This window comes from Streptomyces sp. NPDC017520 (genome assembly GCF_044329855.1).
Classification (GTDB): domain Bacteria; phylum Actinomycetota; class Actinomycetes; order Streptomycetales; family Streptomycetaceae; genus Streptomyces.
In genome coordinates this window covers 488674-600226 of record NZ_JBIRKB010000003.1, presented here as the reverse complement: position 1 = coordinate 600226, position 111553 = coordinate 488674, and the positions used below count along the sequence as shown (strand labels likewise).

The 111553-nt window shown below is 71.9% G+C and carries 103 protein-coding genes (2 of these 103 running past the window's edge); 44 read left to right on the top strand and 59 right to left on the bottom strand.

What is annotated here, in order from left to right; genetic code table 11:
• The 4 genes in view from ACH4KB_RS10595 to ACH4KB_RS10580 are tightly spaced (each overlapping or abutting the next) and all read right to left on the bottom strand, a layout consistent with a single transcriptional unit that may run on beyond the window.
• On the bottom strand, window positions 1-953 hold the 5' portion of the coding sequence (locus tag ACH4KB_RS10595; RefSeq protein WP_398065559.1) for an NADH-quinone oxidoreductase subunit H. The gene continues 10 nt to the left of window position 1, outside the view; only the first 953 of its 963 coding nucleotides appear in the window; it begins with the start codon at window positions 951-953; the stop codon falls past the left edge of the window.
• Window positions 950-2317 carry an NADH-quinone oxidoreductase subunit C gene (locus tag ACH4KB_RS10590; protein ID WP_398065557.1) on the bottom strand — a complete coding sequence of 456 codons (1368 nt, stop codon included), beginning with the start codon at window positions 2315-2317 and terminating at the stop codon, window positions 950-952. Before ACH4KB_RS10590 ends, ACH4KB_RS10595 begins: the two co-directional genes overlap by 4 nt.
• Window positions 2314-3006, bottom strand: a complete 693-nt coding sequence (locus ACH4KB_RS10585; RefSeq protein WP_398065555.1) for an NADH-quinone oxidoreductase subunit B — start codon at window positions 3004-3006, stop codon at window positions 2314-2316. Before ACH4KB_RS10585 ends, ACH4KB_RS10590 begins: the two co-directional genes overlap by 4 nt.
• On the bottom strand, window positions 2997-3449 hold the full coding sequence (locus tag ACH4KB_RS10580) for an NADH-quinone oxidoreductase subunit A (RefSeq protein ID WP_398065641.1): 453 nt from the start codon (window positions 3447-3449) through the stop codon (window positions 2997-2999). The genes ACH4KB_RS10585 and ACH4KB_RS10580 overlap by 10 nt, the downstream gene beginning before the upstream one ends.
• 253 nt (window positions 3450-3702) lie before the next feature.
• On the opposite strand from ACH4KB_RS10580, the gene ACH4KB_RS10575 reads away from it, so the two are divergent.
• From ACH4KB_RS10575 to ACH4KB_RS10555, 5 genes are all read left to right on the top strand, one after another.
• A complete protein-coding gene (locus ACH4KB_RS10575; RefSeq protein WP_398065553.1) occupies window positions 3703-4890 on the top strand; it encodes a sensor histidine kinase in 1188 nt (395 codons plus the stop codon).
• Between the two features lie 219 nt (window positions 4891-5109).
• Window positions 5110-6483 (top strand): sensor histidine kinase, encoded by a 1374-nt coding sequence (locus ACH4KB_RS10570; protein ID WP_398065552.1) that lies wholly within the window; start codon window positions 5110-5112, stop codon window positions 6481-6483.
• A gap of 280 nt (window positions 6484-6763) precedes the next feature.
• Window positions 6764-7423, top strand: coding sequence for a response regulator transcription factor (locus ACH4KB_RS10565; protein WP_265603865.1), 660 nt, complete (start codon window positions 6764-6766; stop codon window positions 7421-7423).
• Window positions 7424-7936: 513 nt separating this feature from the next.
• Window positions 7937-9901: a 2-oxoacid:acceptor oxidoreductase subunit alpha gene (locus tag ACH4KB_RS10560; RefSeq protein WP_398065550.1), complete on the top strand. Its 1965-nt coding sequence runs from the start codon at window positions 7937-7939 to the stop codon at window positions 9899-9901.
• Window positions 9894-10967: a 2-oxoacid:ferredoxin oxidoreductase subunit beta gene (locus tag ACH4KB_RS10555; protein WP_398065548.1), complete on the top strand. Its 1074-nt coding sequence runs from the start codon at window positions 9894-9896 to the stop codon at window positions 10965-10967. Before ACH4KB_RS10560 ends, ACH4KB_RS10555 begins: the two co-directional genes overlap by 8 nt.
• Before the next feature lie 57 nt (window positions 10968-11024).
• Here the strand turns inward: ACH4KB_RS10555 and ACH4KB_RS10550 are convergent, their stop codons facing one another.
• The gene (locus tag ACH4KB_RS10550; RefSeq protein ID WP_398065640.1) at window positions 11025-11360 is read right to left on the bottom strand and encodes a winged helix-turn-helix transcriptional regulator; all 336 of its coding nucleotides are present in this window, start codon (window positions 11358-11360) and stop codon (window positions 11025-11027) included.
• Between the two features lie 230 nt (window positions 11361-11590).
• Between ACH4KB_RS10550 and ACH4KB_RS10545 the strand changes: the two genes are divergently transcribed.
• The 5 genes from ACH4KB_RS10545 (at window position 11591) to ACH4KB_RS10525 (ending at window position 16405) form a co-directional block, all read left to right on the top strand.
• Entirely contained in the window at window positions 11591-12451 is an 861-nt protein-coding gene (locus ACH4KB_RS10545) for an NmrA family NAD(P)-binding protein (protein WP_398065546.1), read from the top strand.
• 242 nt (window positions 12452-12693) lie between these two features.
• The gene (gene rarD, locus ACH4KB_RS10540; protein WP_398065544.1) at window positions 12694-13692 is read left to right on the top strand and encodes an EamA family transporter RarD; all 999 of its coding nucleotides are present in this window, start codon (window positions 12694-12696) and stop codon (window positions 13690-13692) included.
• A gap of 67 nt (window positions 13693-13759) precedes the next feature.
• A complete protein-coding gene (locus ACH4KB_RS10535; RefSeq protein WP_398065542.1) occupies window positions 13760-15442 on the top strand; it encodes an FAD-dependent monooxygenase in 1683 nt (560 codons plus the stop codon).
• A 19-nt stretch (window positions 15443-15461) separates the two neighbouring features.
• Window positions 15462-15974 (top strand): hypothetical protein, encoded by a 513-nt coding sequence (locus ACH4KB_RS10530; protein WP_398065540.1) that lies wholly within the window; start codon window positions 15462-15464, stop codon window positions 15972-15974.
• Between the two features lie 71 nt (window positions 15975-16045).
• Window positions 16046-16405, top strand: a complete 360-nt coding sequence (locus ACH4KB_RS10525) for a hypothetical protein (RefSeq protein WP_398065538.1) — start codon at window positions 16046-16048, stop codon at window positions 16403-16405.
• A gap of 138 nt (window positions 16406-16543) precedes the next feature.
• On the opposite strand, the gene ACH4KB_RS10520 is transcribed toward ACH4KB_RS10525, so the two are convergent.
• The 3 genes from ACH4KB_RS10520 to ACH4KB_RS10510 form a co-directional block, all read right to left on the bottom strand.
• Entirely contained in the window at window positions 16544-16855 is a 312-nt protein-coding gene (locus tag ACH4KB_RS10520; RefSeq protein ID WP_398065536.1) for an SCO5918 family protein, read from the bottom strand.
• A gap of 200 nt (window positions 16856-17055) precedes the next feature.
• Complete coding sequence (locus tag ACH4KB_RS10515; RefSeq protein ID WP_398065534.1) at window positions 17056-18576, bottom strand: DEAD/DEAH box helicase; 1521 nt, start codon at window positions 18574-18576, stop codon at window positions 17056-17058.
• Window positions 18577-18800: 224 nt separating this feature from the next.
• Window positions 18801-19004 (bottom strand): cold-shock protein, encoded by a 204-nt coding sequence (locus tag ACH4KB_RS10510; protein ID WP_097868454.1) that lies wholly within the window; start codon window positions 19002-19004, stop codon window positions 18801-18803.
• A gap of 490 nt (window positions 19005-19494) precedes the next feature.
• Here ACH4KB_RS10510 and ACH4KB_RS10505 point away from each other — a divergent pair, with 490 nt between their 5' ends.
• Window positions 19495-20163, top strand: a complete 669-nt coding sequence (locus ACH4KB_RS10505; protein WP_398065639.1) for an RNA polymerase sigma factor — start codon at window positions 19495-19497, stop codon at window positions 20161-20163.
• A complete protein-coding gene (locus tag ACH4KB_RS10500; protein ID WP_398065532.1) occupies window positions 20160-21230 on the top strand; it encodes a CU044_5270 family protein in 1071 nt (356 codons plus the stop codon). Before ACH4KB_RS10505 ends, ACH4KB_RS10500 begins: the two co-directional genes overlap by 4 nt.
• Before the next feature lie 127 nt (window positions 21231-21357).
• On the opposite strand, the gene ACH4KB_RS10495 is transcribed toward ACH4KB_RS10500, so the two are convergent.
• The gene (locus ACH4KB_RS10495; protein WP_097868456.1) at window positions 21358-21693 is read right to left on the bottom strand and encodes a MerR family transcriptional regulator; all 336 of its coding nucleotides are present in this window, start codon (window positions 21691-21693) and stop codon (window positions 21358-21360) included.
• A 642-nt stretch (window positions 21694-22335) separates the two neighbouring features.
• Window positions 22336-22962 carry a CGNR zinc finger domain-containing protein gene (locus tag ACH4KB_RS10490; RefSeq protein ID WP_398065638.1) on the bottom strand — a complete coding sequence of 209 codons (627 nt, stop codon included), beginning with the start codon at window positions 22960-22962 and terminating at the stop codon, window positions 22336-22338.
• Between the two features lie 136 nt (window positions 22963-23098).
• On the opposite strand from ACH4KB_RS10490, the gene ACH4KB_RS10485 reads away from it, so the two are divergent.
• Window positions 23099-23554 (top strand): VOC family protein, encoded by a 456-nt coding sequence (locus tag ACH4KB_RS10485; RefSeq protein ID WP_398065530.1) that lies wholly within the window; start codon window positions 23099-23101, stop codon window positions 23552-23554.
• A gap of 42 nt (window positions 23555-23596) precedes the next feature.
• On the opposite strand, the gene ACH4KB_RS10480 is transcribed toward ACH4KB_RS10485, so the two are convergent.
• Genes ACH4KB_RS10480 through ACH4KB_RS10470 form a run of 3 tightly spaced genes read right to left on the bottom strand, consistent with a single transcriptional unit; the run spans window position 23597 to window position 24716 of the window.
• The gene (locus ACH4KB_RS10480; RefSeq protein ID WP_398065528.1) at window positions 23597-24037 is read right to left on the bottom strand and encodes a hypothetical protein; all 441 of its coding nucleotides are present in this window, start codon (window positions 24035-24037) and stop codon (window positions 23597-23599) included.
• Window positions 24038-24042: 5 nt separating this feature from the next.
• The gene (locus ACH4KB_RS10475) at window positions 24043-24459 is read right to left on the bottom strand and encodes a hypothetical protein (RefSeq protein WP_398065526.1); all 417 of its coding nucleotides are present in this window, start codon (window positions 24457-24459) and stop codon (window positions 24043-24045) included.
• A complete protein-coding gene (locus ACH4KB_RS10470) occupies window positions 24456-24716 on the bottom strand; it encodes a hypothetical protein (RefSeq protein WP_365542815.1) in 261 nt (86 codons plus the stop codon). Before ACH4KB_RS10470 ends, ACH4KB_RS10475 begins: the two co-directional genes overlap by 4 nt.
• A gap of 108 nt (window positions 24717-24824) precedes the next feature.
• Between ACH4KB_RS10470 and ACH4KB_RS10465 the strand changes: the two genes are divergently transcribed.
• Both ACH4KB_RS10465 and ACH4KB_RS10460 read left to right on the top strand, forming a co-directional pair.
• Window positions 24825-25661, top strand: coding sequence for a Scr1 family TA system antitoxin-like transcriptional regulator (locus ACH4KB_RS10465; RefSeq protein WP_398065524.1), 837 nt, complete (start codon window positions 24825-24827; stop codon window positions 25659-25661).
• Entirely contained in the window at window positions 25658-25867 is a 210-nt protein-coding gene (locus ACH4KB_RS10460) for a DUF397 domain-containing protein (protein WP_398065522.1), read from the top strand. Before ACH4KB_RS10465 ends, ACH4KB_RS10460 begins: the two co-directional genes overlap by 4 nt.
• Before the next feature lie 66 nt (window positions 25868-25933).
• Here the strand turns inward: ACH4KB_RS10460 and ACH4KB_RS10455 are convergent, their stop codons facing one another.
• Window positions 25934-26863 carry a hypothetical protein gene (locus ACH4KB_RS10455; protein ID WP_398065520.1) on the bottom strand — a complete coding sequence of 310 codons (930 nt, stop codon included), beginning with the start codon at window positions 26861-26863 and terminating at the stop codon, window positions 25934-25936.
• A 92-nt stretch (window positions 26864-26955) separates the two neighbouring features.
• Complete coding sequence (locus ACH4KB_RS10450) at window positions 26956-28194, bottom strand: S1 family peptidase (RefSeq protein ID WP_398065518.1); 1239 nt, start codon at window positions 28192-28194, stop codon at window positions 26956-26958.
• Window positions 28195-28631: 437 nt separating this feature from the next.
• Here ACH4KB_RS10450 and ACH4KB_RS10445 point away from each other — a divergent pair, with 437 nt between their 5' ends.
• From ACH4KB_RS10445 to ACH4KB_RS10420, 6 genes are all read left to right on the top strand, one after another.
• On the top strand, window positions 28632-29291 hold the full coding sequence (locus tag ACH4KB_RS10445; protein WP_398065516.1) for a GntR family transcriptional regulator: 660 nt from the start codon (window positions 28632-28634) through the stop codon (window positions 29289-29291).
• 94 nt (window positions 29292-29385) lie between these two features.
• Complete coding sequence (locus tag ACH4KB_RS10440) at window positions 29386-30393, top strand: 1-aminocyclopropane-1-carboxylate deaminase (RefSeq protein WP_398065514.1); 1008 nt, start codon at window positions 29386-29388, stop codon at window positions 30391-30393.
• Window positions 30394-30532: 139 nt separating this feature from the next.
• Window positions 30533-31000, top strand: a complete 468-nt coding sequence (locus tag ACH4KB_RS10435) for a MarR family transcriptional regulator (RefSeq protein WP_398065512.1) — start codon at window positions 30533-30535, stop codon at window positions 30998-31000.
• Window positions 31001-31108: 108 nt separating this feature from the next.
• Window positions 31109-31999 (top strand): HAD family hydrolase, encoded by an 891-nt coding sequence (locus ACH4KB_RS10430; protein ID WP_398065510.1) that lies wholly within the window; start codon window positions 31109-31111, stop codon window positions 31997-31999.
• Window positions 32000-32123: 124 nt separating this feature from the next.
• Window positions 32124-32639 (top strand): lytic polysaccharide monooxygenase auxiliary activity family 9 protein, encoded by a 516-nt coding sequence (locus ACH4KB_RS10425; RefSeq protein WP_398065508.1) that lies wholly within the window; start codon window positions 32124-32126, stop codon window positions 32637-32639.
• Between the two features lie 267 nt (window positions 32640-32906).
• The gene (locus ACH4KB_RS10420; protein WP_398065506.1) at window positions 32907-33680 is read left to right on the top strand and encodes a calcium-binding protein; all 774 of its coding nucleotides are present in this window, start codon (window positions 32907-32909) and stop codon (window positions 33678-33680) included.
• 37 nt (window positions 33681-33717) lie between these two features.
• Here the strand turns inward: ACH4KB_RS10420 and ACH4KB_RS10415 are convergent, their stop codons facing one another.
• The 7 genes from ACH4KB_RS10415 to ACH4KB_RS10385 form a co-directional block, all read right to left on the bottom strand.
• The gene (locus tag ACH4KB_RS10415; RefSeq protein ID WP_398065504.1) at window positions 33718-34467 is read right to left on the bottom strand and encodes a DUF1838 family protein; all 750 of its coding nucleotides are present in this window, start codon (window positions 34465-34467) and stop codon (window positions 33718-33720) included.
• Window positions 34468-34517: 50 nt separating this feature from the next.
• Window positions 34518-36728 carry a SpoIIE family protein phosphatase gene (locus ACH4KB_RS10410; RefSeq protein ID WP_398065502.1) on the bottom strand — a complete coding sequence of 737 codons (2211 nt, stop codon included), beginning with the start codon at window positions 36726-36728 and terminating at the stop codon, window positions 34518-34520.
• Window positions 36729-37082: 354 nt separating this feature from the next.
• A complete protein-coding gene (locus ACH4KB_RS10405; RefSeq protein ID WP_398065501.1) occupies window positions 37083-37673 on the bottom strand; it encodes a TetR/AcrR family transcriptional regulator in 591 nt (196 codons plus the stop codon).
• 295 nt (window positions 37674-37968) lie between these two features.
• A complete protein-coding gene (locus tag ACH4KB_RS10400; RefSeq protein ID WP_398065500.1) occupies window positions 37969-38934 on the bottom strand; it encodes an ABC transporter permease in 966 nt (321 codons plus the stop codon).
• Window positions 38921-39874, bottom strand: coding sequence for an ABC transporter ATP-binding protein (locus ACH4KB_RS10395; RefSeq protein ID WP_398065637.1), 954 nt, complete (start codon window positions 39872-39874; stop codon window positions 38921-38923). Before ACH4KB_RS10395 ends, ACH4KB_RS10400 begins: the two co-directional genes overlap by 14 nt.
• A gap of 339 nt (window positions 39875-40213) precedes the next feature.
• A complete protein-coding gene (locus tag ACH4KB_RS10390) occupies window positions 40214-41467 on the bottom strand; it encodes an outer membrane lipoprotein carrier protein LolA (RefSeq protein WP_398065499.1) in 1254 nt (417 codons plus the stop codon).
• A gap of 255 nt (window positions 41468-41722) precedes the next feature.
• A complete protein-coding gene (locus tag ACH4KB_RS10385; RefSeq protein ID WP_398065498.1) occupies window positions 41723-42733 on the bottom strand; it encodes a polyprenyl synthetase family protein in 1011 nt (336 codons plus the stop codon).
• 159 nt (window positions 42734-42892) lie between these two features.
• On the opposite strand from ACH4KB_RS10385, the gene ACH4KB_RS10380 reads away from it, so the two are divergent.
• From ACH4KB_RS10380 to ACH4KB_RS10360, 5 genes are all read left to right on the top strand, one after another.
• Window positions 42893-44392 carry a peptide MFS transporter gene (locus tag ACH4KB_RS10380; RefSeq protein ID WP_398065497.1) on the top strand — a complete coding sequence of 500 codons (1500 nt, stop codon included), beginning with the start codon at window positions 42893-42895 and terminating at the stop codon, window positions 44390-44392.
• A 39-nt stretch (window positions 44393-44431) separates the two neighbouring features.
• Complete coding sequence (locus tag ACH4KB_RS10375) at window positions 44432-46426, top strand: CocE/NonD family hydrolase (RefSeq protein WP_398065496.1); 1995 nt, start codon at window positions 44432-44434, stop codon at window positions 46424-46426.
• 158 nt (window positions 46427-46584) lie between these two features.
• Entirely contained in the window at window positions 46585-47814 is a 1230-nt protein-coding gene (fahA, locus tag ACH4KB_RS10370) for a fumarylacetoacetase (protein WP_398065495.1), read from the top strand.
• Complete coding sequence (locus tag ACH4KB_RS10365; protein WP_398065494.1) at window positions 47811-48524, top strand: GPP34 family phosphoprotein; 714 nt, start codon at window positions 47811-47813, stop codon at window positions 48522-48524. The genes fahA and ACH4KB_RS10365 overlap by 4 nt, the downstream gene beginning before the upstream one ends.
• Before the next feature lie 130 nt (window positions 48525-48654).
• Window positions 48655-49263 (top strand): Uma2 family endonuclease, encoded by a 609-nt coding sequence (locus ACH4KB_RS10360; RefSeq protein ID WP_398065493.1) that lies wholly within the window; start codon window positions 48655-48657, stop codon window positions 49261-49263.
• A 35-nt stretch (window positions 49264-49298) separates the two neighbouring features.
• Here the strand turns inward: ACH4KB_RS10360 and recQ are convergent, their stop codons facing one another.
• The 15 genes from recQ to ACH4KB_RS10285 all read right to left on the bottom strand — a co-directional run bounded on the left by recQ (window position 49299) and on the right by ACH4KB_RS10285 (window position 67775).
• The gene (gene recQ, locus ACH4KB_RS10355) at window positions 49299-51401 is read right to left on the bottom strand and encodes a DNA helicase RecQ (RefSeq protein ID WP_398065636.1); all 2103 of its coding nucleotides are present in this window, start codon (window positions 51399-51401) and stop codon (window positions 49299-49301) included.
• 148 nt (window positions 51402-51549) lie between these two features.
• Complete coding sequence (gene nuoN / locus ACH4KB_RS10350) at window positions 51550-53214, bottom strand: NADH-quinone oxidoreductase subunit NuoN (protein ID WP_398065492.1); 1665 nt, start codon at window positions 53212-53214, stop codon at window positions 51550-51552.
• Window positions 53211-54782 carry an NADH-quinone oxidoreductase subunit M gene (locus ACH4KB_RS10345; protein WP_398065491.1) on the bottom strand — a complete coding sequence of 524 codons (1572 nt, stop codon included), beginning with the start codon at window positions 54780-54782 and terminating at the stop codon, window positions 53211-53213. The genes nuoN and ACH4KB_RS10345 overlap by 4 nt, the downstream gene beginning before the upstream one ends.
• 4 nt (window positions 54783-54786) lie before the next feature.
• Window positions 54787-56682 (bottom strand): NADH-quinone oxidoreductase subunit L, encoded by a 1896-nt coding sequence (gene nuoL, locus ACH4KB_RS10340; protein ID WP_398065490.1) that lies wholly within the window; start codon window positions 56680-56682, stop codon window positions 54787-54789.
• A gap of 12 nt (window positions 56683-56694) precedes the next feature.
• Entirely contained in the window at window positions 56695-56994 is a 300-nt protein-coding gene (gene nuoK / locus ACH4KB_RS10335; protein WP_018960446.1) for an NADH-quinone oxidoreductase subunit NuoK, read from the bottom strand.
• Entirely contained in the window at window positions 56991-57857 is an 867-nt protein-coding gene (locus ACH4KB_RS10330; RefSeq protein WP_398065489.1) for an NADH-quinone oxidoreductase subunit J, read from the bottom strand. Before ACH4KB_RS10330 ends, nuoK begins: the two co-directional genes overlap by 4 nt.
• Window positions 57854-58588, bottom strand: a complete 735-nt coding sequence (gene nuoI / locus ACH4KB_RS10325; protein WP_398065488.1) for an NADH-quinone oxidoreductase subunit NuoI — start codon at window positions 58586-58588, stop codon at window positions 57854-57856. The genes ACH4KB_RS10330 and nuoI overlap by 4 nt, the downstream gene beginning before the upstream one ends.
• Window positions 58581-59984: an NADH-quinone oxidoreductase subunit NuoH gene (gene nuoH / locus ACH4KB_RS10320; protein WP_398065487.1), complete on the bottom strand. Its 1404-nt coding sequence runs from the start codon at window positions 59982-59984 to the stop codon at window positions 58581-58583. The genes nuoI and nuoH overlap by 8 nt, the downstream gene beginning before the upstream one ends.
• On the bottom strand, window positions 59981-62491 hold the full coding sequence (locus ACH4KB_RS10315; RefSeq protein ID WP_398065486.1) for an NADH-quinone oxidoreductase subunit G: 2511 nt from the start codon (window positions 62489-62491) through the stop codon (window positions 59981-59983). The genes nuoH and ACH4KB_RS10315 overlap by 4 nt, the downstream gene beginning before the upstream one ends.
• Window positions 62488-63870 (bottom strand): NADH-quinone oxidoreductase subunit NuoF, encoded by a 1383-nt coding sequence (nuoF, locus tag ACH4KB_RS10310; protein ID WP_398065485.1) that lies wholly within the window; start codon window positions 63868-63870, stop codon window positions 62488-62490. Before nuoF ends, ACH4KB_RS10315 begins: the two co-directional genes overlap by 4 nt.
• Window positions 63867-64766 (bottom strand): NADH-quinone oxidoreductase subunit NuoE, encoded by a 900-nt coding sequence (gene nuoE / locus ACH4KB_RS10305; RefSeq protein WP_398065484.1) that lies wholly within the window; start codon window positions 64764-64766, stop codon window positions 63867-63869. Before nuoE ends, nuoF begins: the two co-directional genes overlap by 4 nt.
• 29 nt (window positions 64767-64795) lie before the next feature.
• Window positions 64796-66118, bottom strand: a complete 1323-nt coding sequence (locus ACH4KB_RS10300; RefSeq protein ID WP_398065482.1) for an NADH-quinone oxidoreductase subunit D — start codon at window positions 66116-66118, stop codon at window positions 64796-64798.
• Window positions 66118-66846 carry an NADH-quinone oxidoreductase subunit C gene (locus tag ACH4KB_RS10295; protein WP_398065481.1) on the bottom strand — a complete coding sequence of 243 codons (729 nt, stop codon included), beginning with the start codon at window positions 66844-66846 and terminating at the stop codon, window positions 66118-66120. The genes ACH4KB_RS10300 and ACH4KB_RS10295 overlap by 1 nt, the downstream gene beginning before the upstream one ends.
• Entirely contained in the window at window positions 66843-67397 is a 555-nt protein-coding gene (locus ACH4KB_RS10290; RefSeq protein ID WP_018490715.1) for an NADH-quinone oxidoreductase subunit B family protein, read from the bottom strand. The genes ACH4KB_RS10295 and ACH4KB_RS10290 overlap by 4 nt, the downstream gene beginning before the upstream one ends.
• Window positions 67398-67415: 18 nt before the next feature.
• Window positions 67416-67775: an NADH-quinone oxidoreductase subunit A gene (locus tag ACH4KB_RS10285; protein ID WP_003967084.1), complete on the bottom strand. Its 360-nt coding sequence runs from the start codon at window positions 67773-67775 to the stop codon at window positions 67416-67418.
• Window positions 67776-68632: 857 nt separating this feature from the next.
• Between ACH4KB_RS10285 and ACH4KB_RS10280 the strand changes: the two genes are divergently transcribed.
• Complete coding sequence (locus tag ACH4KB_RS10280) at window positions 68633-69490, top strand: C40 family peptidase (RefSeq protein WP_398065480.1); 858 nt, start codon at window positions 68633-68635, stop codon at window positions 69488-69490.
• A gap of 1 nt (window position 69491) precedes the next feature.
• Here ACH4KB_RS10280 and ACH4KB_RS10275 read toward each other — a convergent pair whose 3' ends face one another.
• The 3 genes from ACH4KB_RS10275 to ACH4KB_RS10265 all read right to left on the bottom strand — a co-directional run bounded on the left by ACH4KB_RS10275 (window position 69492) and on the right by ACH4KB_RS10265 (window position 72338).
• Window positions 69492-70703 (bottom strand): Cmx/CmrA family chloramphenicol efflux MFS transporter, encoded by a 1212-nt coding sequence (locus tag ACH4KB_RS10275; RefSeq protein WP_398065479.1) that lies wholly within the window; start codon window positions 70701-70703, stop codon window positions 69492-69494.
• 453 nt (window positions 70704-71156) lie between these two features.
• A complete protein-coding gene (locus ACH4KB_RS10270; protein ID WP_274344021.1) occupies window positions 71157-71333 on the bottom strand; it encodes a hypothetical protein in 177 nt (58 codons plus the stop codon).
• A 267-nt stretch (window positions 71334-71600) separates the two neighbouring features.
• Window positions 71601-72338, bottom strand: a complete 738-nt coding sequence (locus ACH4KB_RS10265; protein ID WP_398065478.1) for a metallophosphoesterase — start codon at window positions 72336-72338, stop codon at window positions 71601-71603.
• Between the two features lie 115 nt (window positions 72339-72453).
• Here ACH4KB_RS10265 and ACH4KB_RS10260 point away from each other — a divergent pair, with 115 nt between their 5' ends.
• Both ACH4KB_RS10260 and ACH4KB_RS10255 read left to right on the top strand, forming a co-directional pair.
• Window positions 72454-73056, top strand: a complete 603-nt coding sequence (locus ACH4KB_RS10260) for a CGNR zinc finger domain-containing protein (RefSeq protein WP_398065635.1) — start codon at window positions 72454-72456, stop codon at window positions 73054-73056.
• Between the two features lie 203 nt (window positions 73057-73259).
• On the top strand, window positions 73260-74624 hold the full coding sequence (locus tag ACH4KB_RS10255) for an MFS transporter (RefSeq protein WP_398065477.1): 1365 nt from the start codon (window positions 73260-73262) through the stop codon (window positions 74622-74624).
• Here ACH4KB_RS10255 and ACH4KB_RS10250 read toward each other — a convergent pair.
• Entirely contained in the window at window positions 74590-75873 is a 1284-nt protein-coding gene (locus ACH4KB_RS10250; protein ID WP_361878563.1) for a geranylgeranyl reductase family protein, read from the bottom strand. The genes ACH4KB_RS10255 and ACH4KB_RS10250 overlap by 35 nt on opposite strands.
• A gap of 97 nt (window positions 75874-75970) precedes the next feature.
• Between ACH4KB_RS10250 and ACH4KB_RS10245 the strand changes: the two genes are divergently transcribed.
• Window positions 75971-76498, top strand: coding sequence for a GNAT family N-acetyltransferase (locus tag ACH4KB_RS10245; RefSeq protein WP_398065476.1), 528 nt, complete (start codon window positions 75971-75973; stop codon window positions 76496-76498).
• A 16-nt stretch (window positions 76499-76514) separates the two neighbouring features.
• On the opposite strand, the gene ACH4KB_RS10240 is transcribed toward ACH4KB_RS10245, so the two are convergent.
• Window positions 76515-77207 (bottom strand): demethylmenaquinone methyltransferase, encoded by a 693-nt coding sequence (locus ACH4KB_RS10240; RefSeq protein WP_361878569.1) that lies wholly within the window; start codon window positions 77205-77207, stop codon window positions 76515-76517.
• A gap of 208 nt (window positions 77208-77415) precedes the next feature.
• On the opposite strand from ACH4KB_RS10240, the gene ACH4KB_RS10235 reads away from it, so the two are divergent.
• The 4 genes from ACH4KB_RS10235 to ACH4KB_RS10220 all read left to right on the top strand — a co-directional run bounded on the left by ACH4KB_RS10235 (window position 77416) and on the right by ACH4KB_RS10220 (window position 80690).
• A complete protein-coding gene (locus tag ACH4KB_RS10235; protein ID WP_398065634.1) occupies window positions 77416-77925 on the top strand; it encodes a SigE family RNA polymerase sigma factor in 510 nt (169 codons plus the stop codon).
• Between the two features lie 9 nt (window positions 77926-77934).
• Complete coding sequence (locus ACH4KB_RS10230) at window positions 77935-78852, top strand: hypothetical protein (RefSeq protein ID WP_398065475.1); 918 nt, start codon at window positions 77935-77937, stop codon at window positions 78850-78852.
• A complete protein-coding gene (locus ACH4KB_RS10225) occupies window positions 78849-79832 on the top strand; it encodes a DUF3152 domain-containing protein (RefSeq protein WP_398065474.1) in 984 nt (327 codons plus the stop codon). The genes ACH4KB_RS10230 and ACH4KB_RS10225 overlap by 4 nt, the downstream gene beginning before the upstream one ends.
• A gap of 261 nt (window positions 79833-80093) precedes the next feature.
• Window positions 80094-80690 carry a dihydrofolate reductase family protein gene (locus tag ACH4KB_RS10220; RefSeq protein WP_398065473.1) on the top strand — a complete coding sequence of 199 codons (597 nt, stop codon included), beginning with the start codon at window positions 80094-80096 and terminating at the stop codon, window positions 80688-80690.
• Between the two features lie 71 nt (window positions 80691-80761).
• Here the strand turns inward: ACH4KB_RS10220 and ACH4KB_RS10215 are convergent, their stop codons facing one another.
• The 4 genes from ACH4KB_RS10215 to ACH4KB_RS10200 form a co-directional block, all read right to left on the bottom strand.
• Window positions 80762-81412, bottom strand: a complete 651-nt coding sequence (locus ACH4KB_RS10215) for an imidazolonepropionase-like domain-containing protein (protein ID WP_398065472.1) — start codon at window positions 81410-81412, stop codon at window positions 80762-80764.
• 13 nt (window positions 81413-81425) lie between these two features.
• A complete protein-coding gene (gene mqnC, locus ACH4KB_RS10210; RefSeq protein WP_097872155.1) occupies window positions 81426-82625 on the bottom strand; it encodes a cyclic dehypoxanthinyl futalosine synthase in 1200 nt (399 codons plus the stop codon).
• 72 nt (window positions 82626-82697) lie between these two features.
• A complete protein-coding gene (locus tag ACH4KB_RS10205; RefSeq protein ID WP_398065471.1) occupies window positions 82698-84677 on the bottom strand; it encodes a protein kinase in 1980 nt (659 codons plus the stop codon).
• Window positions 84678-85086: 409 nt separating this feature from the next.
• On the bottom strand, window positions 85087-85968 hold the full coding sequence (locus ACH4KB_RS10200; RefSeq protein WP_398065470.1) for a menaquinone biosynthetic enzyme MqnA/MqnD family protein: 882 nt from the start codon (window positions 85966-85968) through the stop codon (window positions 85087-85089).
• A 331-nt stretch (window positions 85969-86299) separates the two neighbouring features.
• Here ACH4KB_RS10200 and ACH4KB_RS10195 point away from each other — a divergent pair, with 331 nt between their 5' ends.
• Window positions 86300-86503 (top strand): cold-shock protein, encoded by a 204-nt coding sequence (locus ACH4KB_RS10195; RefSeq protein ID WP_003967102.1) that lies wholly within the window; start codon window positions 86300-86302, stop codon window positions 86501-86503.
• 160 nt (window positions 86504-86663) lie between these two features.
• Here the strand turns inward: ACH4KB_RS10195 and ACH4KB_RS10190 are convergent, their stop codons facing one another.
• The 6 genes from ACH4KB_RS10190 to ACH4KB_RS10165 all read right to left on the bottom strand — a co-directional run bounded on the left by ACH4KB_RS10190 (window position 86664) and on the right by ACH4KB_RS10165 (window position 93484).
• Window positions 86664-87494: an ABC transporter ATP-binding protein gene (locus ACH4KB_RS10190; RefSeq protein ID WP_398065469.1), complete on the bottom strand. Its 831-nt coding sequence runs from the start codon at window positions 87492-87494 to the stop codon at window positions 86664-86666.
• Window positions 87491-88507, bottom strand: a complete 1017-nt coding sequence (locus tag ACH4KB_RS10185) for an ABC transporter ATP-binding protein (RefSeq protein ID WP_398065468.1) — start codon at window positions 88505-88507, stop codon at window positions 87491-87493. Before ACH4KB_RS10185 ends, ACH4KB_RS10190 begins: the two co-directional genes overlap by 4 nt.
• A 200-nt stretch (window positions 88508-88707) precedes the next feature.
• Entirely contained in the window at window positions 88708-89565 is an 858-nt protein-coding gene (locus ACH4KB_RS10180) for an ABC transporter permease (RefSeq protein WP_398065467.1), read from the bottom strand.
• Window positions 89562-90509: an ABC transporter permease gene (locus tag ACH4KB_RS10175; RefSeq protein WP_361878614.1), complete on the bottom strand. Its 948-nt coding sequence runs from the start codon at window positions 90507-90509 to the stop codon at window positions 89562-89564. The genes ACH4KB_RS10180 and ACH4KB_RS10175 overlap by 4 nt, the downstream gene beginning before the upstream one ends.
• Before the next feature lie 6 nt (window positions 90510-90515).
• Entirely contained in the window at window positions 90516-92234 is a 1719-nt protein-coding gene (locus tag ACH4KB_RS10170) for an ABC transporter substrate-binding protein (RefSeq protein ID WP_398065466.1), read from the bottom strand.
• Window positions 92231-93484 carry a C45 family autoproteolytic acyltransferase/hydolase gene (locus ACH4KB_RS10165; protein ID WP_398065465.1) on the bottom strand — a complete coding sequence of 418 codons (1254 nt, stop codon included), beginning with the start codon at window positions 93482-93484 and terminating at the stop codon, window positions 92231-92233. The genes ACH4KB_RS10170 and ACH4KB_RS10165 overlap by 4 nt, the downstream gene beginning before the upstream one ends.
• Window positions 93485-93714: 230 nt before the next feature.
• On the opposite strand from ACH4KB_RS10165, the gene ACH4KB_RS10160 reads away from it, so the two are divergent.
• Together ACH4KB_RS10160 and ACH4KB_RS10155 are read left to right on the top strand one after the other, a co-directional pair.
• Entirely contained in the window at window positions 93715-94614 is a 900-nt protein-coding gene (locus ACH4KB_RS10160; RefSeq protein WP_381909608.1) for a MurR/RpiR family transcriptional regulator, read from the top strand.
• Between the two features lie 95 nt (window positions 94615-94709).
• Window positions 94710-95537 carry a MerR family transcriptional regulator gene (locus ACH4KB_RS10155; protein ID WP_398065463.1) on the top strand — a complete coding sequence of 276 codons (828 nt, stop codon included), beginning with the start codon at window positions 94710-94712 and terminating at the stop codon, window positions 95535-95537.
• Between the two features lie 64 nt (window positions 95538-95601).
• On the opposite strand, the gene ACH4KB_RS10150 is transcribed toward ACH4KB_RS10155, so the two are convergent.
• Window positions 95602-96822, bottom strand: coding sequence for an amidohydrolase family protein (locus tag ACH4KB_RS10150; protein WP_398065461.1), 1221 nt, complete (start codon window positions 96820-96822; stop codon window positions 95602-95604).
• A gap of 302 nt (window positions 96823-97124) precedes the next feature.
• Here ACH4KB_RS10150 and ACH4KB_RS10145 point away from each other — a divergent pair, with 302 nt between their 5' ends.
• The gene (locus tag ACH4KB_RS10145; protein ID WP_398065459.1) at window positions 97125-100082 is read left to right on the top strand and encodes an AfsR/SARP family transcriptional regulator; all 2958 of its coding nucleotides are present in this window, start codon (window positions 97125-97127) and stop codon (window positions 100080-100082) included.
• Between the two features lie 203 nt (window positions 100083-100285).
• A complete protein-coding gene (locus tag ACH4KB_RS10140) occupies window positions 100286-100462 on the top strand; it encodes a hypothetical protein (protein WP_007451789.1) in 177 nt (58 codons plus the stop codon).
• 137 nt (window positions 100463-100599) lie between these two features.
• Here ACH4KB_RS10140 and ACH4KB_RS10135 read toward each other — a convergent pair whose 3' ends face one another.
• The 3 genes from ACH4KB_RS10135 to ACH4KB_RS10125 form a co-directional block, all read right to left on the bottom strand.
• Window positions 100600-100995 (bottom strand): hypothetical protein, encoded by a 396-nt coding sequence (locus ACH4KB_RS10135; protein ID WP_398065457.1) that lies wholly within the window; start codon window positions 100993-100995, stop codon window positions 100600-100602.
• The gene (locus ACH4KB_RS10130; protein ID WP_398065455.1) at window positions 100995-101273 is read right to left on the bottom strand and encodes a hypothetical protein; all 279 of its coding nucleotides are present in this window, start codon (window positions 101271-101273) and stop codon (window positions 100995-100997) included. Before ACH4KB_RS10130 ends, ACH4KB_RS10135 begins: the two co-directional genes overlap by 1 nt.
• 77 nt (window positions 101274-101350) lie before the next feature.
• Window positions 101351-102907, bottom strand: a complete 1557-nt coding sequence (locus ACH4KB_RS10125; RefSeq protein WP_398065633.1) for a FadD3 family acyl-CoA ligase — start codon at window positions 102905-102907, stop codon at window positions 101351-101353.
• Between the two features lie 100 nt (window positions 102908-103007).
• On the opposite strand from ACH4KB_RS10125, the gene ACH4KB_RS10120 reads away from it, so the two are divergent.
• Genes ACH4KB_RS10120 through ACH4KB_RS10110 form a run of 3 tightly spaced genes read left to right on the top strand, consistent with a single transcriptional unit; the run spans window position 103008 to window position 105398 of the window.
• Complete coding sequence (locus ACH4KB_RS10120) at window positions 103008-104156, top strand: lipid-transfer protein (protein WP_398065453.1); 1149 nt, start codon at window positions 103008-103010, stop codon at window positions 104154-104156.
• A 5-nt stretch (window positions 104157-104161) separates the two neighbouring features.
• Window positions 104162-104617: a Zn-ribbon domain-containing OB-fold protein gene (locus ACH4KB_RS10115; RefSeq protein ID WP_398065451.1), complete on the top strand. Its 456-nt coding sequence runs from the start codon at window positions 104162-104164 to the stop codon at window positions 104615-104617.
• Window positions 104618-104621: 4 nt separating this feature from the next.
• Entirely contained in the window at window positions 104622-105398 is a 777-nt protein-coding gene (locus ACH4KB_RS10110) for an enoyl-CoA hydratase/isomerase family protein (RefSeq protein ID WP_398065449.1), read from the top strand.
• Window positions 105399-105455: 57 nt separating this feature from the next.
• Here ACH4KB_RS10110 and ACH4KB_RS10105 read toward each other — a convergent pair whose 3' ends face one another.
• Window positions 105456-105983 carry a hypothetical protein gene (locus tag ACH4KB_RS10105; RefSeq protein ID WP_274032100.1) on the bottom strand — a complete coding sequence of 176 codons (528 nt, stop codon included), beginning with the start codon at window positions 105981-105983 and terminating at the stop codon, window positions 105456-105458.
• Between the two features lie 204 nt (window positions 105984-106187).
• Here ACH4KB_RS10105 and ACH4KB_RS10100 point away from each other — a divergent pair, with 204 nt between their 5' ends.
• Window positions 106188-106907: a hypothetical protein gene (locus ACH4KB_RS10100; protein ID WP_398065447.1), complete on the top strand. Its 720-nt coding sequence runs from the start codon at window positions 106188-106190 to the stop codon at window positions 106905-106907.
• A gap of 222 nt (window positions 106908-107129) precedes the next feature.
• On the opposite strand, the gene ACH4KB_RS10095 is transcribed toward ACH4KB_RS10100, so the two are convergent.
• The gene (locus ACH4KB_RS10095) at window positions 107130-109547 is read right to left on the bottom strand and encodes a PQQ-binding-like beta-propeller repeat protein (protein WP_398065632.1); all 2418 of its coding nucleotides are present in this window, start codon (window positions 109545-109547) and stop codon (window positions 107130-107132) included.
• A gap of 373 nt (window positions 109548-109920) precedes the next feature.
• On the bottom strand, window positions 109921-110730 hold the full coding sequence (locus ACH4KB_RS10090) for a VOC family protein (RefSeq protein WP_398065445.1): 810 nt from the start codon (window positions 110728-110730) through the stop codon (window positions 109921-109923).
• Between the two features lie 376 nt (window positions 110731-111106).
• Here ACH4KB_RS10090 and ACH4KB_RS10085 point away from each other — a divergent pair, with 376 nt between their 5' ends.
• Window positions 111107-111553, top strand: the 5' portion of a protein-coding gene (locus ACH4KB_RS10085) for a TetR/AcrR family transcriptional regulator (protein ID WP_026290968.1). It continues 201 nt past the right edge of the window; the window shows 447 of its 648 coding nt (coding positions 1-447); the start codon lies at window positions 111107-111109; its stop codon lies off the right edge, out of view.

Below are 111553 nucleotides of genomic sequence, written 5' to 3'. Positions count from 1 at the left end.
GCCACCTTCACGATGCCGGTGAGCGCGATCTGCGCGAGGGCGAGCGGGACGAGGGTGGTCCAGGCGAGCTTCTGCAACTGGTCCTCACGCAGGCGCGGATAGCTGACGCGAAGCCAGATGACGACGAACGCGAGAAGGGCGGTCTTGAGGATGGTCCAGAGCCAGCCGAGTCCATCGGCGCCGAACGGGCCGTGCCAGCCGCCGAGGAACAGGACGGTGGTCAGCGCGCACAGGACGACGATGCCCGCGTACTCGGCGAGGAGGAACAGGGCGAAGCGCAGACCGGTGTACTCGGTGTACGCGCCGAAGATGATCTCGGAGTCGGCCACCGGCATGTCGAACGGCGGGCGCTGGAGTTCGGCGAGACCGGCCACGAAGAAGACCAGCGCGCCGACGATCTGCCAGGGCAGCCACCACCACTCGAAGGCGTCGAGGATGCCGGTGAGCGAGACCGTCCCGGCAGCCATGGCCACGGAGGCGGCGGTCAGGAGCATCGGCAGCTCGTAGGAGAGGAGCTGCGCGGCGGTACGGAGGCCGCCGAGGAGGGAGAACTTGTTGGCGGAGGCCCAGCCCGCCATGAGGGAGCCGAGGACGCCGATGCCCATGACGGCGAGCACGAAGAAGATGCCGGCGTCGACGGCCTGGCCGACCGCGCCGGGGCCGACGGGGATGACCACGAGGACGAGGAGGTACGGGAGGAGGGCGACGGCGGGGGCGAGCTGGAAGACGCGACGGTCGGCGGCGGCCGGGACCACGTCCTCCTTCTGCGCGAACTTCACTCCGTCCGCGACGAGCTGGGCCCAGCCGTGGAAGCCGCCCGCGTACATGGGGCCCAGGCGGCCCTGCATGTGGGCCATCACCTTGTGTTCCGTCTGGCCCACGAGGAGGGGGGCGACCAGGAACACGACGAAGACGATGGCCAGACGGAGGGCGACGTCGGACACGTCGTTCACTCGGGATCGCCTCCGGCGGGGTGGTCTGGGGCGGGCCGCTCAGGGGCGGGGGCCGGCTTGTCGGGGGTGGCTTTGTCCGGGGTGGCTTCGTCGGGGGTGGGCGTGGGGTCGTCGGGGGGTGCGGGCTCGTCCTCGGGCTCGGCGGCCTCGCCGCCGGGGGAGGGTTCGTCGGCGAAGGCCGGTTGGGCGTCGTGCCATGGTGCGTCCGTGCTGCGTACCCGGGGCGGCGGCCCCGGGACGTCCCCGGGCGCGTCCGCCGCCGGACGTCGGCCGGCCGAGCCGTCCGAGGCGGAGCGGGCGCGACGTGCGGGCCGGGACGGTGGCGTCGCCGGCGCGCCCTGCTCCGGACTCTGACTGGCCGAACCTTCCGAAGCCGACCGGGAACGGCGCGCCGGAGCGGGCGCGGCCGCCGCAGTTGCGCCCGGGGCCGGCTGCTGGCTGGCCGAGCCATCGGACGCCGACCGGGAGCGGCGCGGGCGGGTCGTCGGGGGCGCCTGCGGGGGCGCGGACGCCTCAGCCGTTACGGGTGTCTCCGCACCGGCCACCGTGGGTGTCTCCGCGCCGGTCGCTGTGGGGCTCGCCGTGCCGGTTGCCGTGGGGGCGGCCTCCGTGCCGGTCGCCGCAGGTGTCTCCGCCGCGCTCGCCGTGGGGCGTTGTGCCGCCGATCCCTCGCCCGCAGTGCGGGTGCGGCGGGGCGGGCGGTCGGTCGCGGGGCGGGCCGCTCGGCCCGGGCGGGCAGCCGCCGGGGGGAGTTGGCCCTTCAGGGGGCCCCACTCGTTCGGGTCGGGCACCCCGGGCGGGAGCATCGCGCGACGCTTGGGACCGGTGTGGCCCTCCGCCGGCTCCCCCGGTTCCTTCGCCCCGGGCCAGGCCTTGGCGACGCGCGCTGCCAGGACGAAGTCCTTGCGCAGCGGATGGCCCTCGAAGCCTTCCGGCAGGAGCAGCGGTACGAGATGGGGGTGACCCTCGAACGCGACGCCGAACATCTCGTGCGTCTCGCGCTCGTGCCACGCGGCGCCGGCGTAGACGTCGATGGCGCTGGGCAGGACCGCCGCGTCGTGCGGCACGGTCGTGCGGACCATCAGCCGCCGCACCGTACCCGTGCCCAGGGCCACGACATGGGCGCAGACACGGAAGCCCGTGCCCGGTTCGTCCACGGCGCTGAGCCAGTCGAAGTAGCTGCACCCGAGCTCGTCGCGGGCCGTCCGCAGCGCGGTGAGCCAGGCGGAGGCGGGGACGTCGACGGTCAGCACGTCGTACGCGGACTCCGCCGTGGCCTCGCCGCCGAACAGGTCGGTGACCGCGTCCGGCAGCCGGTCGAAGGCGTCGGCCGCGGATCCCGTGTGCTGGTCGCTGTCGCTCATCGCCGCTCCTCCTCCTGTGTCGAGACCGGTGCCGTCGGGGCCGGTGCCGTCGGGGCGGCCACCAGGCCGCTGCGCAGGGCATCGGTGGACGGGCCACCGCCCTTGGCCCCCGTGGCCCCGGGGGCGTACCGCTCGGCGAGGGATTCGCGCGCGATCTTCTCCTGGAGCTTGAGAATGCCCTGGAGCAGCGCCTCGGGCCGGGGCGGGCAGCCGGGTACGTACACATCGACGGGGATGATCTGGTCGACGCCCTTGGTCACGGAGTACGAGTCCCAGTAGGGGCCGCCGCAGTTGGAGCAGGCGCCGAAGGAGATGACGTACTTCGGTTCGGGCATCTGCTCGTAGAGCCGCTTCACGGCCGGAGCCATCTTGTCCGTCACCGTGCCGGACACGATCATGAGGTCGGCCTGGCGGGGGCCTGGGGCGAACGGGATCACGCCGAGCCGGATGAAGTCGTGGCGGGCCATGGACGCGGCGATGAACTCGATGGCACAGCAGGCGAGTCCGAAGTTGAAGACCCAGAGGCTGTAGCGGCGGCCCCAGTTGAGGACGACCTTCATCGGCTCCGGTGCGAGCCTGGCGAGCACGCCGAGGCGCTTCGGCTCGGGGAGGAGGACCGGGCCGGACGAGGTCGGGGACGGGGGCGCGGGCTGCTGCGACGCGGGGGTCGGCCGGCTCGTCAGGCCCATGCGAGGACGCCCTTCTTCCATGCGTAGAGCAGTCCCACGGCCAGGAAGCCGAGGAAGATGAACATTTCGACCAGGGTCGTCGCCCCGTATCCGGGCGCCGCGAACACCGTGGCCCACGGGAACAGGAAGATGGAGTCGACGGCGAAGATCACGTAGAGGAACGCGTAGACGTAGTAGCGGACCTGCGTGTGCGCCCAGCCCTCGCCGACGGGGTCGACACCGCATTCGTAGGTGAGGAGCTTCTCCGGGGTGGGGACGACGGGGCGCAGCAGCCGTCCGGCCCCGAAGGCCACGGCGACGAACAGGACGCCGATCAGCGCGAGCAGGCCGATGACGGAATAGCTCTGGAAGTACTCCGAGGCGAGTGCGGTGGATCCATCCACCGGAACTCCGAATACCCCGGACACGCCGGACACGCCGGACACCCCGGACGCGCTGGTCATGCCCACCGCGTCCGCCACGCCGGTGACGTCCGCCACGCCGGTCACGTCCGTAACGTCGGTCACGTCCGCCCCTCGCTCCCTCGTCGTCGTCCGCATCTGTCCCGTGTACCTGTTCTGTTCTGTACGCACGGGAGTCTAGGGCCTGATAAACGGAGCGTAAGCAGCCGCGTCAGGCATCAGGTGGGGTTATCCCTACTTCACCCCACCCATGAGCCCCATGGTGTGCGCGGGTGCGGCCCGGCAGGCTGTGTGTATGACCATGAGCCCTTCCGCGCCGGATCCCGACCGACTGCCGCCCGCCCGCTTCGCCCTCGACCGGTGGACCTGGCGGGAGGTCGCGTATCTGCTCGCCAATCTGCCGTTGGCCGTCCTCGGGTTCGTCTACACGGTGGTCGTGATCGCTGTCGGCGCCGGGCTCTCCGTCACCGTGATCGGGCTGCCGCTGCTGGTCGGCGGGCTCCAGGGGGCGCGGCTGCTGGGCCGGGTGGAGCGGTGGCGGGCGCGGCGGATGCTCGGCGTGCGGGTGGAGGAGCCGAGTCCGCTGGCGCGCGGCCACCAGGGGCAGGGGTTCTTCGTCCGGCTGTGGGCGGGGCTCAAGGACCCGGTGGGCTGGCGGGCCTTGCTGTACGGGTTCATCCGACTGCCGTGGGGGGTGCTGACGTTCGCGGTGACGCTGGCGAGCCTGTTCGTCCTGTGGCCGGTGCTGCCGTTCATCACGCGGGGGCTGACGACGGTGGACCGGGTGATGGCCCGCGGGCTGCTGTCGCCCTCGGACGAGCTGGAGCGGCGCATCGCCGAGCTGGAGTCGGACCGGGGTGTGGTCGTGGACACCGCCGCCGCCGACCTCCGCCGCATCGAGCGAGACCTGCACGACGGCGCCCAGGCCCGTCTGGTCGCCCTCGCCATGGGGCTCGGCCTGGCGAAGGAGAAGCTCACCGACGACCCCGAGGCCGCGGCCCGCATGGTCGACGAAGCCCACGGCGAGATCAAGGTCGCCCTCCAGGAGCTGCGCGACCTGGCTCGCGGTATCCACCCCGCCGTCCTCACCGACCGGGGCCTGGACGCCGCGCTCTCCGCCATCGCTTCCCGGTGCACGGTTCCGGTCAAGGTGTCGGTGGGGCTGCGGGGGCGGCCGGCGGAGGCGATAGAGGGCATCGCGTATTTCACCGTCTCCGAGCTGCTGCAGAACGTCAGCAAGCACAGCGGTGCGCGGTCGGCCACGGTCGACGTGTGGCGTTCGGCGGACCGGCTGATGCTCCAGGTCACGGACGACGGCGGGGGCGGGGCCCGGATGGGCGGCGGTACGGGGCTCACGGGGCTCGCCGAGCGGCTCGACGCGGTAGACGGGGTGTTCGTCCTGGACTCGCCGGAGGGCGGGCCGACGACCGTCACCGCCGAGCTGCCCTGGCGCGACCGGACCGCAGCGCGGCCGGCCCCCTGACCACCCGACGCCCGGGGTGGGGAAAACCCCCGGGCGGATACGGAGAGGGACCTCATGGCGGGAAAGGCCGCCGACCAGGACCCTTGAGGGAGAACGGTCCGGGGTGACGGGCCGCCTCCGGCGCCATCGCGGCGCCCCACGCACCACCCCCCACCACCCCACTGCCCCACTGCACAGCCCACTGAGAGATTTCAGACAGAGACGGAACGGACGGGACTCATGGCAACGGCATACGGACCGGACACACGGGACCGGCAGCATCAGGGTTCCGGCCCCGGCTTCGGGGCGAGGACCCCAGCGAAGTCCCCGGCGAAGCACTTCCTCCCGGCGCCACTGCGTGCGCCGCTGGAGGCCCGTGCCTGGCGCGAGCTGCTCTACGCGCTGCTGAGCTTCCCGCTCGCCACGACCGCGTTCGTCTTCGCGGTCACCATGACGTCGCTGAGCGCGGGCCTACTGGTCACCTTCATCGGGATACCGGTCCTCGCCGCCGGGCTCGCCGTCTGCCGGGGCTTCGGTGCACTGGAACGGCACCGGGCGCGCGGGCTGCTGCGGGTGGAGGTCGCGGATCCGGAGCGGGTGCGGGGGAAGACCGGCGGCCCGTTGTCCTGGATGAGCGCGGTCCTCAAGAGCGGGGTGTCCTGGCGGCACCTGCTGTACGCGCTGCTCCACTTCCCGTGGGCGACGTTCACGTTCGTCGTCGCGATTACGTTCTGGACGTACGGCCTGGCGGCGCTGACGTACCCGCTGTGGTTCTGGCTCTTCCCGGTGTTCGGGGGGCGGGACGGTCTCCAGCTGTACGGGGACCGCACCCACCAGGAGTATCTGGACTCGCCGGGCGAGCTGGCGGCGACCGGGGCGGTGGGCCTGGCTCTGGTGCTGGCCGCGCCGTGGATCGTGCGGGGGCTGCTGTCGGTGGACCGGCTGATGGTCACCGGCCTGCTGGGGCCGTCCCGGCTGGCCACCAGGGTGTCCGAGCTGGAGTCGGACCGGGGTGTGGTCGTGGACACCGCCGCCGCCGACCTCCGCCGCATCGAGCGAGACCTGCACGACGGCGCCCAGGCCCGCCTGGTCGCCCTCGCCATGGATCTGGGTCTGGCGAAGGAGAAGCTCACCGACGACCCCGAGGCCGCGGCCCGCATGGTCGACGAGGCCCACGGCGAGGTGAAGGTGGCCCTTCAGGAGCTGCGCGATCTGGCCCGGGGAATCCACCCCGCCGTCCTCACCGACCGGGGCCTGGACGCCGCGCTCTCCGCGATAGCCTCGCGCTGCACCGTGCCCGTGACGGTCGAGGTGGACCTGGAATCGCGGCCCGCGCAGGCGATCGAGGGCATCGCGTACTTCACCGTCTCCGAGCTGCTGCAGAACATCAGCAAGCACGCCCGTGCGACCCGGGCCACGGTCGACGTGTGGCGGGCGGCCGACCGGCTGATGCTCCAGGTCACCGACAACGGCCGGGGCGGGGCATCTCCGGCCTCGGGCGGCGGCCTGGCTGGGCTGACTGAGCGGCTGGACGCCGTGGACGGGGTCCTCGTGGTCGACTCCCCGGCCGGCGGCCCGACGACGGTCACGGCCGAGCTGCCCTGGCGCGGCTGACCCCGAGCCCGGCGTCTCGCGCCTCTCCCCCGGTCTCCCGCTCCTCCCCGCTCCTCCCCGCTCCTCCCTGCTCCTCCCTGCTCCGCCCATCCCTGCTCCGCTCCTCCCTGCTCCGCGTTCTGGGTTATCCACAGGGGCCCCATCCGTGTCCGGGTCCTGGGATGCTTGTGCGGTCGGGGCGCGGTGCGCGGTGGTCGGCGTGGTGCGTGCGGGGTCGCGGGGAACGCGGCATATTCGGAACAGTGGGGGACTCGCAGTCGTGGAGAACGTGGAGAACAGGGTGCGCGTGGTCATCGCCGAGGATTCGGTCCTGCTCCGGGAGGGGCTCACCCGTCTGCTCACCGATCTCGGGCACGACGTGGTGGCGGGGGTCGGCGACGCGGAGGCGCTGCTCAAGACCGTGGCGGACCTCGACGCCCAGCAGGCGTTGCCCGACGTGGTGGTCGCCGATGTGCGGATGCCGCCGACGCACACCGACGAGGGCGTGCGCGCGGCGGTGCGGCTGCGGAAGGACTACCCGGACATCGGGGTGCTGGTCCTCTCCCAGTACGTGGAGGAGCAGTACGCCACCGAGCTGCTGGCGGGCAGCAGCCGCGGGGTGGGGTATCTGCTGAAGGACCGGGTGGCCGAGGTCCGCGAGTTCGTGGACGCCGTCGTCCGGGTGGCGCAGGGCGGGACGGCACTGGACCCGGAAGTGGTGGCGCAGTTGCTGGGCCGCAGCCGCAAGCAGGACGTGCTGGCCGGGCTGACGCCGCGCGAGCGGGAGGTCCTGGGGCTGATGGCCGAGGGCCGGACGAACTCCGCGGTCGCCCGCCAGCTCGTGGTGAGCGACGGGGCGGTCGAGAAGCATGTCAGCAACATCTTCCAGAAGCTGGGACTCTCGCCCAGCGACGGGGACCACCGGCGCGTCCTCGCTGTGCTGACCTACCTGAATTCCTAGACCTCTGACACCTTCATGACACTCTAAATACCTGACGAGCCGTCAGATACTCGTGAGAGTAGACGCGAGCCGCAGGCAGCCTTGTGCCGACTGACTATTCCGAGACCACTCCCGAGCCCACTTCCGAGCCACCCCCCAGCCACCCCCCAGCCAATCCCGAGGCGCTCTCGGAGCACCCCGGGAGCGCCCCGGGCGCATTGCGGGCATCGCGCGAGTCCGCGGGTGTCCGGCGGGTGCCGGGCGGGCACCTCTGATCAAGAAGGAGTCGACTGAAGCACGAGCGGCCGGAAGGGACTCAGGGGGCCTAGGACCAAAGGCCCAGGGAGCGGCCGTCTTCCATGTCTCGATCAGGGGGCTTGCAAAACGTGACAAACCTTAACCAAAGGGTGTCTCAAAAGAGCGTCCACCATATGATCGGTCCCCGGGAGGTCACCTACGCGGACGTAGGGTGGCCTCTGGGATCGCCGGCTGGCCGGACGGTTCCGAACCGCCGCCCAAGGGAGGTCCAGTTCAGTGACGAGCCAGGTCAGTAGCGCGGCAGAGAAGGCCGAAGAGGCCAACGACGCCGTCCTCGGGGGTCAGCGCGCCCCCCTGTCAGGTACGACGGGAACCACGGGCGGCGACGGGAAGGAGATCCGTCGCCTGGACCGGGTGATCATCCGTTTCGCGGGCGACTCGGGTGACGGTATGCAGCTCACGGGTGACCGGTTCACCTCGGAGACCGCTTCCTTCGGCAACGATCTCTCCACGCTGCCGAACTTCCCCGCCGAGATCCGCGCCCCCGCAGGCACCCTGCCGGGGGTCTCTTCCTTCCAGCTGCACTTTGCCGATCATGACATTCTGACCCCGGGCGACGCCCCCAACGTCCTGGTCGCGATGAACCCGGCCGCGTTGAAGGCGAACATCGACGACGTTCCGCGCGGCGCGGAGATCATTGTGAACACCGATGAGTTCACGAAGCGGCCGATGGCGAAGGTGGGGTACGCGACCAGTCCGCTGGAGGACGGTTCGCTGGAGGCCTACAACGTTCATCCGGTGCCGTTGACGACGTTGACGCTGGAGGCGTTGAAGGAGTTCGGGCTGCCTCGCAAGGAGGCGGAGCGGTCGAAGAACATGTTCGCGCTGGGCCTGCTGTCGTGGATGTATCACCGGCCGACCGAGGGGACGGAGACGTTCCTGCGGCAGAAGTTCGCGAAGAAGCCGCAGATCGCCGAGGCGAACGTGGCGGCCTTCCGGGCGGGGTGGAATTTCGGCGAGACGACCGAGGACTTCGCGGTCTCCTACGAGGTGGCCCCGGCCTCGCAGGCCTTCCCCACCGGCACCTACCGCAACATCTCGGGGAACCTCGCCCTGTCCTACGGGCTGATCGCGGCCGGGCAGCTGTCGGAGCTGCCGTTGTATCTGGGGTCGTATCCGATCACTCCGGCCTCGGACATCCTGCATGAGCTGTCGCGGCACAAGAACTTCGGTGTGCGGACGTTCCAGGCGGAGGATGAGATCGCCGGGATCGGTGCGGCGCTGGGCGCGGCCTTCGGCGGGGCGCTGGGCGTCACGACGACGTCCGGCCCGGGGGTGGCGCTGAAGTCGGAGACGATCGGCCTCGCGGTCTCCCTGGAGCTGCCGCTGCTGATCATCGACATCCAGCGGGGCGGGCCGTCGACCGGGCTGCCGACCAAGACCGAGCAGGCCGATCTGTTGCAGGCGATGTTCGGCAGGAACGGTGAGGCCCCGGTTCCGATCGTGGCCCCGCGGACTCCGGCCGACTGCTTCGACGCCGCGATCGAAGCGGCCCGGATCGCCCTGGCCTACCGCACCCCGGTCTTCCTGCTCTCCGACGGCTATCTCGCCAACGGCTCCGAGCCCTGGCGGATCCCGGAGACGTCGACGCTGCCCGATCTGAAGACCCCCTTCGCCACCGGGCCGAACCACACGCTGGCGGACGGGACGGAGGTGTTCTGGCCCTACAAGCGCGACCCGCGGACCCTGGCCCGTCCGTGGGCGGTCCCCGGGACTGCCGGCCTGGAGCACCGAATCGGCGGGATCGAGAAGCAGGACGGCACGGGCAACATCTCCTACGACCCGGCCAACCACGACTTCATGGTCCGCACGCGCCAGGCCAAGATCGACGGCATCGAGGTCCCCGACCTCCAGGTCGACGACCCCGCCGGGGCCCGCACCCTGGTGCTCGGCTGGGGATCGACGTACGGGCCGATCACCGCGGCGGTGCGCCGGCTGCGGGCCGCAGGGGAACCCATCGCCCAGGCCCACCTCCGCCATCTCAACCCCTTCCCGAAGAACCTCGGCGAGGTGCTGGCGCGCTACGACAAGGTCGTCGTCCCGGAGATGAACCTCGGCCAGCTCGCCATGCTGCTCAGGGCCAAGTATCTGGTGGACGCCCACAGCTACAACCAGGTCAACGGAATGCCGTTCAAGGCCGAGCAGCTCGCCACGGCCCTCAAGGAGGCCATCGATGCCTGACACCGAGGAACTGCGCCACAACGATCTGCTACAGCTGGTGCCCAAGGCCGAGGCGAAGCAGTCCATGAAGGACTTCAAGTCCGACCAGGAAGTCCGCTGGTGCCCCGGCTGCGGCGACTACGCGGTGCTCGCCGCCGTCCAGGGGTTCATGCCGGAGCTGGGCCTCGCGAAGGAGAACATCACCTTCGTCTCCGGAATCGGCTGCTCCTCCCGCTTCCCGTACTACATGAACACCTACGGGATGCACTCCATCCACGGCCGTGCCCCCTCCATCGCGACCGGGCTCGCCACCTCGCGGCGTGACCTGTCGGTCTGGGTCGTCACCGGCGACGGCGACGCCCTCTCCATCGGCGGCAACCACCTCATCCACGCCCTGCGCCGCAACGTCAACCTCAAGATCCTGCTCTTCAACAACCGGATCTACGGGCTGACGAAGGGCCAGTACAGCCCCACGTCCGAGCTGGGCAAGATCACCAAGTCCACGCCGATGGGGTCGCTCGACGCGCCGTTCAATCCGGTGTCCCTCGCCATCGGCGCGGAGGCGACGTTCGTGGCGCGCACGGTCGACTCCGACCGCAAGCACCTCACCAGCGTGCTGCGCGCGGCCGCCGAGCACTCGGGCACGGCGCTGGTGGAGATCTACCAGAACTGCAACATCTTCAACGACGGCGCTTTCGAGGTCCTCAAGGACAAGGAACAGGCCGCCGAGGCCGTCATCCGCCTCGAACACGGGCAGCCGATCCTCTTCGGCTCCCAGGAGCCCAAGGGTGTCGTGCGCGATCCGGCCACCGGCGATCTGAAGGTCGTGGCCGTCACGGAGGAGAACCGCTCCCAGGTCCTCATCCACGACGCCCACGCGGAGTCGCCGACGACAGCGTTCGCGCTGTCCCGGATCGCCGACGCGGACACCCTGCACCACACCCCCATCGGCGTGCTGCGCAGCGTCGAACGGCCCGTCTACGACACGCTGATGTCCGACCAGCTCGACGCCGCCGTGGAGCAGAACGGCAAGGGCGACCTCGGCTCGCTCCTCGCCGGCAACGACACCTGGACCGTCGTCGGCTGAGGCCGGGCGAGGACCGTACGCGTACCGCCCGGGGCCCGGGCTTGATCCCCCACGGGGTCAGGCCCGGGCCCCGTCGTATGCCTCGCGTGCCGCCTGCACCGCGCCCACCTGGCGTTCGGTCCAGCGGGCGAGCGCCCAGACCTGTTCGGCGGCCTCGATGCCGAGCGGGGTGAGCGTGTAGTCCACCCGCGGCGGGATCACCGGCTTCGCGTCCCGGTGGACGAAGCCGTCGCGTTCCAGCGTCCGGAGGGTCTGGGCCAGCATCTTCTCGCTGACCCCGCCCACCGCGCGGCGCAGTTCGCTGAAGCGGTACGAACGCTCCAGCAGCGCCGCCAGCACGAGGACGCCCCAGCGGCTCGTCACGTGCTCCAGGATCAGCCGGGACGGGCACATGGGCTGGTTGACGTCCCAGGCCAGGAGAGAGGGCAGGGCCGCACTACGGCCTTCCCCCGGACGACCCGGTCGTGGAACCTCCGCACTCTCTGCCATGCCAGTACCTTACTTCGAAGTGGGTACTTTCTTATGGTTAGCGCTGCCCGTAAGGTCGTAACCGAAGCACAGAAACGGACCAAACCACCGGAACCGCTTCGTCGAATCACCGAACCACCGAATCGGAGACCCTCATGAGCATCGTTGTCACCGGAGCCACTGGCGCGCTCGGCCGCCTCGTCGTCGACGCCCTGCTGGCCGAGGTACCGGCCCGCGAGGTCGTCGCGGTCGTGCGCGACAAGGAGAAGGCCGCCGCGCTCGCCGCCCGGGGCGTGGAGCTGCGCATAGCGGACTACGACCACCCCGAGTCCCTCGCCGGAGTCTTCCGGTCCGGCGACCGGGTACTGCTGATCTCCGGCAGCGAGGTGGGCAAGCGGGTGCCACAGCACGCGGCGGTCGTCGACGCGGCGAAGGTGGCGGGCGTCGCCCAGCTCGCGTACACCGGCGTGCTCGGCGGGCCGGACGCGGACTTCACCCTGGCCGACGAGCACAAGGCCACCGAGCAGCTGATCCTCGACTCCGGGCTGCCGTACACGTTCCTGCGCAACGGCTGGTACACCGAGAACTACACCGCCAACCTGGCCCCGGTCCTGGAGCACCGCGCGGTGCTCGCCAACGCGGGCGAGGGCCGTGTCGCCTCCGCCTCCCGGGCTGACTACGCCGCCGCAGCGGCCGCCGTGCTGACCGGCGACGGCCACCTGAACACCGCCTACGAGCTGAGCGGCGACACCGCCTGGTCGCTCGCCGAGTACGCCGCGCTGCTGTCCGAGCTGACCGGCGAGGAGATCACGTACAAGAACGTGCCGGCCGCCGCGCACCAGGAGGTCCTGGTCGGCGCGGGACTGCCCGAGGGCTTCGCCGCGATCCTCGTGGACGTGGACAAGGCGATCGGACGGGGTCGGCTCGCGGGGACGAGCGGCGACCTCGCGCGGCTCATCGGCCGCCCGACGACGCCCCTCGCCGAGACCGTGCGCGCCGCCCTGCCCGCCGCCTGAGCCACTACGCGCCCCTGCGCACCGCAGCCCCGCGGCCCCGCCGCACCACCTTCCCCTCCATGCACCCCGGCCCGCCGCCCCGAGCGCGGCCCGGCCCCCGGCCCCCGGCCCCCTGCCCCCGCCCTGCCCACCCGCCACGAGTGTCATGAGTGTTTCCGTGAGACGGCTATGACACGAAGCCCTTCCGGCGCTACCGTCGTGCCGTCGGCGGATCCGCCGACGCGGCCGGGCCGGGAGGGCACGTGGAGGGGAAGAACGAACAGCGGGCAGGCCTGCTGTACGGAATCGGCGCGTACGGGATGTGGGGCCTGGTCCCGCTGTTCTGGCCGCTGCTCAAGCCGTCCGGGGCGATCGAGATCCTCGCGCACCGGATGGTCTGGTCTCTCGGCGTCGTCGCCGTCGCCCTGCTGGTCGTACGCCGCTGGGCCTGGATCGGCGAACTGGTCCGCGACCGGCGGAAGCTGAGCCTGATATCGGTCGCCGCGGCGACCATCACCGTCAACTGGGGTCTCTACATCTGGGCCGTGAACAACGGCCAGGTCGTCGAGGCCTCGCTCGGCTACTTCATCAATCCGCTGGTCACCATCGCCATGGGCGTCCTGCTGCTGGGCGAACGGCTGCGGCCGGTCCAGTGGGCCGCGGTCGCCACAGGGCTGGTCGCCGTCCTCGTCCTGGCGATCGGGTACGGCAAGCCGCCCTGGGTCTCGCTGGTGCTGGCGTTCTCGTTCGCCACGTACGGCCTGGTGAAGAAGAAGGTCAACATGGGCGGCCTGGAGTCGCTGGCCGCCGAGACCGCCGTGCTCTTCGTGCCCGCGCTCGGCTTCCTGCTCTGGCTCGCCGCCACCGGCGGGTCGACGTTCACGACCGGGGGCGCGGGGCACGGGTTCCTGCTCGCCGCGACGGGCATCGTCACGGCGGTGCCGCTGATCTGCTTCGGTGCGGCGGCGGTCCGGGTGCCGCTCTCCACGCTGGGGCTGCTCCAGTATCTGGCCCCGGTCTTCCAGTTCGGGCTGGGCGTCCTGTACTTCAACGAGTCGATGCCGCCCGAGCGGTGGGCCGGGTTCGCCCTGGTCTGGCTGGCGCTGTCGCTGCTGACCTGGGACGCGCTGCGGACCGCCCGACGCAACCGGGCGCTCGCCCTGAAGCTGCTGGCGACAGCGGCCACCGCACCCGGGGCCACATCCCCGGGCTCCCCATCCTCACCCTCGGCCCCGGACCCCACGGAGCAAAAGGTTACCTAGTTGCTTTTCTTACTCGGTTACGTTTCCCTGGTTCCGGATGAACGGGAAGCGTGGCCGAAGGAGAGGCATGGGCATGACCGACGTACTCATCGTGGGAGCGGGACCCACCGGGCTGGTGCTGGCCTGCGACCTGGCCCGGCGCGGCGCGGCCGTACGGATCGTGGACCGGTCCCCCGCCCCGCCGCGCACCTCGCGCGCCAAGGGCCCCAACCCCCGCTCGCTGGAGATCCTGGACGATCTCGGAGTGGTCGAGGAGGTGCTCGCCGCCGGTTCGGCCCCGCTGCCGATGCTCAAGTACCGCGATCGCCTCCCGGTCGCGGAGGCCGATCCGTGGGCGGACGCCGCGCCGTCCCCGGACGCCCCCTACGACCGGGGGTGGCTGATCGCCCAGTGGCGGCTGGAGGGGATCCTCCGCGACCGGCTGGCCGGGTACGGCGTCCGCGTCGAGCCGGGCCGCGAGGTCGTGGGTCTGACGCAGGGACGGGGCGAGGGCGACGGAGGCGACGGGGGCCATGTCGACGTCACGTACGCCGATGGGCCGGCCGGGCGGGCCCGGTACGTCGTCGGCTGCGACGGCGCGCACAGCTCCGTACGGAAGCTGCTCGGGATCGGGTTCGAGGGGACCACCGACGAGGACCAGGTGATGGTCTGCGGCGATGTCGACCTGGCCGAGGGTGCCCTGGACCGCACCCGCTGGCACCAGTGGTTCGACGAGGACGGCGCGGTGATGCTCTGCCCGATTCCCGGCACGCGGACGGGCTGGTGGTTCCAGGCCGGGCCCGAGCGGGACGGCCGGGGACGGCCGCTCGCGCCCACCGTCGACGGGTTCAGGCGGCTGCTCGCCCACCACACCGCCCTGCCCGGCCCGGCCCTGGCGCGGGCGGAGCTGCTGTCGACGTACCGGGTCAACGTACGGATGGCGGACCGGTACCGGGCCGGGCGGGTCCTCCTCGCGGGCGACGCGGCGCACGTGCACGCCATCGCGGGCGGCCTCGGGATGAACACCGGCATCCAGGACGCGTTCAACCTGGGCTGGAAGCTGGGGCTGGTGCTCGCCGGTCACGCGGACCCGCAGCTGCTGGACACCTATGAGGAGGAGCGGCTTCCGGTGGCCGCCCGGACCCTGGACCTCACATCGGAGCGGCTGCGGGCCACCCTGGAGGCGATCCGTCGCCCCGGCGGCGGCCTGGACGCGGCGTTCACCGCCGACACCACCGGCCTGGGTGTCGGCTACCGCTGGAGCTCCCTGGCCGTCGGGGGCCGGGAGGCGGAGGCCGACAGGCCCGGCCCGCGCGCCGGTGACCGCGCCCCGGACGCCCCCTGTGCCGACGCCACGACCGGGGTACGGACCCGGCTTCACCGCGTCTTCGCGGGCCCCCGCACCACGGTCCTCGGTTTCGGCCCGGGGAGCGCGGCGCTCCTGCGCGGGACGGCGGACGCGTACGGCGACGCCGGGGTGCGGGTCTGCCGGGTGTACGCGGCGCACGAGGACCGGGCCGGGGGCTCGGAGCCGGACGTGGTGGAGCCGGGAGCGGTGGTCGACGATGCGGGCCACGCGGCCGCCGCGTACGGAACGGAAGCCTCCGGTCGTACCGGCGCGGGCACCGTCGTGGTCGTCCGCCCCGACCACCACGTGGGCCTGGTCGCTCCGGCGGACGACGCCCGTTCCGTACGGGAGTACCTGCGTCGGCTCCACGGAACGGGCCGGTCCGCGGAACGGTCCCCCGGCATGGTGGACGCCGTGCGGTAAAGGCTGATTGAGTGCCCGGATGGGGACTGTCCTGGGGGCCATGAGGAACGTGCGGTGGCACGAGTTGCAGCACGCGTACGGCTCCGCGTCCCAGGTTCCCGGTGTGCTGTCGCGGATCGCCTGGGGTGACGCGCCGACCTCGGACGAGGCGCTGAGTGATCTGGAGCGCTGGATCGGCACCCCGCCCGTCTTCGACTCGACGGCGGCGGCGGTCCCGTTCCTCTGGGAGCTGGCGGCGACGGACACGGTCAGGGACCGGGCGGGCGTCCTGGACCTGCTCGCCACGATCCTGGCGGCCGGCAACCCCGAGCACCCCGCCTGGACCCGCGCCGCGCACGACGCGGTGGCGGCGGGCCGCTCCACGGCCGCCCGGCTGGGCGCCGCGCCCGGCCCGCCCGGCCTGCCCGAGGCCGGGGACCCTTCCTCGGCGCGGACCGTGCGCACGGCTGCCGCCCGCCTGCTGGCCGCGATCGACCGGCACACCTGCCCCGCCTGCGCCGGCCTCCCACCGCGCCGGGCCCAGGCGCACTGACCCGGCGCTGTGGACGCCGGTGACGGCACACCCCTCGAACCGGCCGGACAGCGGTGCATAGGATTGGGCCCATGTCGAAGCCTGACGAACTGCTTGTTGATATCGCTGCCCTGGTGGAGTCCGGGCACAGCAATCAGATGACCCTGACCGTGGTCGCCGGTGGTGCTGTCATCACGGGGCGACTGGCTCCCGAAGCAGCCTGGAGGCAGCGGGTGTCGGAGGTCCTGGCCGACTCGGCCCAGCTGAGCGAGTTCTCCGCCGCCTTCACCGCCCCGGCACCCGGGGAGAAGGCTCCCACGCATCTGCACTTCCATGTGGCGCGGATTCTGCAGGGCACGGTGGGGATCCCGGAGACGGGCGGGATGTACCGCGTGGCGATCGATGACGTCAGCGCCTGGACCATGGGCGACTTCAGCTACTCCGACCACTGAGAGCACACCGCCGCGCGCTGACCGCTGACCTCTCGGCACGCGGCGAGGGCCCGGCCGGCGTCCGCCGGTCGGGCCCTCACTGTTTTCCGGCGGTGGGCTCGCGGTTCGTTCTGGTGGCGGCCCGCGCCTGCCCGCCGGTCAGGCAGCGGCAGGAGCGCCGAGCAGGGTGGAAGCCTGTCGGAACGCGCCGACGGCGCGCTGGGGCGCGGCGCTGCGCGGGAGGCCGGGGCAGGTGAAGCCGAGCCGTGTCATGGCCCGGAGGACTTCACCGGCGCTGAAGTCGCGGCGGTCCTGACGGGTGAGGACCTGCCCGACCTGCTTGATCGGGTAGGTCCGGCGGCCGATGATCACGGACGCGCCGATGACCTGTTCGGGCTTGACGCCCCTCATGGTTTCCAGGACGCCGCTCTTGGTGAGGTCGAACGGGAAGCGGGCGATGACGCAGCGCATGGTGCCTCACAGGGAGTGGAAGGGGACGGTGCTGCCGGGAGGGGGTCGGCTCGGCGGGGCGAGAGGGCCCGGCGGGCGCGCTGCCGTGCTCGTCGACGACCGGCACGATGACGAGCCGTCGCGACGACCGGCGCGACGACGAGCCGTCGGCCGCGGCCTCGGTCGGCTGTTTCGAGGCCGCGGCGTCTACGGGACCGTGCTCAGGCCGCCGCGTCGAAGGCGGACTGCTGCGCGCCCACGCGCCGTGCGGCCGAGGCAGGGCTGCGTCGGCCGCGGGAGCCGGTGTTGCGGCTGCGTTCACGGCGCGCGGCCACCGGCGCGGTGATCGTCACGGGGATGCCGGAGGGTGTCCGGGCGCCGGTGATCAGGCTGAGCTCCTCTTCCCCGGAGTGGACCGGGGTGGTCCGGGGAACGATGCCCGCGGCTGCCATGAGCCGGGTCATGTCGCGGCGCTGGTTGGGGGTGACCAGGGTGACGACGCTGCCGGACTCACCGGCGCGCGCGGTGCGTCCGCCCCGGTGCAGGTAGTCCTTGTGGTCGGTCGGCGGGTCGACGTTGACGACGAGGTCGAGGTTGTCGACGTGGATGCCGCGTGCCGCGACGTTCGTCGTGACGAGCACGGTGACGTGGCCGGTCTTGAACTGGGCCAGGGTGCGGGTGCGCTGCGGCTGCGACTTCCCGCCGTGCAGGGCGGCGGCCCGTACCCCGTTGTTCAGCAGGTCCTGCGTCAGCCGGTCGACGGCGTGCTTGGTGTCCAGGAACATGATCACCCGGCCTTCGCGCGCCGCGATGCGGATCGTCGACCGGTGCTTGTCGGCGCCCTGGACGTGCAGGACGTGGTGCTCCATCGTGGTGACCGCGCCTGCGGACGGGTCGACGGAGTGGACCACCGGGTCGGTGAGGTAGCGGCGGACCAGAAGATCGACGTTGCGGTCGAGGGTGGCGGAGAACAGCATCCGCTGGCCCTCGGGGCGCACCTGGTCCAGGAGCGCGGTGACCTGGGGCATGAACCCCATGTCGGCCATCTGGTCGGCCTCGTCCAGGACCGTGATCGCGACCTGGTCCAGCCGGCAGTCGCCCCGGTCGATGAGGTCCTTGAGGCGCCCCGGTGTCGCGACGACGACTTCCGCGCCACGCCGCAGTGCGTTGACCTGCCTGCCGATCGGCATTCCGCCGACGACGGTGGTCAGACGCAGCCTGACCGAGCGGGCGTAGGGCGTGAGAGCGTCCGTCACCTGCTGTGCCAGCTCACGCGTCGGCACGAGGACCAGTGCCAGCGGCTGACCGGCCTCGGCGCGCTGTCCGGCCGTGCGGGCCAGCAGGGCCAGGCCGAAGGCGAGGGTCTTGCCCGAGCCGGTGCGCCCGCGGCCGAGGACGTCACGGCCCACGAGGGTGTTGGGCAGGGTCGCGCCCTGGATCGGGAACGGGACGCGCATGCCCTGTGCGGTGAGCGAGGCCAGCAGCCCCTCGGGCATGTCGAGATCGGCGAACGCCTCTACGGCGGGCAGCGCGGGGGTGACGGTCTTCGGCAGGGCGAACTCGCCCTGGGCCGCCGCGGGCCGCCGACCGTGGCCGCCCTGGCGGCTCGGCCCTGCGGAACGGCGCGGCGCCGGTGAGCCGGAGCGGTTACTCCGGTGCGCACCGGCGTCGGAGCCGAAAGTGGGGCTGCCCGTACGGCTGCGGGCACGTGAGGCGCGGTTGTTCGTACGTGCGGGGTTCATTCAGAACCTTCCTTGACACGGTACGCATCAAGGAATTCTCGCAGCAATGGAACAGCGCGGGGAATCGCAAGAAACGGACCGAACGAAATGCGGAATAAGATCCGACCTGCGGCGCAGCGGGCGCACGTGCAGGCGGTGGAATGGGCGACGCCACGCGGGAATGCCCGTAGCTGGGGCCCGCACCCCGAGGGATGCGGGCCCCAGCTACGAAGTACGTGTCAGCTTCAGACGGGAACGATGTTCTCGGCCGTCGGACCCTTCTGGCCCGTCGCGATATCGAAGGTCACCTTCTGGCCTTCGAGCAGCTCACGGAAGCCCTGGGCCGCAATGTTCGAGAAGTGGGCGAACACATCGGCGCCGCCGCCGTCCTGCTCGATGAATCCGAAACCCTTGGCCGCGTTGAACCACTTCACTGTGCCGGACGCCATGTCATATCTCCTTCGGGGGGGGGCAGTACGCCGGGACCCGCAATCCACGGGTACCGGGTCGCCGCGATGATGCCCGACCGGAGAACGACCGGAAATACGAAACGCTTCCTGCGGCTCAAAATTGCCGCCGAAAGCGTCGAAGTTTTTGGGAACCACGACTGCAACTGAGATCGACAGTAGCATGCGAGGACGACTCCGCGTACAGTCAAATGCTCCACTCTATTCGCTGCGCTAAACACACTGTCCGCGCGAAACATTTAATTCTCGTCTCGCGGCCATAGATATGGAGCCTCGCGCGGCCCGTACGATCTTCCGGGCGGACACCACGTCAGCCCCGTCGCCCACCGGCTGCCGCTGCCGCTGCCGCGAGAGGCTGTGGCGCGGGTCACTGGAACGGGCGCGAGGCCGCGGAGAGATACCGGGTGTGAGGGAACTACCAGAATCAGAGACCTCGGAGACCGTCGAGACCTCGGAGACCGCCGAGAACGAGATGCGCCGGCGCCTGCACGCGGGGGACCGCGAAGCCTTCGCCGAGTTGTACGAAAGCCACGCCCAGGCCGTCTACCGTCACGCGCTGCGGCTGACAGGTGACTGGTCGACCGCCGAGGACATCATGGCGGAGACCTTCCTGGCCGCCTGGCAGGGCAGAGAGCAGTTGGAGGAAGGCCGGGGTTCCGCGCTGCCCTGGCTCCTCGGCATCGCCACGCACAAGTGTGAGAACACCCGGCGAGGGCTGCGGCGGCGGCTGGCCTTCCTGGCCCGTCAGCCACCGCCCGCCCCCGTGGCGGACTTCTCGGCGGAGGCGGCGTCCCGGCTGGACGACCGGAGCCGCCTGCGCGCCGTCTCGGCTGCGTTGGGTCAACTGCGGCGCCAGGAGAGGGAGGTGCTCTCCCTGTGCGTGTGGTCCGGACTCGACTACGAGCAGACCGCCGACGCGCTCGGCATCCCGGTGGGCACGGTGCGCTCCCGTCTCTCCCGCGCCCGCAGGAAACTCGCCCGGATCGCGGAACAGGCGGAAGGCGCCGAACAGGCGGAGCGCGCGGAACAGACGGAGCGCGCGGAACGCCCGCGAAGAAACCTGGAACCCGCCGGGGTCCACGGAGAGGTAAGGAATACAGCCGCAATCGCGACCCAGCCTGTGCGGAAGGAAACCCCATGAACCGCGAAGACGCCGCCTCTCCTGAGAACAGGAACGACGGTGAAGCCCGGCACCTGGCCCGGCTGCTTCCCCCTCCGGTGACCGAGGACCTGTCGCCCGAGCGATTCCGTCACCAGAAGGAACTCCTGATGAACCGCATCGACGCCGACTCCCGTCCTGACAGTCCGGCTCAGCCCGCGCGCCGCCCCACCGGCCGGCTCCTGCGCCCCGCCCTCCTCGTCCCCGTGTCGGCGATGGCACTGGCCGGAATCCTCGCGGGCGGTCTCGCCCTCGGCACCGGCGACGACGACCGGACGACTGGGGCGACGGCCACCCAGGGCACGGACGGCCTTCTCCACCGCCTCTCGACCGTCGCCCTCACGAGTGAGGCGCCCGTCGTACGGGACGACCAGTTCCTCTATACCCGTTCCAAGGTCCGGGAGGCAGAGATCGGCAGTGGCAAGGCCGTACTGAGCCCGCTGACCGAGACGGAGGGCTGGGCGCCGCAGGACCCGCGTCCCCTCAAGAAGACCGGGCTGACCCGGGTCAATGGCAAGGACCAGGTCAGCAACGCCCAGCTCGGGGACGACCAGGGCACCCCCGCCGGGCTGTCCCGCCCCACTTACCACTGGCTCGCCTCGCTGCCCACCGACCCGGACGAACTTCTGGCCTACCTCCGTACTCACGTCCAGAAGGACGCCGACCAGGAAACCGACCAGATCGTCTTCGAGCAGATCGGCGTCCTGCTCGGCGGGGTGCTGCCGCCGAAGACGGCCGCGGCCCTCTACCGCGCGGCGGCGAACATCCCGGGCGTCACGGAGGCGCCGGACGCCAAGGACGCCATAGGCCGCATGGGCCTCGGCATCGCCCGCGAGGACACCAAGCACGGCAACCGCACCGAATGGGTCTTCGACAAGGACAGCTACTCCTACCTCGGCTCCCGCACCTACCGGACGAAGGACGCCCCGTACGCGAAGGCCGGGGCCCTCCTCCACAGCACCGCCGAGATCGCGCACGCCATCGTCGACGAGGCCGGACAGGTCCCGGGCAAGGCGCCCGGGTCCACCGGGAAGCGGCAGGCCGGCTGACCGCTGGGCGCGTCCTTCGCGGACCGACCGGTCGGGTGCGGCCCGCCGGTATCGCCCGGGCGGCAGACCGGAACCGGTTCGGCGCCCCCGGCCCCGACACGGATCAGGGCCGGGCGGCGACGCCACCTCAGCCTGCGGTCGTCGGTTTCTCCGATGCGGCGGCGCGGTATTCGGCGTTGATGCGCTGGGCTTCCTCAAGCTGGTCTTCGAGGATGACGATGCGGCAGGCAGCCTCGATGGGGGTCCCCTGGTCGACGAGCTCCCGGGCCCGTGCGGCCATGCGCAGCTGGTACCGGGAGTAGCGACGGTGCCCGCCCTCGGAACGCAGCGGGGTGATCAGGCGGGCCTCTCCGATAGCTCGGAGGAAGCCCTGCGTGGTACCGAGCATCTCGGCGGCCCGGCCCATGGTGTAGGCGGGATAGTCGTCGTCATCGAGACGTCCGAACGATTCGCCTGCTGTCATTTGCACCTCTCTGTTGAACGCGTGGAGGGGCCCGAGTGCCGTACGGCACTCGGGCCCCGAAGGAACTGCTACACCATCTGCCGGCCCTGTTACTCCGCCGGCCCTGTGTTTCCGCCGACCCGGCCTGAGATTCGCCGGGGTTGCGGGGATCGCGGTTGCTTGACCGGAGACCACCTCACTATCGATGTCCTGCGGTACCCGGGCTCACGACTCCGCCCGGGCGATCCTGATGGCGCCTCGCTCCTCCGTTCTTCCCTCTGGGATCAATCACTTGCCTACTGCTGGTGATGCTGTACTGCCGGTATTGCTGCACTGCTGGTATTGCTGTGCTGCTCCCGCGTGAACCGCGGTCCTGCTGACGGCGGCCCCTGATCACTGCGGGCCACCCAGTGCGGTCGCCAGTCCCGTCGCCGTCCTGCAACAACCCTGGCTTCGAAACTCCGCCACCGCACTGTGCCGCGAACGGCACCTTCGTGTACTGCTGCCCGGCAGTTCGTCTCTGCCGGGCCCTTCTGTCTCTCTGGGCTACAAGAGAAACCATAGCCACCACACCCACCAATGTCTACTCCGGCGGGCATAGATTTCCGTGACCCATGCACAGAGATAGTCGGCATCGACCACAGGATGGCGGCAGAGCGCCCTTCACTCCTCGTCGGCGGCGAGCCGGGCACGGTGGGCGCGGACCTTGTGGCGGTTGCCGCAGCGCTCCATCGAGCACCAACGGCGGCGGCCGGGGCGGGAGGTGTCGACGAACAGCAGGCGGCAGCCGTGCGCGCCGCACGTACGGATCCGGTGGGCGAACGCCCCGGTGAACAGCTCGACCGCGTCGCGGGCGACGGAGGACAGCAGCCCGGTCCCGGTGCCCCCGGGAGCCCACTCCCGGCCCCCGCCCGGGGTGAGCCGGGCCGTCAGGGGCGGGTGCGCCGCCGCGCCGTTGAGGGTGGCGAGGTCGTCCGGGTCGGGCGGCCCTCCGCCCACGTGGCCCTCCGCCAGCCGCCACAGCGCATCGCGCAGAACACGCGCGTCCGCCACCTCCCCCGCGCTCACGACGAGCGACGGGCGCGGTCCGGGACCGGGACCGGGTCCGGGTCCGCCGCCCGGACCGAGCCCGTCCGGCAGCCGGCTCTCCTCCGCCCAGCGCACCAGGTCGGCCGGCTCGTGCAGCACCTCGAAGTACGCCAAAGCGCCCGGGCCCCCGGTCGGCAGGAGCTCCAGACAGAGCGCGCCCGGATCGAACCGGAACGAACTGCCGTCCGGATGCCGCAGCAACAGCCCAGAAGGCTCCTGCCGTCCCGACCGCTCGGACCATTGCGGCCCTTCGGATCGCTCGGACCGCTCGGACCGCTGGGGTTCCTCCGGCGCGTCTGTTGCCCTTTCACTCATGTAACCACTATAAACGGTTTCCATGACACAGACACTGTCCTGGAAGCTCGTGATCGACAGCGCCGACCCGCACGCACAGGCCGGATTCTGGGCGGCGGCCCTGGGCTATCTCGTCGAGGACAACAGCCCGCTGGTCGAGCAACTGCTGGCCGCCGGAGCCGTACCGGAGGCCATCACGACCCACGCCCACGGCCGCCGCGCCTGGCTCGACCTCGCGGCGGCCCGGCATCCGGACGACCCGTACGACGAGGTCAGCGGTACGGGACAGGGGCGGCGGCTGCTGTTCCAGCGGGTACCGGAACCGAAGACAGTGAAGAACCGGCTCCACATCGATGTGCACTCCGCGCCGGGGCAGCGGGACACGGAGGAGGAACGGCTGGTGGGGCTGGGTGCGCGGGTGCTGCGCACGTACGACGAGCAGGGCGGGAGCTGGGTCCTCATGGCGGACCCCGAGGACAACGAGTTCTGCCTCAACTGACCTGACCGGCGGCCTTCGGAACGCCGTCGGCCGCAAGCGCCGTCAGGGAGTGTCCGGCCCGCCGCCGCCGTCACGGTCGCGGCGTACGTCCTCCCGGATCCGCTCCGCCATCAGATCGGCGAGCGGATCCTTCACGTCCCAGGAATGCGCGGCCGGGTGCCGGTCGTACAGCACGCAGGCGTCCCCGTCCTTGACGGACAGCCGGTGGATGACTGCCGGGCACGGCAGCAACTCGGTGAAGCGGAACTTTCGGCGACCGTCGCCGTCGGTCCAGAACATCCACAGGTCCCGCCCGGCCCGGGCCGAGGCCGACCAGAGCTGGGCCGCGTGCTCGACCCCTTCGTCGTGCTCGCCGAGTTCACAGAGCAGGAAGTCGTCCAGATCGGGTGCTTCCGACGCCTGCCCCGGCCCGTCCGCCAGGCCCATGAGCGCCACGCGCGCACCCATCTCGGGGAGTTCGGTGAAGGCAGTGCACTGCAACATGGCGCTCATCCTTGCCAGTGAGAAGAGAGAGGGACAGAGGTACGGGCGACGGCGGCCAGGGGGCGCATGACCAGCCCGTACCAGGCAGCGGCGTCCCGGGCGACGAACTCGTACGGCAACCCGTCCGCGAGCCGCCCCAGCGCGTAGTCGTGCTCCCGGAAACTGTCCGCCCAGCACCGGAGTTCGGCCGGCGCGTCACGTCGGCCCCCGGAGGGGACCGGGTACAGCGCACGAGCCGGAACCCAGGAGGCGTACGGGTCCGGATCGAGCGCGTCCGCGAAGCGCCGGGCCTGCCGCATCAGCCACCGCAGGGCCAGCCGCCGCGTCGGGGTGAGGATCCCGCCGAGCCGGACGGACCGCGCCGCGTCACCGCCGTGGCTCTCCGCGACGTACCAACGCACCTGCGCGGGAGTCGCGTTCACAGCACCTCGCCCCGGCTGCGGGCGTTGAGCCGTGCCGTCCTGGCCCGGAGTTGCTCTATGAGGAGCGCGGGCCGGACCCGGTGCGGCTCGGCCTCCCACTCGGCCCCGCCACCCACCGGCCGCAACGACCAGTAGGGGCCGGCGACCCCACGGAACTCACCCACACGGTCACCGCGAGCGGTGTCCACCATGAGCGTGCCGGGGGCCGGGGGGTCGGGCGGCTGCTGCGCGTTCGGGCAAACGTTCTCGCCGTACACCTATCGCTCCTCTCTGTAGCCGTATGACTACCGGGGCGATTCAGCGTGACCTACCGTGAGGTGTCATTCAACCTGCCTATTCGGCAGGGAAGATTGGGGGCGAGGTCCGTGAACGTCAAGGAATTGAACCCGGAAAGCTCCGCTCAGGCGGCCTACGGTGCACGTCTGCGCGACTTACGGCAGAAGCGGGGCTGGACGCAGGAAGAGCTGGGGAACCACAACGGCTACTCCAGCACGCACATCTCGTCGGTGGAAACTGGTCGTAAACTCGCGACCTTGCGCTTTTCGCGCAGTACGGACCGGGTGCTGGGGCTCACCGGGACCGAGGCGTCGTTCGAGCGCGAGCTGGGCCAGATCAAGCACGGCAGCCTGCTGGAGGGCTTCCCGGAGTTCCTCGCCTACGAGCGCCGGGCGGCGGAGATCCGGCTGTACGAGGTCGGCGTCATGCCGGGGCTGCTCCAGACGCCGGAGTACGCCAGGGTCCTGGCGGACAGCGCCGTCAGGCGACGGGCGATCACCGCCGACCAGGCGGAAGAGCGCGTCGCGCTGGTCGCGGAGCGCCAGGCGGCCCTCGTCCGGGAGAAGCCTCCGCTGGTCTTCGCGATGCTGGACGAGAGCTGCATCCGCAGGCCGGTCGGCGGACCGGAGGTCATGAAGGCGCAGATGGACCGGCTGATCGAGTTCGCCGAGCAGCCCAACACGGTGATCCAGGTGGCGACGTTCGACATGGGCGAGCTCCGCCCGTTCAATCTGCCGGTCACCATCCTGACCATGCCCGACCGCTCGCTGATGTCGTACGCGGAGTCCGCGCAGCAGGGCTATCTGGAGCGTGAAAGCGGCTCGGTGGTTTCGCATCTGACGGCCTACCATCAGATGCAGGCGGTAGCGCCCTCCCAGGCGGCGTCCGTAGACATGTTCAGGCAGTTGCGAAAGGGCATCCAGTGACAACCGAGACCCCCCGTTGGTTCACGTCCTCGTACAGCGACAACGGCGGCCAGTGCGTCGAGGTCGCCACCAACCTCGCCACCCCGCACGGCATCGTCCCCGTCCGCGACTCCAAGAACGTGAGCGGCCCGGCCCTCGCCGTCCCCGCCTCCGCGTTCAGCGCCTTCGTCGCGGGCGTCCGGGCCGGGGGCTTCGGCACCGGCTGAGCCATCGGAGCCGTACAGCGAGGCCCCACCGCGCACGCACACACACGCGGTGGGGCCTCGCGTCGTTCAGTCCGGCCAGGTCCACTCGATCCCGTACACGCCCGGTACGCACCGCGTCGGCATGAGGTGGGTCGTGTGGAAGTCGTCCAGGGCCGTGCGGTGGCGGTGGCTGGGGTCGGCGCCGATCCGCTCGCGGCGGTATCCCCAGCAGTGGGTGGGCACCGCCCGGGGGTGGAAGCGCACGTGCAGCAGGTACGCGCGCAGGGGGACCGTCACGCGGCGCTCGTGCTGCCAGGAGGTCTCTCCCTCCGCGCGCAGCGTGTAGGCGACGACCGCCGTCTCCGTACGGGCCAGTCTGCGGCCTAGCGGGATCTCGGCCGCCACACAGCCCAGCTCCTCCAGGAACCGGATGCGCGGTGCGGGGCGGCCGGGGACGGTGAGGACAGCCGTTCCGGCCTTCGGTGAGTCCAGGAAGTGGACGATGCTGAGGTGGTCCACGCCGTCGTGGACGGCCTGCACCACCGTGGTGATCGAGGTCTCGCGGACGGCGCGGTGCTCGTCCAGGCAGACCGTCTCCTGGACGGTGAGCGCGCGCAGACCGGCGTTGAAGTGGGCGAAGGCGTCGCCGAGGGCCTGCTCGACGTCGGAGTCCTCGCCGAACACCCCCCGGGCGGCGGCCGGGTCGGGCGGTCGGGCCCCGCCCCGGGGGCGGTGCGGGCCTAGCAGCGAACGCAGGGCCCCGGCGGGGAGATCGAGCAGCGGTTCCAAGGCGTCGACGGCCCGCAGCGACTGGGCCTTCTCGGGCTGGCTGCGGCCACGCTGCCAGTGGCTGAGCGTGGCGAGGCTGACGGATATCTGCTGGGCGCGCAGGTGGTCGCGGATGCGTTCCAGCGGGAGTCCGCGTCGGCGGAGGGCCTCGCGGAACACGGCCGCGAAGGTCGCGTCGGCCCCGGGGAGGTCTTCGAGGCCGTCGGTGGCGGGGAGGGGATGCGGCATGGCGTCTCTCAACGGTCTGCGGGCACCGGCGGCGCGGGGGGCCGCCCACCTTAGCCCGGTGGACGGCCCCTGGTCAGCCCTTCTGCCGCAGGTCAGTTGGTGTTGAGGGTCAGCCCGTAGTAGCGCAGGGTGTCGTCGAGCGGCTGGAAGTAGGAGGAGCCGCGGGAGTTGACTCCGCCGGTGCACTGCTGGTACTTCGGACCGCCGGAGGTCATGCCCTGGGCCTGGTTGCCGGAGATGTACGCGCCGCCGCTGTCTCCGCCCTCCGTGCAGACGCTGGAGGTGGCGAGGCCGGTGACGACCGTGTCGGGACCACCGTTCTGGTCGACGTAGGTGACCGAGACGTTGTACGAGCCGACCGCGCCGCAGGTCCAGCCGGTGGTGGCGCCGGACTTGCAGATCGATGCGCCGGAGTAGGCCCGGTTGCTGCCGCGTACGGCGATGGGGTTGGTGTTGCCCCAGGTGCCGACGCTGGTGGTGATGGAGTGGCCGGAGTTGACGGAGGCGATGCCCATGTCGACGCTGCGGGTGCCGAGGGCGTAGCGGGTCTTGACCCCCTTGGCGAAGGCGGTGCCGTCGTAGCGCAGGGTCGGGAGGTTGGCGACGCAGTGGCCGGCGGTGACCAGGTACTGGTTGCCGGACCGGTCGCGGGCGCCGTAGCCGACGGAACACCAGCCGGTGGTGTTGTTGATCGTCATCTTGCTGCCGGGGTATATCGCGGCCTGGGGCGCGAGCTTCTCCTCGCCGCGCACGATCTTGACGGCGGATCCGTGCTTGGCCGCTGCGGCGAGGAACGCCTTGGCGGGGGCCGAGCGGTCGCTGTTCACCTTGACGACGACCTGGTCGGCGGCGAGGTCCACGGACCAGGCCACCACTCCGGCGGGGGCCTTCTTCGCGGCGGAGGCGTCGAGCTGGGCCTTGATCCGGTCGAGGGTGCTCTCGCCGCGGGCGGGCAGCCGGGCGTCGAGTCCGGCCTTCTCGAACCGGGCGACATCGGCGCGGTCCTCAACGTTGACGGTCAGGTCGCCGGAGGCGTCGAAGAACGCGCCGTCGTCGGCCAGTCCGCCCTTGCGCAGCTCGGCGAGCCGCTTCTGCTGGGCGTCCTGCCGGTCCAGCCGGTCGGTCGCCGCCTTCTCGTCGACGCCGAGCGACGCGGCGAGGGCCCGTACCATCTCGGGCTGGTAGCGCGGGGTGGACGAGTTCCCGGCGGGGGCGGCGTCCTGGGCCTGAGCGGTGGCCTGGGTTCCCATGACCACGGAAGCCGAGAGCGCGGCCGCCACGAAGGCGAATCTGTACTTGCGGGCATTGCGGAAATTGCGGGAATTGCGCACGCTGATTCCTTCCGGATGGCAGGCAAAAACTCGCGAGGGGGGTTGATTCGGCGATACGTCAGCGCGTGTCGCCGGGAGTGAGTTTCCGCCCGGCGGCGGGAGCGATGCCCGCCGCGAGATGAACTGTGGCCCAACGGCCGGGCGCCATCAAGGTCCTTGGCGTGGCGAGGTTTTAACAGAACGTCGGCGAGATTGTTAAAGTCGCTGTTCGCATTTCATCTCTGGGCGACACTCATATCGGCGGGTCGGCACCGCAGCGACTGAGGCTTCCGGCTCTGTCAACAGCCCGCCTTTCGCGCACTATCGGGCGCTCTGCCTGGCGCGCTATCGGGCGCGCTATCGGGCGCGCTACGACCAGGCGGCGGCTCAGTCGGCCGTGGCGGCGGGCGTCCTGCGGACGGCCCTCGGGCCCTGGGCCTTGACAGCCCCACTATTGCATGCCAGTTCCGCAGAACCGAGGTCTCGTCTCCCGGTCGCTCCTGCGCGAGAGCGCCTACCGGGCCATCCGTGACGCCATCGTCGACGGCACGCTCGCCCCCGGTGAACGCCTCAACGACGGTGACCTGGTCGCCTGGCTCGGGGTCAGCCGTACGCCGGTGCGCGAGGCGCTGGCGCGGCTGGAGCAGGCGGGGCTGGTGCAGACGAAGCCCGGCCGGTACACCATCGTGAGCCCGCTCGACGTCCGCGCCGTGCGGGCCGCGCAGTCGGTCACCTCCGCCATGCACGAACTCGCCGTACGGGAGGCGGTTCCGCGGCTGGACGCGGTCGAGCTCGACGCCATGCGGGAGGCGAACGCCCGCTTCGCCGACGCCTTGCGGCGCAACGACGCCGAGGCGGCGCTGGAGGCCGACGACGCCTTCCACCGCGTTGCCGTGACCGCCTGCGCCAACGCCGCCGTCACCACCGTCCTCGATCAGTTCACGCCCGTCCTGCGACGCCTGGAGCGGCTGCGCTTCTCCTCGTTGAGCGGACGCGGGTCGGTCGCCCAGCACGACCGGATCATCGCGCTGTGCGCGGCCGGGGACGTGGAGGGGGCGGTGGCCGCCACCCGGGCGAACTGGCAGACGCTGCTGCCGTTGCTGGACGCGTCCCCCTGACGTAGCTGGACGCGTCCCCCTGAACGCCCTCCACCGCACGACGCGCCGCAGTGCCACCGTGCCGGACCCGTCCCCACCCACCGAGGAGCCCGCGATGTCCCTTGACGACTTCGAGCGTTACCCCTTGCTGTTCGGCCCCAGCCCGGTGCACCCCCTGGACCGGCTCAGCGACCATCTCGGCGGAGCGCGCGTCTGGGCCAAGCGCGAGGACTGCAACGCCGGTCTCGCCTACGGCGGCAACAAGACGCGCAAGCTGGAATACCTGCTCCCCGACGCCCTCCGGCAGGGCGCGGACACCCTCGTCAGCATCGGCGGCGTGCAGTCCAACCACACGCGGCAGGTGGCGGCCGTCGCCGCCCGCGCCGGCCTCAAGGCGGTCCTGATCCAGGAGAGCTGGGTGGACTGGCCCGACGCGGTCAACGACAAGGTCGGCAACATCCTGCTGTCCCGCATCATGGGCGCCGACGTGCGGCTGGTGCAGGCGGGCTTCGGGATCGGCGTCAAGGACAGCTGGCGCCAGGCGCTGGAGGACGTACGGGCTGCGGGCGGCACTCCGTACGCCATTCCGGCGGGCGGCTCGGACCATCCGCTCGGCGGCCTCGGCTTCGCGAACTGGGCGCGCGAAGTGCAGCGACAGGAGGAGGAGTTGGGCGTCTTCTTCGACACCGTCGTGGTGTGCAGCGTGACCGGCAGCACCCAGGCCGGCATGATCGCCGGGTTCGCGGGCCAGGACCGGCCACGGCGGATCCTGGGCATCGACGCGTCGGCGAAGCTCACCGAGACCCGCGCCCAGGTGGCGAGGATCGCCCGTGCCACCGCCGAACTCATCGACCTGGGGCGAGAGTTGAAGGACGACGAGATCACCGTGCTGGAGGGCTGGGCCGGAGACCTCTACGGCGTGCCCGTGGCGTCCACGGTGGACGCCATCAAACTCACCGGCCGGCTCGAAGGCATGATCATCGACCCTGTCTACGAGGGCAAGTCCATGGCCGGGCTGATCGACCTGGTGCGCGGCGGCGAGATCCCCAAGGGGTCCAACGTCCTGTACGCGCACCTCGGCGGCCAGCCCGCGCTCAACGCCTACAGCGGCATCTTCCGCTGACCTCCTGGCCCGAGCCCCGCCGGTGCCGGGCCCCCGCCAGGCCTACCCCTTGCCCTCAACCGCGCTTGAGGTTCTACGGTCGCCACAAGGCCCGTACGACCGTACGGGCCCGGGCCGCACCACCGAGGGAGCACGTTTCATGCGGGATCAACAGCTCAGCGACGCCGAACTCGCCGGACAGCCCGCCGCCTACTGGACCGGCGTCGCCTACGAGGCGCTGATCGCGTACACCCGTGAGCGGCAGGCCGAGAAGGGTTACACCCAGCCGCAGTTCTGGCTTCTGCGCAATCTGTCGGCCGACGACATCTCGCCCGACGGCGAAGGGATGACCGTCCCCGAGCTCCAGCGGGCCATGGCCTCGTACATCCGGCCCGAGGACGACCTGGCGGTCGCGGCCGAGGAGCTCGTACAGCGCGGATGGCTGACGCGGGACGCGGGTGGCCGGTTGTGGATCACGCAGGACGGGGAACGGGCGCGCCTCGACCTCAAGCGCAATGCTCCCGCGATCCGCGCCGCCCTCCACGAGGGCATCTCCGACGCGGACTACGTCACCACGGTGAAGGTGCTGCGGCAGTTGGTCCGCAACGCCGGCGGGACGGCCGCCTGACAACGGTCCGGCGCACCCGGTCCGTCACGACGGATCCCGGCGGGACCCCCGTACCCGATCCACCCCTGGCGCGCAAGCGGCCGTTCGGGCCCTTCTAGGCTGGGGCCCATGCCCACGCCATCCGCATACGCCCCCGGCATCACCCCCGCATACGCCCTCGTCGCCACGGACCTGGACGGCACCCTGCTGCGTCCGGACGACACCGTGAGCGCCCGGTCCCGGGCCGCGCTCGCCCTCGCCGCCTCCGCCGGCGCCCGGCACCTGGTCGTCACCGGGCGGCCCGTGCCCGGGATTCGGGCGCTGCTCGCGGACCTGGCGTACACCGGGCTCGTCGTCTGCGGGCAGGGCACCCAGCTCTACGAGGCCGGGGCGGGCGGCGGGCGGCTGTTGCGGTCCGCCGCCCTGGACCGGGAGGCCGCCGACACCGCCCTCGGGAAGATCGAGGCGGAGGTGGGGGCCGTGTTCGCCGCCGTGGACCAGGACGGCGTGGACGGGGTGACCCTGATCGAGGCCGGGTACCGGATGCCGAACCCGACGCTTCCCGCCCAACGCGTCGGCTCCCGGGCCGCGTTGTGGGAGCGGCCCGTGATCAAGGTGCTGGTGCGCCATCCCGATCTGGGCGACGACGCGCTGGCCGCCGCCGCGCGCGGGGCCGTGGGTGATCTGGCGACGGTGACCATGGCGGGCCCCGGCACGGTGGAGCTGGCCCCGCGCGGGGTGGACAAGGGCACGGGCCTCGCGGTGGCCGCCGAGCTGCTGGGGGTCGGGGCGGAGCGGATCGTCGCGTTCGGGGACATGCCCAACGACCTGCCGATGTTCGCCGGTTCGGGCCACCGGGTCGCCATGGGCAACGCGCATCCGGAGCTGCGCGCGGCGGCCGACGAGGTGACCCTGTCGAACGCGGAGGACGGGGTCGCGGTGGTCCTGGAGCGCCTGTTCGGCACGGCCGAAGGCCGGCACCCGGGCAGAGAGGTCACCCCGGACACTAGCCTGGTCTAGACCAAGCGCGGTACGCTTCCGTCGCTACCCGTGACAGCCCCACCGTCACAACGTGGCTGCTTGACATGCGCATGCCCGATCCGCTGTCGCGCGGGCGGGCACGGACCCCCACAGAGGAGTTGTCATGAAAAGCAAGAGGCTCTTAGCCGTCGCCATCGGCGCGGGAATCGCCCCGCTCCTGGCCGTCACCCTGCCGGCGAGCAGCGCGAGCGCGCACGGCTACATCTCATCACCCCCCAGCCGGCAGGCACAGTGCGCCGCCGGCACGGTCTCCTGCGGTTCCATCAAATACGAGCCGCAGAGCGTCGAGGGCCCCAAGGGGCTGACGAGCTGTAGCGGAGGGAACGCCCGCTTCGCCGAGCTCAACGACGACGGCAGGGGCTGGAAGGTCACCCCGGTCGGCCGGACGACCAGCTTCAACTGGCGGCTGACGGTGGGTCACGCCACCAGCACCTGGCAGTACTACGCGGGCGGCCGGAAGATCGCCGAGTTCAACGACGGTGGCGCCCGGCCCGGTGCGACCGTCACCCACCAGGTCAACTTCGGTGGTCTGTCCGGCAAGCAGAAGGTGCTGGCCGTGTGGAACATCGCCGACACCGCCAACGCGTTCTACGCCTGCGTGGACGTGAACGTGAGCTGACGCGATACCGCGTGAACCGGCCCGCGTGAGCTGACGCGATACCGCGTGAACCGGCCCGCGTGAGCTGACGCGGCACCGCGTGAACACGAGCTGACGCGGTACCGCACCCGCCCGGCCCCCGCCGGGACGAACAGAGCCTGTCCGGGGCGCCGGAGCGCGCCGGTCGTGGTCGCGAGGAAGCCGCTCTCGCGACCACGGTCGCCGGCACCCCGGGCAGGCCCCCGCCGACCGGCCGGCCCACCGGCCGCCCCATCGAGATGAGGCCCCATGAACCGACACCGACTCACCGCCCGCGCGGCCGTCGTGGCCCTGCTCGCCACCGGCCTCGCCGCTTCCCCGGCGCTCGCCGCCCCCACCGGCACAGGGTCGAAGGCCCGCGTGGGCGCCGACTGGGCGAAGCAGTCGATCACCTTCACCGCGGGTGCGGGACAGGTGAACGACCTCCACGTGGTTCCCATGGACCGGGGCGACGGAGTCCGGCGGATCGGCTTCCGCGACGCGGTCCCGCTCGTACCCGGCGACCACTGCACCTACCTCGCCCCCGGGGACGAGACCTACGTCGTCTGCGAACTGCCCACCGACAGCTCCCGGCCGGACCGGATCGACGTCTTCCTCGGCGACGGCGACGACGAGATCGCCACCAGCGACCCCGGGGTCGCCACCGTCAGCGGCGGCACCGGCGACGACATGCTGCACGCCCACACCGCGCACACGGTGCGGGGCGACGCGGGGAACGACATGGTGATGGGCCGCGTGGTGCTGGACGGCGGGGACGGCATGGACCACCTGATGGCCGTCGACGGCGACCAGCGGCTGTGCGGCGGCCGGGGTGACGACATGATCGAGGCGTACGACGGCGACGACCTCGTGTACGCGGGCCCGGGCGACGACCACGTCATGGGCGGGGAGGGCGACGACATCCTGTTCGGCGGCTCCGGGGACGACATGGTGCACGGCGAGGACGGTGACGACCTGATCGTCGGCGGCTCGGGCAAGGACAGCGTCGACGGCGGTCCCGGCCGGGACATCATTCTCCGGTAGACGAGGCCGGGGCTGAGCGGCAGGGGGCCCGTGGCCCTCAGCCCTGGGGCGGGTTGAGCTTGCGGTAGTAGGTCCAGCTGGTCTCGTTCGGCTCGCTCCACTCCTCCGGGGCGTGGGCGAACTCCGGATGGTGGGCGGCGATGTACGCGCGGGTGCGCCCGGGGACCTCGGCGTACGCGCCGAGCTTGCGGCCCCGGCAGTGGAAGGTGAGGCCGCCGGGCCGCTGCCCCCGGGCCATCCACGGGAGCCACGGGGACATCCGGCTCCACGACATGGTGGCCGGGACACCGGGGGCCGGGCCCGCCAGGTCGGCGCGGTCGGCGAAGAACTGGAAGAGCTCCAGGGCCTGGTACGTGTCCCCCGCCGAGTGCACCGGGTACTCGGCCACCGGCAGCGGCGACGGGTAGGCGAGCGGGATCTCCAGGCTGAAGCAGACCTGGTCCCCGAGGTCGGTCGTCGGGATCGGGAAGGGACGCCACCTCTGGTTCGCCGGGTCGTTCCAGACGTGCACCACCGGCAGGTCCTGCCAGGTCTCCAGGATCTCGCGGGTGACGGGATCCAGATAGAACGCGGCCTCGCGGGTGAGCAGTCGGTACGCGTCCGGCCCGGCCTCCGCGTCCTGGACCAGCCGGGAGACGTTGAGGCCCTCGAAACCGAAGATCCGCCGGTAGGGCTCGTCGGGGGCCCAGGAGTACACGTCTCCGGACCACCAGTACGTGACCTCCTCGCCGTCGAGGGAGGCACGGGTACGGGCGAAGGAGCGCAACAGCTCCGCGGGGTTCGTCATACGGACCACTCTGCGCGATCGGCGCGACCACCGTGCGCCTCCGGGCGAAATCAGCTCGGCGGGACCGAGGAGGAAGGCGGGGACGGAACCGAGGGCGAAGGCGGGGGCGAGGGCGGTCCGGAACCGGAACCGGAGTCGGAGTCGTCGCCCGGGAGATCCTGCTCGGTCCACAGCACCTTGCCGTCCGGCCCGTGGCGGGCTCCCCAGTGGGAGGCGAGCCGGGAGACGATGAACAGGCCCCGGCCGCCCTCGTCGACGGTCCCGGCGTGCCGCAGGTGCGGGGAGGCCGTGGAGCCGTCGTGGACCTCGCAGGTCAGCGTGGAGTCCAGCAGGAGCCGCAGCCGCAGCGGCGGGGTGCCGTAGCGGACGGCGTTGGTGACCAGTTCGCTGACGATCAGCTCAGTCGCCTCGACGGTGTCCTCGTCCAGCCCCCAGCCCTGGAGCCGGCCGTGTACGAGCCCCCGGGCGGTGGCGGGCGTCGTGGGGTCCTGGGCCAGGTCCCAGGTGGCGACCAAATGGTCGGAGACCGTACCCGTACGGGCCAGGAGCAGAGCCGCACCGGCGGAGCAGGTGTCGTCCGGCAGCGCGTACACGATGTCGTCGCCCAGCTGCTGGAGGCTTCGGCCCGGCCGGGCGAGGGCCTCCTCGATGCGCTCGGCGGCCTGGTCGCCGGAGAGCAGGTCGGCGGTGCAGAACGCGAGGAAGCTGCCCACCTCCAGGGTGACGGTGGCTGGGGCGAAGAGAGCACTGTCGGTGGAGAAGAGCCCGGGCCCCTCCGGCACGTCGAGGGCGACCGCCCGTCCGTCGGGGCCGACGACCAACGGCGCGGGGTGCCCGGCGCGCGCGACGGTGCAGGTCCGGGTGAACGGGTCGTAGACCCCGTACACGCAGCCCGCGCTCAGGGGTTCGCCCCGCAGGGCGTCGGCCGGGGGCAGGGTGGCGCGTTCGTGGGCGAGGCGGTCGGCGGTGTCCCTGAGCCGGGCGAGGACCTCCTCCGGCTCCAGGTCGAGACCCGCCAGCGCCTGGATGACCGTACGCAACTGGCCCATGGCGATGGCCGACTGGAGGCCCTCGCCCGCGACGCCGCCCACGACGAGCGCGGTGCGGGCGCCGGACAGGGCGATGGTGTCGAACCAGCAGCCGCTGTCCCGGCCGGGCAGCAGGACGTGCGCGGTGTCGACGGCGGCCTGCTGCCGTTCGGCCTGCGGTAGCAGCCGCCGCTGGACGGTCGAGGCGATGACGTGCTCGCGCTCGTAGCGGCGGGCGTTGTCGATGCCGAGGGCCGCCCGGGTGGCCGCCGCGACGGCGAGGGAGACGTCGTCGTCGTCGAAGGGCTCGGCCGCTCCGCAGCGGTAGAGGCTGACCAGCCCGAGGACCGCGCCCCGCAGGGTCAGGGGCACCACGATCAGGGAGTGCGCGTCGGTCTCCGCGACGGTGCGCGCGCCGTCCAGGTCGGTGTCCGGCCACGAGGTGCCGGGCCCGAGCGGGACGAGCCGGGCCCGCAGGTCGGTGGTGGCGAGCGCGTACGGCGTACGAGCGGGGAGGCGGCGGGTCACCCCGGCCGAGAGCCCCCGGCCCCCGCCCTCCCCGTCGCCCTCCGCCATGTCCCGGACGGCGTCGCACCGGCCGCTCGCGGCGCGGCGCAGCGGGGTGCCGGGCGGCAGCGGGCCCACCGGCGGGTCGGCGCCGCGCAGGACGTCGTCCACCACCTCGACGACGGCGAGGTCGGCGAATCCGGACACCAGGGCGTCGGCGAAGGCGCGGCAGATGGCGGCGACGTCGAGGGAGCCGCCGACGGCGTCCCGCACGGCAGTGAGCGCGGCCCGCCGGGCGCGGGCCCGCTGGCGCTCGGTGACGTCGACGACCGCGGCCAGCACGCCGAGGGCAGGTGCGTCGGGGCCGCCGGGGCCGTCGAGGCGGTAGGCGGAGACCAGGAACTGCCGGTCGCCGGGGACCTGGCGCAGCCGGCCGCGCACGAGGCGGTCGCGCACCGGACCTTCGCCGACGAGCACCCGCTTCATGAGCTGCTCGGCGCCGTCCGGGTCGTCGAGCCGGAAGGCCTCGGTGAACCGGCTGCCGATGTGCTCCCCGGTCTCCACACCGTCGACGAGTGAGTTGGCCCGTACGAGACGGAGCTGCGGGTCGAGCACGACCAGACCGACGGCGGACTGGGTGAACAGCGTCGCCAGCAGTGCCTCGTCCAGCTGGTCCGGAACGACCCGGGGCGTTCCGCGCCCGGCCGGGGTATCGACGTCCGCCACGGCTCCACCCGCCCTCCGGCTCCGGCGCACCGGTGCACCGGAACCAGCACGCGCCGGACCAGCATCCCCCGCCGCACCGGGCCCGGCCACCGGTGGAGGGCAGAGGTGTGAACGACGGGGCGGCGGGGGGCCCGGTCGCGCCGACCGGCTTCGGTTCAGGCGGGCTCCCCGAGGCACGTCAGGGCTTGGCGGAAGTCGTAGTGTTCCGCGCCCGCACGATGTCGTCGTGATCGACTTTCCGCGAGTGATTCACCGCGGGCACTGTGGGTTCCCGACAGCTGCACGACAGCTGCCCGACAAGGCTGCCCAGCTTTGCCGTTACTCCTACGAAAACCCCCTCCGAACCCTCCGACCTCAGTACCCCGGCGCGCGCAGCGAGCGCAGGACGTGGTCCACCAGGGTGGCGATCGTCTCCTCGTCCTGGACGGGCTTGCGCAGCACGTGGCGGTAGTAGAGCGGGCCGTACAGCATCTCCACGGCGAGCGGGAGATCCGCACCGGGCGGGATCTGGCCCTGGTCCTGGGCGCTGCGCAGCCGGCCGATCGCTTCCTCGACGCGCGGGTCCACCAGCTCCTCCCGCAGCTGCTGGGCCAGCAGGTCGTCGTGGTGCAGTTCGGAGAGGATGCCCGCGTAGGCGGGGCCGAACGGCGGGACCGAGAGCAGTCTCACCGCGCCGGCGACGTGGGCGCGCAGGTCGGCGCCGATGTCGCCGGTGTCCACGAACGGCGTGGCGTCGATCAAGGCGTCCGTGAACGCCTCCAGCAGCACCGCTCCTTTTGACGGCCACCAGCGGTAGATCGTCTTCTTGCTGACCCCGGCACCGGCCGCGATGGCCTCTATCGTGACGTGCCCGTACCCCCGCTCCGTACAGAGTTCGAGAGCGGACCGCAGGATCGCGCGGCGTGACCGTTCGCTACGGCGCACACTGCTCGGCGATGTGATCATTCGGTGAGCATAGGGGGGTTCCAGCCAATCTCTTGTTGACATCTCGTCGCCAAAGACCGAACAATACCCAGGCGGAAACGGAACGTACCGTGTCGTGTCGTTCCCGGTGTCCGCAGCGTTCGTGCCGTTCGTGCCGCGACGAGCCGATCGGGGGACGGCTCGCCGGGCCGACGGCGCGGACGGCCTCCCGCCGATACGATCCAGCCAGGAGACACGCTCTCCCCGATCGCCTCTCAGGCCGCTCAGGTATCCAGGCCGCTCAGGCCGCGCACGTCTCTCAGGCCGCTCAGGCCGCTCAGGCCGTGATGTCCTTGGCCGTGAAGCGCGCCCAGGCCGCCGAGCCGAACACCGCGACGTACAGCCCCTGCAGTTGGAAGTTCTTCATCAGGTCGTCCCAGTGGACGGGTTCGCGCAGGACGTCTGCGAAGGACATCCAGTAGTGCGCGAACAGGTACGGGTGCACGCCGCTCAGCTGCGGAATGCTGTCCACGATCTGCACCGTGATCAGCAGCCCGACCGTGGCCGCCATCGCCCCGATCCCGCTGCCGGTCAGCGTCGAGACGAACAGCCCGAGCGCGGCGAACCCGGTCAGGGAGACCGCGACGACCAGCGCCGTCAGTGCCGCCCGCACCAGCCCCTCGCCGAAACTGATCCGGGTCCCGGAGATCGTGGTGACCTCGCCCACCGGGAAGAGCAGCGCGCCCACCGCCAGCGCCGAGGCCGCCACGACCAGGGTCGCGACCAGGCAGAAGGTGAGGACGGAGGCGTACTTCACCAGCAGCAGCCGGGTCCGGCCGGCCGGGGCGACCAGCAGATAACGCAGGGTGCCGCTGCTCGCCTCGCCCGCGATCGCGTCGCCCGCGACGACGCCGACGGCCATCGGCAGGAAGACCGGCAGGGTCGCGGCGAGGGCGGCGAAGACGAGAAACAGGCCGTTGTTGGTGACCTGGGCGAGGAACGCCGGGCCCGCCCCGCCGTCCGGGCCCCCCGCCCCGCCACCGCCGCCGCCCGTCTCGATCCGGACCGCGATCCCGATGAGTACGGGCACGGCGGCGAGCACGCCGAGCAGGGCGAAGGTCCGGTGGCGGCGGAACAGCGTGATGATCTCGGACCGGAGGAGCCCCAGCGTCCACAACGGGTTGCGGGGACGCACCGAATCGCGGGGACGCACCGGATCACGAGGACCCGCCGGACCGCCGGCTCCCTCCGCCCCGGCCCGCGGTGCTGTCCCGGCCTGCGACGGCGTCTCAGCCTGCGACATCGAATCCCTCTCCCGTGAGTGCGACGAAGGCGTCCTCCAGCGAGCCCCGCTCGACACCGAAGAACCGCACCCGCACCCCGCCGGACACCAGCGCCGCGTTGAGGTCGGCGAGGTCCACGGCGGCGGGCGGGGCATCGGCGGTCAGCCGGTCACCGTCGGCGCTCAGGCCGGTGAGCCCGTGCTCCTTGAGGATGCGGGCCGCGTCCCCCGGGTCGGGGGTGGTGACGGCGAGCCGGCCCCGGGCGCCCGCGGCGAGGTCGGCGACCGGGCCCTGGACGATCAGCCGGCCGCGGGCCATCACGGCGGCGTGCGTGCAGACCTGCTCGATCTCGTCCAGCAGATGGGAGGAGAGGAACACCGTGGTGCCCTCGGCGGCCAGCTCCCGGACCAGGGCACGGATCTCGCGCATGCCCTGCGGGTCGAGGCCGTTGGTCGGCTCGTCCAGGACCAGCAGCCGGCGCGGCCGGAGCAGGGCGGCGGCGAGCCCGAGGCGCTGCTTCATGCCGAGGGAGTACGCCTTGGCCTTCTTCCCGGAGGCGGCGGCGAGCCCGACCCGCGCCAGGGCCTCGTCGACGCGGGCCCGGCGGGTGCGCGGGTCGGCGGTGGGATCGGCCCGGTCGTAGCGCAGGAGGTTGTCCCGGCCGTTCAGGAAGCCGTACAGCGCGGGCCCCTCGATCAGCGCGCCGACCTCCGGCAGCACCGTACGTACGGCGGCGGGCATCGGGCGGCCGAGCACCTCGGCGGTACCGGACGTCGGGTCGATGAGACCCATCAGCATCCGGATCGTGGTGGTCTTCCCCGACCCGTTGGGGCCGAGGAAGCCGAAAACGCTGCCGCCGGGCACGGTCAGGTCCAGGCCGTCCACGGCGAGCTGGCCACCGCGGTAGCGCTTGGTCAGACCACGGGTGCGAATGACCGGACCGGCCGCCTCCGTACCCACCGGCCCGGCCGCCTCCCTACCCACCGGACCGGCCGCCTCCGGACCGGCCGCGCCGAGGCGCTCCGTGCCCGACGCGTGCACCGCACCCGCCGCACCCGTAGCACCCGCAGCACCCGCCGTGCCGGCAGCGTCCGCGCCGCCCGACGCGGCTCCCCCACCCGGTCCGGCCGGACCGGCCGGGCCGGTCGCTCCGGCGTTCCCCGTCCTCGTCATCCCGGTCGCCCCTCTCCCGTCCGCGCGGCTGGCAGCGCCCCCGCGGCACTGCCGCCCCGCCGCACGGTGTGCGACGGGGCGGGGTGTCCGGCGCCGGTCGTCCGGGACGGCGGGCGCCGGGGTGTCCTACTTGGCGGCGTCGGCGGCGTCGGCGGCGCGGACCAGCGCGTCCTTCGTCACCGCTCCGACGTACACCCGGCCGTCGTCCGTCAGCAGGGCATTGACCAGGCGCGTCTTGAAGACCGTGCCCGAACCGAACTTTCCGGTGACCTTGTCGCCGAGCGCGTCGAGGAAGCCCTGCGCCTCGGCCGGGACGTCGCCCGAGCCGGCCGCGGGAAGCCCCGTGCCGCCGGGGGTCCGGATCTCGGCGATCGAGGTCCAGCCCTTGCCGATGACGTTGAGGCCCTCGACGCCGTCCAGCTCGGCCAGCTGCCCGGGGAGCGCCTGCTGCGCCGCGCCGTGCTCGTCCTCGCCGGTCTCCAGCTCGTCGGCCTCGGTCACCTCGGCGCCCTTGGGCGGGGTGAAGTCGAAGGTGGACGCGGCGGGCTTGGAGAAGTCGACCTTGGTGAACCCGGCGTCGACCACGGCCTTGCCGCCGCTCGCCGCCGACAGGGTGAACTTCAGCGGTACGCCGTTCTCGGCGTCCACGGCGATACGGACCGAGCCGATCGTCGAACCGGACTGCTTCGGCTTGATCAGCAGCTGGTACGCGTCCCGCCCGGCGACCTGCGCCGTGCCGTCCACGGTGACCGAGGTGGTGTCCCCGGCCGCCGCGAGCGCCTGCTCTGCGAAGTCCTTCGGGGTGGCCGGAGCGCCCTTGTGGGCCTTCGGTGTCTTCTCCGCGCGCTTGCCGCCGTCCCGGCCCTCGGGAGCCTCCGCGTGGTAGACCTCGTCGGACTCGCTGTCGTACGCCCAGACCTCGCCCTGGTTGTGGATGAGGCTGTACTCGGACGCGTCCCCGAGGATGGAGAGCTTCTGCCGCTCCGGGCCGTCGGCGGCCACCCGCAGCGTGTGCGTGCCGGACGTCAGCTCCATGAGCTTGTCCTTCGGGGCCGCCGCGCCGCCGTCCTTGTCCCCGCCCGCGCCGTCCGGTACGAGCGAGCCCGCGAGGCCGTCGAGGGGCAGGCCCAGGTCGGTGCTGATCTTGAACGTGCCGGAGAGCTGCTCCTCGTCGGAGGCGGCGATCCTCTCGATGAGCTGCTGTGCGGTGATCTTCGGCAGGTCCGGGTCGCCGGTGCTGGCGAGCGCCGGGACGAGCCCGATGGTCGCGGCCGCCACCCCCGCGACCGCGACGGGGACGATGTAGCGCGCCGCCTTCCGGCGGCCCACGACAGTGCTCGTGGCCTCGCCGGTGGTCTCTGCGCTGTCGTTCGGTGCCATGGTGTGCCCTACCTCCGTGGTCGGCGGCTTCCGTTGTCTACCATCTGACCAAAGAGGACGGTCCGAAGCGTCAGCCCGGGGAATCAACTCCACGTACTGCTCCGGTATGACAACCGGGAGGGTGGAGTAGGTCATCCAGTAGGGGTACGCCCTCACCGGATGACGCGCCGTCAGCGTCCGGCGCACCACGGCCGGGACCCGGAGCAGACAGGCGACCACGGCGAGGACCCGGCGCAGGCGACCGCGGAGAGCCTCTCAGCCCGCGCGGTGCACCACGGCGTCGCACAGCTCCTCCAGCGCGGACTTCGCGTACCCCTCGGGCAGCGGTGCGAGCGTGGCCCGCGCCGCCTGCGCGTAGCGCACGGTGTCCTGGCGGGCCTGCTCCAGCGCCGGGTGGGCGCGCAGCCGGCGCAGCACCTCGTCCAGGGCGGCGTCGTCGCCGAGGTCGCCGTCGAGCAGCTCGACGAGCTCCAGGTCGTCGGGCTTGCCGTCGGCCGCCGCCTGGGCGCGCAGCCGCAGGACGGGGAGCGTCGGGATGCCCTCGCGCAGGTCGGTGCCGGGGGTCTTGCCGGACTCGTGGGAGTCGGAGGCGATGTCGAGGACGTCGTCGGCGAGCTGGAAGGCGATGCCGAGTCGTTCCCCGTACTGGGTGAGGACGTCCACGGTCCGCTCGTCGGCGCCGGACATCATCGCGCCGAAGCGGCCGGACACGGCGACCAGCGAGCCGGTCTTGCCGCTGAGGACGTCCAGGTAGTGGTCGACCGGGTCGCGGCCGTCGCGCGGGCCCGCGGTCTCCAGGATCTGGCCGGTGACGAGCCGTTCGAAGGCCTCCGCCTGGACGCGGACGGCCTCGGGGCCGAGGTCGGCCAGGATGTGGGAGGCGCGGGCGAAGAGGAAGTCGCCGGTGAGGACGGCGACGGAGTTGCCCCAGCGGGTGTTGGCGCTGGGCACCCCGCGCCGCACGTCGGCCTCGTCCATCACGTCGTCGTGGTAGAGCGTGGCCAGGTGGGTCAGTTCGACGACGACGGCGGCGGGGACGACGCCCGGCGCGCCCGGATCACCGAATTGTGACGCGAGCATGACCAGCAGGGGCCGGAACCGCTTGCCCCCGGCCCGCACGAGATGCTGGGCGGCATCCGTGATGAAGGGGACATCGCTCTTGGTGGCTTCGAGCAGCCCTGCCTCGACAGCGGCCAGGCCCGACTGGACATCGGCCTCAAGAGCCTGGTCCCGCACGTGCAGTCCGAACGGCCCGACGACGGTCACGAGGGCATCTCCTGTCTGCTGACGATCACACGCGATGTCGATGTGTCGCTAGGTCTCGAAACAACTTCAGCGTATCCGGTCCGCTATGGATCACCGTGGGCGGCTTCCCATGACCGCCGGTATGTTCGGGATCAGCTCATACGATCAGGAGTCCCCGTTTTGTCGCACAGCACCACCGGCACGGAGCCGGCCCCGCCCCCTCCCGAGGACGACCACGCCTTCTTCGGGCACCCGCGGGGCCTGATGACCCTGTCCGGCCTGGAGGTCTGGGAGCGGTTCTCGTTCCTGGGCATGCAGGCCATCCTGGTGCTGTTCTTCGCCGACACGTTGGCGAACGGCGGCATGGCCATGGACCCCGGAACCGCCGCCTCCGTATCCGCCGCCTACGGGACACTGGTCTACCTGGTCTCCGTGGCGGGCGGCTGGCTGGCCGACCGGATCCTCGGCTCGTACCGGGCCGTGCTGTACGGCGGCATCCTCATCGCGTGCGGCCACTACTGCATGGCCGTGCCCACCGACGCCATGACCTGGGTGGGCCTCGGCCTGATCAGCGCCGGAACGGGCCTGCTCAAGCCCAATGTGGCCTCCATGGTCGGCAAGCTCTACCGCACCGACGACGAGCGGCGCGACGCCGGCTTCGCCCTCTACTACATGGGCATCAACATCGGCGCGTTCGCCGGACCGCTGATCACCGGCTGGCTCGGCGACCACGTCAGCTGGCACTGGGGCTTCTCGGCCGCCGCGGTCGGCATGACCCTCGGGCTGATCCAGTACGTGGCGGGCCGCCGTCACCTGGCCGGGCGTAAGCACGCCGCGGAGTTCGCGCTGGCCCCCGACGCGATGCGCCGCGCGGTCCGGCTGATCATCGGCGGGGCCGTCCTGGTCGCCGTGGTGGCCACCGCCCTGGCCCTGGCGGGCTGGCTGACGATGGACCGGTTCGTCGACATCCTCACCGTCATCTCGGTGATCGCGCCGATCGTCTACTTCGTGGTGATGTTCCGCTCCCCCCGGGTCACCGCCGAGGAACGCGGCAGGCTCCGCCCGTACGTCGTCCTCTTCCTCGGGTCCGTCGTCTTCAACTTCATCCTCTTCCAGGCGTACTCGACGATGATGCTGCTCGCGTCGACGAACGCCCGGACCGAGATCTTCGGCTTCACCTTCCCGGCCAGCTGGTACGCCTCCGCGCTCGGCGCCTTCGAGGTCGCGCTCGCCCCGGTCGTCGCCGCGGTCTGGGTGAAGATGGGCCCGCGCCAGCCGCACGCCTCCAACAAGATCGCCTTCGGGGTGATCCTCGGCGGGCTCTCCTTCCTGCTGATGGTCCTGCCGACCTCCGGGCACGCCGACGACACGTACCGCATGGCTGCCTGGTGGATCGTCGGCTCGTACCTGCTGCTCGGACTCGGCGACATCCTGCTGGAGACCTCCGGCATGTCCGCCACCAGCAAGCTCGCCCCCAAGGCGTTCGCCAGCCAGACGATGGCCCTGTGGTTCCTCTCGCTCGCCCTGGCCAACGGCATCCAGGCCCAGGTCGTGAAGGTGTACGGCGAGGTCTCCACCCCCGCCTACTTCGGCGTCAACGGCGCGATCGCCGTGGCGGCGGGCGTGGCGATGATCGCCGCGGCCCCGTGGCTGAAACGCACCATGCACCCCGTCCACTGAGCGCGCCTTCGCACCCGTCGTCGTACATCGAGGTGACCCATGAACATCACGACCGAGTTCCCGTACGAGACCACCCGCGAGGACGTGTACATCCCGCTCCCCGACGGCACCCGGCTCTACGCCCGGATCTGGCGGCCGCTGACCGACGAACCGGTCCCGGCCCTGCTGGAGTACCTGCCCTACCGGCTCAGCGACTGGACCGCACCCCGGGACTGGCAGCGCCACCCCTGGTACGCGGGCCACGGCTACGCCTCCCTCCGGGTCGACGTCCGCGGCCACGGCAACAGCGAGGGGCTGCCGGGCGACGAGTACGACGCGCGGGAACTGGAGGACGGGGTCGCCGTCATCCACTGGCTGGCCCAGCAGGAGTGGTGCTCCGGCCGGGTCGGGATGTTCGGCATCTCCTGGGGCGGCTTCAACTCGCTCCAGATCGCCGCGCTCGCCCCCGAGCCGCTGAAGGCGATCGTCACCGTCTGCTCGGCCGACGACCGCTACGACAACGACGTCCACTACATGGGCGGCTCCGTCCTCGCCGTGGACATGCACGCCTGGGCCGCCACCATGCTCGCCTTCGTCTGCCGTCCGCCGGACCCGGCGCAGGTCGGTGACGGGTGGAAGGAGATGTGGCTGAAGCGGCTGGAGTCCGTCGACCCCTTCATCCACACCTGGCTGGCCCACCAGAGCCGCGACGACTACTGGAAGCACGGCAGCGTCTGCGAGGACTACGGCGCGATCAAGGCGAACGTCCTCGCGGTCGGCGGCTGGCACGACCCGTACCGAGACACCGTCCTGCGGCTCGTGGAGCACCTGGACCCGGAGCGGGTGCGCGGGGTGATCGGCCCCTGGTCGCACCAGTACCCCGACCGGGGGCTGCCGCCCGGGCCCGCGATCGGCTTCCTCCAGGAGACGCTGCGCTGGTGGGACCAGCACCTCAAGGGCCAGGAGACGGGTGTGATGCGGGAGCCGCTGCTGCGGTCCTGGATCAGCGGCTCGCACCCGCCCGCCACGGTCTACGAGACGCTGCCGGGCCGCTGGGTCGGGGACGCGAGCTGGCCCTCGGAGAACGTCTCCCCGGTGGCGTACGCCCTTCAGGGCGGCGAGCGGATCGTCGCCTCGCCGCAGCAGACCGGCCTGGACGCGGGCCGCTTCTTCCCGTTCGGCAACGACGCGGACCTGCCGCCGGACCAGCGGGACGAGGACGCGAAGTCGGTGTCCTTCGAGTTCCCCGTCGTGGACGCGCCGATCGAGATCCTCGGCCGCCCCCGGGTGAAGCTCCGCCTCCGGATGGACGCGGCCCGCGGCCAGGCCATCGCCCGGCTCTGCGACGTCGCGCCCGACGGCTCCTCCACCCTGGTCACCCGGGGCGTGCTCAACCTCGCCGCCCGGCACGGCCGCGACCGCACCGACGACTGGACCCCTGGCGAGACCGAGGACGTGGTCTTCGACCTCAACGGCATCGGGCACACCTTCCCGCCCGGCCACCGCATCCGGCTCGCCGTCTCCTCCTCGTACTGGCCCTGGATCTGGCCGCAGGCCGGCTCGGCGGGCTTCACCCTGGACGCGGACGGCAGCCTCGTCGAGCTCCCGGTGCGCCGCCACACCGAGGACCCGGCGATCACCTTCGGGGAGCCCGAGCAGTCCGAACCGCTCGGCGTGGTCTACCCGGTCACCCTGGAGGAGCCCCGCCCCGAACGCCTCGTCGTCCGCGATGTGGCCAAGGGCGAATGGCGCATGGAGGTCGACCCCCGCTACGGCGGTACGCGCGTCTACCCCGACGGCCTCGAATTCACCGAGGACGCCCTGGAGACGTACACGATCCGGCAGGACGACCCGCTCTCCGCGCGGACCCGCTCCGACTGGCGGATCCGGCTGCACCGCCCGGAGATGGCGTGGGACGTGGAGATCGAGACCCGCTCCGAGATCGCCGCCGACGACCAGGACTTCATCACCTCCAACGAGGTGATCTGCAAGGACGGCGGGGAGGTCGTCTTCCACCGCACCTGGGAGAAGCGCATCCCGCGCACGGCGGGCTGAGCGGTCTCCCTGATCGTTCTCCGGGCCCCCGGATCTCCGGGGGCCCGGCGAACTTTCCGGGCAATGCGCACAGTTGGGGATAGTCGGGGCACTGCCGCTGGGTAGGAGCCCCGACGTAACGTGTCCCCAACGCGACCTGGAAAGCGAGGCAGCACCACATGCCCGAGCAGAGCAGCCCGCTCGATCTGGCCGAGGGCGACCCCTTCGGCCCGCACAACCTTCCGTACGGTGTGTTCTCCACCCCCGACCACCCCGACGACCGCCGGGTCGGCGTCCGCATCGGCAACCACGTCCTGGACGCCGGGGCCGCCGCCCACGCGCTGGGCTCCCCCTACGCGGGGCTGCTCGCGCAACCGAGCCTGACACCGCTGCTCGCGGCGGGCCGCACCGCCTGGCGGGACGTGCGCCGCGCGCTCACCGCCTGGCTGACGGTCCCCGCCCACCGCGCGGACATCGAGCCGCTGCTGCACCCGGTGGACGCGGTGACCCTGCACCTGCCGTACGAGGTCGCGGACTACGTCGACTTCTACGCCAGCGAGCACCACGCCACCAACGTCGGACAGATCTTCCGGCCGGACGGCGACGCGCTCACCCCCAACTGGAAGCACCTGCCGATCGGTTACCACGGCCGCTCCGGCACCGTCGTGGTCTCCGGCACCGACGTGGTGCGCCCCAGCGGGCAGCGCAAGGCCCCCGCCGACCCGGCCCCCGTCTTCGGGCCCTCGGTGAAGCTCGACATCGAGGCCGAGGTCGGTTTCGTCGTCGGCGTCCCCTCCGCGCACGGCACTCCGGTGCCGCTGACCGACTTCCGCGAGCACGTCTTCGGCCTCTCGCTCCTCAACGACTGGTCCGCCCGCGACCTCCAGGCCTGGGAGTACGTGCCGCTCGGCCCGTTCCTCGGCAAGTCGTTCGCCACCTCCGTCTCCGCCTGGGTCACCCCGCTGGAGGCCCTGGACGCCGCCCGCACGGCACCCCCGGCCCGCGACGTCCCCCTGCTCCCCTACCTCGACGACGCGGCGGACGAGGAGCCGGGCGGCTTCGACATCCGCATCACCGTCGAGATCAACGGGCAGGTGGTCGCCGAGCCGCCGTTCGCCTCGATGTACTGGACGGCCGCCCAGCAGCTGGCCCACATGACGGTGAACGGCGCGTCGCTGCGCACCGGCGACCTGTACGGCTCCGGCACCGTCAGCGGCCCCGAGCCCGCCCAGCGCGGCTCGCTCCTGGAGCTGACCTGGAACGGCCGCGACGCGCTCGAACTCCCCGAGGGCAAGCGGACGTTCCTGGAGGACGGCGACACGGTCACCCTGACCGCCTGGGCCCCCGGCCCGCACGGCACCCGGGTGGGCCTCGGCGACGTGACCGGAAGGATCGTCACCGCACGATGACGCAGGACGCCCCCGCGAGGCATGACGCTCCCGCGCTGACGCTGCCCGAGGAACTGATCCTGCTCGCCCTGGATCCCGACCGGGGCAAGCCGACGTGCGGGGCCCGTGATCTGGCGTACGGGACCGCTGGGGCCGCCCTCGCGGAGCTGGAGATCCAGGGCCGGATACGCGAGGAGCGCGGCCGGATCCAGGTGGTGAACCCGCTGGACCCGGCCGACCCGCTCCTCGCCGCCCTGCTCCGGACCCTGGACCCGCCGGCCAAGGGCCGCCGCCGGGGGATCCGCGCCCGGCGCTGGGTGGGCGAGTACGACCGGTACGTGCAGGAGAGGTACCTGGACTCCCTGGTCGAGCGCTCCGTCCTGTCCCGGAAGACCCACCGCTTCCTCGGCGTCTTCCCGTACCACCGCCACTACCCGGGCGTGCCGGACCTCGCGCCGGGCGTCCTCGACCGGTTCGCGGCGGCCGAGGCGGCGGGATATCCGGACCACCGCGCCCGGGTGCTGGCCGCCCTGGCCTCCGCCATCGGCCTGGCCGGCGACCTGACCCGCCTCGGCCGCACGGGCCGGACGGTCATGAAGGTCATGCGCCGCTCCGAGTGGACCGCCGTGGCCGTCCGCCACAACGTGAAGCAGAACGAGTCCGGCAACGGCTGGAGCGGCGACAGCGGGGGCGGAGAGAGCGGCGGCTGCGGAGGGGGCGGCGGGGATTAGAGGGCGGCGGGGGCCGTGGGAGCGGGCCGGTCAGCAGTGCGCGAGGCGTTCACACGTTCGGGGGAGCCTCATCCGGTTCCCGGCGGATACGCTGGTCGGGCCCGCGAGACTCCTTCCCATGGGAGCAATGATGAGCATCGAACCCGAGGCCTCCGAGCTGCGGTGGGCGGTCCCGCCCGAGGGCGGCTGGACCGCCGATGACCTGGACACACTCCCGAATCTGCCTCCGCACACGGAGCTGATCGACGGGAGCCTCGTTTTCGTGAGTCCGCAGACCCTGTTCCATTCGCGAGCGGTCGACTTCTTCAACTGGCAGCTGCAGTCCCTGGTACCGCCCGAGCTGGAGGTTGTCCGCGAGTTCACCATCGACATCGACCGCTACAACCGGCCCGAGCCCGATGTGATCGTCATCGACGGTGACGTCATCCAGGATCCGGACCAGACCCGGTTCCCCGCCGAGTCGGTGCGCCTCGCCATCGAGGTCGTCTCGCCCGAGTCCCGGTCCCGCGACCGGGAGACCAAGCCCGTGAAGTACGCCCGTGCGAAGATCTCCCACTACTGGCGGGTGGAGAACCACGACGGGCGGGCCGTGGTGTACGTCTTCGAGCGGGAGCCGGCCACCGGCGCGTACACCTCGACGGGGATCTTCCACGACCGGATGAAGGTGTCGGTGCCCTTCCCCGTGGATCTGGACCTCACGGCGATCACGCCCCGCCGCCGGGCGGCGGATCTCGGGTAGATCCGCCGCTCCTCCGCCTCACCGCCCGGTACGGATCACTCGTACTCGGGCGGTTCCTCGTCCCAGCCGAACTCGGGGTCGCTGTGCTGCGGGACCGGGGCCGGGGCTTGCGTACGGGCGGCCGGGGCCTTCGTACGGGCCGGGGCGGTCGCCGGGCGCGACGCGGGGGCCGGGGCCGCCGTACGTGGTGCGGAAGCCGGGGTCGTCGGTGCGGGAGCTTCCGCCGCCGCCCCCGGGGGCGTCTGCGCCAGGACCTCCAGCACGCCCTCCCCGTACGTCGCCAGCTTCTTCTCGCCCAGGCCGCTGACGCCGCCCAGCTCCGCGAGGGAGCTCGGGTGCAGCGTCGCGATCTCGCGCAGCGTGGCGTCGTGGAAGATGACGTACGCCGGGACGCCCTGCTCCTTCGCCGTCGCCCCGCGCCAGGTGCGCAGAGCCTCGAAGACCGGGACCGCGGACGCGGGGAGATCGGCGACGGCCGCCTTGCCCTTGGCGCCCTTGGCTCCGCCGGCCGAGGACGACGACCGGGACGTCGGCTTCTTCGGCTCCTTGCGGAGCAGCACGTCCCGCTCCCGCCCCAGGACCGTCGCGCTCTCGTCGGTCAGGACCAGCGTGCCGTACTCCCCCTCGACCGCGAGCAGCCCCTGGGCCAGCAGCTGGCGCACCACACCGCGCCACTCCGCCTCCGCCAGCTCCTCGCCGATGCCGAAGACGGAGAGCTGGTCGTGGTCGAACTGAATGACCTTGGCGGTCTTGCGGCCCAGCAGGATGTCGATGATCTGGCCGGCGCCGAACTTCTGGTTCCGTTCGCGCTTCAGCCGCACCACCGTGGAGAGCAGCTTCTGCGAGACGACCGTGCCGTCCCAGGTCTCCGGCGGGGTCAGGCAGGTGTCGCAGTTGCCGCAGGCGGGGGCCGTGGGTTCCTGGCCGAAGTAGGTCAGCAGCTGGGCCCGGCGGCACTGGACCGTCTCGCACAGGGCCAGCATCGAGTCCAGGTGGGAGGCGGCCCGGCGGCGGAACGCCTCGTCGCCCTCGCCGCCCTGGATGAGCTTGCGCTGCTGGACGACGTCCTGGAGTCCGTACGCCATCCAGGCCGTCGACGGCTCCCCGTCGCGGCCCGCGCGGCCGGTCTCCTGGTAATACCCCTCGACGGACTTGGGGAGGTCGACGTGGGCGACGAAGCGGACGTCCGGCTTGTCGATGCCCATACCGAACGCGATCGTCGCGACGACGACGAGCCCCTCCTCGCGGAGGAAGCGCGCCTGGTGGGTGGCGCGCGTCCCGGCGTCCAGGCCCGCGTGGTAGGGCACGGCCTCGACGCCGTTGCGGCAGAGGTACTCCGCGATCTTCTCGGTGGAGTTGCGCGAGAGGCAGTAGACGATGCCCGCGTCCCCGGCGTGCTCCTCCTTGAGGAAGGTGAGGAGCTGCTTCTTGGGCTCGGACTTCGACACGATCCGGTACTGGATGTTCGGCCGGTCGAAGCTCGCGACGAAGTGCTTCGCGTCGGGCATGCCGAGGCGGCGGGTGATCTCCTCGTGCGTGGCGTGGGTCGCGGTCGCCGTCAGGGCGATGCGCGGAACGTCGGGCCAGCGCTCGCCGAGCACGGACAGGGCCAGGTAGTCGGGGCGGAAGTCGTGGCCCCACTGGGCGACGCAGTGCGCCTCGTCGATCGCGAAGACGGAGATCTCGCCCCGGGCCAGCAGGGAGAGGGTGGAGTCCAGGCGCAGCCGCTCCGGCGCCAGGTAGAGCACGTCCAGCTCGCCCGCGAGGAACTGCGCCTCCATCGAGCGGCGCTCGTCGAAGTCCTGCGTGGAGTTCATGAAGCCGGCCCGGACGCCGAGCGCCCGCAGGGCGTCGACCTGGTCCTGCATGAGGGCGATCAGCGGGGAGACGACCACGCCGGTGCCCCGCCGGACCAGGGACGGGATCTGGTAGCAGAGGGACTTCCCGCCGCCGGTGGGCATGAGCACGACCGCGTCGCCGCCCGCCACCACATGCTCGATGACCGCGCCCTGCTCGCCGCGGAACGACTCGTACCCGAAGACGCGGTGCAGCGTCCGCAACGCCTCGCTCTCGCCGCCCGTGGAAGTCTCGCCCTCGCCGCCCGTGTCGGTGTCGGTCACCGTCCCGGTCACATCCATGGTCACGCCCAATGCTCTGTCCCCCGAGGGTCCGCACGCCCGGCCCTGTCCGTCTCGTCCCCGTCCACGATAGGCGGAGCCAACGACAGCGCCGGACGGTCTGTGGATAACCGACCGTCCGGCGCTGCTCTCCTCCCTACCGCGCGGGCTACCGCACGAACACTCCCGCCTGGCTGGCCAGGTCCAGGAAGTACTGCGGGGCCAGGCCCAGCACCAGGGTGACGGCGACGCCCACCGCGATCGTCGTCATGGTCAGCGGGGACGGGACGGCGACCGTGGGGCCGTCCGCCTTCGGTTCGCTGAAGAACATCAGGACGATCACGCGGATGTAGAAGAACGCCGCGACGGCCGAGGAGAGCACACCGACGACGACCAGTCCGCCGGCCCCGCCCTCGGCGGCGGCCTTGAACACCGCGAACTTCCCGGAGAACCCGGAGGTCAGCGGGATGCCCGCGAAGGCCAGCAGGAACACCGCGAAGACCGCGGCGACCAGCGGCGAGCGGCGGCCGAGCCCGGCCCACTTCGACAGGTGGGTGGCCTCGCCGCCCGCGTCCCGCACCAGGGTGACGACGGCGAACGCGCCGACCGTCACGAAGGAGTAGGCCAGCAGGTAGAAGAGGACCGAGGAGATGCCCTCCGGGCTGGCCGCGATGACGCCCGCGAGGATGAAGCCCGCGTGCGCGATCGAGGAGTAGGCCAGCAACCGCTTGATGTCGGTCTGGGTGATCGCGACGACCGCGCCGCCCAGCATCGTGACGATGGCCACCCCCCACATGACCGGCCGCAGGTCCCAGGCGAGGCCCGGCAGCGCCACGTACAGCAGGCGCAGCATCGCGCCGAACGCCGCGACCTTCGTGGCGGCGGCCATGAAACCGGTCACCGGGGTCGGGGCGCCTTGGTAGACGTCCGGGGTCCACATGTGGAACGGGATCGCACCGACCTTGAAGAGCAGGCCGACCAGGACCATCGCGCCGCCGATGAGCAGCAGTGCGTCGTTGCCCATGGTGTCGGCGAGGGCCGGGTCGATCTCCAGGACCGACCCGTCGACGACATTGGCGATGTCGGCGTACGAGAGGGAGCCCGCGTAGCCGTAGAGGAGGGCGATCCCGAAGAGGAAGAACGCCGAGGAGAACGCGCCGAGCAGGAAGTACTTCACGGCGGCCTCCTGCGACAGCAGCCGCTTGCGGCGGGCCACGGCGCACAGGAGGTAGAGCGGGAGGGAGAAGACCTCCAGAGCGATGAACAGGGTCAGCAGGTCGTTGGCGGCCGGGAAGACCAGCAGTCCCGCCACCGAGAAGAGGAGGAGCGGGAAGACCTCGGTGGTGGCGAAGCCGGCCCGGACGGCGGCCTTCTCGCCTTCACCGCCCGGTACGGCTCCGGCCTGGGCGGCGAAGGAGTCGACCCGGTTGCCGTGGGCGGTGGGGTCCAGTCGGCGCTCGGCGAAGGTGAACACCGCCACCATGGCGACCAGGAGAATGGTGCCCTGGAGGAACAGGGTGGGGCCGTCGATCGCGATGGCGCCCATGGCCACGATCCCGGCGTCCGTGGTGCCGTATCCGCCGGCCGCGAGGCCGACGATCGCGGCGAACGAGCCGGCGACCGCCACCACGGTCAGGAAGAGCTGGGCGTGGTAGCGGGCCCGGCGCGGCACGAAGGCCTCCACCAGGATGCCCAGGACGGCGGCGACCACGATGATCAGGACCGGCATCAGCTGGGTGTACTCGATCTTCGGCGCCGTGAACGTGCTGCCCGGTGCCGCCGATGTCACCCCGCTCGCCGTCGTCCACAGACTGTGGACAGCTGTTGCGCTCACTTGGCGGCCTCCACCTCGGGCTGGGGGTCCTTCTTCTGTACGTCGGACATGGTGTGCTCCACGGCCGGGTTGACGACCTCGGTGAGCGGCTTCGGGAAGACGCCCAGGAAGATCAGCACGGCGATCAGCGGAAGCGCGACCGCCAGCTCCCGGGCCCTGAGGTCCGGCATGGACCGGACCGATTCCTTCACCGGGCCGGTCATCGTGCGCTGGTAGAGGACCAGGACGTAGAGCGCGGCGAGCACGATGCCGGAGGTGGCGATGATGCCGGCCACCGGATAGGCGCTGAACGTGCCGACGAGGACCAGGAACTCACTGACGAACGGGGCGAGTCCGGGCAGCGACAGGGTGGCGAGCCCGCCGATGAGGAACGTCCCGGCCAGCACGGGGGCGACCTTCTGCACCCCGCCGTAGTCCGCGATGAGCCGTGATCCGCGCCGGGTGATGAGGAATCCGGCGACCAGCAGCAGCGCGGCCGTCGAGATCCCGTGGTTGACCATGTAGAGGGTGGCGCCCGACTGGCCCTGGCTGGTCATCGCGAAGATGCCCAGGATGATGAAGCCGAAGTGCGAGATCGAGGCGTAGGCGATGAGCCGCTTGATGTCGCGCTGGCCGACCGCGAGCAGCGCCCCGTACACGATGGAGACGAGCGCCAGGGTGATGACCACCGGCGTCGCCCACTTGCTGGCCTCCGGGAAGAGCCCGAGGCAGAAGCGGAGCATCGCGAAGGTGCCGACCTTGTCGACGATCGCGGTGATCAGCACGGCGACCGGGGCGGTGGCCTCGCCCATCGCGTTGGGCAGCCAGGTGTGCAGCGGCCAGAGCGGGGCCTTGATCGCGAAGGCGAGGAAGAACCCGAGGAAGAGCCACCGCTCGGTGCTGGTCGCCATCTCCAGGGAGCCGTTGGCCCGGGCCTCGGCGATCTCGGAGAGCGAGAAGCTGCCCGCGACCACGTACAGCCCGATGACGGCGGCCAGCATGATCAGGCCGCCGGCCAGGTTGTAGAGGAGGAACTTGACCGCCGCGTAGGAACGCTGGGTCGCGGCGTTCTCGTCGGTGCCCGCGTGGGCCCGGTCGCCGAAGCCGCCGATGAGGAAGTACATCGGGATGAGCATGGCTTCGAACAGGATGTAGAAGAGGAAGACGTCGGTCGCGGTGAACGACAGGATCACCATGGCCTCGACCATGAGGATCAGGGCGAAGAAGCCCTGCGTCGGACGCCAGCGCGAGGACTTCGTCTCCTGGGGGTCGGCGTCGTGCCAGCCGGCGACGATGACGAAGGGGATCAGCAGCGCGGTGAGGCCGAGGAGCGCCACCCCGATGCCGTCCACGCCCAGTTCGTAGCGGACGCCGAAGTCGGCGATCCAGGACCGGGACTCGGTGAGCTGGTAGCGGTCGCCGCCCGGTTCGAAGCGGAGGAAGACGACGGCCGCCAGGGCGAGCGTGCCGAGCGAGAAGAGCAGCGCGAGCCATTTGGCCGCGGTGCGCCGCGCGGCGGGGACCGCCGCGGTGGCGATGGCGCCGATCGCCGGGAGCGCCGCCGTCGCGGTCAGGAGGGGAAAGGACATGTGATCAGACCGCCCTCATCAGCAGGGTCGCGGCGATGACGACCGCCGTACCGCCGAACATCGAGACCGCGTAGGTGCGGGCGTAGCCGTTCTGCAGCTTGCGCAGCCGGCCGGAGAGCCCGCCGACCGAGGCGGCCGTGCCGTTGACGACGCCGTCGACCAGGGAGTGGTCCACGTAGACCAGCGAGCGGGTGAGGTGCTCGCCGCCGCGGACCAGGACCACGTGGTTGAAGTCGTCCTGGAGGAGATCGCGGCGGGCGGCCCGGGTGAGGACCGAGCCGCGCGGGGCGACGACGGGCACGGGCTTGCGCCCGTACATCGCCCAGGCGATCCCGACGCCGATGACCAGGGCCACCACGGTGGCTCCGGTGACCGTGGCCGCGCTCAGTGGGGCGTGCCCGTGGTCGTAACCAGTGACGGGCTCCAGCCAGTTGATGAACCGGTCACCGATGGCGAAGAACCCGCCGGCGAAGACCGAGCCGAAGGCCAGCACGATCATCGGGATCGTCATCGACTTCGGGGACTCGTGCGGGTGCGGCTCGTGGCCCTGAGCGTCCGGCTGCCAGCGCTTCTCACCGAAGAAGGTCATCAGCATCACGCGCGTCATGTAGAACGCGGTGATCGCGGCGCCCAGCAGGGCCACGGAGCCGAGGATCCAGCCCTCGGTGCCGCCCTTGGCGAAGGCCGCCTCGATGATCTTGTCCTTGGAGAAGAAGCCGGACAGGCCGGGGAAGCCGATGATGGCCAGATAGCCGAGGCCGAAGGTGACGAAGGTGACCGGCATGTACTTCCGCAGGCCACCGTACTTGCGCATGTCGACCTCGTCGTTCATGCCGTGCATGACGGAGCCCGCGCCGAGGAAGAGGCCGGCCTTGAAGAAGCCGTGCGTCACCAGGTGCATGATCGCGAAGATGTAGCCGATGGGGCCGAGGCCCGCGGCCAGGATCATGTAGCCGATCTGCGACATCGTGGAGCCGGCGAGGGCCTTCTTGATGTCGTCCTTCGCGCAACCGACGATGGCACCGAAGATCAGCGTGACCGCGCCGACGATGACGACGACCAGCTGGGCGTCCGGAGCGGCGTTGAAGATGGCGCCGGAGCGGACGATCAGATAGACGCCGGCCGTGACCATGGTCGCGGCGTGGATGAGGGCGGAGACCGGGGTCGGGCCCTCCATCGCGTCACCGAGCCACGATTGCAGCGGCACCTGGGCCGACTTGCCGCAGGCGGCCAGCAGCAGCATCAGCCCGATGGCGGTCAGCTTGCCCTGGCTCGTCTCGCCCGCCGACTCCAGCACCGGCCCGAAGGCGAAGGTGCCGAAAGTGGTGAACATCAGCATGATGGCGATCGACAGGCCCATGTCGCCGACCCGGTTGACCAGGAAGGCCTTCTTCGCGGCGGTGGCCGCGGTGGGCTTGTGCTGCCAGAAACCGATGAGCAGGAACGACGCCAGACCGACGCCCTCCCACCCGACGTACAGCAGGAGGTAGTTGTCGGCGATGACCAGGATGAGCATCGCCGCGAGGAACAGGTTGAGATAGCCGAAGAAACGGCGCCTGCGCTCGTCGTGCTCCATGTAGCCGATGGAGTAGATGTGGATCAGCGTGCCCACACCGGTGATGAGCAGGACGAACGTCATCGACAACTGGTCGAGCTGGAAGGCGATGTCGGCCTGGAAGCCCTCCACCGGAATCCAGCTGAACAGGTGCTGGTGCAGGGCCCGGTCCTCGGCGTCCTTCCCCAGCATGTCGGTGAAGAGGATCAGTCCGACGACGAACGAGGCTCCGGCCAGGACGGTGCCGAGCCAGTGGCCGGTCTTGTCCAGGCGGCGTCCGCCGCAGAGCAGGACCGCCGCTCCGAGCAGGGGCGCCGCGACGAGCAGCGCAATCAGGTTCTCCACGTTTCCGACCCCTTACAGCTTCATCAGGCTGGCGTCGTCGACCGAGGCCGAGTGGCGGGAGCGGAACAACGACACGATGATCGCGAGTCCGACGACGACTTCCGCGGCGGCGACGACCATCGTGAAGAACGCGACGATCTGCCCGTCGAGGTTGCCGTGCATCCGGGAGAACGTGACGAGCGCCAGATTGCAGGCGTTGAGCATCAGCTCGACGCACATGAACAGCACGATCGTGTTCCGCCTGATCAGCACCCCGGAGGCGCCGATCGCGAACAGGAGGGCCGCGAGGTAGAGGTAGTTGACCGGGTTCACTTGGCGGCCTCCGCATTCTCCGCCGCGGACGGGGGATTGGCTCCGCGCGCCACGGCGTCCGCGTCCTCACGTCCGAGCCGCTCCCCGGAGCGCTGCTCCAGGGCCTTGAGATCGGCGAGGGACTGCTGCGAGACGTCACGGATCTGGCCGCGCTGGCGCAGCGTCTGCATGACCGTGAGCTCGGACGGCGTGCCGTCGGGGAGCAGACCGGGGATGTCCACCGCGTTGTGCCGGGCGTAGACGCCGGGTGCGGGGAGCGGCGGGAGGTGCTTGCCGCGCACGCGCTCCTCGGACATCTCCCGCTGGGTCTTGGCCCGTTCGGTGCGCTCGCGGTGCGTGAGCACCATCGCGCCGACGGTCGCGGTGATCAGCAGGGCGCCGGTGATCTCGAAGGCGAAGACGTACTTGGTGAAGATGAGGTTGGCGATTCCCTCGACGTTGCCGCCGTGCCGGGCGTTGGCCGCGCCGAGCCCGTTGAAGGTGGACAGCGAGGCGTTGCCGATGCCCGCGATCAGCAGCACGGCGAACCCGAGCGCGCACCCGAGGGCCAGCCAGCGCTGCCCCTTGAGCGTCTCCTTGAGGGAGTCGGCGGCGGTGACGCCGACGAGCATGACGACGAAGAGGAACAGCATCATGATCGCGCCGGTGTAGACGACGATCTGGACGATGCCGAGGAAATACGCCCCGTTGGCGAGGTAGAAGACCGCCAGGACGATCATGGTCCCGGCGAGCGACAGGGCGCTGTGCACGGACTTCTTCATCAGCACCGTGGAGAGCGCGCCGATCACGGCGACGGTGCCCAGGATCCAGAACTGGACGGCCTCGCCGGTCGAGGTGGTGGTGGCTGCGGCCAGCGCGTTCACGCCCCCACCCCCTTGCCCGGCCGGGTGGCGTCGGCGGCCCGCGTGGACTCGATGGGGTCCTCGTCGGGCTTGTCGCCCTCGCCCTTGGACACGGCCGTCTGACGGACCGTGCCGGGGGCGGCCTCGGTGACCACTCCCCGGTAGTAGTCCTGCTCGTCCATGCCGGGGAAGATCGCGTGCGGGCTGTCGACCATGCCCTCTTCCAGGCCCGCGAGCAGCTCGTCCTTGGTGTAGATGAGGCTCTCGCGGGTGGTGTTGGCCAGCTCGAACTCGTTCGTCATCGTCAGTGCCCGGGTGGGGCAGGCCTCGATGCAGAGTCCGCACAGGATGCAGCGCGCGTAGTTGATCTGGTAGACGCGGCCGTAGCGCTCTCCCGGGGAGTAGCGCTCCTCCTCGGTGTTGTCCGCGCCCTCCACGTAGATCGCGTCCGCCGGGCAGGCCCAGGCGCACAGCTCGCAGCCGACGCACTTCTCCAGGCCGTCCGGGTGGCGGTTGAGCTGGTGGCGGCCGTGGAAGCGGGGCGCCGTCACCTTCGGCGTCTCCGGATACTGCTCGGTGAGCCGCTTCTTGAACATGGCCTTGAAGGTCACGCCGAAGCCGGCCACGGGGTTCTGGAACTTCTCCCCCGACTCCCCTGCCTGACCTGCCTGACCTGCCTGGCCCGCCTGGCCCGCCTGGCCCGAGGATCCAGCGGATCCCGATGAGCCCGTGAGCTCTGGTTTCTCAGACACCGCCGGCCTCCTTTCCGTCACTCGCGCTTTCGTCACTCTGAGTATCCGCCCCACCACTGACAACGAGCTCCCGCTCCCGTCGTGGTGTGCGCCTGGGCACCGGCGGCAGGGTCTGTCCGGGCAGCGGGGGCACCGGGAACCCGCCCGCCATCGGGTCGAACGCGGGCTCCGGTCCGGCCGCTTCCTCCTCGGCCCGGTTCCTGCGGTCGCGGAACATGTCGACGACGAACGAGATCAGCAGGATCGCGATCACGGCCGCGCCGACGTACAGCACGATCCGGGAGAAGTCGTAGCCCTCGTTGCGCAGGGCGCGGACGGTGGCGACGAGCATCAGCCAGACGACCGAGACCGGGATGAGGACCTTCCAGCCCAGCTTCATCAACTGGTCGTAGCGGACGCGGGGAAGCGTGCCGCGCAGCCAGATGAAGAAGAAGATCAGCACCTGGAGCTTCAGGAAGAACCAGAGCATCGGCCACCAGCCGTGGTTCGCTCCCTCCCAGAAGGCGGAGATCGGGTACGGGGCCCTCCATCCGCCGAGGAACAGCGTCACCGCGATCATCGACACGGTCACCATGTGGATGTACTCGGCGAGCATGAACATCGCGAACTTGATGGAGCTGTACTCGGTGTTGAACCCGCCGACCAGGTCGCCCTCGGACTCCGGCATGTCGAACGGCGCCCGACTGGCCTCACCGACCATGGTCACCATGTAGATGATGAACGAGACCGGCAGCAGCATGATGTACCAGCGGTCCGCCTGCGCCTCCACGATCGTCGAGGTGGACATCGACCCGGAGTAGAGGAAGACCGAGGCGAAGGCCGCGCCCATGGCGATCTCGTACGAGATCATCTGGGCGGACGAACGGATTCCGCCGAGCAGGGGGTACGTCGAGCCCGAGGACCAGCCGCCGAGGACGAAGCCGTACACCCCGACCGCGCCGACGGCGAGGATGTAGAGCGCGGCGATCGGGAGGTCGGTGAGCTGCATCGTGGTGCGCTGCCCGAAGATCGAGACCTCGTTGCCCGCCGGGCCGAAGGGGATCACCGCGATCGCCATGAAGGCCGGGATCGCGGCGAGGATCGGCGCGAGGACGTAGACCGCCTTGTCCGCGCGCTTGACGATCACGTCTTCCTTCAGCATCAGCTTGATGCCGTCGGCGAGCGACTGGAGCAGCCCCCAGGGGCCGTGCCGGTTGGGGCCGACGCGCAGCTGCATCCAGGCGACGACCTTGCGCTCCCACACGATGGAGAACAGCACGATCAGCATCAGGAACGCGAAGCAGAAGACCGCCTTGATGACGACGAGCCACCAGGGGTCGGTGCCGAACATCGAGAGATCCTCGGCGGCGAGGACGACGCTCTCGGGCGTCGTCGTGAATGCGGCGAGGCCAGTCACGCTCGTACCTCCGATGGTTCGACGGGCGCACCCGGTGCGGCGGCGGGGCCGATCCGCACCAGGCCGCCGGGGTTCGCGCCGGTGTCGGCGGGGATGCCGCGCCCCACCGAGTTCAGCGGCACCCAGACCACCCGGTCCGGCATGTCGGTGACCACGAGGGGCAGTTCGACGGTGCCCGCGGGGCCGGTGACGGCGAGCAGGTCGCCGTCCTTGACGCCGGACTCGGCGGCGGTGACCGCCGAGAGCCGGGCGACGGCCGCGTGCCGGGTCCCGGCGAGCGCGGTGTCGCCCTCCTGGAGCCGGCCGAGGTCGAGCAGCATCCGGTGGCCCGCGAGGACCGCCTCGCCGTCGCCGGGCCGGGGCAGCGGCTGCGCGCTCTCGCGCGGGTCGTCCGCGTGGCCGCCCTCCCAGCCGCCGAGCCGGTCCAGCTCGCGGCGGGCGGCGGTCAGGTCCGGCAGGGCGAAGTGCACGTCCATGGCGTCGGCCAGCATGTGCAGCACCCGGGAGTCCGTCGGGGCGAGCGTCCGGGGCAGCTGCTCCGGCTTCAGCGCCGCCTGGAACATCCGGACCCGGCCCTCCCAGTTGAGGAAGGTGCCGGACTTCTCCGCGACGGCGGCGACCGGGAAGACCACGTCCGCCCGGGCGGTGACCGCGCTCGGCCGCAGTTCCAGGGAGACCAGGAAGCCGACCTCGTTCAGCGCCTGGAGGGCGCGGTTCGGGTCGGGCAGGTCCTCGACGCCGACGCCGGCGACGAGGAGCGCGCCCAGTTCGCCGGTGGCCGCTGCCTCGACGATCTGACCGGTGTCGCGTCCGTGGCGGGTGGGCAGTTCGGCCACGCGCCACAGCTCGGCGACCTCCTCGCGGGCCCGCGGGTCGGTGGCCGGGCGGCCGCCGGGCAGCAGGGTGGGGAGCGCGCCCGCCTCCACCGCGCCCCGGTCGCCCGCCCGGCGCGGGATCCACACCAGGCGTGCGCCGGTGGCGGCGGCGGTGCGAACGGCGGCGGACAGTGCGCCGGGCACTCCGGCAAGCCGTTCACCGACGATGATCAGGGAGTGCTCGGCGCGGAGCGCCTCGGCCGCGGCGGCGCCTTCGGCCTCCAGGCCGACGCCGCCCGCGAGCGCGTCCAGCCACTCGGTCTCGGTGCCGGGGGCGGCGGGCAGCAGCGTGCCGCCCGCCTTCACCAGGCCCCGGGTGGCGTGCGAGGCGAGCGCGAAGGTCTGCTGGCCGCTCTTGCGGTGGGCCTTGCGCAGCCGCAGGAAGACGCCGGGCGCCTCCTCCTCGGACTCGAACCCGGCGAGCAGGACCGCGGGGGCCTTCTCCAGCGCGGTGTACGTGACCCCCTCGCCGTCCAGGTCCCGGCCGCGCCCGGCGACCCGGGCGGCCAGGAAGTCGGCCTCCTCGGCGCTGTGGACCCGGGAGCGGAAGTCGACGTCGTTGGTGTCGAGGGCGACCCGGGCGAACTTGCTGTACGCGTAGGCGTCCTCGACGGTGAGCCGGCCGCCGGTCAGGACGCCGGTACGGCCGCGGGCGGCGAGGAGTCCGGCCGCGGCGGCTTCCAGGGCCTCGGGCCAGCTCGCCGGTTCCAGCTCGCCCTCGGCGTTGCGTACCAGCGGGGTGGTGAGCCGGTCGCGCTGCTGGGCGTAACGGAAGCCGAACCTCCCCTTGTCGCAGAGCCACTCCTCGTTGACCTCGGGGTCGTTGGCCGCGAGGCGGCGCATGACCTTGCCGCGCCGGTGGTCGGTCCGGGTCGAGCAGCCGCCCGCGCACTGCTCGCACACCGAGGGGGTGGAGACCAGGTCGAAGGGGCGGGAGCGGAAGCGGTACGCCGCCGAGGTCAGCGCGCCGACCGGGCAGATCTGGATGGTGTTGCCGGAGAAGTACGACTCGAAGGGGTCGCCTTCGCCGGTGCCGACCTGCTGGAGGGCGCCGCGCTCGATCAGTTCGATCATCGGGTCGCCCGCCACCTGGTTGGAGAACCGGGTGCAGCGGGCGCAGAGCACGCACCGCTCCCGGTCCAGCAGCACCTGGGTGGAGATCGGGACGGGCTTCTCGAACGTCCGCTTCTTGCCGTCGAACCGGGAGTCGGCGCCGCCGTGCGACATCGCCTGGTTCTGGAGCGGGCACTCGCCGCCCTTGTCGCAGACGGGGCAGTCCAGCGGATGGTTGATCAGCAGCAGCTCCATCACGCCCTTCTGCGCCTTCTCGGCGACAGGAGAGGTGATCTGCGACTTGACGACCATGCCGTCGGTGCAGGTGATGGTGCAGGAGGCCATCGGCTTGCGCTGGCCCTCGACCTCGACGATGCACTGGCGACAGGCGCCGGCGGGGTCGAGGAGCGGGTGGTCGCAGAAGCGCGGGATCTCGATGCCGAGGAGCTCGGCGGCGCGGATGACCAGGGTCCCCTTGGGGACGCTGATCTCGATGCCGTCGATGGTCAGCGTGACCAGGTCCTCGGGCGGGATCGCCGCCTCGCCGCCCCCGGAGGGCGCACTCGTGGTGACTGTCATGCGTTCACCCCCCGGTGAGCGTTCGTGCCGTCGGTGTTCTTGTCGTCGGCCCAGGCCGTGGACCGGGCGGGGTCGAAGGGGCAGCCCTTGCCGGTGATGTGCTGCTCGTACTCCTCGCGGAAGTACTTGAGCGAGGAGAAGATCGGCGAGGCGGCGCCGTCGCCGAGCGCGCAGAACGACTTGCCGTTGATGTTGTCGGCGATGTCGTTGAGCTTGTCGAGGTCGGCCATCTCGCCCTTGCCGGCCTCGATGTCGCGGAGCAACTGGACGAGCCAGTAGGTCCCTTCGCGGCAGGGTGTGCACTTGCCGCAGGACTCGTGGGCGTAGAACTCGGTCCAGCGGGTGACGGCCCGCACGACGCAGGTCGTCTCGTCGAAGCACTGGAGCGCCTTGGTGCCGAGCATGGACCCGGCGGCGCCGACGCCCTCGTAGTCGAGGGGGACGTCGAGGTGCTCCTCGGTGAACATCGGGGTGGAGGAACCGCCCGGGGTCCAGAACTTCAGGCGGTGACCGGCCCGGATGCCGCCGCTCATGTCGAGGAGCTGGCGCAGCGTGATGCCGAGCGGGGCCTCGTACTGGCCGGGGCTGGTGACGTGACCGCTGAGCGAGTAGAGCGTGAAGCCCGGGGACTTCTCGCTGCCCATCGACTTGAACCAGTCCTTGCCCTTGTTCAGGATCGCGGGAACCGAGGCGATGGACTCGACGTTGTTCACCACAGTGGGGCAGGCGTACAGACCGGCGACCGCAGGGAAGGGGGGCCGCAGCCGGGGCTGGCCACGCCGTCCTTCGAGAGAGTCGAGCAGCGCGGTTTCCTCACCACAGATGTACGCACCGGCGCCCGCGTGCACCGTGAGTTCCAGATCGAGTCCTGAACCCAGGATGTTCGTCCCCAGATAACCCGCCTCGTACGCCTCTCGTACGGCCTCGTGCAGTCGTCGCAGCACGGGGACGACCTCACCGCGCAGATAGATGAACGCGTGCGACGAACGGATCGCGTAACAGGCGATCACGATGCCCTCGATGAGGCTGTGTGGGTTCGCGAAGAGGAGCGGGATGTCCTTGCAGGTCCCCGGCTCCGACTCGTCGGCGTTGACAACTAGATAGTGCGGTTTGCCGTCCCCCTGCGGGATGAACTGCCACTTCATCCCGGTGGGGAAGCCGGCGCCGCCGCGTCCGCGCAGACCGGAGTCCTTGACGTACGCGATGAGGTCGTCGGGCGCCATGGCGAGTGCCTTGCGCAGCCCTTCGTAGCCCTCGTGGCGGCGGTAGGTGTCCAGGGTCCAGGAGTCGGGCTGGTCCCAGAAGGCGGAGAGGACGGGTGCGAGCAGCTTCTCGGGGCTCGTCCCGTTGTGGTCGATCTCGGCGGCCAAGGTCATCACTCCCCCTCCTCGGCTGCGGGCCCGGCCGGGTGCTCCGGGTCGGAGGCCGAGGTCTGCTGCGGTGCGTCGTGCGAGCTGAGGTGCTCGGACGGCGAAGGGTCGTGCGGCTGCGCGTCCTGGGGCTGCGCGTCCTGGGGCTGCGCGTCCTGGGGCTGCGCGTCCTGGGGCTGCGCGTCCTGCGGTCGCGCGTCGTGGGGCTGTCCGGCGCGCGGGGCGACCACGCGCGCCTGCGGGAGCGCTTCGCCCTTGGCGAGCTTCAGCCCGACGAGGGAGGCGGGGCCCGCGCCGCCGGTCGCCTCGACGGCGCCGGGCCGCTCGTCGGGGAAGCCGGCCAGGATGCGGGCCGTCTCCTTGTACGAGCAGATCGGCGCGCCACGGGTGGGCTCGACGGTCCGGCCGGCGATCAGGTCGTCGACGAGTTGCGTGGCGCTCTGGGGCGTCTGGTTGTCGAAGAACTCCCAGTTGACCATCACGACGGGCGCGAAGTCGCAGGCGGCGTTGCACTCGATGTGTTCGAGGGTGACCTTGCCGTCGTCGGTGGTCTCGTTGTTACCGACGCCGAGGTGCTCCTTGAGCGTGTCGAAGATGGCGTCGCCGCCCATGACCGCGCACAGGGTGTTGGTGCAGACGCCGACCTGGTAGTCGCCGCTGGGCCGGCGCCGGTACATGGAGTAGAAGGTCGCGACGGCGGTGACCTCGGCGGTGGTGAGGTCGAGCGTCTCGGCGCAGAAGGCCATGCCCGTACGGGAGACGTACCCCTCCTCGGACTGCACGAGGTGCAGCAGCGGCAGGAGGGCGGAGCGGCTGCCGGGGTAGCGGGCGAGCACCTCCTTCGCGTCCGCGTCGAGCCGGGCGCGCACCTCGGCCGGGTAGGGGGTGGCGGGGAGCTGCGGCATCCCCAGACTGACGTCTTGGCGTGATGTGGTCACCGGTCGACGCCTCCCATCACGGGGTCGATGGACGCGACGGCGACGATGACGTCGGCGACCTGGCCGCCTTCGCACATCGCCGCCATGGCCTGGAGGTTGGTGAAGGACGGGTCGCGGAAGTGGACCCGGTAGGGGCGGGTGCCGCCGTCGGAGACGACGTGGACGCCGAGTTCGCCCTTGGGGGACTCGACGGCGGTGTACACCTGACCGGCCGGGACCCGGAAGCCCTCGGTCACCAGCTTGAAGTGGTGGATCAGGGCTTCCATGGAGGTGCCCATGATGTTCCGGATGTGGTCGAGCGAGTTGCCGAGTCCGTCCGGGCCGAGGGCGAGCTGGGCGGGCCAGGCGATCTTCTTGTCGGCGACCATGACCGGCCCGGGCTCCAGGCGGTCGATGCACTGCTCGATGATGCGCAGCGACTGGCGCATCTCCTCCAGGCGGATCAGGAAGCGTCCGTAGGAGTCGCAGGTGTCGGCGGTCGGGACATCGAAGTCGTAGGTCTCGTAGCCGCAGTACGGGTCGCTCTTGCGCAGGTCGTGCGGGAGTCCGGCGGAGCGCAGCACCGGGCCGGTGGCGCCGAGCGCCATGCAGCCGGTGAGGTCGAGGTAGCCGACGTCCTTCATCCGGGCCTTGAAGATGGGGTTGCCGGTGGCGAGCTTGTCGTACTCCGGCAGGTTCTTCTTCATGGTCTTGATGAACTCGCGCAGCCGGTCGACCGCGCCCGGGGGCAGGTCCTGGGCGAGGCCGCCGGGCCGGACGAACGCGTGGTTCATCCGCAGGCCGGTGAAGAGCTCGAAGAGGTCGAGAACCAGTTCACGATCGCGGAAGCCGTAGATCATGATCGTGGTCGCGCCGAGCTCCATGCCGCCGGTGGCGATGCACACCAGGTGCGAGGCGAGCCGGTTGAGCTCCATCAGCAGGACGCGCAGGACCGTGGCGCGGTCGGGGATCTGGTCCTCGATGCCGAGGAGCTTCTCGACGCCCAGGCAGTACGCCGTCTCGTTGAAGAACGGCGTCAGGTAGTCCATCCGCGTGACGAAGGTGGTGCCCTGCGTCCAGTTGCGGAATTCGAGGTTCTTCTCGATGCCGGTGTGGAGGTAGCCGATGCCGCAGCGGGCCTCGGTGACGGTCTCGCCGTCGATCTCCAGGATGAGGCGCAGCACGCCGTGCGTGGACGGGTGCTGGGGGCCCATGTTGACGATGATGCGCTCGTCGTCGGACTTCACCGCGGATTCGACGACCTCGTCCCAGTCGCCGCCGGTGACTGTATATACAGTCCCCTCGGTCGTGGCACGGGGTGTCGCATGGGGAGTGGTCATCAGGAGTACGACCTCCGCTGGTCCGGAGCCGGGATCTGGGCGCCCTTGTACTCGACGGCGATGCCGCCGAGCGGGTAGTCCTTGCGCTGCGGGAAGCCCTGCCAGTCGTCCGGCATCATGATCCGGGTCAGGGCCGGGTGCCCGTCGAAGACGAGGCCGAAGAAGTCGTAGGCCTCGCGCTCGTGCCAGTCGTTGGTCGGGTAGATCTCGACGAGCGACGGGATGTGCGGGTCGCTGTCCGGGGCGGAGACCTCCAGCCGGATCAGCCGGCCGTGGGTGAGGGACCGCAGGTGGTAGACGGCGTGCAGTTCGCGGCCCTTGTCGCCCAGGAAGTGGACGCCGCTCACGCCCGTACAGAGTTCGAAGCGCAGGGCGGGGTCGTCGCGCAGGGTGCGGGCGACCTGGACCAGGTGCTCGCGGGCGATGTGGAAGGTCAGCTCGTCGCGGTCGACGACCGTCTTCTCGATGGCGTTGGAGGGGAGCAGGTCCTGTTCCTCCAGGGCCCCTTCCAGCTCGTCGGCCACCTCGTCGAACCAGCCGCCGTACGGCCGGGAGGCTGCTCCCGGCAGGGTGATGGTGCGGACGAGGCCGCCGTAGCCGGAGGTGTCGCCGCCGTTGTTCGCGCCGAACATGCCCTTGCGGACGCGGATGACATCGCCGCCGGTGTCGCGCGGGGCGGGTACGGCGGTGCCGTTCTGCTCGCCGTTCGCGTCGGAGTTCTCGGTCACCGCAGCAGCCCCTTCATCTCGATCAGGGGCAGTGCCTTGAGGGCCGCTTCCTCCGCCTCGCGGGCGGCCTCCTCCGCGTTGACCCCGAGTTTGCCGTCCTGGATCTTCTGGTGGAGCTTGAGGATGGCGTCCAGCAGCATCTCGGGGCGAGGCGGACAACCCGGCAAGTAGATATCGACCGGGACAATATGATCAACACCCTGCACAATGGCGTAATTGTTGAACATTCCACCCGATGACGCACAGACCCCCATGGAAATGACCCACTTGGGATTCGGCATCTGGTCGTAGACCTGTCGCAGGACGGGCGCCATCTTCTGGCTCACCCGCCCAGCGACGATCATCAGGTCCGCCTGTCGCGGCGACCCGCGGAAGACCTCCATCCCGAACCGGGCCAGGTCGTAGCGGCCCGCGCCGGTCGTCATCATCTCGATGGCGCAGCAGGCCAGTCCGAACGTGGCCGGGAAGACGGACGACTTCCGCACCCAGCCCGCGGCCTGCTCGACCGTGGTCAGAACGAAGCCGCTCGGCAGTTTCTCTTCGAGTCCCATGGTGTGCCCCTCAGCCCCTCAGTCCCATTCCAGGCCGCCCCGACGCCATACATACGCATAGGCGACGAAGACGGTGAGCACGAAGAGCAGCATCTCCACGAGCCCGAAGATCCCGAGGGCGTCGAAGGAGACCGCCCAGGGATAGAGGAAGACGATCTCGATGTCGAAGACGATGAAAAGCATCGCCGTCAGGTAGTACTTGATCGGGAAGCGGCCGCCTCCGGCGGGAGTCGGGGTGGGTTCGATACCGCACTCGTACGCTTCGAGCTTTGCCCGGTTGTACCGCTTGGGGCCGATAAGCGTGGCCATGACCACGGAGAAGATCGCAAACCCTGCCCCGAGGGCGCCGAGCACGAGGATGGGCGCGTAGGCATTCACGCTCCTCGCTCCTTCCAGTCGTCCTTGACCTGTGGACCGCATCGGGCGACCGGCTCGCCACCTCACCAAGATCGTGCACATGTGAGGCAGTTCACAAGCCCGACTGCCCCGCATCCTATGCCCGGCCCCCTGTGATCTGCGACACGGGGTACGACAACGGCTTTGTGATCTCCACCACCTGACGAAGGATCATGAAGTCCTATGAGCGGTGATCTTCGTACGCGAAGCGGCCGAGTGATCACGAGACGTGACATTCGACGGCGTTACCGCTGGTCAAAGGCGTGCCGCGCTATCAATCGACCGCCCGTACAAGCAAATTGGCGATGGAACGTCCTGGGGTGATAAGGGCGTCGCCCGAGGTCGGCGACCGCCCGCACGAGGGGCGGTGGGGACCGATGCGGACATGTGCACGCATTCACGAACTTCCGGAGCGCCCACCCGGAGGCCGCCCCCGCACCGGCCCGGCGCGCGAGTGGAGTCGCCGCCTCCGCGGGCGCGGGTCGATCGGGAGGCGATCGCGGGGGCGCGCGGGTGACCGTGGACCGCCGCGGGGCGCCGACGCGGATCGCGGCCGCGAGGGTTGCCCGTTCCGGCGGACCCACACTGTGACCTGCGCCACTCGGCCCCACGCCCCGGAAAGCCGGGCTTGGCCATCGGTGTGAACGGGTGGTAAGCGACGGGCAATTCGGACGTATTACCGAAAGGCAATGATCACGGCCCTGTTGGACGCCGCCCGATTTGCCCGTTACGGCGTCAATAAGGGCGCTCAGAAAGCGGATTCACAGGTTCCGAACGTAACTGTGTCGCAACACACGTTTCTTGATGGGACCCCTACAGCCCTGATAGCGCTAGTACCCATGTCCCACACCGCTCACATACCCAGCCACCGGAAGCCCCGTCAGCGCGCCTCGAAGTCGGCACTGCGAGCCGGAGTTGCCGGTGGCGTCCTCAGCACCATCGCGGTCGCGGGTGCCGCCGGTCCGGCCCAGGCCGAGCCGGTGACCCAGACGATCGAGATGCCCACGATCACGTCCGGCTTCTCCACCGCTGTGGCCGCCTCCGCCCAGGCCACGCAGCAGGTCGCCCTCGACCTGGAGACGCAGGCCAACGAGGACGCCGCGGCCGAGAAGGCCGCCAAGACGGCCAAGAAGGCGCACGCCGAGGCCGTCCGCAAGGCCGAGGCCAAGAAGAAGGCCGAAGCCGCCGCGAAGGCGAAGGCCGAGGCAGAGGCAGAGGAGCGCGCCGAGCGCGCCTCCCGGACCGCCGAGCGCACGACGCTCAGCGCCTCCTCCGGCTCGTCGGCCTCCTCGGACTCGGGCAGCTCCGCCTCCGCGCCCTCTTCCTCCTCCTCGAACGTGAGCGGATCCGCCGCCTCCATCGTGGCGTTCGCCAAGGCGCAGGTGGGCGACGCGTACGTGCCCGGGGGCACCGGCCCCAACTCCTGGGACTGCTCCGGCCTGGTCCAGGCCGCGTACCGCACGGCGGGCATCGACCTGCCGCGCGTCTCGCAGGCCCAGTCGACGTTCGGCACCCAGGTCTCCCTGGGCAACCTCCAGCCCGGCGACATCCTCTACTGGGGTAGCGCGGGCAGCGCGTACCACGTCGCGATCTACATCGGCGGCGGCGAGTTCGTCGGTGCGCAGAACTCCAACACCGGTACGGTGCAGCGCTCCATGGACTACGACCGGCCGACCGGCGCGGTCCGCGTTCTCTGATTCACAAGCGCCCGTCGGCGCTCAGGTCGACAGCCTCTGAGGGCCGCCGCTCCCCCGCTCGGGGGCGGCGGCCCTTCGCCGTCGTCGCGGCGACGAGCAGGGCCAGGACCATCAGCAGGGCGCTCACCCAGACCGGGGCCCGGTAGCCGAACCCCGCGTCCATGGCCAGGCCGCCCGCCCACGGGCCCACCGCCGCCCCCAGGTTGAACGCGGTCGTCGAGAAGGCGCCGGCCAGCGTCGGGGCCCCGGAGGCGAGGCCCAGGACCCGGGTGATCAGGGCGGTGCCCGTACCGAAGGCGAGCATGCCGAGGAGCGGGATCAGCGCCAGGGCGAGCACCGGGCGGCCCGCCGTCAGGGCGAGGGCCGCCCAGCCGAGGGCGAGGGCGGTCATGCCGGTGGCGACGACGGCGACCGGGCGGGCGTCGGCGAGCCGGCCCGCCACCGTGACCCCGGCGAACGAACCCGCCCCGAACAGCGCCAGGGACACCGGCACCCACCCCGCGCCCAGCCCCGTCTCCCGGGTGAGGAGCGGCTCCAGGTAGGAGAAGGCGCAGAAGGTCGCCCCCTGCACCAGGGCCATCGTGAGCAGGACCGGCCGCGGCCCGGGGCCGGTCAGCGCGCGCAGTTCGTCCCGCACGGGTACGGGAGCGGAGCCCGTGTCCGTACCCCGGCCGCCCGGGATGGAGCGCAGGACCGCGAGGAAGGCGGGCAGCGAGACGATCGCGACCGCCCAGAAGGCCGACCGCCACCCCCACCGCTCCCCCAGCACCGCGCCGGCCGGTACGCCCACGACGCAGGCGATCGTCACGCCGCCGACCACCACGGCGGTGGCCCGGCCCTTCAGTTGGTCCGGGACCATCGCGATGGCCGTGGTCAGCGCGACCGCCCAGAAGCCCGCGTTGGCGAGGGCCCCGACGAAGCGGGTCGCCAGGAGCACCTCGTAGTTCGGGGTGAGAGCGCCGACGACGTGGACGGCGACGAACACCGCGAGGAAGAGGAGCAGGGCGCGGCGGCGGGGCCAGGCGCGGCCCGCGAGCGCCATCAGGGGTGCGCCGACGACCATCCCGACGGCGAAGGCGGAGGTGAGGAGGCCGGCGGCGGAGAGGGAGACGTCGAGGTCGGCGGCGATGCCGGAGACGAGCCCGGACAGCATGAACTCGGAGGTGCCCTGGGCGAAGACCGCGAGCCCCAGGACGTATACGGCGAATGGCATGGGTGGTAGCCCCTTGGACGGAACCGTCGGGTGGACAGACAGACCGGAGTGCGGGGATACGGGCCGCGTGGACGTCCGCCGGTGGTCCGGCGGAACGGTGCCGCCGGTGGTCCGGCGGAACGGTGCGGAGAAGTGCCCGGCGGTGATCGGCCGGTGGCACGGAGAAGTGCCCGGCGGTGACGATCGGCCGGTGGCACGTACCCCGCGTACGGCGGTGCTTCAGCGCGTACGCGAGGGGGAACGGCCCGTACCCGCGGTGAGCAGGGGGCGTGGAACCGTGATGAAGGGGGCCGGTGACCCGTGGGTCAGCCGGCGACGCTCAGCACGGACACGGCCACCGGCGCACCGGTGGCCGGAGTCTGTCGGACTCGGGGCTGGCCATGGCAGAGAGGCTACCGGGCGGGCGGCGGGGCCTCCAGCGGTTTTCGGGGCCGGAGGGGGCCGCCGTCCGGATCAGCGGCGGCGCGGGCGGCGGGTCGTCCGCTCCGGCTCCTTGGCCGAGGTGGTGGGCGCGGGCAGCGCGTCGTACGCGGCGTCGAAGTCCTCGTCCTCGTCCGTCGCGGTCGGGTCCACGGCGAAGCGGGGCTCCAGGAAGAGCCCGTGGTGCTGGGGCAGGGAGGCGGTGGTCATGGCTGTCTGTCCTTGGGGTCGAGCAGCGCTGTATCGGCTTGTTCCGTACCCCGCTGGCCTGCGTTCGATGTGAGCGTGCGTCAAGAAGAGTGGCAGGCACCGCGTGCCGCCACTGCGGGCGGGGGCGGGCGGGCGCCGTCCGGTCCGGCACTGCCGACGACCGGGGGCGCGCAAATCATCGCACACGATCACCCGGGGGGATGAGGATTAACGCCGGGGGCGAGCGGAGCGCCGGGTTCGGGGTGCTCAGGGGACGAGTCGGGGTGCTCAGGGGACGACGCGGAAGTGCGTGGTCAGCCGCCGGTCCTCACCCAGGACGTGGAACGCCAGGCCCGGCGGCTGGTCCCGGTCCGCCGGGCGGTCCCCCTCCCAGGGCAGGCGCAGGGTCCAGGTGACGGCGGGGCCGACGATCAGGGGGCGGCCACCGAACACCGAGGCTGCTGCCGTGTGGGCGTGTCCGGTGAGGACGGCGACGACCCGTGGGTGGGCGCCGAGCAGGGCGGCGAGCCGCTCGGGCTCCTGGAGCATGAAGGCGTCCGGCAGCGGGTGGTGGAGTTCGACGGGCGGCTGGTGGAAGGCGATCAGCGCGGGAACGCCGTCGGGCAGCCCGGCGAGCGTGGCGTCGATCCAGGCCAGCGTCTCCGGGGCGAGGCGCCCCTCGTCGCGGCCGGGGATCGTGGAGTCGCACATCAGGATGGCGCACCCGGCGATGCGGTGGACCCGGTTGACGGGCGCGGTGCCGGGGGCCTCCCCGAGGAACGCCTTGCGGTAGGCGGGGCGGTCGTCGTGGTTGCCCGGGCAGGCGAGCACGGGGAACGGCGCGTCCAGAAGGCGTACCGCCTCCTCGTACTCGGCCTCGGCCGCGTGATCGGAGATGTCCCCCGTGACCAGCAGCGCGTCGACCGGGCGTGGCAGGGCCCGCAGATGGTCCATGACGCGGGCGGCCCGCCGGGTCGCGCGCTCGCCGCCGTCCAGGTGCAGATCGCTGATCTGAGCGAGCAACATGAGCAGCACCCCCCCGCCTAATGGATATTTCCTATGTTCCGTTAGGGCTCTAGAGTGGGTGGCTCGGACGTTCAAGAGGCGGCGGAGGGAACAGGCTGTGCCACAACGGCCCGTGATGGAGCTGGTGAGCACCATCCGTCACGACGGGGACGGCGGGGTGCTCGACGACCTGGACACGGTCCGGGGAGCGCAGCGGTGGCTCCAGCAGCAGCCCGGCCTGCCGGCCGTCGCGACCGCCACCGGGGGCCTGGTCGTCGACGAGGAGCTCCGGGCCGCGGTCGTCGGTGTACGGCGGGCCGTCCGGGCGCTGTTCGCGCGGGTGGTCAGCCCTGCCCCGCCCAGCCCGGCCGACGCCCACCGCCTGATGCCCGCCGACGAGGCCCTGGCCCGGCTCAACGCGGCCGCGGCCCGGGAGCCCGTCGCCCCCCAGCTGCGCTGGCCGGACGGAGGGGCCCCGGCGGTCCGCCTGTTGTCGGCCGAGGCCGACCCCCGCGTACGGCTGGTCGCGGCGCTGGCCCGCGATGCCGTCGACTTCCTGGGCGGCCCGGAGTGCGAGCGGCTACGGGCCTGCCACGCGCCGCGCTGCGTGCGCTACTTCATCAAGAGCCACGGCCGGCAGGAGTGGTGCAAACCCTCCTGCGGCAACCGGGCCCGGGTGGCCCGGCACTACGAACGCACGCGCGGGCCGGGAGCGGGTGGGGAGGCACCCGTCACCTGACGGCGGGCGGGCGGGGAGACACCCGTCACCTGACGGCAGGCGGGCGGGGAGACACCCGTCACCTGACGGCGGGCGGGCGCCGAGCACCGTCATTGGCCCAGGCACACAGCTCTCAAGTGGCCCAGGGCCAAGGCCAATCACCCGCCTAGATTCGGACCCGGCGCAGGTGGCTGCCCATGCCACGCGTCCGGGAGGGTGCGGCCATGCCCGCACGACGGATTCCCGTCGCCGGTCCGGCGCGCGGTCTGGCCCTGGCCCAGCTGGTCAACTCACTCGGCGACGGGGCCTATTACGTCTGTTCCGCGCTGTACTTCTCCCAGGTGGTCGGCCTCTCGGCGGCGGAGATCGGGCTCGGGCTGACGGTCGCGTGGGGGGTGGGAGCGGTCGCGGGGGTGCCGCTCGGTCACCTCGCCGACCGCCTCGGCCCGCGCGGGACGTCCGTCGGGCTGGCCCTCGCCACGGCGGTCTGCGTGGCCGCCTTCCTCGTGGTGCGGTCGTTCCCGTCGTTCGTCCTCGCGGCCTGCGCCTACGCGACCGCTCAGTGCGGGCTCGCCGCCGCCCGGCAGTCGCTGCTGGCCGGGCTCGTGGACCGGGACGGGCGGACCGCCGTACTCGCCCGTCTCCAGTCGGCCCTCAACGCGGGCCTCGCGCTGGGGGCGGCCCTCGGCGGGGTCGCCCTGCACATCGGCACGACCGGGGCCTATGTGACCGCCCTGGCCCTGGACGCCGCCGCCTTCGCGGGATGCGCGCTGCTCCTGGCGCGGCTGCCGGAACCCGTGCGTGCCGGCGGGGCCGTACCGGCGCGCGGGGCGGAGGCCACGGTCCTGCGGGACCGGCCGTACGCGCTGGTCGCCCTGCTCAACATGGTCATGCTGCTCCGGATGCCGCTGATCAGCCTGGCCATCCCGCTCTGGATCGCCGAACGCACCACCGCGCCCGGCTGGACCGTCTCGGCGCTCCTGGTGCTCAACACCGGGGCCGTGATGCTCTTCCAGGTCCGTACGGCGTCCGTCGTACGGGATCTGCCGAGCGCCGTCCGCACCGTGCGGAGCGGCGGCGTCCTGATGCTGGCCTCCTGCGCGGCGTTCGCCTGCACCGCGCTCGACACGCCGCTGTGGGCGCTGTCCGCGCTCCTGCTGCTCGCCGCCGGGCTCCAGGTGTGGGGCGAGATGCGGCAGTCGGCGGGGGCCTGGCAGATCAGCTTCGAGCTGGCCCCGGCGGAGCGGCAGGGGCAGTACCAGGGCCTCTTCGGAGCGGGGGTGCCCGTGGCGAGGATGCTCGGCCCTCTGGTGCTGACCGCGCTGATCCTCTCCTGGGGCGTCCCCGGCTGGCTGCTGCTCGGGACGCTGTTCCTCGCGGCGGGCCTGGGCATGGGCCCGGCGGTGCGCTGGGCGGAGCGGAGCCGCCCTGCCGCAGCGGCACCCGCACCGGGGCCCGCAGCGGCACCCGCACCGGGACCCGCACCGGATCCCGTCCCCGGGTCCACAGCGGGGCCCGCACCCGGGTCCGTACCGGGGCCCGTCCCCACCGGCCTCAGGCCTTCGGCGCCACCTTCGACAGGCCGTTGATGATGCGGTCCATCGCGTCGCCGCCCTGCGGGTCGGTCAGGTTGGCCAGCATCTTGAGGGTGAACTTCATCAGCAGCGGGTGGGTCAGGCCGCGCTGGGTGGCGATCTTCATGATCTTCGGGTTGCCGATCAGCTTCACGAAGGCGCGGCCCATCGTGTAGTAGCCGCCGTAGGTCTCCTTGAGCACCTTCGGGTAGTTGTTCAGGGCCAGTTCGCGCTGGGCGGGGGTGGCGCGGGCGTGGGCCTGGACGATGACGTCGGCCGCGATCTGGCCCGACTCCATGGCGTACGCGATGCCTTCGCCGTTGAACGGGTTGACCATGCCGCCCGCGTCGCCGACGAGGAGGAGGCCCTTGGTGTAGTGCGGCTGGCGGTTGAAGGCCATGGGGAGGGCCGCGCCGCGGATCGGCATCGTCATGTTGTCCGGGGTGTAGCCCCAGTCCTCCGGCATCGAGGCGCACCAGGCCTTGAGGACCTCGCGCCAGTCCAGCTCCTTGAAGGCGGAGGAGGAGTTGAGGATGCCTAGGCCCACGTTGGAGGTGCCGTCGCCCATGCCGAAGATCCAGCCGTAGCCGGGCAGCAGCCGGTCCTCGGAGCCGCGCTTGTCCCACAGCTCCAGCCAGGACTCCAGGTAGTCGTCGTCGTGGCGGGGCGAGGTGAAGTAGGTCCGCACGGCGACGCCCATGGGGCGGTCCTCGCGGCGGTGCAGGCCCATCGCCAGGGAGAGCCGGGTGGAGTTGCCGTCGGCGGCGACGACGAGCGGGGCGTGGAAGGTGACCGGGGTCTTCTCCTCGCCGATCCTCGCCTCGACGCCGGTGATGCGGCCGGTGCGCTCGTCCCTGATGGGCGCGCCCACGTTGCAGCGCTCGTACAGCCGGGCGCCGGCCTTCTGCGCCTGCCGGGCCAGCTGCTCGTCGAAGTCGTCGCGCTTGCGGACCAGGCCGTAGTCCGGGTAGGAGGCGAGGTCGGGCCAGTCCAGCTGGAGCCGTACGCCGCCGCCGATGATGCGCAGGCCCTTGTTGCGCAGCCAGCCCGCCTCCTCGGAGATGTCGATCCCCATGGAGACGAGCTGTTTCGTGGCGCGGGGCGTGAGCCCGTCGCCGCAGACCTTCTCGCGGGGGAAGGCGGTCTTCTCCAGGAGCAGGACGTCGAGTCCGGCCTTGGCGAGGTAGTAGGCGGTCGTGGAGCCGGCTGGGCCCGCTCCGACGACGATCACGTCCGCGCTGTGCTCGGAGAGGGGCTCGGTCACGGTCGGATCTCCCGAAGACTCGAATTCGCGTGCCGCGCGGCACATGTCCCGTGCAGTCTATGGGGGCCTGCGAACCAACCCTCCGAAGGGCTCCCTCATGTCGACAGCACCTGTCACACCGCCTGCTCCGGCCCCCGTCGTCCATCTCCGTGTTCCGACCGATGAGGACGCCCTGGCCTGGCATCGGGTCTTCGACGACGCGCAGGTGATGGAGTTCTTCGGCGGGCGGAGCGCGGAGCCGTCCGCGTACGAGGAGCTCACCGCCCGCCAGCGGCGGCACGACGCGGAGCTGGGCTACTGCCTGTGGACCGTCACGGACGAGGAGGACACCGTCCTCGGCTTCACCGGGGCACAGCCGTGGCCGCACACGCATTACGGGCCGGTCGGCGCGACCGAGATCGGCTGGCGGCTGGGGCGCCCGGCGTGGGGGCGGGGGTACGCCACCGCCGCCGCCCGCACGACGCTGGAGCGGGTACGGGCGGCGGGCGTGGGCGAGGTCGTCGCGATGGTCCACTCGCGCAACGCCCGGTCGATGGCGGTCGCGATACGGCTCGGGATGCGGCGGGCCGAGTCGTACGCCACCCCGCGCGGGCAGGAGGCCGTCTGCTTCCGGCTGGAGTTGTGAGGCCCCCGGGCTGACCTCAGGCGCGGGTGGCCCGGTGCAGGGCCACCACGCCGCCGGTCAGGTTGCGCCAGGCGACCTTCGACCAGCCCGCCTTCTGGAGCAGTGCGGCGAGGGCGGGCTGGTCGGGCCAGTCGCGGATGGACTCGGCGAGGTAGACGTACGCGTCCGGGTTGGAGGACACCGCGCGGGCGGCCGGCGGGATCGCCCGCATCAGGTACTCCGTGTAGACCGTGCGGAACGGGGTCCAGACCGGCTGGGAGAACTCGCAGATCACGACCCGGCCGCCGGGCTTCGTCACCCGGTACAGCTCGCGCAGCGCGACCTCGGTGTCCTGGATGTTGCGCAGCCCGAAGGAGATCGTGACGGTGTCGAACGTCTCGTCCTTGAACGGCAGCTTCATCCCGTCGCCCGCGGTGAACGGCATCCAGGGGTGGCGCTCCTTGCCGACCTTGAGCATGCCGAGCGAGAAGTCGCACGGTACGACGTAGGCGCCCGCCTTCACGAAGGGCTGCGAGGAGGTCGCCGTACCGGCCGCCAGGTCGAGGATCTTCTGCGCGGGGCGGGCGTCGACCGCCCGGGCGACCGCCTTGCGCCACAGCCGGGCCTGGCCGAGCGAGATCACGTCGTTGGTCAGGTCGTAGTTGGCCGCCACACCGTCGAACATCGAGGCGACTTCGTGCGGCTGCTTTTCCAGGGAGGCTCGGGTCACCCTGCCATTCAAGCAGCCCGGCGTCACCGGTCAGTGGGGGCGGTCTCCCGGGTGCCACACTTCCCTCGAACTGATCTTCACCTCTCTTCAACCTTTTCGGCACACCGGTGCTCTGTAAGGGGTGGGAGTCCGCCCAGGGGCGGAGTCCGGGGGAGCACGGAAGCGCGAGGAGAGGGGAGGGCGGATGCCGGCAGCGGCCGAGCCCGCCATGGCCGCCGGCGAGGGCGCCGCGTTCGAGGCGTACGCCCGGACCGGGCAGCGCCGGCTGTACCGGACGGCCTACCTGCTGTGCGGAGACGTCGAGGGCGCGCAGGACCTGACGCAGACGACGCTCGCCAAGCTGTTCCAGCACTGGCGGAAGGCGAGCAGGGCGGACAACCTCGACGCCTACGCCAAGACGGTGCTCGTCCGCACCTTCGTGGCCGAACGCCGCCGCTCCGTAGCCGATCTGCTCGCCCACAAACGCAACGCGCCCCGCCCGCAGCCCAACCCCGCGCCGGGCGCCGACCTCCGGGTCACGCTGCTCGCCCTGCTCGCCGAACTCCCGCCCCGGGCACGGGCGATGGTCGTCCTGCGCTACTGGGACGACCTGAGCGTGGAGACCGTGGCCTCGCTGCTGCGGTGCAGCGAGTCCACGGTGAAGAGCCAGTGCTCGCGTTCGCTCGTCCGACTGCGCGCCCGGATGGGCGACGCCCAGCTCTACTCCTCCGGAAGCTGAGGGCCGGTCATGATCCCCGAACCGCACGAGCACCTGCCGCCCCGCACCCGCGACGAAGAGCTGTTCCGGGACGCCCTGCACCGGACCGTCGGCCCGCTGTCCCTCCAGCCCGATCTCGTCCCCGACGCCGTCCGGGAGGGCCACCGGCGGCGGGCCAGGAGCCGGGCGTTCGCGGTCGCGGGCACCTTCGTCGCGGTCACCGCCGTGACCCTGGGCCTCGCCGTGCTCGGCCCCTGGCTGCTGGCGGGGCCCGAAGCGGAGCCCGCCGCGCCCGCCGGCCCGTCCGTCTCCCTGCCCGCACCCACCCAGTTCCCCCAACGTACGGAGCCACGCCCCGAGATGCCGAGCCCCACGTCCACCCCCGTGCCGACGGAGTCCGCGGCCGTTCCCGCGACACCCCCCTACTCGACGCCCTCCCCGTCGGTCCCGCCCGGCCTCGGCCCCGAGGAGGCCCGGCGGCTGGCGGACTTCCGGCAGTGGGCGGCCGGGGCGCTGGACGCCCTGCTGCCCGCGTCGATCGGGACGGTCCTGCCGGCCGGCGACGGCACGGAGAGCTACCAGGGGCGGCGCGGCTCCCTCGTGCACGCCGTCCGGCTGTCGGTGCGTCCGGAGCCGGGTGGCCCGGCGCCCGCCTGTCGCGACATCCCGGAGAAGGAGCTGACCTGCGAGGGCCTCGCCCTGGACGACGGCACGCCCGCCCGGGTGTACCGGCAGCCCGCCGACGGCCGGACGGGTACGGAGGTCTCCCTCCAGTACCGTTCCGGCCGCAGCACGGTGGCCCTCTCCGTCGCGCCCGCGCCCTCCGGGGCGGGCGGCGCTCCCGTCACCGCCGGGGACCTGGTCCGGGTCGTCCAGAGCCCACGGTTCCGGGAGCTGATCGCGTACGCCGACGAGAACCCGGTACCGCGGAGCGGGGCCGCCTCGTGACGCGCCGCCGCCCCACGGGCACCCTGCCGCGCGCGTACGGGGAACCGGACCGCGACGAGGACACGTTCCGGCTGCGCGTGCCGCCGCCGCGGGCCCCGGGCCGCGCACCGGACCGCTCGCGGTCGGCGGCCCGCTCCCGGGTGCGCCGCAGACGCCGCGACCGGCGCCGGGCGGCCTCGCTCGCCGTGCTGGCCCTCGTGGTCGTGGCGGGCGCGGCCCTGCTGGTCGGCCGCCCCTGGCAGGACGGGGGCGGCCCGGCGGACACGGCGGCGCCGGGCTCGTCCCGTACGGCCCCGGCGGGCGGGCAGGACAACGCGTCGGAACCGCTGGAGGACCCGCCTCCGTCCACTCCCCCGCCGTCCCCGACGCCATCGGCCTCGGCCTCCGACGAGAAGGACGATGACGTCCGGGCCGAGGACATCCCCGCCTCGGGCCCCGGCACGTTCACCGTGGCCCGTGCGGGGGTCGACCCGAAGGGCAGCGGCAGCGCCTACCGGGTCGAGGTGGAGAACGGCAGCGGCGTCGACCCCGACCGGGCCGCCGAGGAGATAGCCGCCGTCCTCGCCCACCCGCGCGGGTGGAGCCACGGCGGCGAACAGTCGTTCCGTCAGGTCGCTGACGGCCCGGCCGGGCTGGTGATCAAGATCGCCACCCCGGCGACCACGGACCGGATCTGCGGCAAGTACGGCCTGAGGACGCGCGGCGAGGTCAACTGCCGGGTCGGTGAGACGGTGGTGGCCAACCTGAAGCGCTGGCAGCTCGGTTCACCGCAGTTCGACGGGCCCGTAGCGGAGTACCGGGCGCTGATCGTCAACCACGAGGTCGGCCACTGGCTGGGACGCGGCCACGAGACCTGCCCGGGGAAGGGCCGCCCCGCTCCCGCGATGATGCAGCAGATCGACGGGTTGAAGGGCTGCGTCGCCAACGCCTGGCCGTACGACACGAAGGGGCGCTACCTGAGCGGCCCGAAGGAGCCGTGACCTTGCCGTGACCTTGCCGTGGAGAGCGTACGAAGCCGGAGCCGGCAGGGGGGCCATCCGCCTGTGGTCCGCCATGCCCCCTTGACCTGCGAGAACGGTTCACGGCCTCGGGGGCGCCAAACCGGAGCGAAAGAGTCACATGATCGGCCGGACGCGTCCCAGCCGGTCTGGTGTCATGATCACTCAGCGGCCTCGCGTCCTGGCACGCCGACCGGCGGCCGGGTCCGTACCGCGACAGCGGGCTGAACGAAGGGAACCGGCATGCGCAGACTCGTCCACTACATCGCCACCACTCTCGATGGCTTCATCGCGGGCCCGGACGGCGCGGACCCCACCGGGCCGAACGGCTTCTGGCCCATACCGGAGGACTACATCGAGCACCTCGTGGCCGAGTACCCGGAGACGCTGCCCGTCCATGTCCGGCAGGCACTGTCCGTCACAGCGGCGGGCACGCACTTCGACACGGTGATCGAGGGGCGGCGCAGCTACGAGATCGGTCTCGCGGCCGGAATCACCGACGCCTACCCCCACCTGCGTCACCTGGTGTTCTCCCGGACCCTGGCCGAGAGCCCGGAGCCGGCCGTCGAGCTGGTCTCCGAGGACCCGGTGGCGACCGTACGGGAGCTCAAGCGGCAGGACGGCAAGGACATCTGGCTGATCGGCGGCGCCGAGCTGGCGGGCTCCCTGTACGCCGAGATCGACGCGCTGATCCTCAAGGTCGGCCCGCTGACCATCGGCGACGGGATCCCGCTGTTCTCCCGCAAGGCCGCTTTCGATCCGCGCACCTGGTCGCTCGCCGACCACACCGTCCTCAAGAGCGGCGCGGTGTTCCTCACCTACACGCGCGTCAACAGCTGATCGCGGTCGTGCAGGTGGTCTCGGGGCTACGCGCGGCACGCTCCCCCGGTCGGCCGACCTCTGGCAGGCCCTCAGCGGGCCCGGTGCACGAGCCGCCCCGCGAGGACCGTCGCCACGCAGGCGCGCGCCCCGCCCGCGCGCAGAGCCGCCTCGTCGGGTACGTCGAAGGCCGCGAGGTCCGCCCGGCCGCCCACGGTCAGCGGGGCGCCCGCCGTGCGGGCCAGGTCGCCGCCCGCCGCGAAGGGGTCCAGGTCCGGCGGCCCCGGGGGTGCGGGCGAGGGCGGGACCCGGACGAGTCCGGAGCGGGTCACGGCCGTGCGCAGCGCGGGGTCGTCCGCGTCGAGGAGGCCCGCCAGGTGCGTCGTGCCGTGGCGCAGCATCCGCTGGAGCCCGCGACGGATCGACCCGGCCCGCCTGGCCGTGTCCATCGTCGCCGCCAGCCGCTCGAACTCCTCGCCGAACAGGGGGAGTTCGCCCAGCTCTTCGGCCTCGCGGGGGTCCGGGTGGTAGCAACGGGTGAGCAGCTCCCGGGCTCGGTCCTGGCGCAGTCCGGGCGTGAGGAGGCCGGGCCAGCGGCGGACCCGGGCCGCCGGGTGCGCGGCGACGACCTCCTCGTAGGGGCCGAGGGCCGCGATCCGCTCGCCGTCCACCGCGACGGCGCCGTGCACGACGGCCGCCGCGCCCACCGGGAGGACCAGGGGCGCGGCGTGGATCGTCAGCACGGGAAGCCGAGGCCTAGTTGGCGTTGAGGAGCTTCAGCTCCGGGTGGGCCGTGCCGCCCTCGATCGCCGTCGAGGAGATGTGCGAGACCACGCGCTCGTCGACCGGGTCCAGCGCCGGGTCGTCGTGCACGACGAGGTGCTCGTACGTCGTGGCGCGCTGCGCGGGGACCCGGTCCGCCTTGCGGATCAGGTCGATGATCTCCAGCCGGTTGGAGCGGTGCTTGGCGCCGGCCGAGGAGACGACGTTCTCCTCCAGCATGATCGAGCCCAGGTCGTCCGCGCCGTAGTGCAGCGACAGCTGGCCGACCTCCTTGCCGGTGGTCAGCCAGGAGCCCTGGATGTGGGCGACGTTGTCGAGGAAGAGCCGGGCGATGGCGATCATCCGCAGGTACTCGAAGAGCGTGGCCTGCGTCTGGCCCTTCAGCTTGTTGTTCTCCGGCTGGTAGGTGTACGGGATGAAGGCGCGGAAGCCGCCCGTACGGTCCTGGACGTCCCGGATCATCCGCAGGTGCTCGATGCGCTCGGCGTTGGTCTCGCCGGTGCCCATCAGCATGGTGGAAGTGGACTCGACGCCGAGGCCGTGCGCGATCTCCATGATCTCCAGCCACCGCTCGCCGGACTCCTTGAGGGGGGCGATCGCGGTGCGCGGCCGGGCGGGCAGCAGTTCGGCGCCGGCGCCGGCGAAGGAGTCGAGCCCGGCGGCGTGGATCCGGCTGATGGCCTCCTCGGCGGAGACCTTCGAGATCCGGGCCATGTGCTCGATCTCGGAGGCGCCGAGCGAGTGGATGACCAGCTGCGGGTACGCCTTCTTGATCGCGGAGAAGTGCTCCTCGTAGTACTCCACGCCGAAGTCCGGGTGGTGGCCGCCCTGGAACATGATCTGGGTGCCGCCCAGCTCCACGGTCTCCGCGCAGCGGCGCAGGATGTCGTCGAGGTCGCGGGTCCAGCCCTTGGCGGTGTCCTTGGGCGGGGCGTAGAAGGCGCAGAACTTGCAGGCCGTCACGCACACGTTGGTGTAGTTGATGTTGCGCTCGATGATGTACGTCGCGATGTGCTCCGTACCGGCGTAGCGGCGTCGGCGTGCGGCGTCGGCGGCGGCGCCCAGCGCGTGCAGGGGCGCGGACCGGTAGAGGTCGAGCGCCTCCTCCGGGGTGATCCGACCGCCTTCGGCGGCTCGGTCGAGGACGGGCTGAAGGTCGGCCTTCTCGGTCACCGGGCTGTCACCTTTCGGCGGTTTTATCGACGTTCCTCGGACCGATCCAGCGTACGCCAGCCCTCGGCGCGGTCAGCCGCCGGACCTGGTGAGCTTCCCGTACGGGAGGCCCGCGGCGCGTTCCTTCGAGCGGTAGTCCATGGTGCCGTCGCCGGCGAGGCGGAAGACCACGTCCGCCTCGGTGCCGGTGCACAGGCCGGGTGTGCTGGGGCGGTCCGGGTCGGTGCGCTCGCGGATGTTCAGCTCCTTCGCGGTGCCGGAGGCGAGGGTGCCGACGCTGTTGCAGGTGACGGTGAGGCCGAACTGGGAGATCGTCGTGCTCATCCGGACGACCTGTTCGCCGCGTTTCCCCTCGGTGAAGACGGCGGTGAGGGTGCCGTGCGGCTGGCCGGTCGTCTTCTCGGTGACCGGCCCCTTCCAGGTGCCCAGGTACGCCTTCGGCAGCGCGCCGAGCGGGGACCCGCTCGCGTCGGCGGACTCGGCGGGCGTCGGCTTCCCGGAGCCCGGCGGGGAGGCGGAGCCCGACGGGGTCGCTGCGGCGTCGGTGCCCCGGTCCCGGTCGGCGTCGCCGCCCGGGAGGAAGCCGTCGAGCAGGCCCGTGCCGAGGGTGACGACCGCGAGCGCGCCCGCCACCGCCAGGGCGACCGTGCAGCTGACGCGGCGGCTCCGGCGCTCCCCGGGGGGCTGCCGGTTCTCGGCGCTGACGGTGAGGGAGAGGCGGGGGTCGCCGGCGCGCCGGCCCGGCAGCCCGTGCGCGCCGTCGCCGCCCTGGCGGTAGGTCCCGGCGTGCCTGGGGGGCGGGGGCGCGGTGGAGGCGGGTTTCGCGCGCGGAGGCGTCGGGGGCGGAGGCGGGGGCGGCGTGCCGTACGTGTCGTCCTGCGGATGCGGCGTGCCGTAGGCGTCGTCCTGCGGATGCGGGATCCGGTACGGCGCGTCCTGCGTCGCTTCCTGCGGCGCTTCCTGCGGCGCTTCCTGCGGCGTGCCCTGTGGCGCTTGCTGCGGCGCTTCCCGTGGGCGCGGTGTGCCGTACGGCGCTTCCTGCGGGCCCGGGGCGGGCGGGCCGAACTGCCCGCCCCTGCCCGGTGCGGCCGTTCCCGGGAGCGCCCCCAGTGACGCGCTGCTGAACGGCACCGGTCCCGACTGGACCGGCGCGTCCTGCGGTTCCAGGTCGAGCAGCGCCACCGCGGACCGGCTCAGCTCGCGCACCAGCCCGCCCGGCAGCCAGCCGCCCGCCACCATCGCCGCCGCCCCGCCGGGAGCGAGCACCCGGGCGAGTTCGGCCGGGGCGGGGCGGGCCGCCGGGTCCTTGGCGAGGCAGCCCGCGACCACTTCGAGCAGTTCGCCCTCCAGGTCGCCCAGTTCGGGTTCCTCGTGGACCACCTTGTAGAGGAGTACGGCGGAGGAGTCGCCCGGGAAGGGGGCCGCGCCCGTCGCCGCGTACGCGAGGACCGCGCCCAGCGAGAAGACGTCGGCCGCGCCGGAGACGTCCCGGCCCCGGATCTGCTCGGGCGCCATGTAGCCGGGCGAGCCGACGGAGACCCCGGTGGAGGTGAGCGAGACGGTCGCGCCGAGGGCCCGAGCGATGCCGAAGTCGATGAGGCGGGGCCCGTCGAGGGCGAGCAGCACGTTGGACGGCTTCACGTCACGGTGGACGATGCCCTGCCCGTGGACGACGGCGAGGGCCTCGGCGAGCCCCGCGCCCAGGGTGCGTACCGCGTGCTCGGGGAGCGGGCCGTGCTCGGTGATCGCCTGCGAGAGCGGCGGCCCGGCGACGTATCCGGTGGCGACCCACGGCACCGGTGCGTCCGGGTCGGCGTCCAGGACCGGGGCCGTCCACTGGGCGCCGATGCGCCGGGCGGACTCCACCTCGCGCCGGAACCGGGCGCGGAACTGCTCGTCGAGGGCGAAGTGGGGGTGCACGACCTTGACCGCGACCGTGCGCCCGCCCGCGCTGCGGCCGAGATAGACCCGGCCCATACCGCCCGCGCCGAGCCTGCCGAGCAGCCGGTAGGCACCGATGGTGTTCGGTTCGCCCGCTTCCAGCGGCTGCATATGGACTCCCCCTGTGAACCCTGCGGACGGTGAACCCGTGGACGGTAAACCCGGTGGACGGTCCGGACCCGGACCGAAGCCTAGGGGGCGCCAGGGGCGCGGGCACCGGGAAACGGCCGGACCATTCCCCCTTCTCCGGTCAGGAGGGGATCTTTTCGCCCCGGGGAAAGGCGCGATTGTGTTGTTGTACGGCCTCCCCCATTCCCTTTGCGGGTACGGACCCTTTGCGGCGCGGCGGGCCCTTTGCGGTACGGGCCCTTTGCGGGTACGGGTCCTTTGCGGTGCGGGCCCTTTGCGGTGCGGGCCCTTTGCGGGTACGGGCCCTTTGCCGGTACGGAAAGGGATTTCCTCCATTCCGCGGTCGGCCGCCCGGCCGCCCGGCCGCCCACCCACCGGGTCGCTCGGTCGCTCAGCCGCCGAGCAGCTCCACCTGGACGTCGACCGGGTAACCGGTGTCCCGGCCCGTGCGGCGGGCGAACTCACGGACGCCGGCCAGCTGGTCCGGGCCGAAGCGGAAGTCGAGCGTCGTGAAGTACCGCTCCAGCACCTCCGCGTCGAAGGCCTCCCAGCGGGCCGCCTGCTCCGCGACCTTGGCGACCTCCTCCAGGGAGAGGTCCCGGGAGGCCAGGAACGCCTGGTGGACCTGGGCCGCCTCTCGGGGGTGGGCAGCGAGGAAGTCCTTGCGGGCCGCCCAGACGGCGAAGACGAACGGCAGCCCCGTCCACTCCTTCCACATCTGGCCCAGGTCGTGGACCTGGAGCCCGAGCCGGGGGGCGTCGTGCAGATTGGCGCGCAGCGCGGCGTCGCCGATCAGCACGGCGGCGTCCGCCTCCTGCATCATCAGGCCCAGGTCGGGCGGGCAGGTGTAGTAGTCGGGGCGCACGCCGTAGCGCTCGGCCAGCAGCAGCTGCGCCAGCCGCACCGAGGTGCGGGAGGTCGAGCCGAGCGCCACCCGGGCCCGGTCGAGCTGCTCCAGCGGGCGCTGGGAGACGATCACGCAGGACATGACGGGCCCGTCGCAGCCGACCGCGATGTCGGGGAAGGCCACCAGATCGTCGGCGTTGCGCAGGTACTCCACGAGGGTGACCGGGCCGATGTCCAGGTCTCCCCTGATCAGCTGCTCGCTGAGCCGCTCCGGGGTGTCCTTGGAGAGCTCCAGGTCGAGCAGGGTTCCCGTCCGCGCCAGACCCCAGTACAGCGGGAGGCAGTTCAGGAACTGGATGTGGCCGACGCGGGGCCGGCTGCGACGGTCGTCGTCGCCTTCACGGGGGGAGACGGTTGAATTGTCCACATCGCGAGGCTAGACCCGCAGCCGCCCACGAGCACCACCGGGGCTCGCGCGCCCCCTCCCACGCCCTGTCCGCACCCCTGTCCACGCCCCTGCCCGCGCCCCCTTTCCGGGGCCTCCCGCCGGAGCCCGAGGAGGGCCGTCAAACATTCGGGTGAAGTGATCTTTCCCTCTACCGCTCGCCGGAGACTGCGTGCTAGGCTCGCCCGCAAGTTGCAGTTTGGTTTCCCTTGCAGTACAGAGCCTGCGGAGCATGTAACCCGCAGGCTTTTGTAGTTTTCAGACTTGTTTGCAGGTTCTGGAGCAGGGCAACCCTTTGGCCCAAGGAGGGCTTATGGCTACCGGAACCGTCAAGTGGTTCAACGCTGAAAAGGGCTTCGGCTTCATCGCCCAGGACGGCGGCGGCCCGGATGTCTTCGTTCACTACTCCGCGATCAACGCGTCCGGGTTCCGCTCCCTCGAGGAGAACCAGGTCGTGAACTTCGACGTCACTCAGGGACCCAAGGGTCCGCAGGCTGAGAACGTCACCCCGGCCTAGTTGCCCGGGTCGGTCGATCGCGGCCGTACATAGCAGTACCCAAGGAGCCCCGCTCCCCCGCTTCGGCGGAGGAACGGGGCTCCTGCCTGTGTACGACCGGATCGCCTGTACGACCGGATCGCCGGTGGACGCCCGGATCGCCGGTGGACGACCGCACCTGTCAGGCCACGGCGGACCGGGCGGCGACCGCGTCGGCGGGGTCCCAGCCGGCGCGCGGCACCGAGGCCAGCAGCAGCCGGGTGTAGGGGTCGCCGGGGTCGGCGAGCACGTCGGCGGTCGGGCCCTGTTCGACGGCCGTTCCCCGCCGCATCACGACGACCTCGTCGGTGATGTGCTGCACCACCGCCAGGTCGTGGCTGACGAAGACCAGCGCCACCCCGGTGTCCCGGCGGATCCCGTCGAGCAGGTGCAGGATCTGGGCCTGGATCGACACGTCGAGCGCCGCCACCGCCTCGTCCAGGACCAGCACCTTCGGGTCGACGGCGAGCGCGCGGGCGATGGCCAGGCGCTGCCGCTGCCCGCCGGAGAGCCCGTGCGGCAGGGCCTGGGCCTCGCGCGCGCCGAGGCCCACCCGGTCCAGCAGCCCGTCGGCCAGCTCCGCCGGCCGGCCGTGCAGCCGCAGCGCCGTGGTGAGGCAACGGCGGGCGGTGAGCCGGGGGTCGAGCGAGAGGTAGGGGTCCTGGAAGACCATCTGGATCTCCCGCGCGCGGGCCAGCCGGGCCGCCCTGCCGCGCGGGGCGGTGAGTCCCCGGGCCCGGCCCTCGACCCGGACCGTTCCGGCGTCCGGGCGGACCAGGCCCACCAGCATCCGGGCCACGGTCGTCTTGCCGGAGCCGGACTCCCCGACGATCCCGAGCGAACCGCCCGCCGGGACGGTGAAGCCGATGCCGTCGGCGGCGGTCAGGCGGCCCTTGCCGGGCAGCGGGTAAGTCTTGCGCAGCCCCTCGACCGCGAGCAGCGGGGAAGGGTCCTGCCCTGGGGAGAGCGTCATCGGTCGGTTCCCTTCCGCACGGTCTGCTGCTTCGGTGCCCGGGGTACGGGGACGAGTTCGGGCAGTCGGCGGCAGGAGGCGGAGCCCGTACCGCCGTCCGCGAGGGCCACCGGCTCGGGCCGCCAGGTCGCACACTCCGGTTCGGCGTCCGGACAGCGCGCCGCGAAGGGGCAGCCCGCGAAGGCGTCGGCCAGCGACGGCGGCTTCCCGGGGATCGGGCGGATCTCCCGGTGCTCCTCCCCCAGCGTCGGCGAGCAGGCCAGCAGCCCCTGGGTGTAGGGGTGGCGGGGCCGCTCGAACAGGTCGCCCGCGGTCCGCTCCTCGACGACCCGGCCCGCGTACATCACGTACACGCGGTCGCAGTAGGCGGCGGCCAGGTGCAGGTCGTGGGTGATGAACAGCAGGCCGAGGCCGCGTTCGGCGCGCAGGGTGCGCAGGAGGGCGAGGATCTCCGCCTGGGTGGTGACGTCGAGGGCGCTGGTCGCCTCGTCGGCCAGCAGCAGCCGGGGCTCGGCGGCGAGCGCTCCGGCGATGACGACGCGCTGGAGCATCCCGCCGGAGAGTTCGTGCGGGCGCTGGCGGGCCCGGCGCTCCGGTTCGTCGAGCCCGACGGCGTCCAGCAGCTCGACCGCGCGCGCCCGGGCGGCCGCTCCGGTCACCCCGGTCCCGGCGGCGGCGAGCCGCTCCACGAGGAAGTCGCCGATGCGGCGGACGGGGTTGAGGGCGGCGCGCGGGTCCTGGTGGACCAGGGCGACGGTCCGGGCCCGGTGGGCGCGCAGCTCCTCGCCGCGCAGGGCGAGGACGTCGCGGCCCGCCACCCGTACGGAACCGTCGAGGGCCGTCCCTTCGGGGAGCGTACGGAGGGCGGCCTTGGCGGTCGTGGACTTGCCGGAGCCGGACTCGCCGACCAGGCCGACGACTTCGCCGCTCGCGACCCGCAGGGACACCTGGTCCAGGACGGGCCGGGCGGTGCCGGGGAGGCGGAGGGTGAGGTGGTCGATGTCGAGGAGCACGGTGTCACTTCCTGCTGCGGCGTGAGCCGCTGTGTCGTGTCCCGGTGCGGCATGAGCCGCTGTGTCGTGTCCCGGTGCGGCATGAGCCGCTGTGTCATGTCCCGGTGCGGCATGAGCCGCTGTGTCATGTCCCGGTGCGGCATGAGCCGCTGTGTCATGTCCCGGTGCGGCATGAGCCGCTGTGTCGTACGGCATGGGCCCTACCTCCCGTTGGCGAGTCGGTCGGCGGCCCGGACCCCGACGACGTTGAAGGAGACCACCACCAGGGCGATGGCGATGCCGGGCACCAGGGCGGGCAGCAAGGCCCCCTGGACGACGGCGGCCTGCCCCTCCTGCACCATCAGCCCCCAGTCGGAGCTGGGCGGCTGGGCGCCGAAGCCGAGGTAGGAGAGCGTGGCCAGGGACATCAGGGCCTCGCCGAAGAGGACCACCAGATAGCCGATGACGGAGCGGCCGAGGTTGGGGACGAGGTGGAAGGCGCAGATCCGCAGGCCGCCCATGCCCTGGACGCGGTAGGCGTCGATGTAGGGCTTGCGCCGCTCCCCGATGGCCACGGAGCGGGTGTACTTGGCGACGGTCGGCGTGTAGGCGAGGCCGAGCGCCAGCACGGAGGTGGTCATTCCGGCTCCGAAGACCGCGATGATCAGCACGGTGAACAGCAGCCCCGGGAACGCGTACATGACGTCGGTGAGCCGGGAGATGACGGTGTCGGCCCAGCCGCCGCGCCAGGCCGCCAGGGTGCCGAGCGCGATGCCGAGCACGGCGGCGATGGCGAGCAGGAGCGCCGGGGCGACGAGGCTGGTGCGGGCCCCGTACAGCACCCGCGACAGCAGGTCCTGGCCGGAGGAGTCGGTGCCCAGGAGGTGGTCGCCGGTGGTACCGGCCAGCGAGGCGGAGAGGTCGATGGCGTCGGGGGCGTACGGGGCGATCAGCGGGGCGAGGAGGGCGGCGAGCACCACCAGGCCGAGGACCGCGCCCGCGAGGATCGCCCCGTAGGGGCGCCGGGCGGCCGGGATCTCCACCGGGGTGCCGGCCGGGACCAGGGTCGGGGCGGTCATACGGCGGCCTCCTTCACGCGCGGGTCGAGCAGCGGGTGGACGAGGTCGACGAGGGTGGTGACCACGATGTAGCCGGTGACCATGAGCAGCAGGACCGCCTGGGCGACGGGGAAGTCGTGGGTGTTGATCGCGCCGACGAGCAGCGAGCCGATGCCGCTGATGCCGAACGCGGTCTCCACGACGACCGTGCCGGCGAGCATCCCGGCCATGACCAGGCCGCACATGGTGACGATCGGCCCCAGGGCGTTGCGCAGGATGTGGCGGCGGACGATCTCGCGCTCCGGGATGCCGGAGGAGCGGGCGGCCTCCACGTGGTCGGCGGCCCCGGCGTCGGCCATCGCCTGCCGGGTGACCCGGCTGATGATGGCGAGCGCGCCGAGCGCCAGGGCCAGGGCGGGCAGGGTCAGATGGTGCAGGGTGCCGGTGAAGCCCTCGCCTCCCCCGGTGACGGGGAACCAGCCGAGCTGGACGCCGAAGACGGCGGCGAGCGCGATGGCGGAGACGAACGAGGGGACCGAGGCGGCCAGCGTCGTACCGCCGACCACGGCCGAGTCGACCCAGGTACCGCGCCGGACGGCGGCGAGGATGCCCGCGCCGACGCCGAGGACGACGAAGAGGACGGTCGCGTACGCCACCAGGGCCAGGGTGGTCGGGAAGCGGGCGACGAGCAGGTCGGCCACCTGGTCGCTGTATTTGAAGGAGCGGCCGAGGTCGAAGTGGAGGCAGTCGCCGAGCCAGCGGCCGTACTGCACGACGAGGGGTTCGTCGAGGTGGTACTGCGCTCGGACCAGCTCCAGCTTCTCGGGGGTGAGTTTGTCGCGGCCGCCGGCCAGGAAGACGGCGGGGTCGCCGGGGGCCGCGTACACGGCGGCGAAGATGACGAAGGAGGCGGCGAGGAGGGTGGCCAGCAGTCCGGCCAGCCTCCGGGAGATCCGGGCGAGCATCGCGGGTCAGCCCTTCTTGGCGCCGAGTTCGGCGGCCCAGGGGTAGTAGAGGTACGCCATGGAGGCGGGCGGTCCGGTCAGCTTCTCGTCGAGGACGAGGACGGAGGGGACCTGGGCGACGGAGATCCAGACGGCGGCGTCGGTGAACTTCTTCTGGACCTCGGCGGCGAGCTTCGCGCGCGCGGCGTCGTCGAGGGTGGCGAGCGCCTTCTTGACCGTGGCGTCGTAGGCGGGGTCCGCGAAGCCGACCCAGTTGTTGGAGGAGCCGGTGAGCGCGTTGTCGTAGAAGCCCATCGGGTCGGCCTTGGAGATGTACCAGTCGCCGACCAGGACGTCGATGCCGCTGCGGGCCTCGGGGTCGCTGTAGAACTGCTCGAACTGGGCGGTGGGCACGGTCTTGATCTGCCCGGTGAGCCCGATCCGCTGGAGGGCGGCCCGGACGGCGTTGGCGACGACGGTGCGGCCCTGGCTGGCGTCGGTGCCGATGACGATCGGGGTGGCCGCGTCGGCGCCGGAGTCCTTCACCAGCTTCTTCGCGGCGGCGATGTCCTCGGCGTCGGGGCTGGCGGGGGCGGCCGGGTCGGCGGCGCGCTGGGCGGCCTCGAAGGCCGGCTTCTCGTAGCCCCAGGCGCCGGAGCCGACCGGGGTGGACCAGGGCTGGACCATCCCGCCGTAACCGGAGGCGGCGATGCCCTTGCGGTCGAGCGCCAGGGAGAGCGCGCGGCGCACGGCCGGGTCCTTCAGTCCGCCGCGTGCGGTGGGGATGAGGACGAGGGAGGAGGTGGAGGGGCCGTAGTACTGGGTGATGCCCTTCTTGCCGTCGAGGGCGGCGGCGGTGTTGGGCGATTCGGCGTACGCGCCGTCGGCGGCCCCGGTGGTGAGCGCGTTGACCAGGGCGCTGTCGGTGGCCCAGCGGAAGGTGACGCGCTTCGTCAGCGGTTTGTCGCCCCAGTAGTCGTCGTAGCGCTCGATGGTGATGGAGTCGCCGGACTTCCAGTTCGCCAGCCGGTAGGGGCCGGTGCAGGCGTCGGGCTGTCCGGGGGTGCCGAAGTCCCGGCCCGCCTTCTCGACCTGCTCCTTGTTCCAGACGATGCCCGCGTCGCCGGCGAGCGCCTTGAGGAAGAGGGCGTCGGGGGCCTTGAAGGAGAGGGTGATCTCGCGATCGCCGGTCTTCTTCATGGAGGCGACGTTCTCGAACTCGTCGCCCTGTTCCATGTCCGGGTCGGCGTGCCGCTGAAGGCTCCAGAGCACGTCGTCGGCGGTCATCGGGGTGCCGTCGTGGAAGGTGACTCCGGAGCGGAGCTTCAGGACGAGGGTGGTGTCGTCGGGGGTTTCGACGCTCTCGGCGAGGAAGGGTTTCGTCGTCATGTCCGGCTGGAGCTGGTAGAGCCGCTCGCAGACGTTGGTGAGGACGACCCGGCCGGCGCTGGAGCCCTGGGTGTCCAGGTCGAGGGAGTCCGGTTCGTCCTCCAGGAGCCAGCGGGCTTCGGGGAGTTCGCCCTTGGCGGCGGCCGTGGTCGGGGTGAGGGTGAGCCGCGAGGCGTCGGCGGCGGCGCCGCTGCCGGCGGGCTTGGTGGCCCCGCTGCATCCGGCGGCGAGCAGGGCGGCGACGACGGCTCCGGCGACCGGGGCGGTACGGCGCAGGGAACGGCGGGGAGCGGCAGCGGGTCCCGCGTGGCCTTCGGCGGCGGGCGGACAGAGGGTGTCGGGCGTGCGGTGGGTCATGGCTGGGTTCCTGTCGGTTCCGGGCCGCCGTGCGGGCCGTCGTAGAGGTTCCAGGGAAGGTGCTGGTACTCGCGGTCGCAGGGGGTTCCGGCGGTCACGTGGTAGTCGCCGGTGGTGAGGTCGGCGAGGGAGGAGACGAGGGTGGTCCAGTGCTCGACGGCCGGCCGGCGCGGGTCGGGGTGGGTGCACAGGGACTCGGGGTGGCCGAGGTGGTCGGACATGGCCCGGCGGATCAGCTTCCGGGACTCGTCGGGTCCGGTGGAGTGGCGCAGGGCGGCCAGGCCCTGTTCGGCGCGGGGGACGCGGACCAGGGAGTCGGAGGACATCGGGCGGTAGCCGGCGGCGGCGAGCGGGGCGGGGATGCCCGCCTGGTAGTGGTTGCCGTGCACCAGCAGGCCGTCGGTCGGATACATCCAGCCGTGCCCGGCGGGGGTGGTCTCCAGGTCGATGGCGAAGCCCTCGCGGCAGGTGAGCAGGGCGTTGCTGGCGATGTGGGCGCGGGTGCGGCAGAGCACGTCGAGGGCGTCGGCGATGTTGTCCTGGTCGAGGACGGTGCGCCGCACGACGGTCTGGGGCAGTCCGATCCGGTCGTCGAACCGGCCGCCGAGGCCGTTGGCGTTGAAGGCGATCCCGGCGGAGTTGGCGCCCTGGCGGCCGACCTGTCCGGCCTCCACCTGCATGATCAGGGTGGGTTTGGGCGGCTGGACGATCCGGATCATGACGACGGTGTCGGCGACCCCGGCGCGCCAGTCCCAGTTCTGTCCGGCGTAGACGTGGCCGTCGCCGCTGGCCGGGCCGTACGCGGCGAACGAGGTGCAGCCCTCGGCGGGTTCCTCGTCGACCGGTCCCTCCGTCGGCCCGTCGGAGGCGATCTCGGCGAAGGACTTGTCGTAGATGACCTCGCCGCGTGCGTTCAGCGCGAGGACGTCCAGCAGGCCGGTGCCCGCGCCGTCGGCGATGCCCCGCATCTCCTCCACGAGGTGGGGGGCGTAGGCGCTCACGGGCTCCAGCCAGCGGGCGGCGCGGGCGGTGACCTTGTCCCAGGTGAGTCCGGCGGAGCGGCCGAACGCCTCCTCGTAGTAGCCGAGGGCGGCGTGCAGTTGGGGGCGGACGGCCTCGCCGTACTGCCGGCCGCGCTCCAGCGGGGAGCCGGAGATCTCGATGACGGGGAGGACCCGGGCGGCGGAATCCGTAGGCGGGGGTGAGGAATCCGTGGGGACGGGGGCGGATTCCGTGGGAAGGGGTGCCATGCTTCTCCTCGCGACGGAACGCTTCGGCGACCGACGGACAAGGACCGGGACCGGGACCGGAGACCGGGACCGGAGACCGGAGACCGGGACCGGAGACCGGAGGCCGGGACCGGAGACCGGAGGCCGGGACCGGAGGTCGGGAACCAGCACGGTCCTGTAACGTCGATTTCAGAATGCGTTCCCTTTGGAACGTTCTGCCCAGGACAGTAACGCCGGTCACACGGAAGTCAATGCTTGTAATGGAAATTCCAGAGAACGAGACCGGAGTGACGCGCCTCCGTGCCGCTATTCGTGACCAATGGAACGATCTGTCCACTTCTGAGCGGGCTGTGGCCCAGTACCTGGTGAGCGCGCCGGTCGAGCAGTTGCTCTTCGCCAGCGCTCAGCAGCTCGGCGCGGCCAGCTCCACCAGCAACGCCACCGTCGTACGGGCCCTGCAACGCCTCGGTTACGCGGGCCTCCCGGCGCTCAAGCGGGAGCTGGCCAACGACTTCACCTCGGCCGTCGCCCCCGAGGTGCGGCTCAAGCGGCGCATCGCGCACGTGGGCCAGGACCTGGACTCCATCTGGACCGACGTCTTCGACGAGGCCCAGGAGCGCATCGACCAGGCCCGCCGGCTGACCGGCCCGGATTCCCTGAAACGGGCGGTCGCCGTCCTCGCGGAGGCCCGCGAGGTCTTCGCCTACGGGGTCGCCGCCTCCGAACCGGGCGCACGGCACCTGGCGTTGGCGCTCGGCCGGATCGGCCGCCGGGCCCGGGCCGTCTCGGAGACCGGGTTCGCCCTGGCGGACCAGCTGCTGGCCCTCGGGCAGGGCGACGCGGTGGTGATCTTCCAGCCGGGGCGGCGGCTGATGGAGCTGTCGGTCCTGATGGAACGGGCCCGCTCGGTCGGCGCGAAGGTGGTCCTGGTGACGGACGAGCTGGGCGAGGCGTACGCGGACCGGGTCGAGGCGGTGCTCACCGCGCCGCACACGCCGACCGGCATCACGGCGGAGTCCCTCACCGGGCTGCTGGTGGCCGACGCGCTGCTGCTGGCACTGGCCACCCTGGACGAGGACCGGGCCGTCGGCTCCTCGCACCAGCTGACCGCCCTGCGCGAACAGCTGCTGGACCCGAAGCGGCACGGCTAGGGACCGGTCGGCGGACCGAGCCGCCGGCCGGCTGAGGAACCCGCTCCGGCGGCGCTTGACCTTGACCCCGTGTGAAGGCGTGCAGTGGAGCCATCATGTTCACCATCGGAGAGTTCGCCAGGTACGGACGGGTGTCGCCCCGGATGCTGCGTCATTACGACGCCATCGGACTGCTGCGCCCGGACCGCACCGACCCCGCCACCGGCTACCGCCTCTACGGCGCGGCCCAGCTCGCCCGGCTCAACCGGATCATCGCGCTCAAGGACCTCGGCTTCACGCTCCAGCAGGTGGGGGCGGTCCTGGACGAGCGGGTGGGCCCGGAGGAGCTGCGCGGCATGCTGCGGCTGCGCCGGGCCGAGCTGGCGGAGGCGGTGGCGGCCGCGTCGGCGCGGCTGGCCCGGGTCGAGGCGAGGCTCCGGTCGATCGAGAGCGAGGGGCATATGCCTGCTGACGACGTTGTGATCAAGGCCGTTCCGGCGGTCCGGGTGGCCGAGCTGACCGGGACGGCGGCGAGTTACCAGCCGCAGGACATCGGGCCGGTGATCGGCCCGCTGTACGAGCGGCTCTTCCCGCTCCTGGAGGGCGCCGGCCTCCGGCCCGCCGGTCCCGGGATCGCGCGGTACGAGGACGCCCCCGAGGGCGGCGGCGAGATCGTCGTGCACGCCGGGGTGACGGTTTCGGCCCCGGTGGGCGCGGTCGGGGAGACGGGGGTGCGGGTGGTGGAGCTGCCGCCGTTCGAGGCGGCCACGATCGTGCACCGGGGCGCGATGGACGACGTCCTGTCGACGACCCACACCCTGGCCCGCTGGCTGGACGCCAACGGCTACCGGTCCACCGGCTACACCCGCGAGGTCAACCTGGAGTGCCCGCCGGACCGCGAGCAGTGGGTGACGGAACTCCAGGAGCCGGTGGCGAAGGCCTGATCCGGGGCGTACGGGGAGGGGCGGCGGCCCACCCCCGTACGCAACGCGCACCCACGCCCAGGCGTTACGCCCCCGCCCAGAGCCCGTCCTCCGTGAGCCCCAGCAGCTCGATCGCGTTGCCGCGCACGATCCGGTCGACGACGTCCGGGGCCAGGTGACCCATCTGCTCCTCGCCGACCTCGCGGGAGCGGGGCCAGGTGGAGTCGGAGTGCGGGTAGTCCGTCTCGTACAGCACGTTGCCGACGCCGATGGCGTCGAGGTTCTTCAGCCCGAACGCGTCGTCGAAGAAGCAGCCGTAGACATGTTCGGCGAACAGCTCGGACGGCGGCCGGTGGACCTTCTCGGCGACGCCGCCCCAGGCCCGGTTCTCCTCCCAGACCACGTCGGCGCGCTCCAGGATGTACGGAATCCAGCCGATCTGCCCCTCCGCGTACATGATCCTCAGGTTGGGGAAGCGCTCGAACTTGCCGCTCATCAGCCAGTCGACCATCGAGAAGCAGCAGTTGGCGAAGGTGATGGTGGAGCCGACGGCGGGCGGGGCGTCGGCGGAGGTGGACGGCATCCTCGACGAGGAACCGATGTGCATGGCGATGACGGTGCCCGTCTCGTCGCAGGCCGCCAGGAACGGATCCCAGTCGTCCGCGTGTATGGACGGGAGTCCGAGATGGGGAGGTATCTCGGAGAACGCGACCGCGCGCACGCCCCGCGCCGCGTTGCGCCGGACCTCGGCGGCGGCGAGCTCCGCGTCCCACAGCGGGACGAGGGTGAGCGGGATGAGGCGGCCGTGCGCCTCGGGGCCGCACCACTCCTCCACCATCCAGTCGTTGTACGCGCGCACGCCGAGCAGCCCCAGTTCGCGGTCCTTCGCTTCGGTGAACGTCTGCCCGCAGAAGCGGGGGAAGGTCGGGAAGCAGAGGGCGGACTGCACGTGGTTGACGTCCATGTCGGCGAGCCGGTCCGGCACCGAGAAGGAGCCCGGCCGCATCTGCTCGTAGGTGATGATCTCCAGCTTGATCTCGTCCCTGTCGTAACCGACGGCGGTGTCCAGGCGGGTGAGCGGACGGTGCAGGTCCTCGTACACCCACCAGTCGCCGACCGGCCCGTCGTCGCCCTTCGCCCCCATCACGGGCGCGAACTTGCCGCCCATGAAGGTCATTTCCTTCAGCGGTGCGCGGACGACGCGCGGCCCGGAGTCCGCGTACCTGGACGGGAGCCGGTCCCGCCAGACATGAGCGGGCTCCACCGTGTGGTCGTCCACCGAGATGATCTTCGGGAAGGTCTCCATGCGTTCCACGGTAGCGTCGATCTGACGAACCGTCAGCTCTCGTGCGCGCATTGACATGGCACATGGCGGGTGCACGGCACGTGGCATGGTTCCCGAATCGTTGTCGAGGGCTTGTGCAGAGCGTCACCCACTGCTGACGAGTCCGCCCGAGACAAGGCAGACTGTTGAGCGCGATACCAGCGGTACCGCGCCATCCGGATGCATACCGCACTTCGACGCACGGGCGGACATACGGACGCGGGCAGCACCGGCAGGATCCGCAGCCGAGCGGGACCGGCAGGCGAGCAGGACAGGGGGCATCAATGGACCGTGACAGCGGGCCACGCGTGCGCGTACCGGAGCAGCGAGCTCCGGAGAGACCGGTTACGGCGGACGCCCTCAGGTTCACCGTCCTCGGCCCCGTACGGGCCTGGCGGGGCTCGGAGCTGCTCTCCTCCGGCTCGCCCCAGCAGCGCGCCCTGCTGGCCGCGCTGCTGCTGCGCGAGGGCCGGACGGCCACGGCCGGCGAGTTGATCGACGCCTTCTGGGGCGAGGACCCGCCCTCGCAGGCGCTGGCCACGATCCGGACGTACGCCTCGCGGCTGCGCAAGATCCTGGGCCAGGACACCCTGGTGAGCGAGTCCGGCGGCTATGCGATCCGGATCGACCGGGCGGCGCTCGACCTGACGCTGGCGCAGGACCTGGCGGCCGAGGCGGAGAAGGCCCGCGCGGTCGGCGACCGCCTCCAGGCCCGCACCCTGATCAACAAGGTGCTGGGCCTGTGGGACGGCGAGGCGCTGGCCTCGGTGCCGGGCCCGTACGCGGACAACCAGCGGACCCGGCTGGAGGAGTGGCGGCTCCAGCTCACCGAGACGCGGCTCGACCTGGACCTGGAGGTCGGCTGCCACGCGGAGGCCGTATCCGAGCTGACCGCGCTCACCGCCGCGCACCCGCTGCGCGAGAGGCTGCGCGAGCTGCTGATGGTGGCGCTGTACCGCAGCGGCCGGCAGGCCGAGGCCCTCGCGGTGTACGCCGACACCCGCCGGCTCCTCGCGGAGGAGCTGGGCGTCGACCCGCGCCCCGAACTGGCCCAGCTCCAGCAGCGCATCCTGCGCGCCGACGAGGAGCTGGCGCGCCCGGCGGACGAGCCGGCCCCCGCGCCCGCGCCGCTGCGGCCCGCGCAGCTTCCCGCCACGGTGCCGGACTTCACCGGCCGGTCCGCGTTCGTGGCCGAGCTGGGCAGCCGTCTCGCGACCGCCGAGAGCTCGGTGATGGCCGTCTCCGCGGTCGCCGGGATCGGTGGCGTCGGCAAGACGACGCTGGCCGTGCACGTCGCCCACCAGGCCCGCCGGCACTTCCCCGACGGGCAGCTCTACGTCGACCTCCAGGGCGCGGGGGCGCGGGCGGCCGAGCCGGAGACCGTCCTCGGCTCGTTCCTGCGGGCGCTCGGCACGGCGGACTCGGCGATCCCGGACACCCTGGACGAGCGGGCCGCGCTGTACCGCTCGACGCTGGACGGCCGCCGCATCCTGATCCTCCTCGACAACGCCCACGACGCCGCCCAGATCCGCCCGCTGCTGCCCGGTACGCCGGGGTGCGCGGCGCTGGTGACGAGCCGGGTGCGGATGGTGGACCTGGCCGGGGCGCATCTGGTGGACCTGGACGTGATGTCGCCCGAGGAGGCGCTCCAGCTCTTCACCCGGATCGTCGGCGCGGAGCGGGTCGGCGCGGAGCGCGAGGCCGCGCTGGACGTGGTGGCCGCGTGCGGCTTCCTGCCTCTGGCCATCCGCATCGCCGCCTCGCGCCTGGCGGCGCGCCGCACCTGGACGGTCTCGGTACTCGCCGCCAAGCTCGCGGACGAGCGCCGCCGCCTGGACGAGCTCCAGGCGGGCGACCTCGCGGTGAAGGCCACGTTCGAGCTCGGCTACGGCCAGCTGGAACCGGCCCAGGCCCGCGCCTTCCGCCTCCTGGGCCTCGCGGACGGCCCCGACATCTCCCTGGCCGCGGCGGCGGCCCTGCTGGACCTGGACCCGCACGTGGCGGAGGACCTCCTGGAGGCCCTGGTCGACACGAGCCTGGTGGAGTCGGCCGCGCCGGGCCGCTACCGTTACCACGACCTGGTACGGCTCTACGCGCGTGCGTGCGCGGAGAGGGACGAACAGTCGCCGGTGGAAAGGGAGCTGGCGCTGTCGCGGCTGCTGGACTTCTACCTGGCCACGGCTGCGGGGGTGTATGCGCTGGAGCGGCCGGGGGACCGGCTGGCCGACCACCGGGAGCCCACCCAGTACAGCGGCCTGACCTTCGCCGACCGGCACACCGCTCAGGACTGGCTCTACACGGAGGCCAACTCCCTGCTCGCGTGCGTACGTCAGGCGTCGGGGGCCGGAGGGGTGCGCCGAGCGGTCGACCTGCTGTGGGCCACCAAGGACCTCGCGGAGTCAGGCGCGAACTCCAAGCAGTACGAGGCGGCGGCCATCACCATGCGCGATCTGGCCCGGTCCAGTGACGACGCGCGGGCCGAGGGGCGGGCGCTGATCACCCTCACCAACGCCCGTCTCGTCGCGGGCCGGTTCGACCAGGCGGAGCGGGACGCCCAGCGTGCCATGAGGCTCGCCCGCGCGGTGGACGATCCCCTGCCGAGCTGCTGGGCCCCCAACGACCTCGGCATCATCGCGCTCTACCAGAACCGCCATGCGGAGGGCGAGGCCTACCTCGAACAGGCCATCGCCAACTTCCGGGCCGACGGCAACCGTCCGGGCGAGGCGAGCGCCCTGTGCAACCTCTCCCGCATCCACCTCGCGATGGGGAACACGACGAGCGCGGTGGCCCTGGCCCAGCAGGGCATCGACATATACGACGAACTGGGCCACGCGCTGCGCGGCGCGAACGGTCGGTACGCCCTGGGCCTCGCCCTCACCCAGAGCGGACGGCTCGCCGACGCGACGGAGCAGCTCCACGAGGCGCTGGCCGTGTTCCGGGACAGCCGACAGCGCCTCTGGGAGGGGATGGCGACCTTCCGTCTGGCAGAGGTGGATCTCGCCGCCGGTCTTCCGGCTCAGGCCGCCACGAAGGCCGAGCAGGCGCTCGCGGTGCTGCGCGGCATCGGCGGGGAGTGGCGGCGCGGCAATGTCCTCACCGTCCTGGGCCAGGCCCTGAACGACATCGGCCAGCCGGGCCGGGCCCAGGTGTGCTGGCGTGAGGCGCTGGACATATACGAGACGCTCGGTTCGGCGGAGGTCGAAGCCGTACGGAAGTTGCTGGCGCCGACGCTGCCCGCGTGAGCCCGCGACGCGTTCATCATTCGTTTATCGCGCCCCGACATGGTGGTTCCAGTCGTTCCGTCGCGTCGGGGGGCAGACGGGCCGGCCTCGGCCGCAGAGGTAGGTTGAACGGCCGAACGACACCTGCCCGGCAACCCGACGGGGGAGTTGCCGGGCGGGCTCGTCGAGTCCTAGCACAGCCATTCAGGGAGCTGGAGAACACCATGAGCGATGCGCAGAAGAAGCCGGTCGTGAAGCCGCTCGACAACCACGCCACCGGCGGGGAAGCCACGACGCAGGACAATCACGCGACGGGCGGTGTGCTGAAGCCGCTGGACAACCACGCCACCGGCGGCACGGTCAAGCCGCTCGACAACCACGCGACGGGCGAGCCCGCCTAGACCTTCCCGACGGGGATACGGGGGAAGCGACCGCGGCGACGCCGAGGGGGAGCCGTCGCGGTCGCGGTACGGGGGAATGGTGAGGGGCCCGAGTCGGGGGAAGCACTCGGGCCCCTCCCGCATGTCCGGGACCGTGCCTACAGGCCCCGCAGCTGAACTCTCGGCCGGCAGAGCTTCCCCAGGTCGTCCAGGTCGGACGTGAACAGCGCCGTCCGGCCCGGCTGCCGGTTCGCGATCGCGGCGAGCGCGGCGTCGATGGCGTACTTGTGGCCGTGCAGTCCGGCCTCGCGCAGGAGGCGGATCGCCTCGTCGGCGACGTCCTTGGTGACGGGTTCGACGACCACCCGCGCCATGGCCCAGTTCCATACCGGCATGCGGATCTTGCTGTGGTACGCCTCCACGAGCGTCATGGAGCTGGTCACCACCCGGATGCCGGACTGGTGCGCCTTCGTCAGGACACCGGTCAGCATGCGGTCACGCAGAGCAACCCTGGACAGCGCTTCGCAGTCCAGGACGAAACAGATGTCTTTCATCAGGCCGCAGCCGCCTCCTGGCCGCCCCCGCCGGATTCCCGCTCCTCGAACCAGCGCTCGATGTCACGGAGCTCGGCATCCGCCGCGGCCTGCTCTTCCTCAGTGAGCGGGCCGTCCTTCTCCTGCATCCACACCACCAGCTCCCCCAGCCGGTCATGCTCACGCTGCCGCTCTATGGCCCGCGTGACATACGCGCTGAACGCTCCGGGGCCGACCTCCGCCCGGATCTCCTCCGCCAGCTCCTCCGGCAGGGTGACCGTGTACTTCTTGGTTGCCATACCCTCGACCATACCGTCGGGAGCGGGCGGGCTCCACTCCCCTTCACCCCATCCGGTGAACGCGGGCGGGAATGCCCCTACCCCCGCCCCCGCAGCTCCCCCTTCACCACCTTCCCGCTCGCATTGCGCGGCAGCTCCGGGAGGAACTCCACCGCCCTCGGCACCTTGAAGTTCGCCATCTCGCGGCGGGACCAGGCGATCAGGTCGTCCGCGGTGAGCGTCGCGCCCCGGCGGCGGACCGCGTAGGCCTTGCCGACCTCGCCGAGCCTCGGGTCCGGGACGCCGATGACCGCGACGTCGGCCACGTCCGGGTGGAGGCCGAGGAGCTGCTCTATCTCGGCCGGGTAGGCGTTGAAACCGCCCACGATGAACATGTCCTTGATCCGGTCCGTGATCCGCAGGTTCCCCGCCGCGTCCAGGACGCCCACGTCGCCGGTGCGGAGCCAGCCGTCCTCGGTCATCGTGGCGGCCGTCGTGTCCGGGTCCTCGAAGTAGCCGCTCATCACGTGGAAGCCACGCACCTGCACCTCGCCCGGAGCTCCCGGTTCCGCCAGGACGCGGAGCTCGGTGCCGGGGATCGCGCGGCCGGACGTGGTGGCCACGACCTCCGGCGCGTCGCCCCGGCGGCACATGGTGACGATGCCGCTCGCCTCGGAGAGGCCGTACGCGGTGAGGACCGTCGCGATGTGGAGTTCCCCGCGCAGGCGCTCCACCAGCTGGAGGGGGACCACCGCCGCGCCGGTGACGACCAGGCGCAGCGCCGAGAGGTCGTGCGCGTCGCGTGCCGGGTGGTCCAGGAGCGACTGGTGGAGGGTCGGCGGGCCGGGCAGGACCGAGATCCGCTCCGCCGCGATGTTCGCCAGCACCGTGTCCACGTTGAACACCGGCTGCGGCACCATCGTGGCCCCCCGCATCAGACAGGCGATGATCCCCGCCTTGTAGCCGAAGGTGTGGAAGAACGGGTTGACGATGAGGTAGCGGTCGCCCTCGCGCAGGCCCGCCAGGTCGCTCCAGATCGCGTACGCCCGCAGCGTCTGCGCGTGGGTGATCACCGCGCCCTTCGGGCGGCCGGTCGTGCCGGAGGTGTAGATGATGTCGGAGGGGTCCGAGGGGGCGATTCCGGCAGCCCGTTCCCGTACGGCGGAGGACGGGACGCTCTCCCCCGCCGCCAGGAAGTCCGGCCAGCTCGTGTAGTCCTCGGGGGCCGTCTCCGCGAGGACCACCACCCGCTCCAGGTCCGGCAGCCTCACCTCGGCCCGCCGCAGCGACGCCACGTACGAGGTGCCCAGGAACGTGCCGGTGACGAACAGCAGCCTGGCCCGGCTGCGCCGCAGGATGTACGCCGCCTCCGCGCCCTTGAAGCGGGTGTTCAACGGGACCAGCACCGCGCCGGCCGTCACCGCCCCGAGCGCGGAGACGATCCAGTCCAGGGTGTTCGGGGCCCAGATCGCGACCCGGTCCCCCGGCTCCACACCGGAGGCGAGGCACGCGGCCGCGGCCCGCTCCACCCGCGCGCCGAGCTCGGCGTACGAGAGCCGGGTACGGCCGTCGGCCACCGCCTCGGCGGAGCCGTACCGCCGCGCCGCCGCCCGCACCAGCTCCGGGATGCTGCCCCACTCCTCGTCGCCCCGCATCACGCGCCCGCCTTCCTGCCGCCGCACTAGCTGACTAACCGTCAGATTAGCGGTAGCCTCTGCCGCTGTCAGCAGGGGCGACGGTGCGGGAGGTCAGCGGATGGCAACGCTCAAGGACGCGACGGCGATAGCCGGGATCGGGCAGACGGCGTTCACGAAACGGCTTCCCGAGTCGGAGAAGACCCTCGCCTGCCGGGCGATCCTGGCGGCCCTCGACGACGCGGGCATCGCCCCCGCCGAAGTCGACGGCTTCGCCTCGTACACGATGGAGGAGACCGACGAGGTGGAGGTCGCCAAGGCGATCGGGGCCGGGGATGTCACCTTCTTCAGCAAGGTGGGGTTCGGGGGCGGGGGTTCCTGCGCCACACTCGCCCATCTCGCCGCCGCCGTCGCCACCGGACAGGCGAGCGTCGGCGTGGCCTGGCGGTCGCGCAAACGCGGCTCCGGGCCCCGGCCGTGGAAGAACACCACCGTCCAGCTCCCCACGCCCGCCCAGTGGACCCGCCCGTACGGGCTGCTGCGGCCCGCCGATGAGATCGGCATGCTGGCCCGGCGCTACATGCACGAGTACGGGGCCACCCGCGACCACCTCTTCAACGTGGCGCTCGCCTGCCGCAACCGGGCCAACCAGAACCCGGCCGCGATCATGTACGACCGCCCGCTGACCCGCGAGATGTACATGACCTCCCGCTGGATCAGCGAGCCCCTCTGCCTCTTCGACAACTGCCTGGAGACCGACGGGGCGCTGGCCTGCGTGATCGTCTCCGCCGAACGCGCCCGCGACTGCCGCCGCAAGCCCGTCTATCTCCACTCCGTCGCCCAGGGCCTGCCCGCCCAGCACCACGGGATGGTCAACTACTGGAACGACGACCCGCTCACCGGCCCCGCCTGGACCGCTGCCCGACAGCTGTGGAAGCAGGCCGACTTCGGGCCCGAGGACGTCGATGTGGCCCAGATCTACGACGCGTTCACCCCGCTCGTCCCGCTGTCCCTGGAGGGCTACGGCTTCTGCGCGCGCGGCGAGGGCGGCGCGTTCACCGAGGGCGGGGCGCTGGAGAGCGGCGGGCGGCTCCCGATCAACACCGGCGGTGGCGGGCTGAGCGAGGCGTACGTCCACGGCTTCAACCTCATCACCGAGGGCGTGAAACAACTGCGCGGCACCTCCACCGCCCAGGTCCCCGACGCCGCCACCTGCCTGGTCACCGCCGGCGAGGGCGTTCCGACGTCGGCAGTACTGCTGAGGAGTTGAGAGGAATGGCCGTGAACGATTCCCTGCTGCTTCCCGTGCCGGACGAGGACGGCGCACCCTTCTGGGAGTACACCGCGCGCGGTGAACTGCGCGTCCAGGCCTGCGCCTCCCCCGCCTGCGGCGAACCGCGCTTCCCGCCCCGGCCCTGCTGCCCCCACTGCGGGTCGTTCGAGAGCGAGTGGCGGGAGATGAGCGGGCGCGGCCGGCTCTGGTCGTACGTCGTCCCGCATCCGCCACTGCTCCCCGCGTACGCCGAACAGGCGCCGTACAACGCGGTGTTGGTCGAGCTGCTTGAGGCCCCGCACATCCGTCTGGTCGGGAACGTCGTCGCCGCCCCGGACGCCCCGCTGAACTCGGTGGACCCGGCGCGGCTGCGGATCGGGGCTCCGGTGCGGGCGGTGTTCTGCCCGGCGGGGCCCGGTGGCGGAATCACGCTCGTCCGCTGGCTCCTGGAGCGGTGAGCGGATGGCCCTGCGCATCGAGCGGGACGAGGAGACGGGGGTCGCGCTCGTCACCGTGGACCGGCCGGCGAGACTCAACGCGATCGATCTGGAGACGGCCGGCGAACTGTACTCGCTCTGGCGGGAGTTGCGGTACGACGAGTCGGTGCGGGCGGTCGTCCTCACCGGGGCCGGGACGCGCGCCTTCTGTACGGGGATCGACCGGGGCGTCACCGTCCCGCAGCCGCCGTCCCCGTACGCCGTCGACGATCCCCTCCTGCGGATCGGCCCCAAGGCGAACGACCTGTGGAAGCCCGTGGTCGCGGCGGTCGAGGGGATGGCTTGCGGCGGGGCGTTCTACCTGCTGGGCGAGGCGGAGTTCGTGGTCGCGTCCCGGGAGGCGACGTTCTTCGACCCGCACACCACGTACGGGATGGTCTCGGCGTACGAGGCCATCGCGATGGCCCAGCGGATGCCGTTCGGGGAGGTCGCCCGGATGTCCCTGATGGGCACGGCGGAACGGCTGAGCGCCGGGCGGGCGTACGCGATCGGGCTGGTCAGCGAGGTGACGGAGCCGGGCGGCGCGGTGGCGGCGGCGCTGCGGTCGGCGACGGTGATCGCCCGCTACCCGACGGAGGCGGTGCAGGGCACGGTCCGGGCGGTGTGGTCCGCGAAGGAGGCGGCCAGGGCCCAGGCGATGTCCCAGGCCCCGGCGCTGATCGCCCTGGGCAATCTGCCCCCGGAACGGCAGGCGGAGCTGTTCGAGGGGCGGGGCGGGGGCGGGGAGCCCCGGGTGCGGTGAGCATCCTGGGTGTTCCCTGCCCTCGCCCCCGTCCGTCCCCTGCCGGCCGGAGCCGAGTCAGACCGCCTCGGCGGTCACGATGCAGCGCTTCACCCGGGACACCTTGCCGGGGCTCTCCATCCGCACCGTGAGGGTGTCCACCTCATCGACGTCGAGGATCGTGGTGGCCTCGGCCGTGTCCACGGTGTTGCCCAGGCCGTCGACGAACCGTACGTCGATCTCGTACGCCTGCGTGCCCGGGTAGTTGGACCGCACTTCGACCAAGGACGCGGTGACCGCCTTGCGCTTGCCCTTGCGCGGCACGGCGCAGCGGATCACCCGGACGGCGGGGGCGTCGGACGCGGTGGGCGTCGGGGTCGCGTAGGAGCCGGACGAGCCGGAGGACGAGGAGTCGTCGCCGTAGTCTTCGTCGAAGTCGTTGTCCCGGTAACCGTTGTTGCTCTTCTTCGAGCTGGAGCAGCCGCCGCCCGAGCTGCTGCTCTTGCCGCTCTTGCCCTTGCCGCCGCTGGAAGAGGTGGAGAACCCGGTGAGCGCGAGCACCACCACGACCAGGACCGCCGCGAGCTTCGTCTGTCGCCGCATCATGGATGCAGCCCCCCTTGAGTTTCGTTGCCGGTACGTCGCGCCGATGGCGTGCGTCGTCACCCTCAGCATGCCGCACGCGACCCCATGACCAAGTCATGACCCTGTCACGGTCCCGTCAACGTCCGCATGGCGGGGGTGATCGTCCCGGCGTAGCGTCGGCTGCGGGGGGTGCGTGTTCGCGGGACGACGCCCTGGAGGCTGACGATGATCCGCAACGTCCTCGGCTCCGTCGTCGCCCTCGCCGGGGCGGCCTCGGCCGTGCTGAGCCCGTTCCGCGACTGGTACGCCGGGCGGGCGGGGCAGGACTACCGGGTGGAGGACCTCTTCGGAGGCATCACCGCCGCGGGATCGGGGGTGCTGGTCTCGATGCTGCTGCCGTTCCTCGCCGCGACACTGCTGGTGGTCGTGGGCGTCGCGCTCCGGTCGCGGCTCGTGGTCGCCCTCGCGGGTCTGGTGGTGCTGGGCTTCACGATCCTGTGGATGGTCCGCCAGGGGCAGGCGGCGGGATCGCTGGTGGTCGCCGGGGACGGGTCCGGGCTCCAGGTGGGCGTGGTGAACGCGCTGGCGGGTGGGGTGCTGATGCTGATCGGAGCGCTGCTGATGAGTGGGCGTGGCCGGCGGAGTGGCCGGCGGAGCCGGCGGGAGCGGGAGCGGGAGCGGGTGGAGCCGTACGCCGCACCGGGTCCGGATCAGGTGGACACCTGGCCGCCGACGCAGGAGCCGGGGATGTCCGTGCAGACGTCGCCGTGGCCGGAGCCGGAGGCGGACCCGTACACGGGGCCCGAGCCGGAGGTGGGCCCGTACACGGGGCCCGGCCCGCATGGCCCCCGTACGCGGTCCTCTCCCCCGGCCCCGCATCCGGAGGAAGACCCCCGCGACCCGGTACACCCGCCGCACCGGCCGCCGCCGCCTCCGCGGGGTTGACGGCCACCTCGTCGAGGGTTCCGTCCTCAAGCGCCGGACGGGCTGGATGCGCGCCGGACCGGCCGAAAATCAAGCCCGTCCGGCGATTGAGGACATCTTTCAAGCCCGTCCGGCGTTTGAGGACGTCCTTCAAGCCCGTCCGGCGATTGAGGACGTCCTTCAAGCCCGTCCGGCGATTGAGGACGTCCTTGAGCCCGTCCGGCGTTGAGGACAGAACCGGGCTCAGCTCCGGGCCCTGTTCCCCGTGCCCGTGCCCTTCAGCGCGTCCAGCGCGTACACGCAGCGGTCCTTGCTGCACGCGTAGACCACGCCCGCCTGCGCCACGGGCGAGCCCGTGATCTCGCCGCCCGTCGCGAGCTTCCAGCGCAGCTGGCCGCCCGCCGCGTCCAGGGTGTAGAGCACGTGGTCCGCCGAGCCGAAGTGGACCCGGCCGTCCGCCACCACCGGGGCGCCCACCACGTCGCCGCCCGCCGCGAAGCGCCACTTCGGGGTGCCGGTGACCGCGTCCAGGGTGTACAGCGCGCTGCCGCTGCCGACGTGCACGTTGCCCACCGCGACCAGCACCGGTTCGATGGAGGAACGGGCCTCCGTGGCGATCCGCCAGCGGTCCTTGCCGGTCGTCGCGTCCAGCGCGTACACCGTGCCGAGGTAGTCCGCGAGGTACACCCCGCCGCCGGTCACCGCCGGCCCCGGGGCGAACGCGGGCGGGGAGAGGAAGACCGCGGGGGCCTCGAAGTGCCAGCGCACCCGGCCGGAGCCGGTCTCCACCGCCAGCACCCGGGTGCCCGCCGCGAGGTAGACGTAGCCGTCGGGGGCCGGGGTGACCCGGACCGGGACGCCGCCGCAGGAGGCCGAGTCGCCGATCGGGTACGACCAGCGCTCGATGCCCGTACGGGCGTCCAGCGCGCGCAGCCGGGCGTCCTGCCAGACGTACACCGTGCCGTCGTGGATGACCGGACCGGCCTCCGCCGTCTCGAAGTCGCTCTGCTCACCGGTGACTTCCCACAGCTTCTCGCCGTTGGACGCCTCCCAGCCCTGGACGCCGCCGCCCCGGGTGGCGGTCAGGACCGTGCCCCGGTCGGCCTTGAGGGCGTACACCCAGGCGTCGGTCGCCAGCCGCCACTGCTCGGCCCCGGTCGTGGCGTCCAGCGCGTACAGCGACGGGCCGTCCGAGGCGTGGATCCTGCCGCCCTCGACGGCCATCGCCCAGGCCACGTCACGGGTCTTGAACTGGCGCCGGCCGTTGCCCACGTCCAGCGCGTGGACCTCGAAGGACGTCACGTACAGCAGGTCGCCGGAGACGACGGGCGTGCCCCACACGTCGTTGGACATGCGGAAGCGCCAGGGCCGCCAGCGGTCGGGGACGGGCGCCGCGCCGTCCGGGGCTGCCGACGGGGCCGGGACGGGTGCGGGGGCCGTGACCGCCGACGAACCGTTCACTCCGGCGGGCGGCCGGACCCACCCGGTCGCGGCGGCCGGGTGCGCGGCGGCGGCCCCGCGCCCCTCCCCCGCACGCGGGCCGGGGCCGATCGGCACCTTGGCGCCGGGCAGCTGGACGGGCCCGCCGCCGGGACCGGCGGAAGCGGCCCCGGACGGGCCGGACGCGCCGGACAGGGGCGAGGGCGACGACAGCGGGGAGGGCGAGCGCAGGTCCGCCCCGCTGCGCCAGGCGGTGTCCCGCCCCGGCGCCCTGGGGGGCTGCCGCGGGGGCGGCGGAGGCACGGCAGGGGCGGGCGGCGCGGTGCGCCCGCCGCCCCTGCGCCGCTCGATCATCGCGGTGGCCGGGGACGGCAGCCAGGCCGAGGCCGTGCCGCTGTCGTCGCTGCCGGAGGCGAAGAGGTGCGGGGCGAGCTGGGCCTGGAGGTCGGCGGGGCTCGGCCGCTGGGTGGCGTCCATCTGCATGCAGGACTCGATCAGCGGCCGCAGGTCCTCGGGCAGCCCCTCGGTGTCGGGGCCCTCGCGGAGCAGCATGAACACCGTCTCGACCGGGTTGGCCCCGTGGAAGGGGGCGTGCCCGGTGGCGGCGAAGACGAGCGTGGAGCCCAGCGAGAAGATGTCGCTGGCCCCGGTGACGCTGCGGGAGTCCCGGGCCTGCTCGGGCGACATGTACGCGGGCGTGCCGACGGCGACGTTCGTCATGGTCAGCCGGGTGTTGGAGACGCCGGAGGCGATGCCGAAGTCGATCACCCGGGGGCCGTCCTCGACGACGAGGACGTTGGACGGCTTCAGGTCGCGGTGGACGAGGCCCGCGCCGTGGATGGACTGGAGGGCCTCGGCGATGCCGGCGGCCAGCCAGCGCACCGCCTGGGTCGGCATGGGACCGCACTCGTTCACTATCTCTTCGAGCGAGGGCGCGGGCACATAGGCGGTGGCGAGCCAGGGCACGGCGGCACGCGGATCGGCGTCGACCACGGCGGCGGTGTAGAACCCGCTGACCGCGCGGGCGGCCTCGACCTCGCGGGTGAAGCGGACCCGGAAGAGCTGGTCCTCGGCGAGTTCCGTCCGCACCGTCTTGATCGCCACCCGCCGGCCGGACGCCGACCGCGCGAGATAGACCAGCCCCATGCCGCCGGCCCCGAGCCGTCCCAGCACCTCGAACGGGCCGATCCGTCTCGGGTCGTGCTGCGTCAGCTGCTCCACCACTTGCCTGCCACCTCCCCGTAAACGGACCTCGGCGACGAAGTCCGCGCATTACCGCCCGGTCGAATCCCGCACTGCGCGCAGCTCGCCCTGTGCAGGGTCTCACCACTGGGCATCACCTGGCGGTACGCACCCCGATTCTTCCTGGCCCGGGCCTCTGTTGCGAACCCGGGGGCGGATGGGGGTGTCGCATGTCACTTCGGGCGGTATCCCCCCACACCGGGGCGCGGGGAGGGGCGGAGGGCGCGCAAGCCAAGGTCACGAAGGTGGGGACGCCAGGGTCGCGAAGGTGGGGAGGCCGGGGTCGCGAGGGTGCGGTAGCGGCCGTTACGAGGGTGCGGAAGCCGGGGCTGCGCAGGCGCCGAAGCCGGGGTTACGGACGCGGCTCGCCGGGCTCCAGCACGGCGAACGCGGCCCCCTGGTCGTCGTGCAGCACGGCCATCCGCCCGGAGGGAATGTCGAAGGGCGGCTGGGCCACCCGGCCACCGAGCTGTACGGCGAGTTCGGCGGCGGCGTCGCAGTCGGCGACGGCGAAGTAGACGAGGAAGTAGCTCGGCATCTCGGCCGGGAACGCGTCCGTGATGACGCTGCGGCCGCCGACAGCGGTGTCCGGGCCCGGTTCGGCGCCCTCGGGGGACCACATCCGGAAGTCGACCAGCGCCTCGGAGTCGCCGGAGATGTCGTGGCCCGCCTCGTCCAGGTCGGTGCCGTGGAAGCCGAAGACCTTCTCGTAGAAGGGGTCCACCTTGTCCGGCTGCCGGGTGTAGACCTCGGTCCAGCAGAAGGAGGCGGGATCGTTCTGCTTCTCGAAGCCGGCGCGCTCCTCCGGCTGCCAGAGCCCGAAAACGGCGCCCCCGGGGTCGGCCGCCTGCGCCACGATGCCGGCGCGCCCCGCCCGTACGGGGTCGGTGATGATCTGGCCGCCGTGCTCGCGGATCGCGGCGACGGTGGCCCGGATGTCATCGGTGGCGAAGTAGACGCCCCAGGCCGTGGGCATCCGGCCGTCCTTCTTGGCGGCGAGGGCGGCGACGAGGCGGCCGTCGCTGAGCGCGTCCGCGAAGGGCATGCCGTCGCCGGCCCGGAAGGTCCAGCCGAAGAGCCCGCCGTAGAAGCGCTTGCCCGCTTCGAGGTCGGAGAGCTGCACGTCCGCCCAGCACGGCGCGGAATGCGCGAATGCGGCCATGGGACCGGGTCCTTCCGTAGCAGTGACGCCCGTCACAGTCAACGTAACGTCGCGCCCGGTCTCGCGCGCCCCGGACGCACCTGAAGAGAACCTTTGACCGATTGATGAAGAGCGCGCTCACCATGTGGACGAAAGTTGTCCACCGAAGTTGTCCACAGGCTGTTGATAACATTTACTCCAGCCGTGACCCCTTCGGCCCTGACTTCACCCTGGCCTCACCCTGGCCTCACCCTGGCCATGCTCCGGGCTCCGGCGCCTTTCGCGCGGCGGCCGAAAACCGCCGCCCGGCGCCCCGGCGCACCCCTCCGAACCTGCGGCGTTCCCCATTTGCAGTCGGCCGAATCGCGCTCCCATCACCCCTCGGTAAGCTGACGGCATGACAGGACAAGTACGTACCGTCGACGGCCGCGTGGCCGGTCGACGCGGTCAGGCGACGCGGCAGAAGCTGCTCGACTGCCTCAGCGAGATGCTCAGCTCCTCGCCGTACCGGGACGTCAAAGTCATCGACGTCGCCCGGAAGGCCGGGACTTCACCCGCGACTTTCTACCAGTACTTCCCCGACGTGGAGGGCGCCGTCCTCGAAATCGCCGAGGAGGTCGCCAAGGAGGGCGCCGGACTGACCGAACTGGTCGCCGGACGCTCCTGGGTCGGCAAGGCCGGCTGGACCACCGCCGAACAACTCGTCGAGGGATTCCTCGACTTCTGGCGGCACAACGACGCGATCCTCCGCGTGATCGACCTCGGAGCGGCCGAGGGGGACAAGCGGTTCTACAAGATCCGTATGAAGATCCTGAACTCGGTCACCAACTCCCTCACGGATTCC

What these genes read in the sequence shown, in the direction of transcription:
- ACH4KB_RS10255 (WP_398065477.1), top strand. Translation starts at nt 73,260, where the DNA reads ATGCCCGCACGACGGATTCCCGTCGCCGGTCCGGCGCGCGGTCTGGCC.
- ACH4KB_RS10170 (WP_398065466.1), bottom strand. Translation starts at nt 92,234, where the DNA reads ATGACCCACCGCACGCCCGACACCCTCTGTCCGCCCGCCGCCGAAGGC.
- ACH4KB_RS10130 (WP_398065455.1), bottom strand. Translation starts at nt 101,273, where the DNA reads ATGGCAACCAAGAAGTACACGGTCACCCTGCCGGAGGAGCTGGCGGAG.
- ACH4KB_RS10300 (WP_398065482.1), bottom strand. Translation starts at nt 66,118, where the DNA reads ATGACCACTCCCCATGCGACACCCCGTGCCACGACCGAGGGGACTGTA.
- ACH4KB_RS10375 (WP_398065496.1), top strand. Translation starts at nt 44,432, where the DNA reads ATGAACATCACGACCGAGTTCCCGTACGAGACCACCCGCGAGGACGTG.
- ACH4KB_RS10315 (WP_398065486.1), bottom strand. Translation starts at nt 62,491, where the DNA reads ATGACAGTCACCACGAGTGCGCCCTCCGGGGGCGGCGAGGCGGCGATC.
- ACH4KB_RS10280 (WP_398065480.1), top strand. Translation starts at nt 68,633, where the DNA reads ATGTCCCACACCGCTCACATACCCAGCCACCGGAAGCCCCGTCAGCGC.
- ACH4KB_RS10160 (WP_381909608.1), top strand. Translation starts at nt 93,715, where the DNA reads ATGCTTGTAATGGAAATTCCAGAGAACGAGACCGGAGTGACGCGCCTC.
- ACH4KB_RS10155 (WP_398065463.1), top strand. Translation starts at nt 94,710, where the DNA reads ATGTTCACCATCGGAGAGTTCGCCAGGTACGGACGGGTGTCGCCCCGG.
- ACH4KB_RS10290 (WP_018490715.1), bottom strand. Translation starts at nt 67,397, where the DNA reads ATGGGACTCGAAGAGAAACTGCCGAGCGGCTTCGTTCTGACCACGGTC.
- ACH4KB_RS10455 (WP_398065520.1), bottom strand. Translation starts at nt 26,863, where the DNA reads ATGCCGCATCCCCTCCCCGCCACCGACGGCCTCGAAGACCTCCCCGGG.
- ACH4KB_RS10480 (WP_398065528.1), bottom strand. Translation starts at nt 24,037, where the DNA reads ATGTTGCAGTGCACTGCCTTCACCGAACTCCCCGAGATGGGTGCGCGC.
- ACH4KB_RS10245 (WP_398065476.1), top strand. Translation starts at nt 75,971, where the DNA reads ATGTCGACAGCACCTGTCACACCGCCTGCTCCGGCCCCCGTCGTCCAT.
- ACH4KB_RS10545 (WP_398065546.1), top strand. Translation starts at nt 11,591, where the DNA reads ATGAGCATCGTTGTCACCGGAGCCACTGGCGCGCTCGGCCGCCTCGTC.
- ACH4KB_RS10435 (WP_398065512.1), top strand. Translation starts at nt 30,533, where the DNA reads ATGCGGGATCAACAGCTCAGCGACGCCGAACTCGCCGGACAGCCCGCC.
- ACH4KB_RS10120 (WP_398065453.1), top strand. Translation starts at nt 103,008, where the DNA reads ATGGCAACGCTCAAGGACGCGACGGCGATAGCCGGGATCGGGCAGACG.
- ACH4KB_RS10580 (WP_398065641.1), bottom strand. Translation starts at nt 3,449, where the DNA reads ATGACCAGCGCGTCCGGGGTGTCCGGCGTGTCCGGCGTGTCCGGGGTA.
- ACH4KB_RS10555 (WP_398065548.1), top strand. Translation starts at nt 9,894, where the DNA reads ATGCCTGACACCGAGGAACTGCGCCACAACGATCTGCTACAGCTGGTG.
- ACH4KB_RS10275 (WP_398065479.1), bottom strand. Translation starts at nt 70,703, where the DNA reads ATGCCATTCGCCGTATACGTCCTGGGGCTCGCGGTCTTCGCCCAGGGC.
- ACH4KB_RS10590 (WP_398065557.1), bottom strand. Translation starts at nt 2,317, where the DNA reads ATGAGCGACAGCGACCAGCACACGGGATCCGCGGCCGACGCCTTCGAC.
- ACH4KB_RS10235 (WP_398065634.1), top strand. Translation starts at nt 77,416, where the DNA reads ATGGCCGCCGGCGAGGGCGCCGCGTTCGAGGCGTACGCCCGGACCGGG.
- ACH4KB_RS10360 (WP_398065493.1), top strand. Translation starts at nt 48,655, where the DNA reads ATGAGCATCGAACCCGAGGCCTCCGAGCTGCGGTGGGCGGTCCCGCCC.
- ACH4KB_RS10530 (WP_398065540.1), top strand. Translation starts at nt 15,462, where the DNA reads ATGGGGACTGTCCTGGGGGCCATGAGGAACGTGCGGTGGCACGAGTTG.
- ACH4KB_RS10390 (WP_398065499.1), bottom strand. Translation starts at nt 41,467, where the DNA reads ATGGCACCGAACGACAGCGCAGAGACCACCGGCGAGGCCACGAGCACT.
- ACH4KB_RS10135 (WP_398065457.1), bottom strand. Translation starts at nt 100,995, where the DNA reads ATGAAAGACATCTGTTTCGTCCTGGACTGCGAAGCGCTGTCCAGGGTT.
- ACH4KB_RS10405 (WP_398065501.1), bottom strand. Translation starts at nt 37,673, where the DNA reads ATGATCACATCGCCGAGCAGTGTGCGCCGTAGCGAACGGTCACGCCGC.
- ACH4KB_RS10260 (WP_398065635.1), top strand. Translation starts at nt 72,454, where the DNA reads ATGGAGCTGGTGAGCACCATCCGTCACGACGGGGACGGCGGGGTGCTC.
- ACH4KB_RS10115 (WP_398065451.1), top strand. Translation starts at nt 104,162, where the DNA reads ATGGCCGTGAACGATTCCCTGCTGCTTCCCGTGCCGGACGAGGACGGC.
- ACH4KB_RS10510 (WP_097868454.1), bottom strand. Translation starts at nt 19,004, where the DNA reads ATGGCGTCCGGCACAGTGAAGTGGTTCAACGCGGCCAAGGGTTTCGGA.
- ACH4KB_RS10270 (WP_274344021.1), bottom strand. Translation starts at nt 71,333, where the DNA reads ATGACCACCGCCTCCCTGCCCCAGCACCACGGGCTCTTCCTGGAGCCC.
- ACH4KB_RS10125 (WP_398065633.1), bottom strand. Translation starts at nt 102,907, where the DNA reads ATGCGGGGCGACGAGGAGTGGGGCAGCATCCCGGAGCTGGTGCGGGCG.
- ACH4KB_RS10500 (WP_398065532.1), top strand. Translation starts at nt 20,160, where the DNA reads ATGAACCGCGAAGACGCCGCCTCTCCTGAGAACAGGAACGACGGTGAA.
- ACH4KB_RS10520 (WP_398065536.1), bottom strand. Translation starts at nt 16,855, where the DNA reads ATGCGCTGCGTCATCGCCCGCTTCCCGTTCGACCTCACCAAGAGCGGC.
- ACH4KB_RS10515 (WP_398065534.1), bottom strand. Translation starts at nt 18,576, where the DNA reads ATGAACCCCGCACGTACGAACAACCGCGCCTCACGTGCCCGCAGCCGT.
- ACH4KB_RS10105 (WP_274032100.1), bottom strand. Translation starts at nt 105,983, where the DNA reads ATGATGCGGCGACAGACGAAGCTCGCGGCGGTCCTGGTCGTGGTGGTG.
- ACH4KB_RS10445 (WP_398065516.1), top strand. Translation starts at nt 28,632, where the DNA reads ATGCCAGTTCCGCAGAACCGAGGTCTCGTCTCCCGGTCGCTCCTGCGC.
- nuoE (WP_398065484.1), bottom strand. Translation starts at nt 64,766, where the DNA reads ATGCCGCAGCTCCCCGCCACCCCCTACCCGGCCGAGGTGCGCGCCCGG.
- ACH4KB_RS10585 (WP_398065555.1), bottom strand. Translation starts at nt 3,006, where the DNA reads ATGGGCCTGACGAGCCGGCCGACCCCCGCGTCGCAGCAGCCCGCGCCC.
- ACH4KB_RS10230 (WP_398065475.1), top strand. Translation starts at nt 77,935, where the DNA reads ATGATCCCCGAACCGCACGAGCACCTGCCGCCCCGCACCCGCGACGAA.
- fahA (WP_398065495.1), top strand. Translation starts at nt 46,585, where the DNA reads ATGCCCGAGCAGAGCAGCCCGCTCGATCTGGCCGAGGGCGACCCCTTC.
- ACH4KB_RS10140 (WP_007451789.1), top strand. Translation starts at nt 100,286, where the DNA reads ATGAGCGATGCGCAGAAGAAGCCGGTCGTGAAGCCGCTCGACAACCAC.
- ACH4KB_RS10145 (WP_398065459.1), top strand. Translation starts at nt 97,125, where the DNA reads ATGGACCGTGACAGCGGGCCACGCGTGCGCGTACCGGAGCAGCGAGCT.
- ACH4KB_RS10100 (WP_398065447.1), top strand. Translation starts at nt 106,188, where the DNA reads ATGATCCGCAACGTCCTCGGCTCCGTCGTCGCCCTCGCCGGGGCGGCC.
- ACH4KB_RS10430 (WP_398065510.1), top strand. Translation starts at nt 31,109, where the DNA reads ATGCCCACGCCATCCGCATACGCCCCCGGCATCACCCCCGCATACGCC.
- ACH4KB_RS10575 (WP_398065553.1), top strand. Translation starts at nt 3,703, where the DNA reads ATGACCATGAGCCCTTCCGCGCCGGATCCCGACCGACTGCCGCCCGCC.
- ACH4KB_RS10505 (WP_398065639.1), top strand. Translation starts at nt 19,495, where the DNA reads ATGCGCCGGCGCCTGCACGCGGGGGACCGCGAAGCCTTCGCCGAGTTG.
- ACH4KB_RS10180 (WP_398065467.1), bottom strand. Translation starts at nt 89,565, where the DNA reads ATGACCGCCCCGACCCTGGTCCCGGCCGGCACCCCGGTGGAGATCCCG.
- ACH4KB_RS10265 (WP_398065478.1), bottom strand. Translation starts at nt 72,338, where the DNA reads ATGTTGCTCGCTCAGATCAGCGATCTGCACCTGGACGGCGGCGAGCGC.
- ACH4KB_RS10420 (WP_398065506.1), top strand. Translation starts at nt 32,907, where the DNA reads ATGAACCGACACCGACTCACCGCCCGCGCGGCCGTCGTGGCCCTGCTC.
- ACH4KB_RS10150 (WP_398065461.1), bottom strand. Translation starts at nt 96,822, where the DNA reads ATGGAGACCTTCCCGAAGATCATCTCGGTGGACGACCACACGGTGGAG.
- ACH4KB_RS10165 (WP_398065465.1), bottom strand. Translation starts at nt 93,484, where the DNA reads ATGGCACCCCTTCCCACGGAATCCGCCCCCGTCCCCACGGATTCCTCA.
- ACH4KB_RS10550 (WP_398065640.1), bottom strand. Translation starts at nt 11,360, where the DNA reads ATGTGCCCGTCCCGGCTGATCCTGGAGCACGTGACGAGCCGCTGGGGC.
- ACH4KB_RS10400 (WP_398065500.1), bottom strand. Translation starts at nt 38,934, where the DNA reads ATGTCGCAGGCTGAGACGCCGTCGCAGGCCGGGACAGCACCGCGGGCC.
- ACH4KB_RS10110 (WP_398065449.1), top strand. Translation starts at nt 104,622, where the DNA reads ATGGCCCTGCGCATCGAGCGGGACGAGGAGACGGGGGTCGCGCTCGTC.
- ACH4KB_RS10365 (WP_398065494.1), top strand. Translation starts at nt 47,811, where the DNA reads ATGACGCAGGACGCCCCCGCGAGGCATGACGCTCCCGCGCTGACGCTG.
- ACH4KB_RS10425 (WP_398065508.1), top strand. Translation starts at nt 32,124, where the DNA reads ATGAAAAGCAAGAGGCTCTTAGCCGTCGCCATCGGCGCGGGAATCGCC.
- ACH4KB_RS10440 (WP_398065514.1), top strand. Translation starts at nt 29,386, where the DNA reads ATGTCCCTTGACGACTTCGAGCGTTACCCCTTGCTGTTCGGCCCCAGC.
- ACH4KB_RS10220 (WP_398065473.1), top strand. Translation starts at nt 80,094, where the DNA reads ATGCGCAGACTCGTCCACTACATCGCCACCACTCTCGATGGCTTCATC.
- ACH4KB_RS10535 (WP_398065542.1), top strand. Translation starts at nt 13,760, where the DNA reads ATGGGCATGACCGACGTACTCATCGTGGGAGCGGGACCCACCGGGCTG.
- ACH4KB_RS10345 (WP_398065491.1), bottom strand. Translation starts at nt 54,782, where the DNA reads ATGTCCTTTCCCCTCCTGACCGCGACGGCGGCGCTCCCGGCGATCGGC.
- ACH4KB_RS10090 (WP_398065445.1), bottom strand. Translation starts at nt 110,730, where the DNA reads ATGGCCGCATTCGCGCATTCCGCGCCGTGCTGGGCGGACGTGCAGCTC.
- ACH4KB_RS10175 (WP_361878614.1), bottom strand. Translation starts at nt 90,509, where the DNA reads ATGCTCGCCCGGATCTCCCGGAGGCTGGCCGGACTGCTGGCCACCCTC.
- ACH4KB_RS10570 (WP_398065552.1), top strand. Translation starts at nt 5,110, where the DNA reads ATGGCAACGGCATACGGACCGGACACACGGGACCGGCAGCATCAGGGT.
- ACH4KB_RS10525 (WP_398065538.1), top strand. Translation starts at nt 16,046, where the DNA reads ATGTCGAAGCCTGACGAACTGCTTGTTGATATCGCTGCCCTGGTGGAG.
- ACH4KB_RS10205 (WP_398065471.1), bottom strand. Translation starts at nt 84,677, where the DNA reads ATGCAGCCGCTGGAAGCGGGCGAACCGAACACCATCGGTGCCTACCGG.
- ACH4KB_RS10495 (WP_097868456.1), bottom strand. Translation starts at nt 21,693, where the DNA reads ATGACAGCAGGCGAATCGTTCGGACGTCTCGATGACGACGACTATCCC.
- ACH4KB_RS10415 (WP_398065504.1), bottom strand. Translation starts at nt 34,467, where the DNA reads ATGACGAACCCCGCGGAGCTGTTGCGCTCCTTCGCCCGTACCCGTGCC.
- ACH4KB_RS10485 (WP_398065530.1), top strand. Translation starts at nt 23,099, where the DNA reads ATGACACAGACACTGTCCTGGAAGCTCGTGATCGACAGCGCCGACCCG.
- recQ (WP_398065636.1), bottom strand. Translation starts at nt 51,401, where the DNA reads ATGGATGTGACCGGGACGGTGACCGACACCGACACGGGCGGCGAGGGC.
- ACH4KB_RS10195 (WP_003967102.1), top strand. Translation starts at nt 86,300, where the DNA reads ATGGCTACCGGAACCGTCAAGTGGTTCAACGCTGAAAAGGGCTTCGGC.
- ACH4KB_RS10190 (WP_398065469.1), bottom strand. Translation starts at nt 87,494, where the DNA reads ATGACGCTCTCCCCAGGGCAGGACCCTTCCCCGCTGCTCGCGGTCGAG.